General features: G+C 62.5%; 69 protein-coding genes and 1 pseudogene. 34 read left to right on the top strand and 36 right to left on the bottom strand.

Annotated features, from left to right (window positions below; genetic code table 11):
- Positions 1-255: 255 nt before the first annotated feature.
- From ACUJB0_RS30375 to ACUJB0_RS30350, 6 genes are read right to left on the bottom strand one after another with little or no spacing between them, the layout of a single operon-like run.
- Complete coding sequence (locus tag ACUJB0_RS30375) at positions 256-1,008, bottom strand: DUF2135 domain-containing protein (protein ID WP_444848523.1); 753 nt, start codon at positions 1,006-1,008, stop codon at positions 256-258.
- Positions 1,009-1,010: 2 nt separating this feature from the next.
- On the bottom strand, positions 1,011-1,808 hold the full coding sequence (locus ACUJB0_RS30370) for a YfaP family protein (RefSeq protein WP_444848522.1): 798 nt from the start codon (positions 1,806-1,808) through the stop codon (positions 1,011-1,013).
- The gene (locus tag ACUJB0_RS30365; RefSeq protein WP_444848521.1) at positions 1,805-3,529 is read right to left on the bottom strand and encodes a DUF2300 domain-containing protein; all 1,725 of its coding nucleotides are present in this window, start codon (positions 3,527-3,529) and stop codon (positions 1,805-1,807) included. The genes ACUJB0_RS30370 and ACUJB0_RS30365 overlap by 4 nt, the downstream gene beginning before the upstream one ends.
- Positions 3,526-8,058: an alpha-2-macroglobulin family protein gene (locus ACUJB0_RS30360; protein ID WP_444848520.1), complete on the bottom strand. Its 4,533-nt coding sequence runs from the start codon at positions 8,056-8,058 to the stop codon at positions 3,526-3,528. Before ACUJB0_RS30360 ends, ACUJB0_RS30365 begins: the two co-directional genes overlap by 4 nt.
- The gene (locus tag ACUJB0_RS30355) at positions 8,055-8,735 is read right to left on the bottom strand and encodes a DUF1175 family protein (protein WP_444848519.1); all 681 of its coding nucleotides are present in this window, start codon (positions 8,733-8,735) and stop codon (positions 8,055-8,057) included. Before ACUJB0_RS30355 ends, ACUJB0_RS30360 begins: the two co-directional genes overlap by 4 nt.
- The gene (locus ACUJB0_RS30350) at positions 8,714-10,300 is read right to left on the bottom strand and encodes a DUF2138 family protein (RefSeq protein WP_444848518.1); all 1,587 of its coding nucleotides are present in this window, start codon (positions 10,298-10,300) and stop codon (positions 8,714-8,716) included. Before ACUJB0_RS30350 ends, ACUJB0_RS30355 begins: the two co-directional genes overlap by 22 nt.
- A 117-nt stretch (positions 10,301-10,417) precedes the next feature.
- Between ACUJB0_RS30350 and ACUJB0_RS30345 the strand changes: the two genes are divergently transcribed.
- From ACUJB0_RS30345 to ACUJB0_RS30305, 9 genes are all read left to right on the top strand, one after another.
- Entirely contained in the window at positions 10,418-11,890 is a 1,473-nt protein-coding gene (locus ACUJB0_RS30345; RefSeq protein WP_444848517.1) for a B12-binding domain-containing radical SAM protein, read from the top strand.
- A gap of 66 nt (positions 11,891-11,956) precedes the next feature.
- A complete protein-coding gene (locus ACUJB0_RS30340) occupies positions 11,957-13,084 on the top strand; it encodes an MlaE family ABC transporter permease (protein WP_161092849.1) in 1,128 nt (375 codons plus the stop codon).
- On the top strand, positions 13,084-13,941 hold the full coding sequence (locus tag ACUJB0_RS30335) for an ABC transporter ATP-binding protein (RefSeq protein ID WP_444848516.1): 858 nt from the start codon (positions 13,084-13,086) through the stop codon (positions 13,939-13,941). Before ACUJB0_RS30340 ends, ACUJB0_RS30335 begins: the two co-directional genes overlap by 1 nt.
- Positions 13,941-14,879 (top strand): MlaD family protein, encoded by a 939-nt coding sequence (locus tag ACUJB0_RS30330; RefSeq protein WP_444848515.1) that lies wholly within the window; start codon positions 13,941-13,943, stop codon positions 14,877-14,879. The genes ACUJB0_RS30335 and ACUJB0_RS30330 overlap by 1 nt, the downstream gene beginning before the upstream one ends.
- An 11-nt stretch (positions 14,880-14,890) precedes the next feature.
- Positions 14,891-15,505 (top strand): ABC-type transport auxiliary lipoprotein family protein, encoded by a 615-nt coding sequence (locus ACUJB0_RS30325; protein WP_444848514.1) that lies wholly within the window; start codon positions 14,891-14,893, stop codon positions 15,503-15,505.
- Positions 15,502-16,659, top strand: coding sequence for a VanZ family protein (locus ACUJB0_RS30320; protein ID WP_444848513.1), 1,158 nt, complete (start codon positions 15,502-15,504; stop codon positions 16,657-16,659). The genes ACUJB0_RS30325 and ACUJB0_RS30320 overlap by 4 nt, the downstream gene beginning before the upstream one ends.
- 51 nt (positions 16,660-16,710) lie before the next feature.
- Entirely contained in the window at positions 16,711-17,028 is a 318-nt protein-coding gene (locus ACUJB0_RS30315) for a (2Fe-2S) ferredoxin domain-containing protein (protein ID WP_161086930.1), read from the top strand.
- A 5-nt stretch (positions 17,029-17,033) separates the two neighbouring features.
- The gene (locus ACUJB0_RS30310; protein ID WP_444848512.1) at positions 17,034-17,699 is read left to right on the top strand and encodes an alpha/beta hydrolase; all 666 of its coding nucleotides are present in this window, start codon (positions 17,034-17,036) and stop codon (positions 17,697-17,699) included.
- A gap of 48 nt (positions 17,700-17,747) precedes the next feature.
- The gene (locus ACUJB0_RS30305; RefSeq protein ID WP_161086932.1) at positions 17,748-18,893 is read left to right on the top strand and encodes a D-alanyl-D-alanine carboxypeptidase family protein; all 1,146 of its coding nucleotides are present in this window, start codon (positions 17,748-17,750) and stop codon (positions 18,891-18,893) included.
- 95 nt (positions 18,894-18,988) lie between these two features.
- On the opposite strand, the gene ACUJB0_RS30300 is transcribed toward ACUJB0_RS30305, so the two are convergent.
- Positions 18,989-20,323, bottom strand: a complete 1,335-nt coding sequence (locus ACUJB0_RS30300; protein ID WP_444848511.1) for an EAL and HDOD domain-containing protein — start codon at positions 20,321-20,323, stop codon at positions 18,989-18,991.
- A gap of 167 nt (positions 20,324-20,490) precedes the next feature.
- Between ACUJB0_RS30300 and ACUJB0_RS30295 the strand changes: the two genes are divergently transcribed.
- Positions 20,491-21,417, top strand: a complete 927-nt coding sequence (locus ACUJB0_RS30295) for an aldo/keto reductase (protein WP_444848510.1) — start codon at positions 20,491-20,493, stop codon at positions 21,415-21,417.
- A 3-nt stretch (positions 21,418-21,420) separates the two neighbouring features.
- Here the strand turns inward: ACUJB0_RS30295 and pssA are convergent, their stop codons facing one another.
- Complete coding sequence (gene pssA, locus ACUJB0_RS30290) at positions 21,421-22,176, bottom strand: CDP-diacylglycerol--serine O-phosphatidyltransferase (protein ID WP_444848524.1); 756 nt, start codon at positions 22,174-22,176, stop codon at positions 21,421-21,423.
- A gap of 195 nt (positions 22,177-22,371) precedes the next feature.
- Between pssA and ACUJB0_RS30285 the strand changes: the two genes are divergently transcribed.
- Together ACUJB0_RS30285 and ACUJB0_RS30280 are read left to right on the top strand one after the other, a co-directional pair.
- Positions 22,372-23,328: a CAP domain-containing protein gene (locus ACUJB0_RS30285; protein WP_444848509.1), complete on the top strand. Its 957-nt coding sequence runs from the start codon at positions 22,372-22,374 to the stop codon at positions 23,326-23,328.
- Positions 23,325-23,894, top strand: coding sequence for an Hpt domain-containing protein (locus ACUJB0_RS30280; RefSeq protein ID WP_444848508.1), 570 nt, complete (start codon positions 23,325-23,327; stop codon positions 23,892-23,894). The genes ACUJB0_RS30285 and ACUJB0_RS30280 overlap by 4 nt, the downstream gene beginning before the upstream one ends.
- Positions 23,895-23,907: 13 nt before the next feature.
- Here the strand turns inward: ACUJB0_RS30280 and ACUJB0_RS30275 are convergent, their stop codons facing one another.
- Positions 23,908-24,114, bottom strand: a complete 207-nt coding sequence (locus ACUJB0_RS30275; RefSeq protein WP_444848507.1) for a hypothetical protein — start codon at positions 24,112-24,114, stop codon at positions 23,908-23,910.
- A 331-nt stretch (positions 24,115-24,445) separates the two neighbouring features.
- On the opposite strand from ACUJB0_RS30275, the gene ACUJB0_RS30270 reads away from it, so the two are divergent.
- The 6 genes from ACUJB0_RS30270 (at position 24,446) to ACUJB0_RS30245 (ending at position 31,273) form a co-directional block, all read left to right on the top strand.
- On the top strand, positions 24,446-26,626 hold the full coding sequence (locus tag ACUJB0_RS30270) for a sensor histidine kinase (RefSeq protein WP_444848506.1): 2,181 nt from the start codon (positions 24,446-24,448) through the stop codon (positions 26,624-26,626).
- The gene (locus tag ACUJB0_RS30265; protein ID WP_444848505.1) at positions 26,623-27,228 is read left to right on the top strand and encodes a response regulator transcription factor; all 606 of its coding nucleotides are present in this window, start codon (positions 26,623-26,625) and stop codon (positions 27,226-27,228) included. Before ACUJB0_RS30270 ends, ACUJB0_RS30265 begins: the two co-directional genes overlap by 4 nt.
- A 62-nt stretch (positions 27,229-27,290) precedes the next feature.
- Positions 27,291-27,692, top strand: a complete 402-nt coding sequence (locus ACUJB0_RS30260; protein ID WP_444848504.1) for a response regulator transcription factor — start codon at positions 27,291-27,293, stop codon at positions 27,690-27,692.
- The gene (locus ACUJB0_RS30255) at positions 27,689-29,458 is read left to right on the top strand and encodes an EAL domain-containing protein (protein WP_444848503.1); all 1,770 of its coding nucleotides are present in this window, start codon (positions 27,689-27,691) and stop codon (positions 29,456-29,458) included. The genes ACUJB0_RS30260 and ACUJB0_RS30255 overlap by 4 nt, the downstream gene beginning before the upstream one ends.
- Positions 29,459-29,531: 73 nt before the next feature.
- A complete protein-coding gene (locus tag ACUJB0_RS30250; protein WP_444848502.1) occupies positions 29,532-30,521 on the top strand; it encodes a diguanylate cyclase domain-containing protein in 990 nt (329 codons plus the stop codon).
- On the top strand, positions 30,521-31,273 hold the full coding sequence (locus ACUJB0_RS30245) for a hypothetical protein (protein WP_444848501.1): 753 nt from the start codon (positions 30,521-30,523) through the stop codon (positions 31,271-31,273). The genes ACUJB0_RS30250 and ACUJB0_RS30245 overlap by 1 nt, the downstream gene beginning before the upstream one ends.
- Before the next feature lie 89 nt (positions 31,274-31,362).
- On the opposite strand, the gene ACUJB0_RS30240 is transcribed toward ACUJB0_RS30245, so the two are convergent.
- The 8 genes from ACUJB0_RS30240 to rpmH all read right to left on the bottom strand — a co-directional run bounded on the left by ACUJB0_RS30240 (position 31,363) and on the right by rpmH (position 37,738).
- Entirely contained in the window at positions 31,363-32,022 is a 660-nt protein-coding gene (locus ACUJB0_RS30240) for a glutathione S-transferase family protein (RefSeq protein WP_444848500.1), read from the bottom strand.
- A gap of 22 nt (positions 32,023-32,044) precedes the next feature.
- Positions 32,045-32,599, bottom strand: a complete 555-nt coding sequence (locus tag ACUJB0_RS30235) for a hypothetical protein (RefSeq protein ID WP_444848499.1) — start codon at positions 32,597-32,599, stop codon at positions 32,045-32,047.
- Positions 32,589-33,581, bottom strand: coding sequence for a tetratricopeptide repeat protein (locus ACUJB0_RS30230; protein WP_444848498.1), 993 nt, complete (start codon positions 33,579-33,581; stop codon positions 32,589-32,591). Before ACUJB0_RS30230 ends, ACUJB0_RS30235 begins: the two co-directional genes overlap by 11 nt.
- A 129-nt stretch (positions 33,582-33,710) precedes the next feature.
- Positions 33,711-35,090, bottom strand: a complete 1,380-nt coding sequence (gene mnmE, locus ACUJB0_RS30225; RefSeq protein WP_444848497.1) for a tRNA uridine-5-carboxymethylaminomethyl(34) synthesis GTPase MnmE — start codon at positions 35,088-35,090, stop codon at positions 33,711-33,713.
- Between the two features lie 67 nt (positions 35,091-35,157).
- Entirely contained in the window at positions 35,158-36,855 is a 1,698-nt protein-coding gene (gene yidC, locus ACUJB0_RS30220; protein WP_444848496.1) for a membrane protein insertase YidC, read from the bottom strand.
- Between the two features lie 11 nt (positions 36,856-36,866).
- Entirely contained in the window at positions 36,867-37,130 is a 264-nt protein-coding gene (gene yidD / locus ACUJB0_RS30215) for a membrane protein insertion efficiency factor YidD (protein ID WP_444848495.1), read from the bottom strand.
- Positions 37,127-37,567: a ribonuclease P protein component gene (gene rnpA / locus ACUJB0_RS30210; RefSeq protein WP_117015739.1), complete on the bottom strand. Its 441-nt coding sequence runs from the start codon at positions 37,565-37,567 to the stop codon at positions 37,127-37,129. Before rnpA ends, yidD begins: the two co-directional genes overlap by 4 nt.
- 36 nt (positions 37,568-37,603) lie before the next feature.
- Entirely contained in the window at positions 37,604-37,738 is a 135-nt protein-coding gene (rpmH, locus tag ACUJB0_RS30205) for a 50S ribosomal protein L34 (RefSeq protein WP_040378179.1), read from the bottom strand.
- A gap of 386 nt (positions 37,739-38,124) precedes the next feature.
- Here rpmH and dnaA point away from each other — a divergent pair, with 386 nt between their 5' ends.
- From dnaA to ACUJB0_RS30165, 8 genes are all read left to right on the top strand, one after another.
- Entirely contained in the window at positions 38,125-39,522 is a 1,398-nt protein-coding gene (gene dnaA / locus ACUJB0_RS30200; protein WP_117015706.1) for a chromosomal replication initiator protein DnaA, read from the top strand.
- A gap of 105 nt (positions 39,523-39,627) precedes the next feature.
- Positions 39,628-40,734, top strand: coding sequence for a DNA polymerase III subunit beta (dnaN, locus tag ACUJB0_RS30195; protein WP_161084215.1), 1,107 nt, complete (start codon positions 39,628-39,630; stop codon positions 40,732-40,734).
- A gap of 56 nt (positions 40,735-40,790) precedes the next feature.
- Positions 40,791-43,295: a DNA topoisomerase (ATP-hydrolyzing) subunit B gene (gene gyrB, locus ACUJB0_RS30190; RefSeq protein ID WP_444848494.1), complete on the top strand. Its 2,505-nt coding sequence runs from the start codon at positions 40,791-40,793 to the stop codon at positions 43,293-43,295.
- A 390-nt stretch (positions 43,296-43,685) separates the two neighbouring features.
- The gene (locus tag ACUJB0_RS30185) at positions 43,686-45,173 is read left to right on the top strand and encodes an ATP-binding protein (protein WP_444848493.1); all 1,488 of its coding nucleotides are present in this window, start codon (positions 43,686-43,688) and stop codon (positions 45,171-45,173) included.
- 156 nt (positions 45,174-45,329) lie between these two features.
- Positions 45,330-46,016 carry a hypothetical protein gene (locus ACUJB0_RS30180; RefSeq protein ID WP_444848492.1) on the top strand — a complete coding sequence of 229 codons (687 nt, stop codon included), beginning with the start codon at positions 45,330-45,332 and terminating at the stop codon, positions 46,014-46,016.
- A 5-nt stretch (positions 46,017-46,021) separates the two neighbouring features.
- On the top strand, positions 46,022-47,689 hold the full coding sequence (locus ACUJB0_RS30175) for a DEAD/DEAH box helicase family protein (RefSeq protein WP_444848491.1): 1,668 nt from the start codon (positions 46,022-46,024) through the stop codon (positions 47,687-47,689).
- 529 nt (positions 47,690-48,218) lie between these two features.
- Positions 48,219-49,355: a PIN-like domain-containing protein gene (locus ACUJB0_RS30170; protein WP_444848490.1), complete on the top strand. Its 1,137-nt coding sequence runs from the start codon at positions 48,219-48,221 to the stop codon at positions 49,353-49,355.
- A 147-nt stretch (positions 49,356-49,502) separates the two neighbouring features.
- Positions 49,503-53,369 carry a DUF3427 domain-containing protein gene (locus ACUJB0_RS30165; RefSeq protein WP_444848489.1) on the top strand — a complete coding sequence of 1,289 codons (3,867 nt, stop codon included), beginning with the start codon at positions 49,503-49,505 and terminating at the stop codon, positions 53,367-53,369.
- Here ACUJB0_RS30165 and ACUJB0_RS30160 read toward each other — a convergent pair whose 3' ends face one another.
- A complete protein-coding gene (locus tag ACUJB0_RS30160) occupies positions 53,370-53,849 on the bottom strand; it encodes a very short patch repair endonuclease (RefSeq protein ID WP_444848488.1) in 480 nt (159 codons plus the stop codon).
- A gap of 293 nt (positions 53,850-54,142) precedes the next feature.
- Between ACUJB0_RS30160 and ACUJB0_RS30155 the strand changes: the two genes are divergently transcribed.
- On the top strand, positions 54,143-55,360 hold the full coding sequence (locus tag ACUJB0_RS30155) for a DNA cytosine methyltransferase (RefSeq protein WP_444848487.1): 1,218 nt from the start codon (positions 54,143-54,145) through the stop codon (positions 55,358-55,360).
- A 49-nt stretch (positions 55,361-55,409) separates the two neighbouring features.
- On the opposite strand, the gene ACUJB0_RS30150 is transcribed toward ACUJB0_RS30155, so the two are convergent.
- Positions 55,410-56,195: a GIY-YIG nuclease family protein gene (locus ACUJB0_RS30150; RefSeq protein ID WP_444848486.1), complete on the bottom strand. Its 786-nt coding sequence runs from the start codon at positions 56,193-56,195 to the stop codon at positions 55,410-55,412.
- Between the two features lie 451 nt (positions 56,196-56,646).
- On the opposite strand from ACUJB0_RS30150, the gene ACUJB0_RS30145 reads away from it, so the two are divergent.
- A complete protein-coding gene (locus ACUJB0_RS30145; RefSeq protein ID WP_444848485.1) occupies positions 56,647-57,477 on the top strand; it encodes an SGNH/GDSL hydrolase family protein in 831 nt (276 codons plus the stop codon).
- 3 nt (positions 57,478-57,480) lie between these two features.
- Positions 57,481-58,350: an NAD(P)H-binding protein gene (locus tag ACUJB0_RS30140; protein WP_444848484.1), complete on the top strand. Its 870-nt coding sequence runs from the start codon at positions 57,481-57,483 to the stop codon at positions 58,348-58,350.
- Here the strand turns inward: ACUJB0_RS30140 and ACUJB0_RS30135 are convergent.
- From ACUJB0_RS30135 to ACUJB0_RS30070, 14 genes and pseudogenes are all read right to left on the bottom strand, one after another.
- On the bottom strand, positions 58,298-58,840 hold the full coding sequence (locus ACUJB0_RS30135; RefSeq protein ID WP_444848483.1) for a TetR/AcrR family transcriptional regulator: 543 nt from the start codon (positions 58,838-58,840) through the stop codon (positions 58,298-58,300). The genes ACUJB0_RS30140 and ACUJB0_RS30135 overlap by 53 nt on opposite strands.
- Before the next feature lie 254 nt (positions 58,841-59,094).
- Complete coding sequence (locus ACUJB0_RS30130) at positions 59,095-59,232, bottom strand: PAAR domain-containing protein (RefSeq protein ID WP_444848482.1); 138 nt, start codon at positions 59,230-59,232, stop codon at positions 59,095-59,097.
- On the bottom strand, positions 59,174-59,362 hold the full coding sequence (locus tag ACUJB0_RS30125; RefSeq protein WP_444848481.1) for a PAAR domain-containing protein: 189 nt from the start codon (positions 59,360-59,362) through the stop codon (positions 59,174-59,176). Before ACUJB0_RS30125 ends, ACUJB0_RS30130 begins: the two co-directional genes overlap by 59 nt.
- Positions 59,363-59,439: 77 nt before the next feature.
- Positions 59,440-60,100, bottom strand: a pseudogene (locus ACUJB0_RS31770) (T6SS immunity protein Tli4 family protein).
- 446 nt (positions 60,101-60,546) lie between these two features.
- A complete protein-coding gene (locus tag ACUJB0_RS30115; protein WP_444848480.1) occupies positions 60,547-60,804 on the bottom strand; it encodes a PAAR domain-containing protein in 258 nt (85 codons plus the stop codon).
- Positions 60,805-60,883: 79 nt separating this feature from the next.
- On the bottom strand, positions 60,884-61,969 hold the full coding sequence (locus tag ACUJB0_RS30110; protein ID WP_444848479.1) for a DUF6708 domain-containing protein: 1,086 nt from the start codon (positions 61,967-61,969) through the stop codon (positions 60,884-60,886).
- Positions 61,970-64,498 (bottom strand): T6SS effector BTH_I2691 family protein, encoded by a 2,529-nt coding sequence (locus ACUJB0_RS30105; protein WP_444848478.1) that lies wholly within the window; start codon positions 64,496-64,498, stop codon positions 61,970-61,972.
- Positions 64,499-64,512: 14 nt separating this feature from the next.
- Entirely contained in the window at positions 64,513-65,331 is an 819-nt protein-coding gene (locus ACUJB0_RS30100) for a DUF4123 domain-containing protein (RefSeq protein ID WP_444848477.1), read from the bottom strand.
- Positions 65,332-65,389: 58 nt separating this feature from the next.
- Positions 65,390-68,020, bottom strand: coding sequence for a type VI secretion system Vgr family protein (locus ACUJB0_RS30095; RefSeq protein WP_444848476.1), 2,631 nt, complete (start codon positions 68,018-68,020; stop codon positions 65,390-65,392).
- Positions 68,021-68,029: 9 nt separating this feature from the next.
- Positions 68,030-68,986, bottom strand: a complete 957-nt coding sequence (gene tssG, locus ACUJB0_RS30090; RefSeq protein ID WP_444848475.1) for a type VI secretion system baseplate subunit TssG — start codon at positions 68,984-68,986, stop codon at positions 68,030-68,032.
- A complete protein-coding gene (gene tssF / locus ACUJB0_RS30085; protein WP_444848474.1) occupies positions 68,950-70,788 on the bottom strand; it encodes a type VI secretion system baseplate subunit TssF in 1,839 nt (612 codons plus the stop codon). The genes tssG and tssF overlap by 37 nt, the downstream gene beginning before the upstream one ends.
- A gap of 122 nt (positions 70,789-70,910) precedes the next feature.
- Complete coding sequence (gene aroQ, locus ACUJB0_RS30080) at positions 70,911-71,477, bottom strand: gamma subclass chorismate mutase AroQ (protein WP_444848473.1); 567 nt, start codon at positions 71,475-71,477, stop codon at positions 70,911-70,913.
- 104 nt (positions 71,478-71,581) lie between these two features.
- Positions 71,582-72,502, bottom strand: a complete 921-nt coding sequence (locus tag ACUJB0_RS30075; RefSeq protein ID WP_444848472.1) for a hypothetical protein — start codon at positions 72,500-72,502, stop codon at positions 71,582-71,584.
- Between the two features lie 139 nt (positions 72,503-72,641).
- Entirely contained in the window at positions 72,642-74,570 is a 1,929-nt protein-coding gene (locus ACUJB0_RS30070) for an SPFH domain-containing protein (protein ID WP_444848471.1), read from the bottom strand.
- A gap of 288 nt (positions 74,571-74,858) precedes the next feature.
- Here ACUJB0_RS30070 and ACUJB0_RS30065 point away from each other — a divergent pair, with 288 nt between their 5' ends.
- Together ACUJB0_RS30065 and ACUJB0_RS30060 are read left to right on the top strand one after the other, a co-directional pair.
- A complete protein-coding gene (locus ACUJB0_RS30065; RefSeq protein WP_444848470.1) occupies positions 74,859-75,590 on the top strand; it encodes a substrate-binding periplasmic protein in 732 nt (243 codons plus the stop codon).
- An 8-nt stretch (positions 75,591-75,598) separates the two neighbouring features.
- Positions 75,599-76,807, top strand: a complete 1,209-nt coding sequence (locus tag ACUJB0_RS30060; RefSeq protein ID WP_444848469.1) for a DUF2252 domain-containing protein — start codon at positions 75,599-75,601, stop codon at positions 76,805-76,807.
- Here ACUJB0_RS30060 and ACUJB0_RS30055 read toward each other — a convergent pair.
- The 3 genes from ACUJB0_RS30055 to bufA2 are packed head-to-tail and all read right to left on the bottom strand — an operon-like array spanning position 76,797 to position 78,689.
- Positions 76,797-77,555, bottom strand: coding sequence for an HvfC/BufC family peptide modification chaperone (locus tag ACUJB0_RS30055; RefSeq protein WP_444848468.1), 759 nt, complete (start codon positions 77,553-77,555; stop codon positions 76,797-76,799). The two genes, ACUJB0_RS30060 and ACUJB0_RS30055, sit on opposite strands and share 11 nt — an antisense overlap.
- Complete coding sequence (bufB, locus tag ACUJB0_RS30050; protein WP_444848467.1) at positions 77,552-78,382, bottom strand: MNIO family bufferin maturase; 831 nt, start codon at positions 78,380-78,382, stop codon at positions 77,552-77,554. The genes ACUJB0_RS30055 and bufB overlap by 4 nt, the downstream gene beginning before the upstream one ends.
- 40 nt (positions 78,383-78,422) lie before the next feature.
- Positions 78,423-78,689: a BufA2 family periplasmic bufferin-type metallophore gene (gene bufA2, locus ACUJB0_RS30045; protein WP_117015655.1), complete on the bottom strand. Its 267-nt coding sequence runs from the start codon at positions 78,687-78,689 to the stop codon at positions 78,423-78,425.
- A gap of 174 nt (positions 78,690-78,863) precedes the next feature.
- On the opposite strand from bufA2, the gene ACUJB0_RS30040 reads away from it, so the two are divergent.
- From ACUJB0_RS30040 to ACUJB0_RS30030, 3 genes are all read left to right on the top strand, one after another.
- Positions 78,864-79,478, top strand: coding sequence for an OmpW/AlkL family protein (locus ACUJB0_RS30040; RefSeq protein WP_444848466.1), 615 nt, complete (start codon positions 78,864-78,866; stop codon positions 79,476-79,478).
- A 116-nt stretch (positions 79,479-79,594) separates the two neighbouring features.
- On the top strand, positions 79,595-81,286 hold the full coding sequence (locus ACUJB0_RS30035) for a methyl-accepting chemotaxis protein (RefSeq protein ID WP_444848465.1): 1,692 nt from the start codon (positions 79,595-79,597) through the stop codon (positions 81,284-81,286).
- On the top strand, positions 81,204-81,617 hold the full coding sequence (locus tag ACUJB0_RS30030; protein WP_444848464.1) for a hypothetical protein: 414 nt from the start codon (positions 81,204-81,206) through the stop codon (positions 81,615-81,617). Before ACUJB0_RS30035 ends, ACUJB0_RS30030 begins: the two co-directional genes overlap by 83 nt.
- The last annotated feature ends 88 nt before the right edge of the window (positions 81,618-81,705 follow it).

Genomic DNA, 81,705 nt, shown 5'->3' with positions numbered 1-81,705 from the left:
AAGTATCAGCAGAACTAGTCTGCTGTGCACTTTCATCAAACGTCCACACTTATCGACTGTTAATTTTTAAAGAACTTTATTCGGTACTGCGTTTGCTGCGAAGCGTTGTGTCCGTCAGCGAAGAAGAAAGAGTATGAAGCGTTTAGACCGTTTCGTCAACCCCTTCTTTTTCTCCTCACATCACTCAGCAACATGTGCTGTGTTCTGCGAGGGGGCGAACTATAGCAAAGCGAGTACGGGTTCCGCAAGGGCTTTTTACGGGAACACGAATGATTTCACCAGCGTCAGTTCGCCAGCTGCGCGCATTGGCACTTGATAGGTTTGCAGTCTTTCACGCGGCGTGCCTTCATTGGTGATGATGGAGATACGCGCGACGGTTAGCGTGGACGTGTCCGCGCCGCTGCCGAAGTAATTTACGTAGACGTGATAATTACCCTTCTGCGGCGAAGCGCTGGAAAAGATCTCCGGCCCGTAGCCGGTCGTCACGTCCACATCCAGGGCCGAGCCGTCCTGTAATACGCGATTGCCGTACCAGGCGTGGCCGCCGTCTGGCGTCACCACATGAAGATCGAGATCGGTGCCGGCGCTATCCCAGGACAGCACCACCCGCAAGCGCGCCTGGGTCTTCCCTTGGTAGCTGTCGACAAATTGCGCGCGGGCGCGGCTCTTGCCGTCCGGCGCGCGCACCTCCACACTATTGGAGCCGCTGCCGAAACCATACGGCCGTCCGTACGTGCCATCCTCCGCCACTTCCAGCGGCATCGCCACGCCATTGACCACCAGCGTGGCCGGCTTGCCTTTGGGCGCGCCGGCGATACGGCCGCGTATCTGCGCCGTTTCGCTCTGTCCCGGCTGCAGACTGACGGAGGCCGCGGGGTAATGCACCGGCTGCGTATAGTCCTCGCGCGCGCCGGCGGAATTACGCCAGCCGCCCTTGGGCGAATCAATGGTGACCTGGGCCTGCGCCCAAATCGGTAATAACATTAACAATAACCAGCGCAGATTCATGCTCAGTACCTGAAGGTTTTGACGAGGGTAAGCTCGCCGATGCCGCGCAAGGGCACGACAAACGATTCGCGCCGCTCGCGCGGGGTGTTCTCATTGAAGACCAGCGTGATGCGGCTGGTGATGACGGGCCGCTGCCGCGTGTTCTCGTCGAAGTGATAGCCGTCGGCGCCGAAGTTACCCCAGTAGTTAATCCATACCTGGTACAAGCCATGCATCGGCGACGTCATCACGAAGTTCTCAGGGCCCGGTCCGTCGACGGTGTCGGCATCCAGGCCGCCGCCGTTGCTCAGCGCCGGCTGTCCAAAGAACGCGTGCTGGCCGTCCGGCGTAATCACGTGCAGGTCGACTTCCGCCTGGCTGTCGTCCCACGCGGCGATGATGCGTATCATCGGCTGCGGCTTGCTGCGGTCCGCTTCATAGAACTGCACGCGCTTGACCGCTTTGCCGTCCGGCGAGCGGATCTCCACGCTGTTGGAACCGGAGCCGAACGAATACGCGCGGGCGTAGCGCCCATCCTCGTCCGTGTACAAAGGCGTCGGATTACCATTGACCACCAGCTTATGGAAAGCCCTGCCTTTGCCCACTTTATCAAGTTGGCCCTGGATCATGCGCCGTCCACGTTGTGCACCACGGTCCACCAGCGCGTAGGGATAGTTGACCGCCAGCTCCTCCGAACGGTCGGTCAGGCCGGCGCGGTTCCAGCCGCCTATCGGTGAGGTCATGCTTTTGTCCTGCGCGTGCGCCAGCTGGCATGCCAACAGCAGCGCGGCGGCGTTGAGCAATCGGATGCGGGGAATCACAGCGTCTCCAGGTTAAGGTCGACCAGCCGGCGCGCCAAGCGCTCGACATAGTCTTCATCCTGGCCGCGCGGGTGACGGCGCAAGCCAAGATGCAGGTATTCATGGGCCAGCGTGATGCGGTCTTCGCGCGTGGTCAGCGGGCGCATGAAGATGCGGTTGCGCGACTGCTCCGAGTACGGCGCGCCAGAGGCCAACGCGCAGACCAATGGCGGCTGCGCCGGCGCCTCATAACCAGCCTCGCCCAACAGCACGCGCTGCCAGCGTGGCAGGGCGCGTGCCAGCCACTCCTCGTTCTGCCCCAGACGCTTGCAGCGCACGCCGGCGTTGCCAGCGGTGCTCAGCGCACCGCCGGGATAGGCCGCCGCCAGCAATTCATCGTAAAGCTTGCCCTGCTTCGCCTGCCGGACCGCATCGGTCCACACCAGCGTGCCATCGGATGCCTGGTCACGGTGATATCGCACCGGCACGCCGTCGACGATCAACTGGTCGGTCCAGCGCGCGATGGCCAGCGCCGCCGGCGTGGCGGGGCTGGGACTGACGCGCTGCGTCGCGCTGCTGTCGGCGATCTGCTGGCAGCCGGCCACGCTCTGCGCGTTCTGCCGCAGATAACTGCGCGCGGCGATGGCCAGCGCCTTGGCCGCTTCCGGCTCGTCGGCGCTGGCTTCGCGGTCGATCACCCGCGCCACGTATTCATTGACGCCGAAGCGGCCGCGCAATTGCGGACGGCCGTCGCCACCGGTCTGCAGCATCATCTCGCCCGCGCTGCGCAAGGCCAGGCTCTTGCCATTTTCGAAGCGCACCTGGAAACGGCCATTGAGCGGCCCCGCCGCAGCCGGACCATCCGCACCGCGCACGCTGCTGATCGGATAACGCTTGAAGTAATCGACGACAACGCAACCGCTGTCCTCGGCCGCCTGCACCGGAGGCAGATTGGCGGCCAGTCGCGGCGCCCACTGCTGCAGCACATTGCTGCTGCCGCCGGCACCGCCGAACCACACCGGCGTGCCGTCGGCCAGCCAGCCCGCCGCGCCGCCGAGGCGTTCGCGCTCCTTGCCCGCTTGCGTGGGCTTATGCCAGGAATAGGTCTTCACCCGCAGCTGACTACCGAACCAACGCGCGGTGCCTGCGCCTCGGCCATCCAGCACCACGCGCAGCAGCGCCGCCTCGGCATCGGCACGGCTGGCGGCCGGTATGCTGGACAGTGCGCGCAGCAGGCTGTCGAGCCGCACCAGCCGTTCCGGTGTCAACTGCGCGGGATCGGCCAGCCATGCGAGTTCGCCGGAGGGCGCGGCGCCAAGACGGCGCGTCCAATAATCCCGCCACGACGCCGGCGCGATCATCAACCGGCGCGGCGAAAAGAACGGGCCGCATGACTGGGCCAGCGCCGCATCCCGGCTTACGCTCTGCCCCGCCTCGCAGCAATAGACTTCTTCAGGATCGCGCCCACCGCAACGATAGTCCGGCATCGGCACATGGCCGTCGTCCGCATAGATATAGACGAACAGCTTCCACAAGCTGGCCAGCGGCACCTGGCGGCGGCCGTCGAACGGCTGCGGCGCCGGGCCGCCCTGGCGCAATTGCAGCACCTCGGCTTTCCCGTCGCGCCACCAGGCCACATCCAGCGACGCCGCCCGCGACGACACGGCCAGCGGCTGCACGGCCAGCATGGCCAATACAGCCGCAGGACGCAGCACGCGGGAAAGCGCCGATTTGCGCATCATTCCACCTTCAACGCGCGCATGGTCTTGCCGCCGCCTTCCAGCGCCTTCTGCTCCGGCTGATACATGCGGTGGAAACGAGTCGGCGGCAGCACGTAGCTACCCTTTTGCGCAAAACGCAGCAGGTGGCGCACCGTCACGGCCTCCTCCAGCGGATCGATCGGCACCGCGTAACCATCACGGCGCTCGGCGTGACGCGCGCGCTCCAGCGGCGTCGGTTTTTCGCCCGCCATCACCATGCCCCAGGTGCTTGACTCGACCATCGCGCCAGGCGGCAGCGCCACCTCCAGCAAGCCAAAGCGGTGCTTGGAGCCGGGTGCAGGTTTCAGCGTGATCTCATCCAGATAGAGTTCGGCGGTGCTGAGCGCCTCGCCCGGCTTGACCAGCTCCGTGGTGTAGCCGTCCTTACCCTGCTTCATGCGCAGGATGCGGCGTTCGACGGTGACCGGCAAGGTGGATGCTTCCGCTGCGCGGCTGTCGTACTGCACCACGGCCACCGTGCCCGCAGGCGCGGCGCCCGATGCCGCAGCCAACTTGAGCTGCTCCGGCAGGGCCTTGGCGTCGTTCCAGCGCCAGACCGGCTGGCCGCTGCGGCTCTCCTGTTTTTGCCACGGGCCGTCCAACGCCAGCGCCGGCGCCTTGCCGAACGACGCGCCGCCCAGTTTTTTCTGCACCCACAACAGCGTCATCGAGCGGTCCAGCGTCGGCATGTCCGCGCGAACGCTGGCCAATACCGCATCGGCCTGCGACGGTGGGACTTCGCCGGCCAGCATCAGCAAGGCCTGCGCCACCGGCGCCTTCGACGAGCGCAACACGCTCCACGCGGCGACGACCTGCTGCTGCAGCGCCGGCGGCAACGCCACGCCATTCTGGCTTGCGACCACCGACGTCAAGCCAACCGCCATCGCCTGCGCTTCGCGGTCATCGCCGGCGCCGAGCAGCAGGCTGCTGGTGTCGCCGCCCGCGTGCGGCTTGCCGGCCAGCGTGACGGTGGCCATGTCGTCGACCAGGCCCGAGGCCAGGGTCTTGGTGGGCAGGCCGATATCGCGGGCCATCCACAACACCAGCGCGCGGTCGATCGGCGCATCCTTCAGTCCCTGTTCACTGTACACGGTCAGCAGGCTATTCCAGTGCTCGGGCGGCAGCTCGATGCGCAATGCGCGCGACGCGTACCAGTCCGCGTAATAGGCGTAGCCGGTCATCAGCGCGCTGCCCGCAGTGGCGTTGCCCCACCAGCCGAAGACCGCGTTGGGCCCGGCCATCGCCACCAGCCGCAGGCGCTGCGCGGTGAGCGTGGCCTGCAGGCGTTCGCGCAGCTGCGTGGCGTCCGGCGGCATGCTTTGCAGCGCCAGCGTCAACGGAATCAAGCGGCTCGCGGTCTGTTCCACGCAACCGTATGGGTACTCGATCAGGTCATCGGCGATGCGCGCGAAGTGGCTGGCCGCGCCCTGCGCGAACGAGACGCGGATATTGCGCGCATCGGCCGGCAGCTTGAACGCGGTCTCGGCGCCGGTCAGCGGCAACGTCAGCGTGCGGGGGCTGAGCCAAGCCGCAGGCAGGGTTTGCATTGTGGTGTCCAGCGCGTCCACCAGTTTGCCGTCCTGCTTGAGCTCCAGGCGCAAGGCGCCGGAAACCGCCGCCAGCGGGAACTCGACGTAATTGACGCCGGGCTTTGCGCTCAGCTTCTCGGTCTTCGGCTGCGTGCCGCCGGACAGGATCACCTCCAGCGTCTGCGCGGCGCTGGTCTGGTTGAACACCGCCACCGTGGCGCGCGGCGCGTCGCCGGCGCGCATCCAGTCGGGCGCGGTCCACTTGGCGTAGAAGTTCTTGTCCGAGCGCAGATAGCCGGTGCGCTGGCCCACGCGTCCTTGCGCATCCATCGCGCGGCCGGTGATGCGCCAGCGGGTCAGCGCGTCCGGCATGGTGAAGCTGACGCGCGCATTGCCGTCCGCATCGGTCTTCAGCGACGGTGCCCAGTATGCCGTGTCGATGTTGTCGCGGCGCGGCCGCTCCAGCACCTTGACGCCGCGCTCATTGTAGTTGTGGCGCGCGGGCGCACCGCCGCTGCGGCCCTGCGCCATGTCGTAGCTGATGAACGACAGGCTGGCCGTGGTGCGCACGTTGTTGCGGCGCGGGTGGTAGAAGAAGTCGCCGATCTCCGGCGCAATCTCCGGCTGCAGCACGTAGATCATCTCATCGACCACGCCCAGCGCCACCATGGTGCTCAGCGGCTTGCCGTCCAGCGTGGCCTTGACGTCCAGCGTCACCTTCTCGCCGGGCTGGTAGACCTCCTTGTCGGTCTTGAACTGCAGCGCGATGCGCGGCTCGATCACCTGCAGGCCGGCGTTCTCGAACACGAAATCGCCATTGCGTGTGTAGGCCACCGAGAAGGTCATGTTGGGGCCATGCTCCTCCTTCACCGGTATCCGCACGCGCCACTGCTTCGGTCCCACGCGCTGCGCCTTGTACCAGTCGGCGCTGCCGGCCATCAGGCCATATTGTTCAACCTTGTCGCGCTCCAGCGTGAGCAGCGCCTGGTCCACCTTGTCGGAGAAGGTGATCAGCGCCTCGGCCGTCTCGCCCGGACGATAGCGCGCGCGGTCCAGCACAATCTCGATGCTGCCCGGCGTGGCCTGCACGCCGTCGCCGCTGACCCAGTGGCTGGCCGCCGCCAGCAGGTTGCCGCGCTCGTCGCGCAACGACAGCTGGTAGGAACCGGAATCCGGGAAGGTCACGTCCCATCCCTTGGCGGCGGGATCGAAGGCGCCGGACGTCTTGGTCTGCCGCTCCAGCTGCACCATCTCCCAGCGCACCGGACGCGCCGAACCCTGGCCGTCTGCCAGCAGGTCGAAATGCACCTTCTGCCCCGGATCGGAGAACTGGCGCGACGGCTTCAAGGTGTAGGTGGTGCTGGAACGCTCGATCATCAGCTCGCGCGTGACCTTTACGCGGTAGGCCGCGCCGTCGGTGGCCAGCACGGTCAGGATGTAGCGCGAAGGATCGGCGGCCGGCGGCAGCGAGAAGTCCACATTGCCGCTGCTGTCGCTGACCACTTCCTCGGTCTTGAGCGACACCGGGAACAAGCCGCTGTAACGCAGCTCGCCGTCCACCATGCTGTTTTGCTGGCTGCGCAGCGACAGCGTCATCGATGCGTTCTTTACCGGCTTGCCGTCCGGGTAGCGCAGCGAGATGCTGCCCTTGACCGCCTCGCCGGTCTTGAACTCCGGCTTGGACGGCTGGATATTGATCTCGAAGTGAGGCTTGATATATTCGGCCACGCGGAAGGCCGCGCCGTAGACGCCGTCCTTGTAGGTGAAGCGCAGCTCGTAGCCGCCGGCGGTGGCCTGCTCCGGCAGGCGGAAGCGGGTGTCGGCGCCGGTATCGCCGGACAGCTGCAGCGTTTGCGTCAGCAGCGGCGTGCCGTTCGGATCGAACACGGTCAGGCCGATAGGCGCCGCGGCAGCAGCCTGCGAGGCGCGCGCCGACATGAACTCCCGTCCCATGAACTTGACATTGACCTCGTCGCCGGGCCGGTACAGCGGCCGGTCGGTGACGGCATACAGCTTGGTGTTATAGATCTCGCTGTCGTAGTAGAAGTTCTCGGACACGAACACGCCGCCGGCGCGGTCCTCGCCCAGCACATAGGTATGCTCAGGGCTGCCGCGCTCCATCGACGCCACGCCGTCGGCGCCGGTGGTGGCCGATTGCAGCACGCCGGTGCCGTCGGTCCAGGCCACATTGGCGCCGGCGACGGCGGCGCTGTTGTCGCGCCGCGCGGCCCACACCAGCATCTGGCCGGACGACACCTTGGTCACGGCCATCGTATCCGACACAAACACCAATGTCGTGGCGCGGTGCTGGCCGATGATGGCTTCAACCAGGTACAGGCCCGGTTTGCGTTTGCCGAGCGGGATCATCACATTGCCGGCGCCGGGGACAACGAAGTCGCTGCTCGATCCGTCGAGCTTCACGCCCTTGGGCGGCGCGATCGGCGCGGCCTGCCAGATCGGATAGCGGAAGCTGTCGACCAGCTCCATGCCCTTGATCGGTTTGTACTGCGGATTATTGACGAACACCGTCGGCCGGCGGATCGCGTCGTTGGTGGCCAACTTGGGATGCTCGCTGGTCACCGACAGGCGCGCCTCGGCCGAGAACAGCTTGCGCCAGAAGAGGCGCGACTGCTTCCACCAGCTGTCCCACAAGAAGCTCAGCGTGTTGGCCAGGCCCTCGCCCTGGAAATTGCCCTCCACCTGGATGCGGTGCAGGTTGGGCTGCTTCTTCAGGAAGGCCATCGGCTCGGGCACGCGGTACAACACGATGTCGGCGCCAGAATAGGCCTCGAGATTCATGCGGCCCATGTCGCGCCCCGGCACCTCAAGGCGCACGCGCGCCTCGTCGGTGCTGCCATACGTGGCGTCGGACAGCAGGAAGAACGGCTCGCCCTTGAACGGCGTGTAATAGCTCGGCTCCGGCTGCGCCACGGCGCTTCCGATCAGGAACAGGGACAGCACACTGGCGAGCAGCAGCTTCATGAAAGAAATGACAGCCGGAATACACCGGCGAAATTGGGATTGTTGGACGCAGGTTGCCACCGCGTGTCCTTCCAGGTCGTGAGTTGTTTGATATCGACGGTCCGCAGACCATTGTCGTCGGGGGTAACGGTGCCGGTGTGGTAGGCGATGCTCGCCCCCATCCAGACCATCAGGTGTTGTTCGTCGCCCTGGTCGAAGAACAGCAGGTCGCCGGGCATGGCCTGGCTGATTTCGCGCGCGACGAAGCGGCTGTTGTGCTGCACCAGCGCCAGCGCGGTGACGAAGTGGCCGACCGTGCCGCCGGTCTGCACCCAGCGGTTGCGCAGCGCGGCCTGGCTGGCGTCGAGCTCCAGTTCGGGCGGCAGGCGGCGGTCGCTGGCGATGCCGTTGGCGCGCAGCCAGCGCGCGTCGTGCACGGCCAACGCCTCGTTGACGGCGAAGCGCACCAGGCCCGCGCAGTCGCGGTGGGTCCAGCGCGGCGACGGTCCGCGTTCGATCTGCGCCGTGATGATACGCAGCATCCACGCCTGGAAGGCGCGGCTCTGCGCCTGCGACAGCCGCGTGGTCGCCTCCTCGCCCTGGCGCAAGGCCCAGGCAGGGGACGCGGCCGCCGCGCCGGCGCAGGCCAGCCAGCGCAACGCGGAACGCCGTTGCATCATCGCTGGACCGCTTGCCATTCCAGCGTTTCCCATGCGGTGCCGCTGGCCGGCAGGCGCTTGAGCACCATGCGGTACGGCGGATACTTCTTCAGCGCGGCCAGGCGCGGCGCCAGATGCTCATTGGCCGCGGCACGCAGCACCGGCTCATGAGCGGCCGGCAGCGTGTCGTAGGCTTCGCGCTCGATCAGCTGCGCCAGCGAGGCCGGCGCGATCAGGCCCACCGTATGGCCGGCGTCCGGCAACAGGTCGGAGGCGGCGGGCGCCTGCTTGCGTCGCACCGCCAGCACCTGGTCCACCAGCTTGCCGTCGGCGGAGAAGACCACCGTGTCGCCAGCCACCGCCAGCGCCGGCTTGGCCTCGCCCATCGCGGTCGCCACGGTGCGCTCCCAGCGCGTGACGCCTTTCGCTTCGGTCTTGCGCACCGCGTCCTTGCCGCCGATGGCCACCGTGAACAGGCTGCCGTACAGCGCCTCACCGCCCGCTTTCGCCTGGCGCGTGGCCACGAACACCGGCGTGTGCAAACGCGATCCGCCGTACCAGCACGCGGCGGCCGGGCCTTGCAGTTGGGTTGCCAGCGGCAGCACCGGTTCCGAGGTCTTGCCGCTCATTTGCTTGAGCATGGGCTGCAGCGCGTCCCAGTCCACCGGCACGCTGAAGCAGGCGCTCGGATCGTTCGGCAGCACCGGCCACAAGGCGGCGTTGTCGTAGCCGCCCTTGTGCAGCTTGTCCGCGTTGACCAGCACCTCGGAGCGCCAGGCGCCCTTGCTGAAATCGAAGCGCAGCGCCTCCAGCGCGCCGAAGAAGGGCTGGTAGCCGAAGGACAGGAAGTCCGCCTTGACGGCGATGCTGTGGCCATCGGGCGCCGCCTGGTCCAGATGGAACTGCGGATGGAAGATGTTCTGCTTGGACTGGTCCGACGCCAGCAGGCTGGCGACTGTTTTACCGGCCGCGCTGTCGGCGCTCTTGCCCTGCGCGCCGCCATACATCATGCCGGGATGCGACAGGATCACCAGCCGCTGACCGTGCGCGGCGAACAGCATGGTGCGATTGTAGGCGTAGTTGAGCGCATACACCGGCACCTTGTCGCCATCGACACGCAGCTCGCCGGCCACGCTCATTTGCGTGTCCTTGAGCGCGACCTTGCCCGCCTCCTCCAGCAAGCGTGTCAGCTGGTTGCGCGAAACGGCGATGGCGAAGTGCTTGAGCGAGCCGTCGGCGTCGCGCCACAGGGCCACTTCCGCCGGCTGGTCCAGCACCATGCGCAGCAGCTGGTCGCCCCAGCCCAGTTCATGTTCGTAGGCGATGCGCCGCAGGCTGCCCTTGAGGCCCAGCCGGTCCTCGCTTTGCTCGTAATAGAACAGGAACTCCTCGCGCAGCACGTCGCGCGCCAGCGGCACCGTCAGCAGGTCGCGCGGCAGCGACGACAGGCTCTTGGTCATCACCAGCGCGTCCGGCCGGGACAAATCCAGCTTCAGGCTATTGACGTCCCCCATGAGATTCCAGCCCAGGAGCCGGTAAGCAGCTACCGCGGCCAGCACCACCGCGCCTCCGGCGAGCGATCCGACCAGTATTTTTTTATTCATGGGCGACGATTGCCAAGTTAGTAATAAGTTATAAATAATAACATGCCAACTCGGCAACCGAGAGCGCGCATGGCACGAAAGCGTAAAATAGCGGTTTCGCCGATCCGAACACCCGTCATGTCCATCCTGCTCACCACCCTCAACGCCCGCTACACCCACGCCTCGCTGGGCCTGCGCTATCTTCTGGCGAACATGGGCGAGCTGCAGGAACAGACACGCCTGCAGGAATTCGTCATCGGCGCCAAGACCACCGAAATCGTCGAACGCATCCTGGCGCACGCGCCGAAGATCGTCGGCTTCGGCATCTACATCTGGAACGTCGAGGAGACCACCAAGGTCGTCGCCATGCTCAAACGCGTGGCGCCGCATGTGACGGTGGTGCTGGGCGGGCCGGAGGTGTCCTACGAATCGAACGAGCAGGAAATCGTCAAGCTGGCCGACTACCTGATCACCGGCTGGGGCGACGTCACCTTCCCCAAGCTGTGCGGCGAGATCCTCAACGGCCCCAAGCCGCTGATGAAGATCCACGCCGGCGTGCAGCCGCCGATGGCCGAGATCAAGCTGCCCTACTCGCTCTACACCGACGACGACATCAAGAACCGCACCATCTACGTGGAAGCCTCGCGTGGCTGCCCGTTCAAGTGCGAGTTCTGCCTGTCTGCCCTGGACAAGACGGCGTGGCCGTTCGCGCTCGACCACTTCCTGGCGGAGATGGAGGCGCTGCATGCGCGCGGCGCGCGGCTGTTCAAGTTCGTCGACCGCACCTTCAACCTGAATATCAAGACCAGCCTGAAGATCATGCAGTTCTTCCTCGATAAGCTGGAGGCGAATCCGGACGATCCGGTCTACGCCCACTTCGAGCTGGTGCCGGACCACCTGCCGGACGCACTGAAAGAGGGCATCAGCAAATTCCCGCACGGCGCGCTGCAGTTCGAGATCGGCATCCAGAGCTTCAACCCGGCGGTGCAGACGCTGGTCAGCCGCAAGCAGGACAACCAGAAGGCCGCCGACAACATCCGCTGGCTGACCGACCACTCCAACGCCCACATGCACGTGGACCTGATCGCCGGCCTGCCCGGCGAGACGGTGGAGAGCTTCGCCGAAGGCTTCAACAAGCTGTGGGCCTTGAATCCGCACGAGATCCAGTTCGGCATCCTGAAGCGGCTGCGCGGCACGCCCATCATCCGCCACACGCAGGAATACGGCCTGGTGTTCGAGCCCTACGCACCCTACACCATCCTGGCCAACCGCGACATCGACTTCCCGACCATGCAGCGCCTGGTGCGCTTTGCGCGCTACTGGGACCTGGTGGCCAACTCCGGCCGCTTCGGCCACACGCTGCCGGTGCTGCTGGGCGACGATGCCTTCGGCCGTTTCATGGCCTTCTCGGACTGGCTGTACGCGAACACCGACGCCACCCACCGCATCGCGCTGGAGCGCCTGGTGGCGATGGTAGCCAAATACCTGCACAGCCAGGGCATGGACAAGGAGGCCGCCGAGGCGCTGCTGGCCAGCGATTATGCCGGCGCCAAGCCCAAAGCCGTAGAGACGCCGGCGCCCAAACGCCAGGCCCGCCGGCTGGCCGCGTGAGCGGGGCCGCCGGCTCCCACACAAGCACAGGTGGCGGCCGGGGCCAAACTCCCTTAAACTGACGCAATGCCTATCGCCAAAGAGCCCACTCTCACTCTCAATCCCGGTGCCGCCAAGGGGCCTTCGGTCGCCGCCGGCGGCACCTGGCAAGTGCACGCTCTGGCCCAGGGCAAGACCATGGCCACCATCACGGCGATGATCAAGACCCTCAAGGCCGACGGCGTCAAATGGGACCTGACGGCGATCGACAGCATGGACCACATCGGCGCCCAGCTGCTGTGGAACGCCTGGGGCAAAACCCGCCCGGCCGACCTGCAACTGGCGCCCGGCCAGGAAGAATTCTTCAACCGCCTCGAATCGACCGGCAAGCTCGAACTGCCGGCGGCCCGCCCGCAGCGCCTGACGTGGGTGATGAAGCTCGGCTTCGCGATGCTGCTGTTCTTCGAGCACCTGATCGCCCTCACCTCGCTGATCGGCCAGGTGGTGCAGGAACTGTGGCGCTTCGCGCGCGCGCCGATGCGCGGACCGTGGAAGGAAATCTCCGCGAACATCTTCCACGCCGGCTTCCAGGCGCTGGGCATCACGGCGCTGGTCGGATTTTTGATCGGCGTGGTGTTCTCCTACCTGTCGGCGCAGCAGCTGCGCAACTTCGGCGGCGACATCTTCCTGGTCAACCTGCTCGGCATGAGCATCATCCGCGAACTGGGGCCGCTGCTGGCGGCGATCCTGGTGGCCGGCCGCTCCGGTTCCTCCATCACCGCGCAACTGGGCGTGATGCGCGTGACCGAGGAGCTGGACGCCATGCTGGTGATGGGCATCTCGCACGGCTTCCGCCTGATCATGCCCAAGGTGCTGGCCCTGGCCGTCGCCATGCCGCTGCTGGTGATCTGGACCGACACTATCGCGCTGTTGGGCGGCATGGTGTCGGCCAAGGTGGAGCTGAACCTGTCGCCGCAATACTTCATCCTCAAGCTGCCGGACGCGGTGCCGCTGGCGAACTATATGATCGGCCTGGGCAAAGGCACGGTGTTCGGCATCCTGATCGCGCTGGTGTCCTGCCACTTCGGCCTGCGCATCAAGCCGAACACGGAGAGCCTGGGGCGAGGCACCACCACCTCGGTGGTCACGGCGATCACCGCTGTGATCCTGGCCGACGCCGTGTTCGCGATCGTCTTCAGCGGCGTGGGGTTCTGATGGCCAATCAAGCACTCGTCCCCGAAAAAGTCTGCGGCCCCGGCACCGGCGAACTGACGCTGGACGGCAGCGTGCCTATCGTCGAGATCACCGGCCTGTGGACCAAATACGGCCGCACCGTCGTGCACCAGGACTTGAACCTGGAAATCGAACAGGGCGAGATCCTGTCCATCGTCGGCGGTTCCGGCACCGGCAAGACCACGCTGCTGCGCCAGATGCTCGGGCTGGAGACGCCGGCGCGCGGCTGCGTGCGCGTGTTCGGCGAGGACATCAGCGAGATCGGTTCCGACCAGCTGCAGCAGCTGCGCAACCACTGGGGCATGCTGTTCCAGCAGGGTGCCCTGTATTCGGCGCTGACGGTGTTCGAGAACATCGCCCAGCCGATGCGCGAACTGGGCACGCTGCCCGAGGACCTGGTGCGCGACGCCGTGCTGCTGAAGATGAACATGGTCGGCATGGGCCCCGAGCAGGCCAACAAGATGCCGTCCGACCTGTCCGGCGGCATGGTCAAGCGCGTGGCGCTGGCGCGCGCGCTGGCGCTCGAACCCAAGCTGCTGTTCCTCGACGAGCCGACCGCCGGCCTCGATCCCGACCTGTCCGAAGCCTTCGTCTCGCTGATCAAATCACTGCACCGCGAGCTGGGGCTGACGGTGGTGATGGTCACCCACGATCTCGATACGCTGTTCGCCCTGTCGACCCGCATCGCCGTGCTGGCCGAAAAACATGTGATCGCGCTTGGTCCCCTGCGCGACCTGCTGACCATCGACCACCCGTTCATCAAGGAGTTCTTCCTCGGCGACCGTGGCCGCCGCGCGCTGGAAGCGCTGGACGAAAAAACCAATACGGAGCACCACTGATGGAAAACCGATCCCACGCACTCACCACCGGCTTCTTCACGATCACGCTGCTGATCGCGGCCATCCTGTTCGGCCTGTGGTTCAACCGCGACCGCGTGCAGCGCGCGCCCTACGTGATCGCCACCGCGCAATCGGTGCCGGGCCTGAACCCGCAGGCGCCGGTGCGCTATCGCGGCCTGGAGGTGGGCAAGGTTGGCAGCATCGCCTTCGATCCCAAGGTGGCCGGCCAGATCCTCGTCACCCTCAACATCAACACCGACGCGCCGATCACCAAGACCACCTTCGCCACGCTGGGCTACCAGGGCGTGACCGGCATCGCCTTTATCCAGCTCGACGACGACAAGGTCGGCTCGCCGCTGCTGGCCACCAACAGCGACAACCCGGCCCGCATCCCGCTGCGTCCCGGCTTCTTCGACCAGCTGGAAAAGCGCGGCAAGGAGATCCTGACGCAATCCGAGGAAGTGACGCGCAAGCTCAATACGCTGCTCAGCCCCGAGAACCAGAAGACCATCCTCGCCGCCTTCTCCGATGTCAGCGCCACCGCCAACGCCTACCGCGAGCTGCCGACCAAGCTGGAGCCGACCATCGCCAAGCTGCCGGCGCTGGCCGAACAAACGCAGCACACGCTGAACTCCTTCAACACGCTGGCCAGCGATTCGGACCGGCTGGTGAAAAACCTGCAGGCGCCGGACGGCCCGATCGCCCGCATCGCCGCCACGGCCGACCGCATCGGCGGCTCGGTGGAGGCGGTGGCCGGCGGCATAGAACTCGACACGCTGCCGCAAGTGAACTCGCTGTCCGACGACACCAAGGCCTCGATGCGCGCGCTGCGCAAGACCATGAACAAGATTAACGACCGTCCGCAAAGCCTGATCTTCGGTTCGCCCGGCACGCCGCCCGGCCCCGGCGAAGAAGGCTTTTCCGCCTCGTCCAAATAAGGATCAATGAGATGACTTCCGCCATCCGCAACGCCATCGCCATCGCCGCCGTCGCCGCCCTGCTGGGCGCCTGCGCCAGCAAGGGCCAGCCGACCGCGCAATACGATTTCGGCCCGCTGCAGCAAGCGCCCGCCTCCGCGCAAGTGCCGGCCACCATCGGCGCCCTGATCGTGGCCGACATCGCCGGCCCCAATGCGCTCGACACGGAGCGCATGCAATACCGCCTGCTGTACTCGGACGCGCGCCAGTCGCGCCCCTACGCCTACAACCAGTGGACCGCCACGCCGTTCCAGCTGATGACCCAGCGCATGAAGGCGCGCATCGCGCAGGCCGGCGTCAAGGTGCTGTCGACCACCGACGCCGCCGCCAGCCCGACCGTGCTGCGCATGGAGGTCAACGACTTCGCGCAGAACTTCGACAGCGCCACCAGCAGCACCGGCGTGGTCGACCTGCGCGCCTCGCTGTTCCGCAACCACAAGCTGGTGGACCAGAAGACCTTCACCCGCAGCAGCCCGGCCCCGAGCCCGGACGCCGCCGGCGGCGCCCAGGCGCTGGCGGCAGCCACCGACGCCGTCACCGCCGACGTGCTGGCCTGGCTGGCGACCCTGCCGCTACAAAAGGAATGACAGACAACACGCCAGCCGCGCCGGCGCCACCGCCGGCCGAGGCACCGGCCAGCAAGCCGTCGCCGTTCACGCGGGCGGCGCTGCTGGCCTACGTGCTGCTGATCGTCTACGCCAGCTGGTTCCCGTTCTCGGGCTGGCACAACCAGGGATTGTCGCCGCTGATCTTCCTGGAAAACACCAGCATGCCGCGCTACTGGACCAAGTTCGACGCCATCATCAACGTGGTCGGCTACATGCCGCTGGGGACGCTGATCGTCTACTCGCTGTACCCGCGCTTCAAGGGCCTGGCCGCGTGGCTGATGGCCGCCATCGGCGGCTTGCTGCTGTCCGGCCTGATGGAAGGCGTGCAGACCTACCTGCCGAGCCGCGTCTCGTCCAACCTGGACTTCTACACCAACGCCGCCGGCTGCGCGCTGGGCGCGGTGGTCGGCGTGCTGACCGTGCGCCGCCTGCTGGACCAGAGCCAGCTGCAGCGGCTGCGCCAGGCCTGGTTCGCGCCGCACGCCAGCCAGGGCCTGGTGCTGCTGGCGCTGTGGCCGCTGGCGCAGATGTATCCGCAAAGCTTCCTGTTCGGCCTGGGGCAGCTGCTGCCCATCCTGTCGGAATGGCTGTCGCAGCTGCTCGACACCGAGATCGACCTGGCCAGCTATGTCCGTCCGGATACGATCCTGACGGTGGAACAATACTGGCTGTCGGAAACCATCATCACCGCCTGCGGCATGGTGGGCGCGGCGCTAACGCTGCTGTGCCTGCTGCGCAAGCCGGCCCCGCGCGGGCTGCTGGTGGGTGCCATGATCGCCGCCGCCATCGTCGTCAAGGCGCTGGCGACGGCGCTGCTGTTCTCGCCTGAGAACGCCTTCGTCTGGGTCACGCCGGGCGCCGAGGGCGGCTTCCTGATCGGCGCCATCATGCTGGCCGGCCTGGCCTTCGCTCCCCACGTGGCGCAGCGGCGGCTGGCGGTGGCGACTTTGCTGTTGAGCCTGGTGATCGTCAACACCACGCCGGCCAACCCGTATTTCGTCGCCACCTTGCAGACCTGGGTGCAGGGCAAGTTCCTCAACTTCAACGGCGCGGCGCAGTTCCTGACCTTGCTGTGGCCCTTCTTCGCGGTATGGTTCCTGTGGCTGCCTTCTCACAAGCTCAATAAGCCGTGACTAAGCCTTAGCGGGTATCATAGCGCCTATAATTTTCCCCGAGGTACAGCGATGAGCGATACTCCCTACTATAAACACCACGTCTTCTTCTGCATGAACAAGCGTGATGACGGCCGCAACAGCTGCGGCGACCACGGCGCGGAGACCGCGCAGAAGCACGCCAAGAAGCGCTGCAAGGAACTCAACATCAACGGCCAGGGCCAGGTCCGCATCAACCAGGCGGGCTGCCTGGACCGTTGCGAAGAAGGCCCGGTGCTGGTGGTCTATCCGGAAGGCACCTGGTACACCTACGTCGACACCAGCGACATCGATGAAATCATCGACACCCATCTGGTGCAGGGCAAGGTTGTCGACCGTCTCAAAATCTGATGAACATGAACAAGAACGAAAAATTCACCCTGGCCGGCGGCGCCGGCCAAATGGAAGGCATCCTCGACTATCCGAAGAGCATCCCGCGCGGCATCGCGCTGGTGGCCCATCCGCATCCGCTGTACGGCGGCACCATGGACAACAAGGTCGCCGTCACGCTGGCGCGCACCTTCGTCAACCTGGGCTACGTGGTGGCGCGCATCAACTTCCGCGGCGTCGGCGCCTCGGAGGGCGTGCATGACCACGGCCACGGCGAGACCGACGACATGGCCCTGCTGCACGCGTGGATGACGGCCAAGTACCCGGGCCTGCCGGTGGCGTTGTCGGGCTTCTCGTTCGGCACCTTCGTGCAGTCGCAGCTGGCGCAGCGCCTGGCCGCAGCCGGCACGCCGGCCGAGCGCCTGGTGCTGGTCGGCAGCGCGGCCAAGAAGTGGGAGATGGCGCCGGTGCCTGCCGACACCATCCTGATCCACGGCGAAAACGACGACACCATCCCGCTGCTCGACGTGCTGGACTGGCTGCGTCCGCAGGACATTCCGGTCATCGTGATCCCCGGCGCCGACCACTTCTTCCACCGCAAGCTGCAGCACATCAAGGGCTGGGTCACGCAGCTGTGGCACCGCACGACCGACGTTGCCGAGACGGAAACGGACACCGCAACAGCGGATTAAACCCCTATAATTCCCACGCCTTCAACTTTTCACCGAATAAAGCATCCCATGAAAAAATTTATCGCGGCACTGGCCACCAGTGTGATGTTGATGTCCGCCGCCGTCGCGCAAACCCTGCCGCCGCCGACCATCGCCGCCAAGTCCTGGCTGTTGCTGGACGCCACCAGCGGCCAGATCATCGCCTCGCAGGATCCGAACGCCCGCATCGAGCCGGCCTCGCTGACCAAGATCATGACGGCTTACGTCACCTTCGGCGCGCTGCGCGACAAGAAAATTGACCTGAAACAGATGGTCAACGTCTCCACCAAGGCCTGGAAGGTCGATTCGAGCAGCTCCAAGATGTTCATCGACCCGGCCACGCCGGTCAGCATCAACGACCTGCTGTACGGCCTGATGGTCCAGTCGGGCAACGACGCGGCCGTGGCGCTGGCCGAAGCGGTCGCCGGCGACGAGTCCGCCTTCGTGGTGATGATGAACAAGGAAGCCCAGCGCATGGGCCTGACCAACACCCACTTCGCCAACCCGCACGGCCTGCCGAGCCCGGAGAACTACTCGACCGCGCAGGACTTGTCGGTGCTGGCCAAGCGCGTGATCCTGGACTACCCGGAGTTCTACAAGATCGACTCGGTCAAGAGCTTCACCTACAACAAGATCACCCAGCCGAACCGTAACCGCCTGCTGTGGCTGGACCCGACCGTGGACGGCATGAAGACCGGCCACACCGAGGCGGCCGGCTATTGCATGATCGCGTCGGCGCACCGTCCGAACGGCGCCGGCGAGCGCCGCCTGGTGTCGGTGGTGCTGGGCACCACGTCCGACCAGTCGCGCACGCAGGAAAGCCAGAAGCTGCTGAACTGGGGCTTCCAGAACTTCGACACGGTCAAGCTGTACTCCAAGGGCCAGGCCATCGCCACGCCGGAGATCTGGAAGGGTTCGAAGAGCGCGGTCAAGATCGGCTTCGCCAACGACGTGCTGGTGACGGTGCCGAAGGGTGTTGCCGCCAAGATGAAGCCGCTGCTGGAGCGCAAGGATCCGCTGGTCGCGCCGCTGGCCGAGAACAGCCGCGTCGGTTCGCTGAAGATGATGGTGGATGGCAAGCCGCTGCTGGAACTGCCGGTGGTGGCGCTGGAAACCGTCGACCAGGCATCGATCTTCGGCCGCGCCTGGGATTCGATCCGCCTCTGGCTCAAATAAACCCTGGGGGTCAAGTCTGGCATCCGGACACGGGCTGTACCGTTGCGCTCGCTACGGCAGAGCTCGTGTCCGAATGTCAGACTTGACCCCAGTTGTTACTCATCATCAGCGTGGGTGTGCTGCAGCGATTCCTGCGCCCACTTGAAGGCCGCCTGGCCGACCGTGGCCAGCCCCTCCACATCCAGCCCCAGCTTTTCAGCGATCTCCAGCGCCCGCTGGACCTTGTCGCGTTCCAGCAGCATCACCATCATCAGGTAGGGCCCGTAGGGACCGTCGCTGCTCAGCAGCACGTCGCGGATGTCGTCCGACAGGTGCATCTTGTCGACCAGGTTGGCCATCGGCACGCCCAGCAGCACGTCGAACAGCGACAGCAAGCCCACCAGGAACAATTCGTCGCGCTTGGCCTGCGGCAGCTTGCTGCAGGTTTCCATGAAGCGCGCGCGGGTCAGCGCCACTTCCAGCAGCGATTCGTCGCGCGCCGCGTTGGCGCCGCCGCCCAGCCGGAACATCGACACCGTCAAGCCCCGGTACAGCTGGTTGCGGCCCAAGACCATGAAGGCTTGCTGCAGGCTGGTCACCTTGGTGGTCTGGCCGTTGCTGGGCGCGTTGGCCCATTGCAGCACCTGGTAGGTCATGCCGGGATCGCGCTTGGCCACCTCGATCATGGCCGGCAGCTCGGCGTCGCTGCGCAGCAGGTTGAGCAGCTCGATCGAGGTCATGCGGCTCTGGTCGATCTTGGCGTCCGGGTCCACCTTGTCGCTGGTGGTCAGGAAGTGCCCCATGAAGTAATTGCAGCCCCACGACAGGCACATGCGCTGCTCATCCCAGGTTTCGACACCGTCCACCGCCAGCTTCATGTCGGGATAGCGCATGCGCAACTGCTTGATCAGGGACTGGAAATCGGCCAGCGTGTGCTCGCCCAGCGACAGCATGGCGACGTCGCACAGCGCCAGCAGCGGTGCGTCGGCCGGGTCCAGGCTGATGCCGCGCAGCGCCAGCTTGCAGCCGGTCTGGCGCAGCGCCGTCATGCGGCCGGCGATCTGGTCCACCGGCAGGCCGGCGGCCTGGCTGCGGTCCAGCAGGAATACGGTGTGCGGCGCGACCAGCGGCAGGTGGCGGTTGAACACCACCGCGTCCATGCTCACCTGCACCAGCGCGATGCGGCTCTGCGCGAATTGCGGCAGGCGCGCGGCCACCAGGGTCTCGATCTGCACCGGTTCGGGCAGCGGCGCGCGGTTGCCGCCGAAGGGCACGGAAAAACGGTAGCCGCACAAGCGGTGGCGCTCGTCGACAATTTCCGAGCGCACCACGATGGCCTCGGGATCGCCCTCGTGCGCCGGTGCGGCCACGGGCGCGGCCGCCTTGGCGGGCGCGGCGGCCGGCTCCGGAGCGGCCTCCGGCTTGGATTTCAGAAACGATAAGAAGCCCACTTGCTCACCCTCCATCACCGTCTGTCTGAGTCGATCATACAACGAAAATCCAGGCGAAAAGCACTTGCCACAGAAAAATTCATTTCCAGTCGAACACGCTGCGGCATGCCTATCCTGCAAGCTTGTCGCTATAATCCCTGCCACCCTTCCCCACTGAAAGCGCGCCCATGAGCCCCACCCCGCCGACCGACCTGACCTGTCCCGCCGTCGCCACCAGCCGGGGCGGACCGGCCCTGTCGCGCATCGTGGCCGGCATGTGGCGCATGAACGAATGGCAGATGACGCCGCAGCAGCGCGTGAGCTTTATCGAGCAGTGCCTGGCCATGGGCGTGAGCAGCTTCGACCATGCCGACATCTACGGCGGCTATGGCGTCGAGGCGCTGTTCGGCGAGGCGCTGGCGCTGCAGCCGTCGCTGCGCGCGCGCATGCAGCTGGTGAGCAAGTGCGGCATCAAGCTGGTGACCGCGGCGCGGCCGGCGCACACCATCCAGCACTATGACACCAGCGCCAGCCACATCATCGCCTCGGCCGAGCACTCGCTGCGCCAGCTGCGCACCGACCACCTGGACCTGCTGCTGATCCACCGCCCCGATCCGCTGATGGATTTCGACGAGATCGCCGGCGCGTTCGAGCGCCTGCGCGCGGACGGCAAGGTGAAGCATTTCGGCGTGTCCAATTTCAGCCGCCACCAGTTCGAGTGCCTGCACCGCCGCATTCCGCTGGCGACCAACCAGGTGGAATGCTCGCCGCTGCACGTGGCGCCGATGTTCGATGAAACCTTCGACGGCCTCCAGGACCTGGGCGTGGCGCCGATGATCTGGTCGGCGCTGGCGGGCGGCCGCCTGTTCAGCCGCGACGACGCCGACGGCGCCCGCGTGCGCACGGCGATCCAGCAGGTGGCCGACGCGCTGGGACGCCCGTTCGGCAGCGTGGTGTATGCGTGGATCATGCAGCTGCCGAGCAGGCCGCTGCCGTTGACCGGCTCGGGCCGCATCGAGGCGGTGGCCGAGGCGGTGCAGGCCACCCAGTTCAGCCTGAGCCGCGAGCAGTGGTTCGCCATCCTGCGCGCCGCGCGCGGCCACGAGGTGGCGTAGGCGTCAGTCCGGGTAGACCAGCGGCGGCGCGATGCCGCGCCAGCCGCGCTTCCACGCCAGGTTCAGCAGCAGCGTGGCGGCGATGTAGACCGCGAAGAACAGCGCGAAGTACAAGCTGCGCAGCCAGGCCAGCAGGCCCAGGTTCACCAGCAGCACGACCAGCGCGCCCATGCTTTTCTTTTGCTTGGAACTGGGGAAGCGCACGGTCGTCACCATCAGCCCGCCCACAACGAACAGCAGCGCGACGATCAGGCCGCCATGCAGCACCGAGGCCGCCGGGTCCGGCCATGCCACCACCACCGAGGCCACGCAGGCCGCGCCCGCCGTGCTCGGCATGCCGACGAAGTAGCGCGGATCGGTGCGGCCGACATTCACATTGAAACGCGCCAGGCGCAGCGCGCCGCAGGCCACAAAAAAGAAACTGGCGATGCCGCCCACGCGCAGCAGCATCGGATGCTCCACGCCCAGCTGCACGAAGCCGTAGCAATACAACAGCAATGCCGGCGCGCAGCCGAAGTTCATCATGTCGGCGATGGAGTCGAGCTGCATGCCGAAGGCGGACGAGGTGTTGGTGGCGCGCGCCACCAGGCCGTCGAGCGCGTCGAACACGCCGGCCAGCACCAGCAGCACGGCGGCCAGGCGGTAGTCGTGGGCGGAGCCGATCATGGCGTTGTCGACCGAGATGACGATGCTGCCGAAACCGCACGCGATCGACATCAGCGTGACCATGCTGGGCAGGGCGAATTTGGCGCGCTGCACGCGCGCGTGGTGTAATGGCTTCAAATTGGAGGCAATCAAAAAAATACCGCGTGCTTCACGGCGGGCGGCAAAGCGGCAAGCTTACCATTTTAACAGCGCGTCCTGCTGGCTCATACAGGATGCTGCCCAACCGAAATCTGACATAGAATTGGACCAGCCAGCCACAGGCCGGCGCCCCACCGTACAGGAGTTTTCATGGCTATTCACCGACCACGCAGCGCCCTCATGCTTCCCACCCTGCTGCTCGCCATGCTGCTGTCCGCCTGCGGCGGAGGCGGCGGTGGCGGTGCCAGCACCGGCGGCGCCACGCCGCCCGACCTGGCGCAGACGCCGGGCGCGCCCGTCTTCACCGGCAACACCGCGCTGGACGGCTACAACTGGATCAACTACCGGCGCGCCCAGCTCGGCCTGTCCACCTTGACGCGCAACGCCCGCATCGACGCCGCGGCCCAGGGCCATTCCGACTACCAGCGCCTGAACAACACCGTCACCCACGAACAGACGCCCGGCCTGCCCGGCTTCACCGGCGCCACGCTGCTCGATCGCCTGACCAACGCCGGCTACCAGGCCACCAAGCCGTACGCCATCGGCGAGGTCATTTCCGCCACCGGCAACGCTTCCGGCTTCTACCAGGCCGAGGAGCTGATCACCGCGATCTACCACCGCTTCGTGATGTTCGAGCCGGTGTTCAAGGAGGTCGGCACGGGCGCGGCCACCACCAGCGCCAACTACACCTACTTCACCGCCGACCTGACCGCCGTGGCCGGCTACGGCGCCGGCCTGGGCGTCGGCCGCATCGTCAACTACCCGGCCGCCAACCAGACCGGCGTGCCGACCAACTTCTTCAGCGACAGCGAATCGCCCGACCCGGTGCCCAACCAGAACGAGGTGGGCTATCCGATCAGCGTGCACTCGGACACCATCCGCGACGGCGTCGGCATCACCGTGCAAAGCTTCACGGTGGCGCCGCGCGGCGGCGCCGCGCTCAGCGTGCGCCTGCTCAGCCACGCCACCGACAGCAACACCGGCGAGACGGTGGCCGCCATCATCCCGCTGGCGCCGCTCAAGGGCGGCACCGTCTACGACGTCAGCTTCAGCGGCCTGGCGGCCGGCGTGCCGGTCACCCGCAGCTGGTCCTTCACCACCCGATGAACCCGGCCGACGACGAGGTGCTGCACGTGGCCGCCGGCCTGCACCGGCTGATGGGCGACTACACGCTGTACCTGAACATCCTGCGCAGCTTCCGCCAGCGCTACCGTCACGCGGCGGCCGAGGCCGGCGCGGCGCAGGCGTCCGGCGACCGCGACGGCGCGCTGCGCATCGTCCACACGCTCAAGGGCGCGGCCGGCATGATCGGCGCGCAGCAGGTGGTGCGGCTGGCGGCCGCGCTGGAGGCGTCCGGCGGCGACGCGCCATTGGCGCCGCTGGCGCAGGCGATGGAGCGTTTATTGGACGAGACCGGCGCGCTACTGGCGGCCGAGGCGCCGCGCGAGGTGCCGCCCGCGCCGGCGCGGCCGGTGCCGGGTGCGCGCGCGCTGGTGCGGCAGCTGGCGCGCCTGCTCGACGAGGGCGATGGCGCGGCGATCGATGTGCTGGAACAGTCGGCCACGGCGCTGGCGGCCGGGCTGGGCGTGGCGGTGTTCGAACAGGTGACGGCGGCGGCCCACCAGTTCGATTTCGAGACGGCGCTGGCGCGCCTGCGGGCCGGCGCGCCCTGACGTCAGCGGGTAGTCAGCGGGTATATTCCTTTTCCTCGTCGAAGGCGTCGGCGCACTCCTTGTCGCAGAAGCGGCGCACATTGTCCAACGGTTTGTCGCAGTACCAGCAGGCGCCCTTGGGAGGCAGGCTGTGGCGGGTGCGGGCGGCGGTCGCGGCCGCCGTGACGGGCGGCGCGGCGCCGGCGCCGTCGTCCGGTACGCTCTCTTGTGTCGGTTCCACGATCGCCTCCTTTCCAGGCAAAGCACAGGTCAACGTTGCAAGATTACTTCAGCGGAATATCCCACGCATGAGAATTCTCAACCAACCCATGATAGCAGGTTCGGCGTGGCCGTCTCACGCGCCGAAACGCCAAAAAACGACGCCGCGCGGCCCCGCGGCGCCCCCGCAGAATGAGGAAATATTTTTTAATTGAAAAGTCGCCCATGATAGTGAGTTCAACAGACAACATCGCCCCGCGATTCGGTACGGCCGGCGTTGGCACCGGCGGCCGGAGTCCTTACAATCGTTTCATCCCTCCGCCGATCCGACGCCGCCGATAAACCGCCCGCCCATGACACCCGCGCCAGTCCCGCCCCGGCCCCACGCTCCCGGCGTGCGCGCCAGCCTGGCGCTGCTGGTGCTCGCCTGCGTGCTGCCGGTGGCGATGGTGGCCGCCATCCTGATCGTCAACTTCTACCACCGGGAGCGCGCCCAGCTGATCGACAACACCGTGGCGCGCGCCCACGCCATCATCGCCGCCACCGACCGCGACATCGCGGCCACCCAGCTGGCCCTGCAGATCCTCAGCACCTCCACGCTGCTGCGCGACGGCGACCTGGCCGGCTTCCACCAGCGCGCCACCGGCCTGGTCGGGCAGCTCGGCGCCGACAGCATCGTGCTGCTCGACACCGACGGCACCCTGCTGCTGTCGACCCGCCGACCCTACGGCGCGCCGCTGGCGCGGCTGGGACGGGCGCCGCTGCTGCAGCGCATCCTGGCCAACGGCCAGCCGGGCGTGTCCGACATGTTCACCGGCCCGCTCAACGGCAAGCCCATCTTCAGCATCGGCGTGCCGGTGCGGCGCGACGGCGCCATCGTCATGACGCTCAACGCCATCTACACGCCGGAGCGCCTGCTGCACGTGCTGGGCGAGCAGCAACTGCCGGCCCACTGGCGCGCCAGCATCCTCGACACCGGCGGCCGGGTGGCCACCCGCAGCCACGAGCTGGCCACCTATGCCGGCCAGCAGGTCAGCCCCGCGCTGCGCCGGCAGCTGACCGGCGCCAGCGAGGCCGGCATGGACTCGCGCACGCTGGACGGCGAGGATGTGTACGTGGTCTACAGCCGCTCGCCGCGCACCGGCTGGAGCGCCGTGCTGGGCATCCCGCGCGCGGAGCTGACCGCCCGGCTGACCGGCACGCTGACCTGGCTGGTGTCGGCCGCCGCCGCCGCGCTGGCCGCCGGCCTGGGCCTGGCGTGGCTGCTGGGCGGACGCATCGCCCGCTCGGTGCAGGCGCTGGTGGCGCCGGCGCGCGCGGTCGGCGCCGGCGGCATCCCGGCCATCCCGCCGCTGCACTTCCGCGAGGCCAACCAGCTGGGCAACGCGCTGCGCGAGGCCGCGCTCGGCATGCAGCGGGCCCGCTCCGGCATGCGCGAAAGCGAACAGCAACTGGCGCTGGCGGCCAACGCCGCCCACCTCGGCATCTGGACGCGCGAGCTGCGCGGCGACGTCATCTGGGCCTCGGACCAGTGGCGCGCGCTGTTCGGCTTTGACGCCAACCAGCCGCTGACCCTGGACGCGCTGCTGGCCAGGGTGCATCCGGACGACCGCGCCGCCGTGCAGCGCACGCTGCAGGACACGCTGCACGGCACGCCGCGCTACGACATGGAATACCGGCTGCTGCCGGCCGGCGGCGCGCCGCGCTGGATCTCCTCGCACGGCAGCGTCGAGTTCGACGAGCAGGGGCAGCCGCTGCGCGTGCGCGGCGTCTCGCTCGACATCACGGCGCGCAAGCAGGCCGAGCTCGATCTGCTGCAAAAGCAGAAGGAGGTCACCCACCTGGCGCGGGTGGCCATGCTGGGCGAGCTGTCGGGCGCGCTGGCGCACGAGCTGAACCAGCCGCTCACGGCCATCCTCAGCAACGCCCAGGCGGCCCGGCGCTTCCTGGCCCAGCCGGAGCCCGACGTGGCCGAGGTGGCCGAGATCCTGATCGACATCGTGGCCGAGGACAAGCGCGCCGGCGACATCATCCAGCGCCTGCGCCGCCTGTTCGGCAAGCAGGACATGCCGCGCCAGCGGCTCGACGCGCGCGAGCTGGCGGACGGCGTGATCCGCCTGGTGCGCAACGACCTGATCCAGCATGGCCTGTCGGTGCGCGCCGAGCTGGACGACAAACCGCTGGCCATCCTGGCCGACCCGGTGCAGCTGCAGCAGGTGCTGATCAACCTGCTGATGAACGCCTGCGACGCCCAGGCCGCGCCGCCGGCCTCGGACGGCGTGATCGTGCTGCGCTGCGCACGCGACGGCGACGCCGCGCTGTTCAGCGTGATCGACCACGGCACCGGCATCGCGCCCGACCTGCTGCCGCGCATCTTCGACCCGTTCACCACCACCAAGGTGCGCGGCATGGGGCTGGGGTTGTCGATCTGCCGCAGCATCGCCGCCGCCCACCAAGGCACGCTGTGGGCGCACAACAACCCGGACGGCGGCGCCAGCTTCCACCTGCGCCTGCCGCTGGCGGAAGCGCCATGAGCGGCCTGGTCCATCTGGTCGACGACCAGCCGGCCGTGCTGAAGGCGCTGGCGCGGCTGCTGGGCGCGGCCGGCTACACGGTGCGCGCCTACGCCGGCGCCCGGGACTTCCTCGACGCGCTGGAGGACGGCGCCGACGGCTGCCTGGTGCTGGACCTGTCCATGCCCGGCATGGACGGGCTGGCGCTGCAGCAGGCGCTGGCGGCGCGCGCACCGCAGCTGCCCATCATCTTCCTGACCGGCCACGGCGACATCGACAGCGGCGTGCGGGCGATGAAGCTGGGCGCGGCCGATTTCCTGACCAAGCCGGTCGACGATGCGCGCCTGATCGCCGCCATCGAGGCCGCGCTGGAACAACAGCGCCAGCTGCGCGGCGCCGATGCCGAGCTGGCCGCCATCCGCGCGCGGCTGGCCACGCTGACGCCGCGCGAGACCGAGGTGCTGGAGCTGCTGGTGGAAGGCCTGCTGAACAAGCAGGTGGCGGCCGCGCTGGGCACGGCGGAGAAGACCGTCAAGGTGCACCGCGCGCGCGTGATGGCGAAGATGCAAGTGCGCTCGCCAACCGCGCTGGTGCGCCTGGTCGACCGCGCGCGCCGCGGCTGATCCGCAACCTGTTGGCCCAAGGTCCAATAGCCGCGCGGCGGCCGGCGGGCTATCGTGGCCGCATGGATACCTCTCTTCCCTGGGTGGCGGTGGTCGACGACGACGAGGCGGTGCGGCGCGCGCTGCAGCGGCTGCTGCGCTCGGTCGGCATCGCGGCGCGGGCCTACGCAGGCGGCGCCGACTTCCTGGCCGCGCTGGACGATGGCCATCCCTGCTGCGTAGTGCTGGACGTGCACATGACGGGCCTGTCCGGGCTGGAGGTGCAGGCGCGGCTGGCCACGCTGGCGCCCGCGATTGGCGTGATCATCATCACCGGCCACCAGACCGACGCCGAGCAGGCGCAGGCGCAACTGCACCGGCCGCTGGCCTACCTGAGCAAACCCGTCGACGACCAGGCCATCCTGGACGCCATCGGCATGGCCTGCGCCAAGCCGTCATCCGCCACCGGAGGCCCGCCCCCATGATCCCGTCTCCCCCAACGCCGGCGCAGCCGCCGGCCGGCGCCGGCCACGACAGCCTGACCGGGCTGCCGAACCGCCAGCTGTTCACCCACACCCTGGCGCGCCAGCTGCCGGCCGCCTGGCCGCGCGCCAGCGCCCTGCTGCTGATCGACCTGGACGGTTTCAGCGCCATCAACGGCCTGCACGGCCACGTTGCCGGCGACGCCGTGCTGCGCCAGTTCGCCCGGCGCCTGAACCTGCTGGCGCCGGCGCGCGCGGCCATCGGCCGGCTCGGCAACGACGAGTTCGCGCTGCTGCTGCCGGCATTGGCGCAGTTGCGGCAGGCCGGCGAGCTCGCCGAGCTGATCCGCACCGCGCTGCACCAGCCCTTCGACCTGCCCGGCGGACCGGCCACGCTGACGGCCTGCATCGGCATCGCCGCCTGCCCGGCCGACACCGACGACGTCGCCACGCTGCTGCGCTACGCCGGCCTGGCGTTGCAGCAGGCCAGGCAGGCCGGCGTCGACCGCTGCTGCCATTTCACCGAGGCCATGCAACGCGGCGCCGGCGGCCATCACCAGCTGGAACACGCGCTGCGCCACGCCTGCGCCCAGGGCGAGTTCGAGCTGTACTACCAGCCCAAGGTGCGCATCGACAGCGGCCGCATCACCGGCGCCGAGGCGCTGCTGCGCTGGAACCGGCCCGGCCACGGCCAGGTGGCGCCGTCCGAATTCCTCCCGCTGCTCGAGCGCAGCGGCCTGATCGTGGCGGTCGGCGCCTGGGCCATCGACCAGGCCTGCCGCCAGATCGCCGCCTGGGCCGCGCTGGGCGAGCGCCCGCTGGGGATCGCGGTCAACGTCGCCAGCCGCCAGTTCGCCGACACCCGGCTGGAGGAGACCGTGGCCCAGGCCATTGCCCGCCACGGCATCGCCCCCGGCCTGCTGACGCTGGAGGTGACCGAGAGCGCCATGATGGACGACCCCGGCCGCACCGCCGCCACGCTGGCCGCGTTGCGCGCGATGGGCGTGCGCATCGCCATCGACGACTTCGGCACCGGCTACTCCAGCCTGGCCTACCTGAAGCGCTTCCCGGTCGACGCGCTGAAGATCGACATCTCCTTCATCCGCGACGTCACCAGCAATCCGGAAGACGCCGCCGTGGTCGACGCCATCATCGGCATGGCGCACAGCCTGAAGCTGGAAGTGGTGGCCGAGGGCGTGGAGACCGAGGCCCAGCTGGCCTACCTGGGGCGCCAGCGCTGCGACCAGATCCAGGGCTACCACTACAGCCGCCCGCTGCCGGCCGGGCAACTGGAATGCCTGCTGCGCGACGACGTGCGCCTGGGCGTGCCGGAGGGCGTCGGCGCCGCTGCCGAGCGCACGCTGCTGATCATCGACGACGAGCCCAACGTGCTGAGCGCGCTACAGCGCCTGCTGCGCGCGGACGGCTACCGGGTGTTCGCCGCCAACGGCGCGGCCCAGGCCCTGGCGCTGCTGGCGCAACATCCAGTGCAGTTGATCCTGTGCGACCAGCACATGGCGGAAATGCGCGGCACCGAGCTGCTCGACCAGGTCCAGCGGATGTATCCGGACACCTTCCGCATCATCCTGTCCGGCCACACCGAGCTGGGCGCCATCATGGAGGCGGTCCACCGTGGCGCCCTGTACCGCTTCTACACCAAGCCCTGGGACAACCGCACGCTGCGCGAGAACATCCGCGCCGCCTTCCGCCACTACTGGCAGCTGCACGGCCTGGCCGAGCCGGCGCCGCCGCTGCCGGCGGGCGGCTGACCCGCTCCCCCGCGCGGCGCGGCTGCGCTTATAATCGCAGGGTCACTCCACGGTCACGCCAGGAAGAGAGCCCATGCAAGCAAAGCCCACCGCCACCCCGCCGGCCGCCGGCAGCCACACCCACCTGTCCGCGCGCGTGCTCGGGCTGGCCAACCTGGGCCTGATGGTGCTCGACGCCGACGGCCGCATCGTCATGTGGAACCAGTGGCTGGCCAGCCACTCCGGCCTGTCCGCCCAGCGCGTGCAGGGCAGCGACCTGTTCGACCTGTTCCCCGAGCTGCGCGGCCAGCGCCTGGAGCAGGCGGTGCAGAGCGCGATGCAGAGCAAGCTGCCGCAACAGCTGTCGCCGGCGCTGAACCGCTCGCCCTTCCCGCTGTACCCGGCCGGCACCTGGGGCGGCGAACGTGTCGAGCAGGCGGTGTCGGTGACACCCTTCACCGAGGGCAAGGAGCGCTTCTGCCTGATCGAGGTCAGCGACATCAGCACCACCGTCGGCCGCGAGCGCCAGCTGCGCGGCCAGGCCGAGGCGCTGCGCGCGCAATCGTACGTGGACGGCCTGACCGGCATCGCCAACCGCCGCCACTTCGACGTCGCGCTGGACCGCGAACTGCGCCGTGCCCAGCGCAACAACAGCCAGCTGTCGCTGCTGCTGATGGACATCGATTCCTTCAAGGCCTACAACGACCACTTCGGCCACCAGCAGGGCGACGCCTGCCTGACGCTGGTGGCGGAAGCCTTCGCCGCGATGCTGCAGCGTCCGGCCGACCTGGCCGCGCGCTACGGCGGCGAGGAATTCGCCGCCGTGCTGCCGGACACCGGCCCCGAGCAGGCGGCCCAGCACGCCGAGGCGATCCGCGCCCGCATCGCCGCGCTGGAGATCACCCACGCGCCGGCCGCCACCCGTCCGCACGTGACGATGAGCATTGGCGTGGCCAGCTACGACAAGGACCGCCTGTGCGACGCCGCCACCATGCTGGCCGCCGCCGACGCCTGCCTGTACGCCGCCAAGCACGCCGGCCGCGACTGCGTGATCGTCCACAAGCCCGCCGAGCAGGCGGCTTGATGCTGGATGCGCTGTCGTCCAACTGGTCCGCGCTGCTGAGCAGTGCCATCGGCAACCGCGTCGGCGACATGCTGCTCAAGTCGCTGTGGTGGGTGCCGGTGTTCGCGCTGCTGGGCTTTGTCATCGCGATCGTGGTGATCGTCGTGCTGGCGCGCAAGCGGCTGATGGTGCGCGAGCACCGCGTCTGGAACGTGTTCGCCAAGCTCAGTTATCTGGTGATCCTGGTGGGCGTCATGTTCGCCACCGTCACCATCGGCGTGCTGCGCCACCAGCAGAACCAGCTCGACGCGGTGATGGAAACCGAAGTGCTGCCGGCGATGGAGAACAACATGCCCACCGTGCGCACCTATCTGTTCGCGGCGATCCAGGAGCATCAGATCCGCACCAGGGTGACGCGCGAACTGCTGGTCATGCTGGTGCTCAGGGACCTGCGCTACGTCCCGCACGACGACGGACTGTGGGAGCGTCTGAAGGCGCGCGGCATCAACAAGGTGCTGGCGGAACTGCGGGCCGCCGCCTCGGGCGGCCCGATCATCGGCCTGGACGAGGCCAACTCGACCCCGGCCAAGCTGGTCGACTCGCTGCCGCGCTTCATCGTGGGCAAGGCGGTCGACAGCATCGACCACCTGTTCCACGGCATGTACCTGAGCATCGCCATGCTCTTCCTTGGCCTCGGCGCGCTAGTGGCCGGCGAAATCCTGCTGTACTTCAAATGGTATCTTCCCCGGCAAAACCGCCCCCGAGGCGCATAAACTGCATGCATGCCTGCCATTCGGCGCCAGGACGTTTAATGCATTAGCTGGAGTTATGCATACCATGCAGATGTTTCATTTGTCACCAGTTAGAGCTCGGTAGCGGGCCGCAGCGGTACGCCCTGCGCCGATGCGGCGGCACGTTCCGCCGCCTGCGCGCGCAGGAAGGCGGGACGCTGGCGTAGCCGCTGCCAGTAGGCGGCGACGGCCGGCGTGAATGACGTATGCAGTCCCAGCTGCTCGGCCAGCAGCAGCGCGTAGCCGACCGAGACGTCGGCCGCCGTGAAGCGGCCCGCGCACAGGAACTCGTGTTGCTCCAGGCGCGGCGTCAGCGTTTTCAGGCGCGACAGGAACCAGCGCGAATAGTCTTCCACCACTTGCGGCTGCAGGCGCTCCGGCGATTCGAAGCGGCTGTAGCGCAGCACCAGCGTTTGCGGGAAAGTCAGCGTGGCTTCGCCGAAGTGCAGAGCGTTCAACCACGCGCCGTAGTCCGCCTCGTCCAGCGCGACGTTCAGCCGCGCGGCCGGATGGCGTTCGGCCAGGTATTGGCAGATCGCCGCCGATTCCGTCATCCGCATGTCGCCGTCGAAGAAGGCCGGCACGGTGCCGCAGGGATTGATGTCGAGGTAGGACTTGTCGTGCACGCGCGGCGGGAAGGCCTGCATGCGCAGTTCGTAAGGCAGCCCCAGTTCCTCCAACATCCACAGCGGACGGAAGGAACGCGCGGCAATGCTGTGATAGAGAATCATGGTGCGCCTTTTTAAAGATCCATCAAGGTTTGGGGCAACTGAGGATTACCTCGGCTTCAACTGGCACGGCCTGCTCTGGCTGGGTCACGTCGGTGATCGTCTGCTCGCAACCGCTGCTGATAAAATTGAACATGACCTGGTATCGGTGCTGCGATTGCGGCGTGAAGCGAAGCGTCCGCGGGCCGCAGGAGCCGCTGCTGCGGAACGGTCCGTTGGATGAGCTGTACGACGAGTAGCCGCGAATCTGCAGCGGCTCATCGGCTTTCACTCCAGTCTCGATCTCCGGAAGCGCATTTGCCACGGTGCGATTGCTCTTCTCTACCATCTTCGCGATGAAGCCCAACAGCTTCTTGCGCAACAGCTCCGCAGCATAAACCCTCCCGACCGGTACCATGCCCTTGCAGGCTTCCGCCTCGGTGCTGTTGGCGAAGTCCACGATCATGCCATCCCCATCCGATTTGTAGTTGATGGCGGCGCGGCCCTCTTCCAGCGCCCGTGGCGCCACCGCTTCATCGGCGGCATGGCACAGGGAAAAAGTGCAGAACAGGGCGGCGCCCAGCCTGGCGCTACTCCGCATCCGCTTCCTCCAGCGGCGCGGACTGCGCGCGCATCTGCTGAAACACTTGTGCGAACTGATCCAGGTGCTGCTTGATGGGCGGGAAGCCCAGCGCGCACATGCGGTCAAGCAGCGCCTCGCCCTCCTCCACCTTGCCGAGCGCCTGGCAGGCGCGCAGCAGGTTGAGGCCGGCCATCGGATCGTGGTGATGCTCGTCGAAGGCCGGGGCGATCAGTTCCAATATCAGCGGGATTTGGCCGCTGCTGCCCATGTCGCTGGACATCATCGTCAACGCGGCGCGGTCGTAGCGGCCGCCTTGCAGTACTTGCTCGTACAGCGCGCGCGCCGCAGCGAATTCCTCTTTTTCCAGATGATGGCGCGCCAGCCACAATTGCGGGCACCAGCTGCCCGGCAAGGCGGCGGCGGTTTGCAGCGCTTTCAGATAGGCGGGCTCGCCATCGCGCTCCCGCTGGATCGACGCCCACCACATCAAGCCGTTTTCCTGGTTCGGATCGGCCTGGACCGCGCGCCACAGCGTTTCATCCGCCAGCGCCTCGTCGCCCCGTTCGGCCTGCACCTTGGCCAGATTGGTCAGCAGCGTGCCGGACTCGCCGACCTTCTCGATGCCGGCGCGCAGCGTGGCTTCGGCCGCGTCGAACTGGCCGTTCCTCAACAGCACGATGCCCAGCATGGTGTGGCCGCGTTCGGGCATGGTCTCGATTTCCAGCAAGCGCTGCGCGGCGCGCTGCAGATCGGCAGGGAAGCCGTCGTCGAGGCCGGAGAATATCAATCGGTAGAGTTCGTCGGGGTCGTTCCAATTCTGCTTCAGGCTAGGCAGGAATATCCTGTCGTGCCACTCGTTGCGCGTGATGTTCAGTTCGTGTCCGTAGGCGTCATAGACGGTGATCATTTCCTTGCCGCCCGGACGGGCTTCTGTCACTGGTGGGGAATCGGAAGCTTCGGTTTTTTTACCGGACAGGGCGGACAGGAGGCGTTTGAACATGGAGGGGCGTTTCTTGAGTGGAGTCTTGGCCGTATTATAGGAAAGTCAACAACTCGAAGTCTATCGAATTCTCGCAACCGTGCGGCGACCGGCGTGGCGGGTCGCCATGTCGATCGCATTGCACGCCACTTATTTCCCGATACAGAAACGGGAGAAGATCACACCCAGCAGGTCGTCCGACGAGAAGGCGCCGGTGATGCTGGAGAGCTGCACCTGCGCCAGCCGCAGCTCTTCCGCGAACAGGTCCAGCGACTGGTCGTTCTGCGCCGCGTGCTCGCCGGCGCGCGCCAGGTGGGCGCCTGCGTTCTTCAGCGCGATCAGGTGACGCTCGCGTGCCAGGTACAGCGATTCCCCAGTCTGCTGCCAGCCGGCGATGCGCAGCAGCTCGGCGCGCAGCAAGTCGATGCCGATGTGCTCGTGCGCGGACAGGTAGACGTGCGTGGCATCCTCCATCGGATCGACGCCCGGCTTGTGGCCCGACAGGTCGATCTTGTTCCAGATGCGCAGCACCGGCACGCCGGCCGGGAAGGCGGCGACGATGCCCTCGTCCGCGCGCGACGGGCCGTGGTCGGCGTCCAGCAGGTGCAGGATGACGTCGGCCTTGCCGACCTCGCCCCAGGTGCGCTCGATGCCGATGCGCTCGACCACGTCCACGCCGTCGTCGATCGCGCGGATGCCGGCGGTGTCGATGATGTTTAGAGGTATACCTTCAATCTGGATGGTCTCGGTGACTTTGTCGCGCGTGGTGCCGGCGATCGGCGTGACGATGGCCACGTCCGTGCCCGCCAGCGCGTTCAGCAGCGACGATTTGCCGACGTTGGGCTGGCCGACCAGTACCACGTTCAAGCCTTCACGCAGCAGCGCGCCTTGCGAGGCCTGCTTGAACACCTGCTCCAGCGCCTCGACGATGCCGGCCAGCTGGCCGCGCGCGTCGGATTTTTCCAGGAAGTCGATCTCCTCTTCAGGGAAGTCCAGCGTGGCTTCGACCAGCATGCGCAAGCCGGTCACGCCGTCCACCAGCGCGTTCACGGTCTTCGAGAACGCGCCCGACAGCGATTGCGACGCCGACTTGGCGGCCGCTTCGGTGGAGGCGTCGATCAGGTCGGCCACGGCCTCGGCCTGGGCCAGGTCGAGCTTGTCGTTGAGGTAGGCGCGACGCGTGAACTCGCCCGGCTCGGCCAGCCGCAGGCCCATCTCGGCGCCCGCCTCCAGCACACGCGCCAGCAGCAGCTGCAGCACGATGGGGCCGCCGTGGCCCTGCAGTTCCAGCACGTCTTCCCCGGTGTAGGAATGCGGTCCCTTGAACCAGATGGCGATGCCCTGGTCGATCAACGCGCCGTCGGCCTGCTTGAACGGGATGTAGGTGGCGTGGCGCGGCTGCAAAGCGGTGGCGCCAAACAGCGCGGTGATCAGCGGCTGCAGGTGCTTGCCGGAGGCGCGGACCACGCCGATGCCGCCGCGCCCCGGTGCGGTGGCGATGGCGGCGATGGGGGAAGAGTCGATGTTCATAAGGGCAATTGTAAGGTAAAAAAAAGCCCGCGATTAACACGGGCTTTTCTGCAACATCAGCTGGTGATCAGGAGTTGGCTGCCGCAGGCGGCGCGAACTTCTTGGAGATCACGTACTGCTGACCGATCGACAGCACGTTGTTCACAACCCAGTACAGCACCAGGCCGGACGGGAAGAAGAAGAACATGACCGAGAACGCCAGCGGCATGAACAGCATCATCTTCGCTTGCATCGGATCGGCAGGAGCCGGGTTCAGCTTGGTGGTGATGAACATCGAGATCGCGTACAGCACCGGCAGGATGTACCAGGGATCCGGCGCGGCCAGGTTGGTGATCCAGCCGATCCACGGCGCGCCGCGAATCTCGACCGACGCCTGCAGCACCCAGTACAGGGCGATGAAGACCGGCATCTGCACCAGGATAGGCAGGCAGCCGCCCAGCGGGTTGATCTTCTCGGCCTTGTACAGTTCCATGGTGGCCTGGTTCATCTTGGCCGGATCGCCTTTGTAGCGCTCGCGGATGGCCTGCATCTTCGGCGTGACCAGCTTGACCTTGGCCATGCTGCGGTAGCCGGCGGCCGACAGCGGGAAGAACGCCAGCTTGATCAGGATGGTGAAGGCGATGATGGTCCAGCCCCAGTTGCCCAGCACCTGGTGGATGTGGTCCATGACCCAGAAGATCGGCTTGGCGATGATGGTCAGCCAGCCATAGTCCTTGACCAGTTCCAGGCCAGGGGTGACTTTTTCCAGCAGCTTCGATTGCTGCGGACCGGAGTACAGGCGCGCGTCGTTGCTGACGGTGGCGCCCGGCGCCAGCGTGCCCAGCTGCTGGATGGTGCCGATCGCGTACTGGTTGGTCGTCACTTTCTTGGTGAAGATGGTGCGCGCCAGCTTGTCCTGCGGGACGAAGGCCGAGACGAAGAAGTGCTGCGAGATCGCGAACCAGCCGTTGTCGGCCTTGGTCGGGTGATCCTGCACGGCATCCTTGCCGGTCTTGGCGGCTTCGGCGGCTTCTTTTTCCAGCGTGTCGAACTTCAGCTTCTTGTAGTGGTCTTCGGCGGTGTACAGCGTCGGGCCGGTGTAGCTGCTGTTGAAGTAGGAGTCGCCGGCCGGCTTGTTGCCGTCGTGGACCAGCTGCAGGTACAGCTCAGGCTTGACCGGGGCGGTGCCGACGTTGGTCACGTCGTGGCGCACGTCGATCACGTAATCGCCGCGCTTGAAGGTGAAGGTCTTGGTCAGCTTGACGCCGGCCGATTCCGCTTCCAGCACCAGTTGCACCTGGTTGCCATCGCCCAGCATGCGCGGGCCTGGCTTGGCCACGAAGCCGGTCTGGTGGTTCGGCAGGCCGGGCGCGCCGATCAGGCCGGTTTGGGCCAGATAGGTCCTGCCGGTGCCGGCGTCCACGTCGAACAGCACCTGGTTCTTGGTCGGGTCCACGCCGTCCTTGAACTTCAGCAGTTCCAGGCGCTTGATGGTGCCGCCCAGGGTGTCGACGTCGACACGGAACAGATCGGTGGTGACGGTGATGCGCTCACTCTTGAACGGCTCGGCCGCGGCGGGCGCGCCCGGCAGTGCGGAAGCGCCGGCAGCCGCGGTCGCGGAGGCGGCCGGCAGTTCGGATTTCTTCGCTTCCGCGGCCTTGGCGGTTTGCGCCGGGGCGGGAGCAAACATGGAAGGCTTGCCTGTCGAGACCATCCAGTTGTTCCAGAGAACTACCAGCGACACGGCAAACACGATCCACAGGATGGTACGTTTATTGATATCCATTAGGCTATTTGTCAGGAGTGGTTGCAACCGCAAGCGGTCGTAGAGGAATTCGTTTTGCCGTCCGCGGGGGGGACGGGGTCATGCCCGCCCGGATTCCATGGATGGCAGCGGCACACGCGCTTGACCGCCAGCAGGCTGCCCTTGGCGGCGCCATGCACCTGCAACGCTTCCAGCGCGTAGTTCGAGCAGCTCGGATGAAAGCGGCAGCTCGGCGTCATCAGCGGGCTGATGGCCAGCTGGTAAAAGCGCAGCAGCAAGCGTAGCAGAGTTTTCATGGGGCCTCAGATGGAGGCGGCGGCGCCGAAGGCAAGGCCGGTTTGGGCGGCTTGGCCGTCTTGGCCTGCGCGAACAGGCGTGCCAGTTCCACCCGCAAAGCCGCTTTCAGCTTGGCGGTGGTGGCCGGCCCGTCCTTGCTGTTGACCGGCTTGGCCAGGCGGATCAGGCAATCGATCGCAGGCAGGCTGGTCTGGCGGAACAGTTCGCGGGTGACGCGCTTGATCGTGTTGCGCGTGACGGCGCGCGGCGCAAATCGCTTGGCCACAACGACGCCCAGCCGCGCATGCGGCAATTCATTCAGACGGGTGTAAAGCACGAAGTGCGCGCTTTTCTGGGTAGGGCGCAAACGAAAAACGGATGAAAATTCATCCGTTTTAACGATACGCCGAACGCGCGCGAAGTCGTGTGAACCTTCGCCTGTCGAGCCGCTTGAAATACAGCTTTCCACGCGATCAGCTAACAAGCAGTTGGCTTATACAGCCAGACGCTTGCGGCCTTTGGCGCGACGTGCGTTGAGCACTTGACGGCCACCACGGGTAGCCATACGTGCGCGGAAGCCGTGGGTACGCTTACGGCGTACAACGGAAGGTTGGTAAGTACGTTTCATGTTGGTCTCGCTAAAAGCAGAAAAAAATGCAAAATCGGGTTGTGGCCCCGTCAGTTTTTGGTGCCAATGACACTTCGCGCACCCATGCCAACGCTACCGGCACAAGCTGGGTCCATCTCATCGCCCGCTAAATCCACGCTTACTCCATATTGACGTTCATGTGAATAAACTAGGAATACGGGCGGGGAACCCTGAATTATCAACATTTAGCTCCCGCTTGTCAACAACTGATGGCCGCCGGCGGCCGCGCCGGGGCCGCCGGGACTGCGAAAATAAGCGTCGTGCCTGTGGATAACTTGCGCCGGCGAGAGTAGAATAGCGCGTTACGTGTGGCGAACCCAGGTTCACCGACACCCTGATCAGCAGTAAAGAATAGATAAAGATTCATGGAAAATTTTTGGCAGACCTGCTCCGCCCAGCTGGAGCTGGAGCTGACGCCGCAACAGTTCAGCGCGTGGATAAAACCGCTCATCCCCCTCGACTACGAGGCGGGCAAGCTGCGTGTGGCCGCGCCCAACCGGTTCAAGCTGGACTGGGTCAAGACCCAGTTCGCCAGCCGCATCACCGCGCTGGCGTGCCAGTACTGGGAAGCGCCGACCGAGGTGCAGTTCGTGCTCGACCCGCGTCTGGCGCTGCCGAAAAAACCGGCCACCGTGGTGCCCGCTCCCGACTACAACGACGGCGCGCCGAACGGCAACGCCCGTGCGAACGATCCGGTGCCGTCGGTGCCCGAACTGCCGGCCTCGGCCGCGCCGCGCCGCGAGCAGAGCCGCATCAACACCGACCTCACCTTCGACAGCTTCGTCACCGGTAAGGCCAACCAGCTGGCGCGCGCCGCCGCCATCCAGGTGGCCAACAATCCGGGCGTGTCGTACAACCCACTGTTCTTCTACGGCGGCGTCGGCCTGGGTAAGACCCACTTGATCCACGCGATCGGCAACCAGGTGATGGCCGACCAGCCAGGCGCCAAGATCCGCTACATCCACGCCGAGCAGTACGTGCGCGACGTGGTGACGGCCTACCAGCGCAAGGGCTTCGACGACTTCAAGCACTACTATCACTCGCTCGACATGCTGCTGATCGATGATATTCAATTCTTCGGCGGGAAGAGCCGCACGCAGGAAGAGTTCTTCTATGCGTTCGAAGCGCTGATCGCGGCCAAGAAGCAGATCATCATCACCTCGGATACCTATCCGAAGGAAATCACCGGCATGGACGACCGCCTGATCTCGCGCTTCGATTCCGGCCTGACGGTGGCGATCGAGCCGCCCGAGCTGGAGATGCGCGTGGCGATTCTGCTCAAGAAGGCCAAGCAGGAAGGCGTGACCTTCTCGGACGACGTCGCCTTCTTCGTGGCCAAGCATCTGCGCTCCAACGTGCGCGAGCTGGAAGGCGCGCTGCGCAAGATCCTGGCGTACTCGCGTTTCCACGGCAAGGACATCACGATCGACATCGTCAAGGAAGCGCTGAAGGATTTGCTGTCGGTGCAGAACCGCCAGATCTCGGTGGAGAACATCCAGAAGACGGTGGCGGACTTCTTCAACATCAAGGTGGCCGACATGTACTCCAAGCGTCGCCCGGCCAACATCGCGCGGCCGCGCCAGATCGCGATGTACCTGGCCAAGGAGCTGACGCAGAAGAGCCTGCCCGAGATCGGCGAACTGTTCGGCGGCCGCGACCACACGACCGTGCTGCACGCGGTGCGCAAGATCGCGCTGGACCGCACCAAGAACCCGGAATGCAACCACGAGCTGCACGTGCTGGAGCAAACGCTGAAAGGCTAGCCGGACGATAGGAATGCCTTTATGATCTAGGCAAAAAAGCACGGCTGCTCACAAGGCAATATAGTTATAAAAATATCGTTTAATCTTTACTATTGAGGATAATCTATGCAATTGGTCAAAACCACCCGAGATACCCTTCTCCGGCCACTGCAGATCGTGAGCGGTATTGTCGAGCGTCGGCACACTATGCCGATTCTGGCCAATATCCTCATCCGCAAAGAGGGCGAGAGCGTATCCTTCCTGTCGACCGACACGGAAGTCCAGATCACCACCAACGCCGACATCGGCTCCGGCAGCGAAGTGACCGGCACCACCGTGGCCGCGCGCAAGCTGCTCGACATCCTGCGCGCGCTGCCTGAATCGGGCGACGTGACGATGACCTTGCTGAACAAGCGCCTGACGGTCCAGACCGGCAAATCGCGCTTCGCGCTGCAGACCCTGGCCGCCGAGGAATTCCCGACCGTGCAGCAGGCCGACAGCTACAGTGCCTCCGTCACGCTGCCGCAGAAGACCCTGAAGCACCTGTTCAACATGGTGCACTTCTCGATGGCCCAGCAGGACATCCGCTACTACCTGAACGGCCTGCTGCTGGTCCTGGACGGCAAGAACGTGATCGCCGTGGCCACCGACGGCCACCGCCTGGCCTTCTGCCAGGTCGAGACCGAGCAATCGTTCGAGCGCCAGGAAGTGATCATCCCGCGCAAGACCATCATCGAACTGCAGCGCCTGCTGGAAGAGAACGACGAGACCGTGCAGCTGGACATCGCCGCCAACCAGGTCAAGCTGACCTTTGCCGACATCGAGCTGATCTCCAAGCTGGTCGAGGGCAAGTTCCCCGACTACACGCGCGTAATCCCGAAAGGCTACAAGAACGAATTCACGATCGGCCGCGATGAGCTGCTGCGCTCGCTGCAACGCGCCGCCATCATGACCAGCGATAAGTTCAAGGGCGTGCGCTGCATCATCACGCCGGGCAGCATGAAGATCAGCTCGACCAACGCGGACCAGGAGGAAGCGGTGGAAGAACTGGAGATCGACTACGGCGGCGACAGCGTCGACATCGGCTTCAACGTCACCTACCTGCTGGACGTGTTGAACAACCTGAAGTGCGACCAGGTCAACGTCGCGCTGGGCGATTCGAACTCGTCCGCGCTGATCTCGATCCCGGACAATGCCGACTTCAAGTACGTCGTCATGCCGATGCGTATTTAAGTTTTTTTTGCAGCCGCCGTCAGAACACCAGTAATCGATAACAGAGAAAGCAGCACATGTCCGCCATCCCAGAAGAGAATCCAGTCCCAGTACCGGCCAAAACCGAAGAATACGGCGCAGCATCGATCCAGATCCTCGAAGGTCTGGAAGCCGTCCGCAAACGACCGGGCATGTACATCGGCGACACCTCGGACGGCACCGGCCTGCACCACCTGGTGTTCGAAGTGCTGGACAACTCCATCGACGAATCGCTGGCCGGCCACTGCACGGAAATCCACGTCACCATCCACTCGGACAACTCGATCTCGATCACCGACAACGGCCGCGGCGTGCCGACCGGCCTGAAGATGGACGACAAGCACGATCCGAAGCGCTCCGCCGCCGAGATCGTCATGACCGAGCTGCACGCCGGCGGCAAGTTCGACCAGAACTCGTACAAGGTGTCGGGCGGTTTGCACGGCGTGGGCGTATCGTGCGTGAACGCGCTGTCGAAAACCCTGAAGCTGACCATCCGCCGCGACGGCAAAGTCCACTTCATGGAATTCGCGCGCGGCGTGCCGGTCAACCGCGAACTGGAAACGCGCGACGGCGTGGCCGTCTCGCCGATCAAGGTCATCGGCGAAACCGACAAGCGCGGCACCGACGTGCACTTCTGGGCCGACGAGACCATCTTCGGCCACGTCGAATTCCACTACGAGATTTTGGCCAAGCGTATCCGCGAACTGTCGTTCCTGAATAACGGCGTCAACATCAAGCTGACCGACCAGCGCACCGGCAAGGAAGAAATCTTCGCGTTCGAAGGCGGCACCCGCGGCTTCGTCGAGTACATCAACAAAGCCAAGACCGTGCTGCACCCGACCGTGTTCCAGGCCACCGGCGAGCGCCTGTCGGACCAGGGCACCAACATCTCGGTGGACGTGTCGATGCAGTGGAACGACGCCTACAACGAACAGGTGCTGTGCTTCACCAACAACATCCCGCAGCGCGACGGCGGCACCCACCTGACCGGCCTGCGCGCCGCGATGACCCGCGTGATCAACAAGTACATCGACGAGCAGGAATTCGCCAAGAAGGCCAAGGTGGAAATCTCCGGCGACGACATGCGCGAAGGCCTGACCTGCGTGCTGTCGGTCAAGGTGCCGGAGCCGAAGTTCTCGTCGCAGACCAAGGACAAGCTGGTGTCGTCCGAAGTGCGCGGCCCGGTTGAAGAGATCGTCGCCAAGACGCTGGCCGACTACCTGCAGGAAAAACCGAACGACGCCAAGATCATCTGCGGCAAGATCGTCGAAGCGGCGCGCGCGCGCGAAGCGGCCCGCAAGGCCCGCGACCTGACCCGCCGCAAAGGCGTGATGGACGGCCTGGGCCTGTCGGCCAAGCTGGCCGACTGCCAGGAAAAAGATCCGGCGCTGTGCGAACTGTACATCGTCGAGGGTGACTCCGCAGGCGGCTCCGCCAAGCAGGGCCGCGACCGCAAGTTCCAGGCCATCCTGCCGCTGCGAGGCAAGGTGCTGAACGTGGAGAAGGCGCGCTTCGAGAAGATGCTGTCGTCGGAACAGATCACCACGCTGATCGCCACGCTGGGCACGTCGATCGGCCCGGACGAATTCAACGTCGAAAAGCTGCGCTACCACCGCATCATCATCATGACCGATGCGGACGTCGACGGCGCCCACATCCGCACGCTGCTGCTGACGCTGTTCTATCGCCAGATGCCGCAGCTGGTCGAGCGCGGCCACATCTACATCGCGCAACCGCCGCTGTACAAGGTCAAGGCCGGCCGCGACGAGCGCTACCTGAAGGATGACGCGGAAGAAGCAAGCTACATGATGAACGTGGCGCTGAACACCGCCGCGCTGATGCCGCGCGAAGGCGCCGATCCTATCGTCGGCGAACCGCTGGCCGAGCTGGTGCGCCAGTTCAACCTGGCCAACATCATCATGATGCGTCTGACGCGCGTGATCGACCGTGCCGCACTGACCGCCATCATGACCGGCGTGACCTTGAACCTGGATACGCAGGAGCAGGCCGAGGCATCGGCGCGCGCGCTGGTGGCGGAGATCAACGACATCAGCGTGAAGGTGACGGTGATATCGGATGAGCTGTCCGAGAAACACGCGCTGCGCATCGAGCGTATGCACCACGGTAACGTGAAGGTCAGCGCGATCGACGCGGACTTCGTGCAGGGCGCGGACTACGGCGTGCTGGCCAGCGCGGCGGCCACGTTCAAGGGCCTGATCGGCGAAGGCGCCTACGTGCGCCGCGGCGAAGGCGAGCGCACCAAGGAATCGGCCGTGGTGGACTTCCACCAGGCGATGGAGTGGCTGCGCGACGAGGCGGAACGTGTGGTGTCCAAGCAGCGCTACAAAGGTCTGGGTGAGATGAACCCGGATCAGCTGTGGGAGACCACCATGGATCCGACCGTTCGTCGTCTGCTGAAGGTGCAGATTGAGGATGCGATTGCTGCGGATCAGATCTTTACGACGCTGATGGGTGATGATGTTGAGCCGCGCCGCGCGTTCATTGAGAACAATGCTCTGCGGGCTGGTAATATCGACGTGTAAGCAGGGTTAGCTGCCATAGAGTCAAATTACATGTAACTGACTATATGCAACTGACGCCATAATTCTGCGACTAGGAACCTAGTCGGGCGGCCGATCTATTATTTTCGCAAACGTGAAAGGCAAAAGTCGACATGCATCAGTGAGTAATTGATGACACAGGATGGAAGATCCTCGTGTCGGTGGTTCGATTCTGCACCAGGGCACCAAGAATAGTCCCAAGCAAACCGCTTGTCGTACAGGTTGGCGCTTGTTTGGGCTGCGGTTCTTTTCACCGCTTCGGTCCATTTCCGGCTTGCCGGAAGACACTCAACTGCCCGAATCGTCCGATTGTCCGATGCGAACCGTTCCGTGCTAAGGGCACTGCGGACTAAAGCCTCAACAAGGTGAGAAATGACACAGGAATTGGACATCACACCAACACCCCGAGTATTGCAAATGCTCGGAGAGATCAATCTTGAGCAATGGCGATGCTTAGCTGAGCTCATCGACAACTCCATTGACGGCTTCATTGATGCCATGAGGGCAGGTACGCCGATTGCACATCCGGAAATTGCAGTTAGCATACCTACAGCAGACACCGAAAATGCACGAGTATCATTAAAGGACAATGGTCCTGGGATGTCCTTAGAGACATTGGAGAATGCTCTTCGAGCAGGATGGTCGGGTAACGATCCGCTATCGAAGCTAGGACTATTCGGCATGGGCTTCAATATCGCGACGGCCCGTCTTGGTGTTGTGACGGAGATTTGGACTAGCCGTCGAGGCGATCCGGAACAGATTGGCGTCCGCATCGATCTGGAAGAACTTCGCTCCTCCGGAAATTACAAAGTCCCGAGGCAGACGCGAGCCAAGTTAAATCATGAGGACCACGGCACGGAAATCATAATAACGCGACTCAAGCCGGAGCAGCGTGCGTACTTAGCGCGCGCCAACAACAGAACGACCATAAAAAAACACCTAGCCAAGACATACTCGGCGCTTTTATCCAATTCCGAAGCAGGTGCGATCCGCTTGATGTTAAGTGGCATGAGAGTCTCGCCGCTTCGGCCTTGTGTATGGGATCCAAGCCGATCCATCGAGCTGCCTGACGGCACCATTGTTGGAGCGGTGGAGCAGTTTGATATCGCGCTCGCCCCGCGGCGATATTGCGAACACTGTATGCGTACGCTGACAAGCGATCAAGAGCAATGTCCTACTGGAAGCGCAAACTGCACCATCCTGGAGACTCCACGAAAGGTCAAAGGCTGGGTCGGCCTTCAACGATATTTGGACAAAACAGATTTCGGTATTGACTTCATTAGAAACGGCCGAAAGATTGAGATCGGGAGCAAAGATCTTTTCGTTTGGAGCGATGGGGAAAATCAAGAGGTAGAGTATCCGATCGATGATCCACGAAGCCGAGGGCGTTTCGTAGGAGAGATCCACCTCGACCATTGCCAAGTAAGCTATACCAAAAATCGCTTCGAACGCGATGATCCAGCGTGGGCTGAAATGATCCAGGTTGTTCGCGGCGAGGGTCCATTGCGGCCCAACAGCGCACGACAGAAGGGTTTCTACGGCAACCAAAGTCCACTGTATAAACTTTTCCAGGCTTTCCGTCGCACCAGCCCTCAAGGCAAGAACGGTTTATGGTCTCGAATTATGGTCGTTCAGGACAATGATCGCGCCTTACAGATGGCTAGCTTGTTTGCCAATGCTGACCCCGATTATTTGACGGACGAGCGCTGGTGGCAACTCGTCGAGGAACAAGATGCCAAAATTTTGGGCGATACGCCTAACACCGGCGACGGGATATTGATTCCTCCCGGCTTTTTCGGGGGGGACTCCAATACAGAAGGTCCATACAGCGGCCCACCGAGCGGTGAACAGCTTCCTTAAATTGCACCGGTCGCGCCTGCCCCTGCGCGACGCCCGATATACGAACTTACTCGCAAGTACATTCATCCGACATTCCGTGCAGAGTTCGACGTGGAAGCTTTCTCAGTCGATCCGACTGACCCGCAACTGCCAGCGGGCCAACCTTGGGCGCTTCACTTGGATAACGTCGCGACACGCACCTATGCATACCTCGTCGATACGACACACGAAATGTTTCGATCCTCGACAATGACGCCCCTCGACGCGCTGCTGGTCGATCTCACCTATCGAACGATTGAATTTCTTCGCGGTCATCGACAAGATGCGACGCCAGCGATCGTTCTCGCGGAATTTCGCTCTGAGTATTGTGGCGACACTCGGCTTGACGAACAGGAGATTATCGCTCTCGCGAGTAGTATTCTGAGTGATATCTGCCGCTCGGTGACGCGTCTTATAGAGGGACTATCTGCCCAGTCGGTGTACGACGAGCTGTCCGATCGTGAGAAAGGGGACATCGCTCGCAGGATGGCCGGTCGAGGTGTCGCCGACCCACGAGCTTTGATTGTGGACGGCCGATATTGGGACTACGCAGACGGTAATACGGTACGTCGATTTTTCACGCGCCATCCTGAGCTATTTCTTGACGGAGGGTATTGGGAGGATGCATATGCTGTCCTTGACTTTGGAGCCGCTGACGTCACGAATGACGCGAAGGCTACAACCGTCGCTCGCTTTGATGCGTACTTGGGCGACGCCATATGGCTCGCCGATCAAACGCCAGCGGATCTGGCGCGAGCCTCCCGTGACACTGTAATCCGAGCGACATGTTCGCTCCGGCTTCTCCGACCGGATGTCGTGACGTGACACTGGTGCCTTTTCTCCACACTCAGCGCTTGCTAAGAGGGCCATGGCAAGCCTTCGAGCGTGATATTGCTCGGCTGCTAGTATGCAATGGATTTGAGGATGTAAGGCTTATTGGTGGTTCAGGCGACGTCGGGGCCGATGTCCTCGCAGTCAAGAACTCTGAAGTATGGGTGATCCAATGCAAATTCACAACTAGCGGCTATCCATCTCCGGCAGCTGTGGATCAAGTCGGCGAAGCGGCGCGTTATTATCAGGCCGATCGGCTCTACGTCGCCACAAGCCGTCGGCCCGGCCCGGCGATGCAAGCAGCCGTTCGTCGCTGGGCCGCGTTAGGTATAGAGATCGGTATTCTTGAGCCGGTAACCTTGCTCGAAATGGCGAGGCGTAGCCCTGAATACCCGCCTAGCAGACGAGAGCTACGCGATTATCAGCGCGATGCTGTAAATCAATTCGTAGATTCGCTACGCGAAACTGGCCGGGGACAGGTCGTTCTTGCTACAGGACTTGGAAAAACAGTCGTCTTGGCAGAGAGTATCGCGCAGCTCTTTCGCGATGAGGCGATTCCTGGAGGGAGAGCATTGGTACTCGCCGGGACCAGAGAGTTAGTCGAACAATTGCAGAAAGCATTTTGGGATCAGCTTCCAAAATGGGTCCCGACACACCGCCTGATCGGTGGTGAGTTTCCGAGCGAATGGAATGGGATTACGTTCGCGACCGTTCAAAGCGCTGTTTCCCGCCTCGACGAATTACCAGACTTCGGGGTTGTAATGATCGATGAAGCGCACCATGTCGGCTCAGACACCTTCCGCCGCGTGACTGATAAGATGGCGCACGCGATGATCGGTGGCGTCACAGCGACGCCATGGCGTGGTGATGGCTATGATATTGATTTCCTGCTGGGTCCTCCCGTCGTACGAATTGGTATCGCCGAAGGCCTCAAGCGAGGTTTTCTCTGCGAGGCGGATTACCGTCTGCTCGCCGACAATATTGACTGGTCATTTGTGCGATCGCACTCAAGCAACCGCTATTCAATCATGCAGCTCAACAAACTATTATTGCTGCCAACACGTGACGAGGAGGCAGCGCGCGCGATTCGGGACACATTCGATAAAGAAGTCCGGCGCTCGGCAATAATATTCTGTTCCTCGGTGGCCCACGCCGAAAGCTTCGCGGCCATGCTGAGGCTCTTCGGCTTTCGCGCTGAACCAATAACTGGCGAAATGCCCCCTCGAGAACGTGATCGAGCAATGGCTGCATTCCGAAAGGGGACCCTCGATGTGGTTACAACTCGTGATTTATTTAATGAGGGCGTAGATGTGCCTGACGTCGACATGATTGTATTCATGCGCGTCACACACAGCCGTCGGATCTTTGTGCAGCAGTTGGGGCGAGGACTACGCATTAGTCCAAGGAAAAATAAAGTCGTCGTTCTAGATTTCGTTAGCGACCTTCGCCGCTTAGCCGAGGTTGTCGAGCTTGAAAAGGCTATCCGAGGGAACATCGAGCGGCTGCACCTGCCGGGCATCGTACAATTTCGTGACGAGGGAGCTGGTTCGTTCATGGTTGATTGGATGAAGGATCAAGCGAATCTGTTCACTCGCGAGGGCGACCCAACACTCGAACTTCCTGCTTTTGATTTCCCAGCGCCTCATGCTAGGGGCGGAATCCAATGACCTCTGTCTCAACAGCGTTACGTGATAACTTGAGGGATAAGCTCTGGCAGCAGTGTGATGAGCTCGGTTGGATGTCGCTCCCGGACGTGGAACGAGCGCGCTACTATGAACTATGGACGCGGAATGCCTCCATCGGTGGCCAACTAGCCCATGTGATGGATGCTCGGAAAGTGCGAGTCTACATTAAGGACTCCTTAATAAAACCATATCTCAGGGCGCGACTCTCGTTAAATGAAGACGAAGTCTGGCGCTTACTCGGTCTTAGCTCCTCCGATCACACCGTTCACGTTTATATCAAACCACATGGACGGCGAACTGAGGATGGCCGAGTCATCGGTTGGGGGCGAAGCCGCGACTGGAAGTCAATACTGATGGCAGTTTTCGAACGCGGTCGCGCGCAAACTACATTTAGATCGTTCGGTGTAGTCCTGCTTGAAAGTGGAAAAACTGAAACCGAACGATCTCGCCAGCTTATTAGAGAGGCCGCGCATAGGCTTGGTATTGAAAAACTGGCCTGGTTGGAGTAAGGATGAGAGATAAATATCCGGGCTGGTATCCGAAGTCTGCGGCCGAAGCCGCAGCGTTGTGGGAGAACGCCATTTTCGTCCCCGATGCGAACGTCTTGTTGCACTGCCTCCGTCATCCCGCCGCCGTTCGCGAAGAGCTTTTGCGGTTGTTCGACGCGCTAAAAGAATCTCTTTGGATTCCATACCAGGTTGGGTTGGAGTTTCATCGGAATCGCTTAGATGTCGAGCTAGGCGCGCAGGATGCATATGATGTGTTGATCAAAGATCAGGAAGCTACAATCGATAAAGCGCGCGAGCGGCTCAAGCAGCTTCGCGCCCATCCGACGATCAGCGTTGCAAAGGAATTAGCCGCCTTGGATATGTTCTCGGCGGATTTTCGTGCGCGAATGGCGACCTCACGTGCTGCACATCCGACCGAGGATATTGCCGCCGCGGTCAAGCGACTCACTCAGCTCTTGGATGGTCGAATTGGAGAAAAGTGGCGGACTGAGCAACTTAATGGTATTAAGAAGGAGGGCGACGATCGTTATGCAAAAAAAATCCCACCTGGCTACAAAGACGCGAAAAAAGATCTCGGAGAATTCGATAAGTATGGTGATCTGATTATTTGGAAGGACATGATCGGCAAGGCGAAAGCCGATAAACGACCAATCATTTTTATTTCAGATGATGCAAAAGAGGACTGGTGGTGGATTCACAAAGGTCGTAAAGTGGGTCCCCGTCCTGAGCTGATCGAGGAATTTCAAACGATTTCAGATCAGGCTTTCCATATTTATGAGTTCAGTCAATTTCTACGGTTTGCAGCGGAACGTTTTCCCGAGATCAAAGCAGGAGTTGATCAGGTGGAGAAAAGTCTGCAGGATGATGTGCGTGCTCGCGAAAAGCAGAATGAAATAGCGATAGCAATCGAAACGCAGGCGAGAGTTCGCGAACTCGAAGACGAGCGCGATCGAATTGTTAGCATCTTGTCGGGCGCGCCAGGGATGGCGATGTCGGTTGAGAACATTGATCGAGCTATGCTTAGAGCGCGCCTGGGCAATCTCACCGCAGAGCTAAATTCTCAACAATCTTGGCCGGAGACGACTTCTGAGAACGCTGCTGTTAACCAAGCTGCGCAGACCAAGGACGAAGCATCTTAAACGGTGCGATTCATAGAGATCATTACAACCAGCGTCGTTAAAACAAGCCAAGCGAATTCCGGTTGGCTTTTTTATTTTGCCTATTAAGCATTAGCCATAGTCACCAGGGTAAGATAGCTGTAACAGAAAACAATACGCCTTTGGACGATGACCACAACCCTCGACTATTACGATCAAAACGCGACGCTCTTCTTCACAAACACTGTTGATGTCGACATGTCCATCCTTCACGACAGATTTTTATCGTCGGTTAGCGCAGGCGGACGGGTTTTGGATGCGGGCTGCGGATCGGGGCGAGACACTAAGGCATTTCTTCAACGAGGCTACCGCGTCACCGCATTTGATGGCTCGGCTGAGCTTGTGCGCTTGGCTAGCGAGCATACAGGCATCAAAGTCGCGCTGCGCGATTTCTCCCACGTCAGCGAACAGCTTTGCTACGACGGAATCTGGGCTTGCGCCAGCCTATTGCACCTCCCGCAGGAAGAGCTACCCTCCGCGCTCAAGCGTCTCTGGAGCGCGCTCAAACCCGGCGGCGCATTCTATCTGAGCTTTAAACTCGGCGTCGGCGAGCGGATCCAAGATGGTCGTCACTTCACGGATGTCAACGAAAACCAGTTGCACGCCTGGCTATCCATTCTTCCAGATTTCAGCAATGTCGAGTATTGGATCTCGGCCGACCAACGCCCGGGTCGTACCGAGCAATGGCTGAACGCGATGGTGTTCAAATCCAAGACGATCAAAGAGCGCTTAGTCACCGGCGGTACAGATCCGTTCTTGCCGCACATCGGCGCCGCGATCGCACGGGCTTCCGACATCGACATGGCAGTCGCGTTCATCAAGACAACCGGGCTTCGGTTGCTATTGGCAGATCTGCAGAGCGCGCTAAAAGGAGACACGCTGCAAGAACTCCCGCCCGCACGCGTACGTGTGCTCACCAGCGACTACCTCGACGTGACGGATCCCGAAGCGTTACGACTTCTGATGATACTGCAGGGCCTGGGCGCACAAGTAAAAGTGTATGAGTCCGCCGGAGGCAGCTTCCATTTGAAAGCCTATTTGTTTGCGAAGTTCGACCACGCGGAAGGTCTTACCGGAACGGCGTTCATCGGCTCCAGCAATATCAGCAGACAAGCGCTGCAAAATGGACTGGAATGGAATTACCGGATCGATTATCCCGGCGACAATGGCTTCCTCGAAGCCCGTTCAAGATTCGAAGAGTTATTTTCCGATACGCGCAGCGTCGCCCTCACTGACCAGTGGATAGCACAATATGAGGCACGCCGTGTCCCGCTTCCCCGCATCGTCGCACCGGGCAGCCTGGAACAAGACCCGCCACCGATCCCAACCACCGTACAAAGGGATGCACTATTCGCCCTTTCGGAAACGCGGGACGAAGGCTACGGCCGAGGATTGATCGTGCTGGCCACTGGACTGGGTAAGACCTGGCTCGCGGCCTTCGATGCGGAACAATTCGGCGCCAAACGCGTGCTATTTGTCGCCCATCGCGAAGAGATTTTGAATCAGGCCGCTGAGACGTTTTTAAGAATTCGGCCTCGCGCGCGGGTCGGCCTGTATGCGGGTGAAACGCGGGACACGGAAGTGGATGTGCTTTGTGCATCAGTCCAAACCCTGAGCCGCAACGTCCATCTGGAACGGTTCTCGCCGCATCATTTCGACTACATCGTTATCGACGAGTTCCATCACGCGGCAGCAGCCACATATCGCCGTTTGCTGGCGTATTTCTCGCCGCGCTTCCTACTCGGATTAACGGCGACGCCGGACCGATCGGACCAGTCCGACATCTTGACCCTGTGCGACGACAACCTGGTCTTCAACTGCGGCCTGTTCAGTGGCATTGAATCAAAGTTGCTGGTGCCGTTTCATTACTACGGGATTTACGACGACACAGTCAACTACGATGAAATACCTTGGCGTAGCGGCCGCTTCGATCCTGAGCAGCTGTCGAATAAATTAGCGACCTTGGCGCGTGCCAAGCACGCGCTACAAGAATGGGAGCAACACAAGCAGGAGCGCACCTTAGCTTTCTGCGTCTCCATTGCGCATGCTGAATTCATGGCGGCGCAATTTTTAAAAGCCGGTATCGCGAGCGCGGCAGTCTACGCCGGCTCGCCGCTGAGCCGTGCGGATGCACTAAGCCGCTTAAAGATGGGCACTCTGAGTGTGATCTTCTCTGTGGACCTGTTCAATGAAGGCGTCGACTTGCCGGAGATCGACACGGTAATGATGCTGCGGCCGACAGAGTCAAAAATCCTCTTCCTTCAACAATTGGGTCGAGGTCTCCGTAAATGCCACGGCAAGGAAAAATTGATCGTCCTTGATTTCATCGGCAACCACAAAAGTTTTCTGCACAAGCCGCAAGCGCTATTCGGCATCGAGGCGAACTTTAAGAAATTGGCGGGCTTCGCCAGACAGGTCGAGGCGCAACGTCTCCAGCTTCCCGACGGCTGCTATGTGAACTACGATTTAAAACTGATCGAGTTCCTCAAGTCCCTCGATAGCGAGGGCATCAAAAACGACTATGTCGCGATGCGAGACAGCCTCGACAGACGCCCGACACTCGCTGAGTTTTATCGTTCCGGGGTCAGCATGCAATCGATGCGCAATGACTACGGCAGCTGGTTCGCACTGGTCGAAGAAATGGGTGACCTGCACATCGAGGAGCAACAGATCGCGACGACACATCGCACCTTCTTGCGCGATGTGGAAATCACGGCCATGACCAAAAGCTTCAAGATGGTCTTGCTTGAGGCGTTCCAAGAGCTAAACGGTTGGGACGAAGCGCCTACCACCAATGCACTTGCCGAACGTTCGTGGCAGGTACTGCAACGTCGCCGCAGCCTGCTATCGGATCTTCCTGCGACACAGCTTCAATGGAAGGACGGCACTTCGGAGGCGTGGCATCGATATTGGTTGGAGAATCCGATCAACGCGTGGACCGGCGCTACTCGCACGGTAAAGAGCGGAATTTTCTTCGAGGTTATCAACGGCATCTTTAAGCCTTCGTTCGCCCTGTCGTCGCATCAACGAGAACGCTTTGAAGCGATGGTGCAGGAGTTGATTGACTACCGCTTGGCGGCTTATGAAATACGGCGGGTGAGCTCCGAGGCTTCCGACAACGTCCTTCCGTTCAGTCGAAATGCCAAGACGAACAGTCGGGCAGAACTACCTTACTTCCCCAATCTAAAAATCGCCTGCGGTCATTTCAAAACAGGGACTGCGGACGCCGAGGAATATCGCTCGCTTGCTCCAAGCTACGGCCAACTGGACCCGGAACGATATTTCATCGCTCGCGCCTCGGGGAATTCCATGAACGGCGGTAAGCATCCCATCGTCGATGGTGACTTCCTTCTGCTGGAACATATCAACCCGACACGCGCTGGCTCGATCACCGGCACAGTCATGGCCATCGAGCGCCAGGATGAAACCGGAGAAGGAAGTCAGTACCTGCTACGCACAGTGGTGAAGGCTGCTGACGGTGGATATCTGCTCCGTGCAAACAACCAGGATTATGAGGACATGCCTGCAACGGAGGACATGCGCACCTTGGCCCGCCTTAAAGCCGTTATCGATCCGATCGATCTCGCGATTGGACAGTCCTTCTTCCGAGAAGATATCCCACCGCTGTTTGGCGAGGAGTTCAATCCAGGAAACTGGAATACCGGTCACGTCTCGTTGGCGAACAAGCATGCGGTGATTCTGCTGGTGACGCTGAATAAACAAGGCAAGCAAGAAGACCACCGCTACCTTGACCATTGGATCGACGACAAAACGTTTCATTGGCAAAGCCAGAACTCAACGACGCCAAGCAGCAAAAAGGGACGTGAGATCATTGGGCATGCAACCGATGGAACTAGAGTGCACTTGTTCACTCGTGAAGGCAAACTCGCTAACGGCAAGGGAGCGCCGTTCGTCTATCACGGAGCTGTGCACTACAAGAGGCATACCGGCAGCAGCCCGATGAGTGTGGTGTTCGAACTTGAAGACCAGGAATGACTAAGCCGGAAAGTTCGCGACAAGTGCTTGACTGCCGCCGCCGGGTCCACCGGGCAGAGTACTGCCGGCCGGCGGCCCCAGGAACGCACGCAAATTTTCTTCCAGTGCCACCAGATCGCCAAGCTCGCACTCCCACACCACATGCACATGCCACCCTGCGCGCCGCAGGGCGTCGTAGCTGCGTGCGTCTCGCGCCTTGTTGCCATTGAGTTTGTCTCTCCAGAACTCCACCCGAGACTTGGGCATACGCGCCAGGTTGCAGTCGTCGTGGCGATGCCAGAAACAACCATGGACAAAGATAACTTTCTTCCGCCCCGGGAAAACCAGGTCCGGCGATCCGGGTAGGGTCCGTACATGCAAACGGTACCGATAGCCGGCTGCGAACACCAGTTTGCGCACGATGAGCTCGGGCCGCGTATTCTTGCCCCGTACCCGCGCCATCACGGCGCTACGCGCCGCCTGATCTATGGAATCGACCATGTCGTCCCCCGCTCGCTTCAAACAGATTTAGAGCAAAGATCGCACGTGACACAGAATATTCAAGGGTGTTCTGATAAAACACAATAAAGTCGCATTGAATACTGTTTAAACATACAGTAAAATTAACGAAATTCGTGCCTCATCGGCCGTCGGCGGAGTTGGTTGAGGTCGGGCATTGCTTTATACTGCTGCAGTTCCGGTCGGCTTACACGGCCGCGCCGGAAGCGTCGCGCTAACAGATTACGTCTGGTTGGAGCCACATCGATTCAATCCGATCGTATTAAAAGAACACCATGTACAAGCAGCCCCTCACCTCCGCGCTCCTCGAAGAACATCTGACATTGGCGCCGCGCACCCTCGATTCGATCGAGCTGTTCGCGGGCGCCGGCGGCTTGGCCTTGGGTTTTTCCGGCAATGATGTCCGCCATCGCGCGGTGGTCGAGTGGAACACGCACGCTTGCAACACCATTCGGCACAACAAGCGGCACTGCGTTGATCCGATCAGCCATTGGCCTGACGTGACCGAGGGTGACGTCAAACAATTCAATTACGGCGCCTTCGAAGGCATCGACCTGATCACCGGCGGCCCGCCTTGCCAGCCGTTTTCGATGGGCGGCAAGCATGGTGGCTTCCTGGACGAGCGGGACATGTTCCCACAAGCGGTGCGCGCCGTGCGCGAGGCACGGCCGCGTGCCTTCGTCTTCGAGAACGTGCAGGGCCTCACTCGCGCGGCCTTCGCCGATTATTTCGACTACATCCTGCTGCAGTTGGAGTTCCCTTCGCTGATCGCCAAGGCCAAAGAGCAATGGGGCGACCATCTGGCCCGGCTCAGGAAGTTGAAGCAGAAGGGCACCGCCAGCGAATATCGCGTGACGTTCAAACTGGTGAATGCCGCGAACTATGGCGTTCCGCAGAAGCGCATGCGCGTCTTCTTTGTGGGGTTCCGGGCGGATGAGGACAAGATCTGGCAGTACCCTGCGGAGACGCACAGCAGCGACGCGCTGCTCTTATCCCAATGGGCATCCGGTGAGTATTGGGATCGCCACAAGGTCGCGACGCGAAATCGCCCGCCCAAGCCGGATGGTATCGAGAAGAAAATCAAGTCGCTGATCGACGCCGATCCCGACGCCAACTTGCTGGCGTGGGAAACCGTGCGTGACGCTATTTGCGATTTGCCCGATCCGGAGAAGTATCCAGGCAAAGTGCAGGCCCACCGCTTCCAGCCTGGCGCGCGCACGTATGTCGGCCATACCGGCAGTCCCATGGACGAGCCGGCGAAGGCGTTGAAGGCCGGCGACCACGGCGTTCCCGGTGGTGAGAATATGCTTCGGCGCGCGGATGGATCGGTTCGCTATTTCACGGTCCGCGAGTCAGCCCGCATTCAGACCTTCCCCGATAACTTCCTGTTTGAAGGGACCTGGTCGGAAATCATGCGTCAACTCGGCAATGCGGTGCCGGTACGTCTGGCATCGGTTATGGCCGAGAGCGTGTGTGATTTGCTAAGGGCGTAGCGTCGCCAGCCGGCCGGCGCCGCAGCGGCGTCAATGACACATTTCGAAACTAGGGCAGCAACTCAACGCCGTACTGGTAGTGCTTGGTCGTCTTGTAGAGCACCATCCCGTAGCTGATAATCGCGCCCTTCCAACCTTCGCCGAGGAAGGTGACGCTGGCTTGGAGCAGATGGCGCGCGCTTCGATTGTCATTCGCCAGGACGATGGTTTGCTCAAGGCTCTCCGCAGGCACATCAAAGCGGAAAACATACGGCAACTGCGCTTTCATCGCGTTGAACATTTCACCTAGTTTGATCCTGTTCTGTTCATCCGTTTTCAGCTCTATCTTGAAGTCGTCGAGAATCGGATAGGTTTGGTCGAACTTGCCGGGCTTGGTGGTATCGCGTTCCTTGCCTGGGTCCTTCGGACCGAAGCCGCCGCCATTCCACATGTCCTTGTGCTCCGCCCTAAACATCGAGATGAGGATGCCTTCGTTGGCTGCGGTGCTCATGCTTTTATCCAGCAGTAGCGACTTGTATCCGATCGCAGCAGGATCGATGCCTTTCCGCCCGAGCAGCTTCGTCAAATGCTGCGACAACCTATCGGCGACGTTGTTGGCCTTGCCTACATATTTGGGCGAGCCTTCGTAATGCACCACGTATACGCCCTGCTGAGATCCAACCTCGCGCTGGTAACGCGCCAAATCCAGAAGTGATTTCGGATCCAGAACCGTTTCCTTCAAGTCTTCCAACATTTCCTTAAGTTGGACCGACACAGTTTGGAGGAAATCAAATACGTAGAGAGTGTGCAATTCGATGGGCCTTAAAGATGTGCGGTAGGAAACACGTTCACTCATGCTACCTGATCATAACTTTAAGAGGAACTAGATTTTTCACCTCGCGAGCAAGGCCAAGGCTGGCGCCCGCACATTCAGGCGATATCGACACGCACGGCTACGCCATCCTGCAGCGAGGTGTCCATGCTGACCGCTGCGGAGCAGGTTCTTGGCGCGAGTGACCGCGCCATCGCGCAGGCCGTCGCAGGTTTGGTTCAACAATTCCATCGGTTCCCTCAAGTGCATTCAACCTGAGCCGCGTCGCGCGTTCATTAAGAACAATGCTCTGCGGGCGGGTGACATGGAAAGCGAAAATGCCAACTGATTTTTTTTACGGGTGCGCCACAGAATTCGAGCAGGCATTCCGAACTTCTAAATCCAATAATAAATTCAATGACTTACTGAACTCCGAATGCGAGCTGACGGCCCACGTCTACGCGCGCTACGCTACTGGCATTACAGAGGAGTGTTCATGTCAAACAAACAGATTCAATGGCTCATGAAGGTGCTGCAACCAGAGAAGACGCTGGGTTCGCTGCCTGGGATAGCAACGCTCACCGAAGGCCAGCTCGCTGCGCTGATTGGAATTGATCCAGAGCTGTACCGGGCAGAGCTCAGAGTGATGCGTCAAAATGCAAAGGACGCAGCCATCGAGCTGCTTGGCGATCCGTCCATCGGAATGTTGATCGACCAACTGCCGCTGCACAAGGGTGCGCAAATTGTCGTGTTCGGCGACAGCCTGACCGCCGATCCGCAGTCCTGGGCGGTGATCGTGGCGGAACTGCTCGCTGCGCGCCGGCCCGATGATGCCCTGGCCGTGACGATCAATGCCGTCCCAGGTGAGACAACAACTCATGGGCTAGTGCGGATTGGCGAATCGCTCGCGCGCCAGCCTGACTGGTTGATTTTCTTCATGGGGATCAACGACGCTCGAACACAGGAACCGAGTCCGACCAAAACGATCGTCAGCCGTGAAGAGACCGCGCGCAACCTCGCCGAAATGCGCAGCCGCGCCGCCGGCGAATGCAAGGCTCAGCGTCTGTGGATCACGCCACCAGCCGTCAACGAAGAGGCAGTGGCCGTACACTGGGGCCTGACACGCTTCGGCGTCGGCTTCCGCAATTCGGACGTGGCGCAGGTTGCGAAAAATGTGCGCGGGCTTGACGATCCAGTGATCGACCTCTTCTCAACACTCGGTGCCCCGCCTGCGCCGGAGCTGATGATGGACGATGGCCTTCACCTCTCTCTTGAGGGACAAAAGCGCATCGCACTGGAAGTGCTTCGCGGCTGGAGCGCGCGCTGAACCATGAGGCTACTCATAACAGGCGCAACTGGAAACATCGGATCGCTGGTCACTCACCGCCTGATTGAGCGCGGCGTCCGGCCTTGCATCTTGGTCCGCGATGAAGCGAGGGCGCACGCGATGTTTGGTGACGCTGTCGATATTCGCGTTGGCAATCTGAGTGCAGGTCAGAAGTCTTTAACCGCCGCCTTTGCGGGAATGGACTCGCTCTTTCTCCTCAACAGCGGTCCCGATCTTGGCGCTCGCGACCGTGTGGCGGCGCTCGCCGCAAAAAAAGCTGGCGTCGGCCACTTGGTCAAACTCTCGACGCTCGATGTCTTGTCGGGAGTTGGCACGGGACCTTGGCATGCCCAAGGTGAGACGGCGGTACGTGAGAGCGGACTCGATTACACATTCATCAGGTGCGCGGGGTTCATGTCCAATGCGCTGTATTGGGCGCCAGCGATCAAGACCGAGCGCATCCTGCGCTCCGCGACCGGTGAGGGCAAAATCGCCTTCATCCATCCGGCCGACATCGCCGATATCGCCGTCCATGCCCTGACTACGCGCGATCTGCGTGGCGAGGCCGTTGTGATCACCGGGCCGAAAGCATTGAGCTATGCCGAGATGGCGGACGTGATCGGTGCCGCGATTGCCAAGCGTATTCGATTCGTTCCCATCAGTGATGGCGAGGCGGGCTTTGGTAGCGATGCCTATGCGGTGACGTTGACAGATATATGGCGAGCGATCCGGGAGGGGCGCATGACCATGGCGACGGACGAGGTTCAACGCATCCTCGGGCGCGAACCGTACTCTTTCGATCAGTGGGTGTCCGAGAATATCAGTGAGTTCGCTGCGCTTGGCAGGTCTCGAGGTAAGAGAGCGCAGTCTTGACGGTCTCCGCCTTCGTCTGTTCAAGCGGGATATGAGATGGCCACTCGGCTAAACCATGCACCAGCGACTCGATGAGACCAGACAGCACAAAGAGCATTCGCTTCGTTTCATCGTCGACGGGGACAACGACTTGTTCGAAGATCTTACTCAGCGCAGAGCGGAACTCCGCCGGGCCTTCCGGCACCAGGGCCGTGATGAGTTGATGCAGCTTTGGATCGGCGGCATGGACATTCACCAGCCCCTCTACAAGAGCGCGAGTGAAGTCTTCAAGCGATCCGGATTCGTTTTCCGCCAACGCATGCGTGATGGCTACGCGCACCTCATCCACATGGCGTTCATGGAGCGCCCGGTAGATTGCCTGCTTGTCCGGAAAGTAGTGATAGAGCGAGCCGATGCTAAAGCCGGCCACCTCGCTGATGCGGTTCGTAGTGACCCCATCCGGACCGTAGCGTTTGAGCACAACCGTGACGGCGTCGAGCATCGTATTCATGGTTTGCCTCGACCGTTGCTGCCTGGGCTCACGTCGGACTTTCTGATCGGGATTGCTCTTCATTTGTTGGGGAATTGTTATTCGAAGCGGAGATGCCTCGTCAATTCTCAATATTTTACAAGAGGTGGCATCTGGGGCGCCCTTCGAGCATGACTGCCTGTCAGCGCTCCTCCGGCTAAGGTCCGCCCTTAGACCGGTCACGGCGTGAAGTAATAATATAAACTATTTATAATATTTACGACGTCGGTATGATCTCAGCTCGTCCAGAATGTGGAGATAGTGGATGTAAGCGTCGCGCCGCACGAGGTCTTGTCGCCGTCATAGGCAACCGCCTTACCGTTCACCGTGTGCGTTGAACTGCCGCTCGCGACTGTGCAATTCGAGGTGGCCATTGATGGGGCAGCTGCATTTGTCGCCAACGACGACCACCGCCTTTCCCTCAACAGTAAAATGGCTGACGCTGCTGCTAAGAACACTTCCGCCATGCGATGTTGGATCGCCGACGCGTATGACGTTTGGCATATCGATCTCCTCAACCTTAAATGAACCCGTCACCTACCATCTGTAGGGCGAACGCGAATGGATGAGGTGAGCTTTTCTCATATAGCGACTGCCTCATCGTCGCTTACGCTTGGCTTCGTCCCACCAATACGATTCTCTTTGACTCCTGTATGAAACTCAATTTCGAGAACAGGTAACAATGAATTTTTAGGCTCGCCCTGACTCACAAATACGAACTCGTGCGACTCCCCTTCCTCTGCCTGCGCTGGCTTCCGCGCCAGCATTTCAAAGCCATACCATTTACCAATTTGGCGCCGGCCCACGGCGAAGGGTTTTGATGTGTGAGTACCACGCTGCATTTCCCGAATGGCTCGCAATCTCCTCGGCTTGCCTAAGACGTGGTTCAAGCGCATCGGATTCAACCAGAGCGTCTTTTTTTGTCACAGACAATGAAAGGTGGACATCAGGATACTCGGCCAGTCGTATTCCTATATTTAGCGCTTCATAATCCGAGATATTGGGATCGCTGACAAAGCCAGCTTCGATGCATACGCCCGGTTGCCTTGGTATTTCAAGTTCCCCCCTTGAACGTAGCGATGCTGCGATAGCATTTAGCTCCTGTACCGCAAGATCTTTCTCCGAGGAGATTGGATCAGCTTGTTGAATGAACAGATCGCCATTCACCTTGATATAAGAGTCGATTCGATAGATGCGGCTACTTCCCTTACTAACGCCGAAGATGATTTTTTGATTCGGCATTCCTCCGTTGATCATCTTGCCTACCGAAGAACCACTCTCTATCAACGGGCCGCTTGCCCAAGCCTTCTTCCCATCCCATTCGCCCAACCGTTCAGCGATGATGGCATCAATACTATCGCCCTTACCGGGATATGCAGTGATCGGCCACGGAAGAGACGTAGGACCGTAAACGACTTCGGATTCCTGTGGGATATCGATCAAAAACCTTCCGACGCAAATCGTCTTAGTCTCGGTGAAGAGCCGCGTGACGCGAGCAGATATCGGCAGCACGTCAGTCTTGCGGACACTCTGATCAGGATCAGCAATGAGGGCCAGTGAGAACACCACTACTGTCGTGGCTATAATCACATAGCGGTAAGGAAATGCATGGAGTGTAAGCATGCTCGCTCCAGAGCTGCTGGCAGGCCCCCACTATGTGGGCTTGACGGTCATCCAATATTAAGCGGCTATATTGAAGAAATCAGCACCGCACCACACGCCGCCTTATCCCCATCGTATGCGACCGCCTTTCCATGATGATGGCGCTCGCTTTCAGAAGGTTGGATGGGGAAGGTTCCTTTACACTGGGGACATGTCGTCATGTTTCCTTCCAGTGCAACCGCCTTACCCAACACCAGATAGTCGTTAGCCCCAGAGGTGACCTTCCCTCCATGGGAAGTGGAATCGCCTACACGAATCACACCTTTTCCTTTGCTATTTTTCACGGCCTCTCTCCTTTGCCAATCGAAGACATAGTGCGTGACTCCTCTTATGCATAAGTAAGAGGAAAGAAATTATTTCCTACTAGTTACCAGGAGCGACCTCTGCCTGCCATCGTTCGGCATTTTTTAAACCGTCTTCAGCACCACTCCAGTTGGGAATTTTCCGACGTGGGTCCGCGGGGTAAGAGTTAGCCCTATGCGCTTGCGATGTCTGTGCCCAGCCTATTGGTGTATCTCCCGTGGGTTGCTGGAAAGGATCATCTTCGGCAATCAAGCTTACTTTTTCTACATTTTCTGGCCAAATTGGCGGCCGACAAGTCGAGAGCGCTAAAACCCTTTGAATAGTCATCCAAAAAAAGAAGGGGAGTAATACTATGCGCAACATCGGGCTAAGACCAAACCCAACTTCATACATGCAATACAAAAACGATTCAAACAACCCTTCCTTTTCACTCAAAAACAACAAAGGCCGAGGTAATTCTGACGGGCCAGAATTCATATACCAACACCAATAATTCCATTGACAGAGGAGATCATTCATTCCATCAAGCTCATCCCACTCCCTACCAATAGCGAAACCTCGCAACACATTACCTTGCGAATCCGTTTCATAGCATCGGATATGATATGTATCCTCATCATTTGAATTTTTACGGCCACTGTGAATGCAGAAAATGGTATTTTCGTTCCACGGAACCTCCCAAGTTACATCTCCGTCTTTTGCGGAAGAAAAAAACCGCCGTCTGCGGATTACATATATTTTTTTCTCTACCCGATTGAACCTAATGGGACGCCGCGTAAGCGAAAACATTTCATCACGACCAAACCTTAACGCAAAATAGGAAAATCCCGCCGAGAAGGCGGCTAGCTGAATGGCAAAAAAATAATATTTTCCGTCCCATATTGGGGGAGGCGAAACAAAAATCACAAAAATAAGAAATGAAAAAAATAGCATCGCAAAAATAATGGCAACTAAAATCCCGCCTGCCAGCCATTGTCTCATTATATGCGGTTGATCGCTGACGTCCATATAGACGCTATTAATTCTAAATACCGTTCCGCTATCTTTGCATTCTGGCCCGACGTAATTCCCGATAGAAAGCCTGTGCTTGCTGTCCCATACTGGAATTGGAACACCGGTTTTTATTTTAAAGACACGCTCGTCCATTTATTCTCCTAGCGCATTTTGCAATGCAGTTAATTCCTCTTCAAGCGTTTTATAGCCTGAATCTTTTAGGAAGTCCGCAGAAAAGAAACAATGGGAAAGCCATTTTTTTAACGCTGGTTTTTTTAACACGGCAATAGCAATTGCCACAAAAATCGAAGCAATAAATAACGGCCAGAAAGCGGCGGCACTTAGGTATCCAGCTATTGCTAAAGAGGCCCCTAATGCAGCGCTACTAGCATATAACGACCCCAACAACACGTCATGTTCTAAATATGATTTATATGCATCGACAATGTCGAGTGTTGCTGTAGCTAGGCCAGCAAGTAATCCGACCCTTTTTCCAAATGTAAGAAGCTTTTTCCCATAAGGCGGGCCTTTTGCCCAGTGCTCCTGAATTGCAATAGAAAGCGGGTGGCTCGGCGTTTTCTCTACAACAGATCCAGTTAATTCTAAAAGTGCTCCACTTAGGCTCATGACAGCTATGCCAAGCTTCATGAGCGTCTTATCATTTTCGAATCGATCACTCACCTTAAAATCACGGAAAGCAAAAACGAAAGCACTCATCTGCAATACGACCGCAACTGATCCTAAATTGAAATCGGCTGATGATCTTAGCCATTCGTCGGCAACCTTATAGCCCGGGATCTTTATGCCTTTAATGGCACCGGGAGAAATACGCCCTTCTTCTTCGAGTTTCGTCAAATCAAGCTCATAGGCACAAACCCCAGGAGTAAATGGCTTAGCATCAGGAATTCTTTTTGCCACTTTTAAAGCACTTGACTTCGCCTCTGATTTTCCCGCATCTAGTTTTATGCCTCGATGTTTTGCCTCACCAATCACCCAGTCTCTTATGTCGCGTGCGCTGTGATTACTCGCACTTATAATCGTCTTCCCTAGCAAAGATAAGCTAACCAAAACTATATTTTGCATTGCCTTATTCACGTTCTGACCAAGCGCTTTGACGACGGAATTCGTCGTTGTGAAAATAAATCGATCTATCAGCCGTAGTTCTTGACCTTTTTTTAATCGATTCATTCCTTGCTTGTATATGTTCAGAATATTTTTTAACTTAACATCCCCGCCCTTTATTTGCGGGCCAGCGGCAGTAATAATTTCCGTCTGATTAAATAACAAGGCGCGCGCATAAAGATTCCTGGTATTGGAAGCATCCGCAGACTTTAACCAATCAGAAAGCTGCGTATCGCAAGCGTTTGTCGCGGCAGCCTTTCCGATACACTGTGAAAGAGATTCTCTGTATGCAAACCCGCTGCAAAGATCTTCCTCATCATGAACTCCATCCATCCAATGATGCAGTTGTTCACTTCCGAGCCACTCCACATGAGCCTGTGCAAGGGCAAGCCCTTTCTTTTCAAATTCCGCTACAGCAGCGTTGTACAGCGCAGGAAACTTTACGCGCTTCTGTGCATCGAGCACCGGCTTGTTGTCGATTGTTGTCAGGTCTACCCATGCTCGCTCCTCCGCAGCTCTACGCTGTGAAGCTAAGTCGGCACCATATCTCTTCTCTTCTTCTCGCTGGCGCTTCGCAAGATTGTCAGGGCCGCCAGCTTTAATTACGTCCAAGAGCCCTCGCATATCGCTATATGAAACTCCTTCAAGATTGACGGTTTGATCATCAATCTTCTTTTGCTCAATCCTAAAATCGAATTCACTAGCAGCATGTGTCCGCACCGCTGCTTCCGTAGATTGAAGAATCTCCTCTACTATTCTTCCGCGATATAGCTCGATGTTGAAGCCCGAATGTTCAGTCGGCACAGTGAGCTCACTAAGATCATTTGTAACTCCAACCGGATCATCTAGCGCGACAATGTACCCTTTCTTTACTGGGACATGTTTTGAAAAGGTCTTGATAAACTGTTCGGCTAGCCCTAGACGTCCGCTCTCATGGCTTATTGGGGTGTTACTAAAACTGAACGCTTTCTTCATTTCGGGTACAGACATAGTGAAGTGAGCGACGTTTTTGTAGGCAAGTTGGAATTCCTCAACATGTTTCTCGTGTGGACCTGTAAGCAACGATGGAATATCAATACACCGCATATGCTTGAGGCGCCATTCGCGATTAGATACTTTCCGTATGAGCGCTGGCGTCCATGCAGAGTTCGACCATCCTATCCAGAACTCACCGGCGGGATCGATTTTAGAATGCATGACGTCAATGCACATTGACATCGCATTCTCGACATGGCTTTCGCAGGGAAAAACTTTACCGGAAGCATTCTGAGGAAGAGCCGACGGCGGAGCTTCTTCACAAGAAAAATTCCAAAGATGTCCCTCCGCCGTAACGATGTATGCCTTCAATCGGCCACGCTTTCCGTCATACGTATAAAGATACCCGGTCCGAATGGCTCGCAGGGTATATTTGGCTGTCGCTATGTCCGCTGGTGCATTCTCTATCTTAAAATTCCCACTTAACCCAGGCGCGCTTGCAGCGCCCGCCGGGCATGCGATCGCATACCGAACTGGATATAGGAGTAAGCCTTTTCTGTCACAAAAACTGCACTTCTCAAGCATCTTCATTCTCCATGTCAAGAATCGAGGGATATATTCAGGCGATCAAAGTCTGCCTGGCCAAGTTGCAGGCGCAACGCGGTCCAACTAATCTTCCCCTGCTGGAGCAATATCCATCCCTCTATCAATTTCGGATGGCGGCGATAGGCTTCACCGTACCTGACACAGAGATATGCAAATTCGAACTGATCATCTTCGTCCGCCAAGCCCAATGTCAGCGCACCGTCCTTTAAGTATTCGATTGATGATTTCAAATACCTTAGACACTCCAAGGCGGTCGGTTCGCTGTTCAGAAAATATTTAGCCAAAACGCGGTGCAGTACGCGAGACTGCAAAATGCTCGGCCACTGTTCAACAGTTGGCCAGCCTGTCTGAAAGCTAGTGAGTCGGTCAGCTTCATCCGCGCCCCCTTTAACGAGCCACCAATTTCCGCACCAGGTAAACCACCAGTTCTTAATAGGTCCGAGCAGCGCCGTACGCTGCTGTCGCGTAAATAAATGCATAGTTATAGAAAACACTCGCGGATCGAAGTAACGCCAAAAAATGCTAGTGCCGTCAGGTCCAAGTCCGCTCAGGAAACTCGCAATGTGAACAGCAAGCTCCTCGATGCTCAGGTCACAATCAAGCCAAGCACAAATTGTGAATGGATGCTGCGCCGCTTGCTGCTGACGAAATATTTCGATAACTTGTTCTAGCTGCGCCAGCGATAACACCTCGACGCTTATCAAGCAGGGCATAAGATCTTGATTATTCGTCAGCTCAGGAGGAACACAAAAAATCATCTTTAAGGGTTCACAATTGAACTCTGGCGGGAGGTTACAAACATCGAGCAACAAGAATCCCCTCGTCATCGTCGCGCATGGGTCGGTAGCGGGCTCCATTAGTCAGCCTCGTTCAATCAACTGTAGGGACAGCGGCGGCGCCTGCTTGCGCTGCACCGACTGTCTGCGTAGGGCAGACCTTTGATCCAGGAAACTGGACCTCTTTGCTACTCGCCCCCATCGTCTGATGATCAGAAGCATGCATCTCATGCTTACCGGATGTGTATCCTTTGATACCATCTGCACTTAGCACCAACTCGGTACCGCCACCATTGATGCGGACGCCCTGCTTGGCAGTGATATTGATCCAATCTGTAGTGCTCATTATTTCGAGCACTTTTTTTGCCAATAGCAGCAGGGCGTTGTTCGGTGCTTGCACCTGAACCTTGCCACTTGCTGCTGTAATCTTCACATCATCTTGATTAGTAAAGAGGCCTAAACCCCGAGCCGTATGCAACGTACCTCGACCGGCTGACGAAATATGCGTATCTCCACTACTCGCAATATCGATATCATTGACGGCACCTAGAAGAAGGCTTTGCCCACTGGTGACAACAACTCCCATCGGTCCTTCGACAGCAACAAGCTGTACGCTTCCCCTCTCTAGTTCCGCGAGCTTTTCTGACAATTGGGTTAGCTCAGGTCCGTGGGGCTCTTCAGTTGCATATCGCTCCGCCAACTTGGACAGCTGCTCGGTAATCTTCTGTAGTCCGCTGACGATTCGCGTGAGCTCACCTCGCTCTAACTGCTTTCCTATAACACCACCTCCAGCGTTCGCAGTCACCAGCACTCCTCCTGCTCCCCGCACGGCCACCGACTTATCACTGCGAAGTTCAGCCCCCTCGCCACGAAAATCACCATCACCCTGCATTCTTGGACGAGTGATGTATCCCAGATTCAGTTGACTCTCCCCGTGATCGCTGGATAACTGCGCGCTGATCTGGCCTTCGGTGTCATCCAGCCGCAGCTGATTGCCGCGTGAGCCTTTGATCTCACGGCTCTTGATACCGGATAGGTAGCGATTACCCGGCAACTCGCCGACGTTGCTGAGTGCTGGCGGCTGCGCTTGCTGGTTGTAGAGCTGCCCGACGATTACCGGCTTGTCCGGGTCGCCGCCGAGGAAGTTGACCAGCACCTCCGTCCCCACGCGAGGCAAGGCGACGGCTCCGCATTGCTGCAGGCTGCCTGGTCCATTGCCGGCCCAGTTCGACGCCACGCGCACCCAAGCCGAATCCCTTTCGGAATCGGATGCCCCAATGCCGGCGGCTTCCTCGTGGTCCACCGCGCGCGTTCCGGGGAAGCGGATTTTGACTCGTCCCATCTGGTCGCAATGCACCTCCTCCCCTTCCGGGCCGACTACGATCGCGCTTTGCATCAGCGCCTGCGGCAGGTCGGTGCGTGGGTCGTAGGCCGGCACGATGACCACCCCGCGCCGCACGGCCGTGAACTGGATGTGCATGCGCAGCGGGCCCGATGCCACCTTGTCCGCCACATCCCTTTGCATCTGCAGCTCCTGCCCTCCCTGCATCCACCGGCTGCGCGCGAACAGCTTCTCCACGCGCGCCGCCAGCGCCTTGGGCAGGTTGTTCTGCGCGTTCACCTGCAGGGCCGTGACGACAAAGTCCCGCTCCTCGGCCGGGTGCCTGTCCACTTCAGGGTGCTCGGCCAGCGTGAAGTACTCGCCAGCGCACAGGTCGCGCACGCTGCCTTCGCCGTGAAAGCATTTCGACTCGAAATCGTGCCGGCTCATGCGCAGCTTGCCGAGCCGGCACAGGTCTTCGTTGTCATCGCCCGCATGGGGCGCCAGGATTTGATAGTCGTCCAGGCTGACGGCCAGCTCGTTGCCGTGGACGCCCTGGTCCACGCCGCTGCCCACATCCGCCATCATGAAGTCGCGCCCCAGCGGATTGCGGTAGTCCCAGCTGTGCCGCGTTACCTTGCCGGCTTGCAGGCTGCGCACCGCGCTCCAGGAGGTGATCGTGTCCCGTTCCTCGGTCGCGGCGTCGCGGTGGTAGCGGATGGTGCCGGCGGCGTTGCGGCGCAGGCTGTCGGCGTTGTTGAACAGCACCAGCGTGTGCACCGGATAGTCGCCGCCCACGGCGCGCACATACCAGCCGATGCCGCGCCGCTTGAGCAGGCGCCGGATGAAGGCCGCGTCCGATTCGTTGTGCTGCATCGTGAATTCGCGTTGCGGATATTCGCGGATGGTGAAGAATTCATCCAGCTCGTGCTTGAAGCAGACGCCCAGGATGGGGCTGTTCTGCCGCCATTCGTTCAGGATGCGCTGCACGATTTCCACTTCGTCCATGTTGCGAAACACGCGGGTGTTGTTGCGTTTTTCCAGCAGCGCCAGCGCATCGCGCAGCACCAGCTGGTAGCTCGCCAGGCCGCCGTCGCTGTCGCCCGAGCAGGCTTCGGTGACGATGCCGCATACGCTGCGCAGGTCGCCGCGGTCGGTGACGAAGTCCAGCGCGGCCGGCACGGCGATCATTTCCTTGAGCGGCAGTTGCGCGTTGGACGATACGCACAGCACGCGGTACTCGATGCCGCCGCACAGCGTTTCGGAGCCGTACACCCGCTGCGGCAGCAGCATGTCGTCGTTGATGCCTCCCGGCAGGTCCAGCCGCAGGCGCAGTGGCCGGTTGCTGGTCACGAGTTCCTTGGCCAGGCCCATGAAGCTGAAAAAGTCGTTATCGCTTTCCACAGTCGCTCCTCAGATATGCAGCAGGTACATCAACTCTTCCCGGTCCCGGTCCGGCGGCCCGTCCACCAGGCGGGCATTGACGCCCAGCCTGCATCCGCCATCCAGGCTCAGCGCGGAGATGTCCTCGGCCCGCTGGATCAGGTGCACTTCATATGTCATGCCCACGCCGCAGTGCAGGCCCAGCATCGCTTCCAGCCGCCGCGCGGCGCTGTGGCCGGGTAGGAAGTCCTCGTACAGCGCCCGGTCCAGCGGGCCGATGCGCAGGCGCACCCGCGCGTCGCAGCCGTAGGTGCGCTGGCCCAGCATCACGCCCGCGCCCAGGTCGACATGCGCCACGCCCAGCCGTGCCTGGTCCGCAGCCGGCAGCGCTTGCCACTGGCCCACCAGCTGCTCGACCACGAAGCGCACGTTGAAGTATTCCGAGTACATGCCCGCCATCAGCGGCGCCGATGCGCTGCGGCTGCGGAGCTGCATCGCGTAGCGCGCCAGCGTCTCGCGGTCGACGGTTCCGTCGGCATGCGTACCGGACAGTGCGAGCAGCATCGCGAGAAATCCGTCGCCGCCGTCCGTCGCGGTCATGCATTCCGGCCGGTGCTTGGCCCATGCCTGGTAGAACATGCACAGCGAGCGGTGCGACAACATGTCCAGGAAGGCGCGCGGGCCGCCGTCGTTGCTGGTCCTTTCGTGGCGGTTGATGCGCTCGGAGTAGTGCAGCGGCAGCGCGCCGTGGCTGCCCAGCAGGCCCATGAAGGCGGGCGTCAGGCGGATCAGGCCGTGGCCGTCGTTGCTGATGTTCTCGATCTGGTTCGGCGGGAAGGCCAGCGACAGCCGGTTGCGATAGCGCAGCCGGCGCGGCGGCCGCGCCTGCTCGATCAGACGCACGGCCTGGAAGAACTCGAAGCCGTGCGGCTCGGCCAGCAGCACGTCGATCAGGCCAGCGTCAGTGCGCCGTTGCGAGGCAGGCATCGCAGCAACTCCTTTCCGCTTCCGTGGGACAGCACGACCAGTTGCGTGAAGCTGTTCAAGTGCACATGCAGGCCGAACAGGTGGTCGAGCACTTGCGCGAAGGCGTGCACGCCGGTGCCGGCATAGGCCTCCTCGTCCAGCGATACCCGCACTTCCACGCCGCGCAGGTAGGCTTTGCCGCGCGCCTGCCGTACCCATGCGGTGGCCGACTGCTGCGACAGCGCCATCACGCCGTCGATCTGCCGCTGCGAGACGGCGCTGTCCTGCTGGGCGTACAGCCGCAGCATCGCGGTCAGCGCCGGCAAGCCTTCCTGTGTCAGCGAGCGGTGGTTCAGGGCCAGTTGCGCGATCAGTCCCCATCGGTTGCCGCCGCCCGGCTGGCGGTAGGACAGCGTCGGCCGCCGCAGCAGGCGGATCGGGAAGCCGCCGGTGGCCGCTTCGGCGCTGAGGTCGCCTGCCGCGCGGCCGTAGGGCAGGCCGTGCGGCAGGTTGCGGTTGGTGCAGGTGAGGCGTACCGATGCCGTGCCCTCGTCCAGCGTCAGCGGCGAGAAGTCGCGGTCCAGCAGTGCGAGGGTGTACTCGTGGCCGGCTTCGGCGTCGGCCAGTTCCTCGTCGCGATGGGCCAGCCAGTAGTGGCCTTTGCGGCTGTCCTGCTCGCCGTGGCGCAGCGAATAGTAGGGGAAGAATTCGGTGAGCGAATTGCCTTGCGGCGCTTTGCGCAGCAGCTGCACCGTGTCGATGCTGTAGATCTCGCAGGCGCTGCCCGGCATTTCGTCCGGCATCAGCGGGTAGCTGCTGCGGCGGTGGTCGACGCGGATCGGCGTGGCTGCTTGCTGGTAGAGGTTGATCACGGGCGTGCAGCCGAGCAGCAAATGCTCCGCCGACAGCGTGCGCAGGATGCGTGCGGCCGGTGCGTCGGGCCGGACGTCGGCCAGGGCGATGCGCAGCGTCAGCCGCGAGCAATCGGCCGGGCTAGCGGCGAGCAAGGCGGACAGGTCGATGTCGAAGAAGTCGAATTTTTCAGGGAAGGCGAAGTACTCGCTCAGCAGCCGGTAGGCGCTGTGCTCGGATGCGGCGGCCGGCAGCAATGCATCCTCGGCGGCGAAGCCTGCCGGGGCGATCGGCATGCCGCCCAGCAGGCGCCACTGGCCGTTCGCCTCCACGCAGGCGCAGGCGGCGCGCATGAAGAGCATGTCCCGCAAGGCGGCCCGCAGCGAGGCGTCGCAGTCGATGAAGACGCGCAAGGTGGACAGCTCCAGCGAGGCCAGGCCGCGCGCGGTGGCGGTGCTGTCGATGGTGATGCAGATCGCGGAGCCGGCCTCTGCCGGCAGCGGCAAGGTCGATGGCGCCTGGATGTAGGGTTCGAACCAGGCGGCGCTGATGGCCACCGGCGCCACCGTCACATCGTAGACGCTGCGAAAGCGGCAGCTGACGGCGCCGCGTCCCAGCGACTTGAGCGCCGTGCCGCGCGGCAGGACGGTGACGCTGGTGACGACGTTGCCGGCCGCGCCGCCGTAGTCGACCTGGGCGATGGAGCAAGACGGAATCGGCCGCAGGTAGTGCGGGTAGAGCATGCCCAGCAGCGCTTCGGTGAAGTTGGCGTAGCCATCGTCCAGCAGCTTGGCGGTGCGGGCGTTGAGAAAGGCGGAGGCCTGGATCAGGCGTTCGACATGCGGGTCGGCGCAGGTTTCGCCACTCATTTGCAAGCTGCCTGCCAACTTGGGGTAGCGACTTGCAAACTCGGCGCCGGAGCGGCGCAGCATGCTTAGTTCGCGTTCGAAGTAAGGCAACAGCTTTTCCATCGTGGCATCCCTCGCAGTTTTTTACCGCACAGGTTGCCGATGATGTCATGCCCGCTTGTCGCGCTTTTGATCTTCAACAATCGCCTTGCAGCTTGCACTACGCAATGCCGCGAGGCGCAACACTATTGCTGCGATTGGAACGGCGCCAGCGCCTGTTCGGCCGCTGCGGGGCTGAGGGTTCTTGCTTCAAGCGCACTGAGGGCGCGTGCCACGTCGGATTTGCGCGCGGGGTCGCGCAGCACGGCCTGGTTGTCCAGCATGGAGCGCAAGATCTGTGCGGTGAGGCGGTCGAGCTCGGGGCGTACGGTCTTTGCCAGGTCGGGGGCGTCGGCGAAGTGGTCCACCTGTTGTGTGCGCCACTGGGCGAACAGTTCCCTCTGCACGGTTTTGGATGCTTCGATCTGGGCACGGAACACGGCTTCGATCCAGCTGGCAGGCAAGCCCAGCGCGGCGCCCTGCGCGACGGCGGCGCGGATGACTTGCGCTTCACGCGGCAGATCCTCGACCTGCGCGTGCACATTCCACTTGGCGCGCGCGACGCCTTGTGCCAGCAACAAACGTTGATCGATGGCTAGCCTCAACGGCTCCAGTTGCGCCAGGTTCTCGCCGCGCGCGGTGGCGTGGTCGAGACGCTCACCGGGCTTGTCTTGCGCGCCGGCGGCCCCGCCTGCGAGCAGCAGAACAAGCAAGGCGCTTCCGGTCCAATATCCAAGGCGGGTGTTTTTGTGCAAAATCTTTACTCCTGGTTTCAGCGGGAAACCAGTGTACCGCCTTCAGCGGGCCGGTGCGCGGCCTACCTCGTCACGCGCTCCCATCCGGCGCGCACGGCTTCCTTGAATTTTTCCCAGTTCGACTGCGGGTGCCGGGTTTCCCATTCGCTGCGCAGCGTCGGTTCAGCGCTTTCCCACGGCTGGTCCTTGTAGCCGGGATTGCCGGCCATCGATTCGCCGTAGCGGTAGGCGGGATCGAATTCCTGGTAGGTGTTGCCGGTGTACGAAAGCGTCTTCTCCCAATGCGAACGGAAATATTCAGCGTCGTCGCCGCTGTCGTCGCCGCGCAGGATGTCCAGGCTTTCCTGGTTGGGCGCGGGCGCGGACGCGCTCGGATAGATGCGCATGCCGCTGCGCTGCACCGTGCTTTGTTCCGAGATCGGCGCGTTCACGCCGGTCATGGTCGGCGCTACCGTCTCGCCGCGCTGCATCGAGCCCTGCGTCAGCGAGCCTTGCGCGGAGCGGGCGAAGTCCACCGCTTCCTCGCGCGGACGGATGCCGTGCTGCTCGGGCGCGCTTTGCTGCGCGCCCAGCGCGGTCTGGGCGGTGCCGCCACCGCGCAGCAGCTCGCCACCGGTCCAGCCGCTGGCGCGCCACATGGTTTCGTGTTCGTCGATGTCGATCGGGTTGAAGTCGTCGACGATATCGGCCGCGCGGTCGGCCGCGTCCATGCTGTTGGTCTGGACGGTCAGCACCACGTGGCCGCGGTTCAGCGCCTCGGCGTAGATGTGGCGGTCCGCGTGCTCGCGCCCCAGCAACTGGCTGAACATCTGCTTGATGCTGTGCAGGATGGATTCGTCGTCGTTGATGCGCGGCGTGCCGGCCACGCTGCCGGAATCGCTCACGGTGATGCTCTCGGCGGCATAGCCGCTGTGAATCAGCTCGTCCTTGGCTCGGTTTGCCTCGGCACGGGTTTCAAATACTGCTGCCAATGTGTGTGTCATGGTGGGCTCCTGGGTTGAGACGCTAGGGACCGGACGCTAGAGTTCGGTCACCATTCCAGTCTACGTCCGATGCCGCGCGGGTAGCGCCCGTTTGCCGACAGGAAATCGCGCGCACCGCCATGGTGCGCGCGCCGGGAGATCAGCCCTTGTTGTCGATGGCCTGCGTCAGTTCGCCGGCTTTCATCGCGCTCATCAGCCCCATCAGCGTGCCGAAGGCGTTGCTGTCGCCGCCGCCCATCTGCACCTGCGGCACCAGCGGCACCTTGGCCGTTTCAAACGCTTCGGCCAGGCGCAGCATTACGGTCTGCATCAGCTGCTTGTCCGCGCCCTCGCCCTGCATCGCTTCGGACTTGGCCTGGATGGCGGCCGCCTCCGCCTCGCCCACCGAGCGGATCGCCGAGGCGCAGCCGGCGCCTTCCATCTCCTGGCGGAACTTGTCGGCCTGCGCCAGGGCCTCGATTTCCTGGCGGCGCTTCTCGGCGGCCTTGACGCTGGCCGAACCTTGGTTCTCCTTGATCGAGATGTCCACCAGCGAGCCGGTCAGCTCCTTCTGCTTGGCGGCGCGCTGTTCGGCCTCGTTCAGCTCGCGCTGCTTGTCGGCCGCGATCTGCTTCTGCGCGAAGGTTTCGACCTGCTCGCGGGCGATCTGGCGGTCGCGCAGCTGGGCCATGATGTCCTCGATCTTGTTGTCGCCGGGCTGGGGTTTCGGCGTGCCGATCAGCACCTCCTGGAATTCCAGCGAGTAGGCCTGGAAGCGCTGCTTCATGTCGGTCGAGGCGTTGTTCTGCAGCTCGCTGCGCGACTGGATCAGGTCGATGAAGGTCTTGGTCTGCGAGACGTTTTTAAAGTACGACGACACCATCGGATCGAGCGTCTGCTCGACCAGCTGCGCCACGTTGCCGAAACGCTGCACCACCATCGGCGCCTTGCGGTAGTCGATGTGCACCACCACCGACAGCGGCAGCTGCGGCTCGAACGCGTCCTTGGTGATCAAGGTGATCTCACGCAGGTTCTTGTCGAAGTTGGAGCCGCTCTCGCCGGACTTCCACATCAGCACGAAGTTCGTGGTCGGTACCAGCTCGATCTTGCCGGCGTAGGTGTTGAAGGCGTATTTGCCCGGCATCAGCGCGTCGCGCCACACGCCGCGGCAGCCGGTTTCCACCAACTCGCCGTGCGAGTATTCGGTGCCCGACAAGTCGGTACCCACGCGGCCCGTGTACGACACCACCACGCCGACGAAGCCTACCGGAATGATGGTCTTCTTGATGAACTCCACCGTCGCGAACAGGCGGTTGATGAAGTAGGTGCCTTCGACCAGCACGCGCTCCTGGCGGCCACGGCGGCCACCGGCGGCGAGGAACTTCTCAGGCTCCTGGAAGGCGTTGTGGCTGTCGCCAACGTCGGGCGCCAGCAGCTCGTCCTTCAGCAGGCCGGGGCCGTCCTGCACGGTCACCACGGCCAGCTGGTCGGAGTCATGCGAGCCGGTCACTTCCTTGATGACCACAGGCTTGAAGCCGCCGCGCTCGTCGAGCACGCCGCGCATCTGCTGGTAGTAGGCTTTTTCCAGCGCGTCGAGCGACATCGAATAGGTGGTCTCTTCCGTCATCACGACGAACAGCGCGGGGTTGATGATGTGGGTACCTTCGCGCAGCACCATGCGCTGCGGGCCTTTCTGGCCGCCGTCGCGCAGGAAGTCACGGACGTTGCGGAAGTCGACGATGCGCGAGTTGTCGGCCAGCGTCTGGCCGGCCGGCAGGTCGAGGCCGTCGCGGGCGAAGACGTAGGCGATGGTGCCTTGCGTGACCGACACCATCGGATGAATGTGGACGCGGTACTGGAACGGCGCGAAGAAGTGGAAGCCGCCGCGGCGCAGTTCGGGCTGCAGGCCGGCCTCGCCGTTCAGCGCGAGCAGGCCGTTTTGCACGGAGCCGGACGAGCTCCAGAGTTTTTCGATGACCCCGACGCGGTCGTTGGGGATGTACTTGATGGCCCCGGAAAACTTGATCAGGGCGGCGATGACGAGAATGCAGACGACAACGGTTACTTCACTGCCAAGCAGGGTAAACATACGAACCTTTCGGTTGTGGATAAAGTTGTGGGATGCAGCAGCCTGGCGCAGCTATCGTCGCGAGCAGGCAAATGGAAGGCTGGTGTTGGGGAGGGGTACTGCGCTTGCCGCGAGGGCACTAACGAGTGGGGTGAACACGATGTTTTTGTTATTACCGTTCAATGAGTTCGTGCTGATCATTCTTGCACAATGGCGCAAAAGGTAAAGGTGGGCCGCCGGGATTAGAGGCTGCACTCTAAACCCGGCGGAGACTATAATGATCCGTCTCCCGGGCCCCTGGAATACGCGATGCCGAAAACCTTTTTGTCCCTGCTTTCCATCCTGATGGCGGCCTTGTCGCCGCTGGCCGCGCATGCCGGGCCCGGCGAACTGGTGATGCTGGCGCCGCTGGACCAGACCATGCCCATCGTCCGCTTCACCAATGGCGCGCTGGACGGGGGCATCGTCAAGGATGTGGGGGACGCGCTGGCGCAGCGCCTGGGCCTGCGCCCGGTGTACATCAACGTCGACGTGCCCGGCGTGACGCCCGCCCTCACCAGCGGCCGCGCGGACGCCATGTGCTACGTGCTGCCGTTCTGGATCGACGGCGACTACGACTGGAGCGCGCCGCTGCTGCCCGATACCGAACTGGTGGTGGCGCGCGCCGAGGCGCCCCGCCTGCGCTCGCTCAAGGACCTGAAGGACAAGCCGGTGGGCACCGTGGCCGGCTACCGTTATCCGCGCATCGAGCAGGTGCTGGGCAAGCGCTTCGCGCGCGTCGACTCGGCCAGCATGGACCTCAACGTCCAGCAGATGATCGCCGGTAAAACGCCGTACACGGTGGCCGGCGAAAGCACGCTGGTCTATCTGCAGCGGGTCCATCCCGCGCTGAAGCTGCGGCCGGAGCTGGTGTTCTCCAGCTACAAGGCGCAGTGCGCGTTCTCGCGCAAATCGCAAGTTCCGTTCACCGACGCCAACCGGGTCATCGACGCCATGCTCAGGGAGGGCGTGATCGACCAGATCCTGGCGCGCTACCGCTAGGAGGCCCCATGGATACCGATGCACTAATCGCCGCCCTGCAAACCCACAACCAGGACCGCGATCCGCAACTGCTGCGCATGAAGTATCGCAAGATGGCGCAAAGCGCCTTCCTGTTCCTGCGCGGCGCCGACCACCTGTTCTACGACGAGCTGCTGCCCGACGAGCCGTTGTTCCGCAAGGCGCCGCTGGCGTGGAGTTGCGGCGACCTGCACGTGGAGAACTTCGGCAGCTACAAGGGCGACAACCGCCAGGTCTATTTCGATATAAACGATTTCGACGAAGCTGCGCTGGCGCCGGCCAGCTGGGACCTGGTGCGCCTGCTCGCCAGCATCCAGTGCGGCGCCGAGGCGCTGCGCGTGTCGGCCAACGAGGCGGCGGCGTTGAGCGCCCATTGCCTGGACGCCTACCGCACCGCGCTGGCCAACGGCAAGCCGCGCTGGGTCGAGCGCGAGACCAGCGTGGGCCTGGTCAGGGACCTGCTGTGCGATCTGCAGGATCGCAAGCGTGCCGACTTCCTCGACAAGCGCACCACGCGCAAGGGGCCGCGCCGCAGCCTGAACCTCGATGGTGTGAAGGCGCTGCCGCTGCTGCCTGGCCAGCGTGAACTGCTGGATGCCTTCCTGCCCGGCTTCGCCGCGCAGCAGGAGCAGGCCGGGTTCTACACCATGCTGGACGCGGCGCGCCGCATCGCCGGCACCGGCAGCCTGGGCTTGATGCGCTTTGTGGTGCTGGTCGAGGGCAAGGGTTCGCCGGACGGGAACTATCTGCTCGACATCAAGGAATGCAAACCGTCGGCGCTGGCGCCGCGACTGGCCGCGTGGAAGATCACGCAGCCAGCGTGGTCGGACCAGGCTAGCCGCGTGGTGACGGCGCAGCACCACATGCAGGCGGTCGATCACGCCTTCCTGCACGCGATCGCGCTGGACGGCCGCTCGTGCGTGCTGCGCGGGCTGCAGCCGTCGGAGGATCGCGTGGCGCTGGATGCGTGGGGCAAGAAGCTGAGCCGGCTGGAGGAAGTGATCGCCACCATGGGCTGCAATCTGGCATGGGACCAGTTGCGCGCGGCGGGCCGGCGCGGCGCGGCTGGGGCGGACGAGTTGATCGCACATGGCCGCGACGACGGCTGGCGCGAGCCGATGCTGAACGCCGCCGCCGCGATGGCCGAGCAGACGCAGGCCCAGTGGCGGGCTTGCAAGGAGTGGCTCGCTAACGCCTGAGCAGCAGGCCTTGCGCCAGCCAGTGCTGCAGATAGCCAGCCAGCGCCAGCATCGCTTCCTCGCCGGCGGCCGCGCAGACCTCGCCGAAGGTCGCGCCTTCGGCGATGCGGTACAAGGCATCGGCCTCCACCACCGGCAGTGAGCGGAAGTGCGGCTGCTCGCCCTGGCGCCACACCAGCCAGTGTGTGGCGCCGTTTGATTGTTCCGGCTCCGGCGGTTCGGTGCTGGCGGCCAGCGCCTGCCACAGCGCGACTGCATTCCATTCCATATCCAGCAGATGCACCGACGGATGCAAGCCGAATCGCAGCTCGCTCCATGCTTCGGGCGGTACGTCCGACAGGTCGGCGGCGGCCAGCGGCGCGTCGTCCTGCGCGTCGAAGGCCAGGCTGAGCGACCATTCCAGTTCCGCCAGTTCGGCGATGAAGGGATAGTCCGAAAGCGCGGCCGCCGCGTGTGCGGCCAGGCCGCCGCCGAACCAGCGCAGGTTGGCGTGCCGCGACGGCTGCGCGGCGATGTAGCCGTTGGCCAGCTCGGCGAACATGTCGTCGCCGATGTAGGTCCAGGTTTTGTCGTAGGCCTCGCACAATGCCTGCCGCAGGCGGCTGCGGTAGGCGCGGTGGTAGATCGCCAGCCGCGCGGTGGCGCTCAAGCCGTACTGCTCGCGCACGGCGGCGTGGATGGCGCCCGGCGCGTCGTCGGCCAGGACGTAGTGCTGGAAGGCGCTCTGCACTTCATCGAGCGTGTTCATAGCGACTCCGCGAGGGCGCGCGCGCGTTGCAGCTCGGCCGACAGTTCGGACAACGGCGGGATGTGGTCGTCGCGCTCGATCATGGTCGCGACTTTGCCGAAGCGGCGCAGGGCCTGCGCGTACAAGGCCCACACCGGATCGGCCACCGCCTGGTCGTGGGTGTCGATGATGCAGCCTTCCTGCACGCTGTGGCCGGCCAGGTGGATCTGCTGCACGCGCCGCGCAGGCAACGCATCCAGATAAGTGATCGGATTGAAACCGTGGTTGACGCTGCTGACGTAGACGTTGTTCACATCCAGCAGAATCAGGCTGTCGGACTCCTCGGCCACGGCGGCCACGAAGTCCCATTCCTGCAGGGTGTCCGCCTCGAAGGACAGGTAGCTCGACACGTTCTCCAGCAACAGCGGGCGCTCCAGGTAGTCCTGCACGCGGCGCACGTTGCGCACCACGATGGCGACGGCCTCCTCGGTGTACGGCAGCGGGAACAGGTCGTGCATATTCGTGCCGTGCGTTCCGGTCCAGCACAGATGGTCAGAGACCCACAGCGGCTCGACGCGCCGCACCAGTTTTTTCAGTTCGCGCAAGTAGTCGTCGGACGGCCCTTGCGGCGTGCCGATCGACATCGACACGCCATGCATCACCATCGGATAGTCGCGGCGGATGCGGTCCAGCATGGCCAGCGGCTTGCCGCCGGGGACCATGTAGTTCTCGGACAGGATCTCGAACCAGTCGATGCCTGTCGCGGCGGGCGGCGTGGCGATGATGTCGGTGTAGTGCGCGGGGCGCAGGCCAAGTCCGTAACCTGGCGACGGCAATGTAGATGTCATGGTGTGGATGGCGCCGGCCGGGCCGGCGCCGCATCAATGATTACTTGTCCAGATCGACAATCTTGCCTTTTTTGGCGAAGCAGGCGCCGGCCTTGGTGGCCAGGAAGCCGTGGCCCTTGCAGGAATTCTGGCCCTTGCAGGCGTTTTCGGCGGTGGCGCAATCGCTGGTGCCCTTGCAGCTGTTGATGCCGGCGCAGTGCACGGTGTCGTCGGCGCTGACGGTCGAGGTGGCGGCGATGGCCGATGCGGACATGGCCATGGTGGCGACGGTGGCGGCCATGGCGGCGATGCGGGTGATGTGGTTCATGTGATTCTCCAAGAAAGGTAAGTTGGGTAGGTGTTGCATGACTCTGTCGCGCCGCTGTAGCGATTACTTACACTCATTTGGAAAATATTTTCTTTTTTGACTTGCATCAAAGTTTTTACTGCGCTGCATCAATAGACTTGCTTACGTTACTTCACAACGACAAAGAGGGTTGAAATGAGCAAGTCCTTAGCAGCAGCAGTATTGGCCACCCTGAGCCTGGTTGCAGCCAGCAGCGTGATGGCAGAAGAAACCCCATGGCTGGTGCGTGTGCGCGCCGTGCACCTGGACACCGCGGACAAATCCGATCCAGTCGGCGGCGTGGGCGCATCCGACCGCCTGACCGTCAGCAACAAGACCATCCCAGAATTCGACGTTTCCTACTTCTTCTCGCCTAACCTGGCGGCCGAGCTGGTGCTGACCTATCCGCAAAAACATGACGTGGCGCTGGACGGCACCAAGATCGGTACCTTCAAGCACCTGCCACCAACGCTGCTGCTGCAATATCACTTCGTGAACAGCACCCAGTTCAAGCCTTACCTGGGCGCCGGTGTGAACTACACCACCATGTCCAAGGTGGATCTGCTGGGCGGCAAGGGCGGCCTGGAACATGACAGCTTCGGCCTGGCGCTGCAAGCGGGCGTCGACTACGCGATTGACAAGAAATGGTCGCTCAACTTCGACGTGAAGAAAGTGCAGATCCGCAGCGACGTGTTCATCAGCGGCGCCAAGGTCAGCCGCGTGAAGGTCGATCCGCTGATGGTAGGCGTGGGCGTCGGCTATCGCTTCTAAGCACACAGCGCCGCGGATGGCGTAGGCGCCGCGGCAGGGCTGCCAGGAACGGGCACTTTGAGAAACCAGTTTTCTTGAATGCCCGTTTTTTTCGTCTCAACGAGAGGAGTTTCGCTATGTCATTCGACCACGTCAAAATCGGCACCCGCCTCAGCCTGGGCTTCGGCATCGTGCTGGCACTGCTGGTGGCCATCGTCGTGCTGGGCCTGAGCTCCATGACCGGCATCGGCCACCGCACGCAGGACATCATCGGCGACAAGAACGTCAAGGTGGATGCGGCCAACCGCATGCTGGACAACGTGCGCGGCATCACGCTGTCGCTGACCACCACCCTGGTCGTCTCCAGCATGGAGGAGGTCAACGCCGAGCTGGACAAGATTGCCGCGTCGCGCAAGCGCTACGGCGAAGCGAAAAAAATCCTCATCGACCATGTCCGCGACGAGGAGGAGAAATCCATGCTGGCCCGGCTAGATGAATTGCTCAAGACCGGCGCGGCCAAGAACAACAAGGTGATCCAACTGCGCAAGAACGGCGAGGTCCAGGAGGCCATGACCTACCTGACGCAAGTGGCAGGCCCCACGCTGAAGGATGTGCAGAAGGTGCTGGACGACATCGTCGCCTACGAAACCGCGCAGACCAGGCAGGCCGGCGACGAGGTCGAGGCGGCGCTGGGCACCGCGCAGAAGGTGCTGGTGGCACTGGGCGCGCTGGCGATGACGATAGGCTGCGCGGTCGGCTGGTTCATCAGCCGCTCGATCACGGTGCCGCTGACGGCGGCGGTCGGCGTGGCCGAGACGGTGGCCTCGGGCGACTTGTCGTCGCACATCGAGGTCCGCACCAGCGACGAGACCGGCCACCTGCTGGGCGCGCTGCGGACGATGAACGACACGCTGCTCAACGTGGTCAACCAGGTGCGGCAAGGCACCGACACCATCGCCACCGCCTCGAACGAAATCGCGGCCGGCAACCTGCACCTGTCGACCCGCACCGAGGAACAGGCCAGCTCGCTGGAGCAGACCGCCTCCTCGATGGAGCAGCTGACCAGCACCGTCAAGCAGAACGCCGACAACGCGCGCCAGGCCAACACGCTGGCGTGCACCGCGTCGGAAGTGGCGACCAAGGGCGGCGCCATCGTCTCGCGGGTGGTTAGCACCATGGGCAGCATCAACAGCTCGTCGCGCAAGATCGTCGACATCATCGGCGTGATCGACGGCATCGCCTTCCAGACCAACATCCTGGCCTTGAACGCGGCGGTGGAAGCGGCGCGGGCCGGTGAGCAGGGACGTGGCTTCGCGGTGGTGGCGTCCGAGGTGCGCAACCTGGCGCAGCGCAGCGCGGCGGCGGCCAAGGAAATCAAGGAGCTGATCTCGGCCTCGGTGGCCAACGTCGACGATGGCTCGCGGCTGGTCGGCGAGGCCGGGCAGACCATGGGCGACATCGTCGCCAGCATCCAGCGCGTGACCGACATCATGGGCGAAATCACCTCGGCCAGCCAGGAGCAGACCATGGGCATCGAGCAGATCAACATGGCGATCGCGCAGATGGACGAGGTGACGCAGCAGAACGCGGCGCTGGTGGAACAGGCCGCCGCGGCGTCGCAAAGCATGCAGGAGCAGGCGGCTGCGCTGGCGGCGGTGGTTGGCTTCTTCAAAACCGATCCGGCCGGTGGAGGCCGCTATAATGAACGGCAATCACTGGCACTCACCCCCAACGGAACCAAGGCCCATGCGCAAGATCCTGATCGTACTGACCTCCCTGCTGCTGACGGCTTGCGTCGACGACTCGGCCTCGTACTACGCGGACGGTAGCACCGGCAACCACGCGCTGACGCTGCACCGCGCGCAAAAGCACTTCTGGAGCAGCGACAGCAACGTCGAGCTGATCATGCAGCGGCTGCCGGACTGCCTGCGCCGGGTGGAGCTGACCGAGATGCCGGCCGATGATGTGGAGATCGAGTTGCTGTCCAACGGCGACAACGTCTGGACACTACGCGCCGGCAAGGAGCAATGGCAGGTCGAAACGCAGACCTGCACACAATATCCCGACGTCAAAGGCAGCGAGGGCGAGCTGATCGGTGTATTCCGCGTGGAAGACAAGAAGCTGGTATTCGAAGCCGCCGTCCTCGAACCCGCCAAATAATATTGGGGTCAAGTCTGACATTCGGACACGGCCTCTTCCGTAGCGGGCCCGCTACGGAAGAGGCCGTGTCCGAATGTCAGACTTGACC

Source organism: Duganella caerulea (assembly GCF_040362985.1).
Classification (GTDB): Bacteria; Pseudomonadota; Gammaproteobacteria; order Burkholderiales; family Burkholderiaceae_D; genus Rugamonas; species Rugamonas vulcania.
This window is presented reverse-complemented; position numbering and strand designations above follow the sequence as displayed.

What these genes read in the sequence shown, in the direction of transcription:
- ACUJB0_RS30260 (WP_444848504.1), top strand. Translation starts at nt 27,291, where the DNA reads ATGGATACCTCTCTTCCCTGGGTGGCGGTGGTCGACGACGACGAGGCG.
- ACUJB0_RS30130 (WP_444848482.1), bottom strand. Translation starts at nt 59,232, where the DNA reads ATGGCCACCTCGAATTGCACAGTCGCGAGCGGCAGTTCAACGCACACG.
- ACUJB0_RS30230 (WP_444848498.1), bottom strand. Translation starts at nt 33,581, where the DNA reads ATGTTCAAACGCCTCCTGTCCGCCCTGTCCGGTAAAAAAACCGAAGCT.
- ACUJB0_RS30305 (WP_161086932.1), top strand. Translation starts at nt 17,748, where the DNA reads ATGAAAAAATTTATCGCGGCACTGGCCACCAGTGTGATGTTGATGTCC.
- ACUJB0_RS30245 (WP_444848501.1), top strand. Translation starts at nt 30,521, where the DNA reads ATGCTGGATGCGCTGTCGTCCAACTGGTCCGCGCTGCTGAGCAGTGCC.
- tssF (WP_444848474.1), bottom strand. Translation starts at nt 70,788, where the DNA reads ATGGAAAAGCTGTTGCCTTACTTCGAACGCGAACTAAGCATGCTGCGC.
- ACUJB0_RS30055 (WP_444848468.1), bottom strand. Translation starts at nt 77,555, where the DNA reads ATGAACACGCTCGATGAAGTGCAGAGCGCCTTCCAGCACTACGTCCTG.
- yidD (WP_444848495.1), bottom strand. Translation starts at nt 37,130, where the DNA reads ATGAAAACTCTGCTACGCTTGCTGCTGCGCTTTTACCAGCTGGCCATC.
- yidC (WP_444848496.1), bottom strand. Translation starts at nt 36,855, where the DNA reads ATGGATATCAATAAACGTACCATCCTGTGGATCGTGTTTGCCGTGTCG.
- ACUJB0_RS30240 (WP_444848500.1), bottom strand. Translation starts at nt 32,022, where the DNA reads ATGATTCTCTATCACAGCATTGCCGCGCGTTCCTTCCGTCCGCTGTGG.
- ACUJB0_RS30235 (WP_444848499.1), bottom strand. Translation starts at nt 32,599, where the DNA reads ATGCGGAGTAGCGCCAGGCTGGGCGCCGCCCTGTTCTGCACTTTTTCC.
- ACUJB0_RS30125 (WP_444848481.1), bottom strand. Translation starts at nt 59,362, where the DNA reads ATGCCAAACGTCATACGCGTCGGCGATCCAACATCGCATGGCGGAAGT.
- ACUJB0_RS30335 (WP_444848516.1), top strand. Translation starts at nt 13,084, where the DNA reads ATGGCCAATCAAGCACTCGTCCCCGAAAAAGTCTGCGGCCCCGGCACC.
- ACUJB0_RS30040 (WP_444848466.1), top strand. Translation starts at nt 78,864, where the DNA reads ATGAGCAAGTCCTTAGCAGCAGCAGTATTGGCCACCCTGAGCCTGGTT.
- ACUJB0_RS30165 (WP_444848489.1), top strand. Translation starts at nt 49,503, where the DNA reads ATGACCACAACCCTCGACTATTACGATCAAAACGCGACGCTCTTCTTC.
- ACUJB0_RS30355 (WP_444848519.1), bottom strand. Translation starts at nt 8,735, where the DNA reads ATGGCAAGCGGTCCAGCGATGATGCAACGGCGTTCCGCGTTGCGCTGG.
- ACUJB0_RS30065 (WP_444848470.1), top strand. Translation starts at nt 74,859, where the DNA reads ATGCCGAAAACCTTTTTGTCCCTGCTTTCCATCCTGATGGCGGCCTTG.
- ACUJB0_RS30160 (WP_444848488.1), bottom strand. Translation starts at nt 53,849, where the DNA reads ATGGTCGATTCCATAGATCAGGCGGCGCGTAGCGCCGTGATGGCGCGG.
- ACUJB0_RS30035 (WP_444848465.1), top strand. Translation starts at nt 79,595, where the DNA reads ATGTCATTCGACCACGTCAAAATCGGCACCCGCCTCAGCCTGGGCTTC.
- ACUJB0_RS30255 (WP_444848503.1), top strand. Translation starts at nt 27,689, where the DNA reads ATGATCCCGTCTCCCCCAACGCCGGCGCAGCCGCCGGCCGGCGCCGGC.
- ACUJB0_RS30060 (WP_444848469.1), top strand. Translation starts at nt 75,599, where the DNA reads ATGGATACCGATGCACTAATCGCCGCCCTGCAAACCCACAACCAGGAC.
- ACUJB0_RS30285 (WP_444848509.1), top strand. Translation starts at nt 22,372, where the DNA reads ATGGCTATTCACCGACCACGCAGCGCCCTCATGCTTCCCACCCTGCTG.
- gyrB (WP_444848494.1), top strand. Translation starts at nt 40,791, where the DNA reads ATGTCCGCCATCCCAGAAGAGAATCCAGTCCCAGTACCGGCCAAAACC.
- ACUJB0_RS30030 (WP_444848464.1), top strand. Translation starts at nt 81,204, where the DNA reads ATGCGCAAGATCCTGATCGTACTGACCTCCCTGCTGCTGACGGCTTGC.
- ACUJB0_RS30330 (WP_444848515.1), top strand. Translation starts at nt 13,941, where the DNA reads ATGGAAAACCGATCCCACGCACTCACCACCGGCTTCTTCACGATCACG.
- ACUJB0_RS30075 (WP_444848472.1), bottom strand. Translation starts at nt 72,502, where the DNA reads ATGACACACACATTGGCAGCAGTATTTGAAACCCGTGCCGAGGCAAAC.
- ACUJB0_RS30070 (WP_444848471.1), bottom strand. Translation starts at nt 74,570, where the DNA reads ATGTTTACCCTGCTTGGCAGTGAAGTAACCGTTGTCGTCTGCATTCTC.
- mnmE (WP_444848497.1), bottom strand. Translation starts at nt 35,090, where the DNA reads ATGAACATCGACTCTTCCCCCATCGCCGCCATCGCCACCGCACCGGGG.
- ACUJB0_RS30325 (WP_444848514.1), top strand. Translation starts at nt 14,891, where the DNA reads ATGACTTCCGCCATCCGCAACGCCATCGCCATCGCCGCCGTCGCCGCC.
- ACUJB0_RS30340 (WP_161092849.1), top strand. Translation starts at nt 11,957, where the DNA reads ATGCCTATCGCCAAAGAGCCCACTCTCACTCTCAATCCCGGTGCCGCC.
- ACUJB0_RS30350 (WP_444848518.1), bottom strand. Translation starts at nt 10,300, where the DNA reads ATGAATAAAAAAATACTGGTCGGATCGCTCGCCGGAGGCGCGGTGGTG.
- ACUJB0_RS30135 (WP_444848483.1), bottom strand. Translation starts at nt 58,840, where the DNA reads ATGAATACGATGCTCGACGCCGTCACGGTTGTGCTCAAACGCTACGGT.
- ACUJB0_RS30170 (WP_444848490.1), top strand. Translation starts at nt 48,219, where the DNA reads ATGAGAGATAAATATCCGGGCTGGTATCCGAAGTCTGCGGCCGAAGCC.
- ACUJB0_RS30280 (WP_444848508.1), top strand. Translation starts at nt 23,325, where the DNA reads ATGAACCCGGCCGACGACGAGGTGCTGCACGTGGCCGCCGGCCTGCAC.
- ACUJB0_RS30365 (WP_444848521.1), bottom strand. Translation starts at nt 3,529, where the DNA reads ATGATGCGCAAATCGGCGCTTTCCCGCGTGCTGCGTCCTGCGGCTGTA.
- rpmH (WP_040378179.1), bottom strand. Translation starts at nt 37,738, where the DNA reads ATGAAACGTACTTACCAACCTTCCGTTGTACGCCGTAAGCGTACCCAC.
- dnaA (WP_117015706.1), top strand. Translation starts at nt 38,125, where the DNA reads ATGGAAAATTTTTGGCAGACCTGCTCCGCCCAGCTGGAGCTGGAGCTG.
- ACUJB0_RS30140 (WP_444848484.1), top strand. Translation starts at nt 57,481, where the DNA reads ATGAGGCTACTCATAACAGGCGCAACTGGAAACATCGGATCGCTGGTC.
- ACUJB0_RS30375 (WP_444848523.1), bottom strand. Translation starts at nt 1,008, where the DNA reads ATGAATCTGCGCTGGTTATTGTTAATGTTATTACCGATTTGGGCGCAG.
- ACUJB0_RS30360 (WP_444848520.1), bottom strand. Translation starts at nt 8,058, where the DNA reads ATGAAGCTGCTGCTCGCCAGTGTGCTGTCCCTGTTCCTGATCGGAAGC.
- ACUJB0_RS30105 (WP_444848478.1), bottom strand. Translation starts at nt 64,498, where the DNA reads ATGCTTGAGAAGTGCAGTTTTTGTGACAGAAAAGGCTTACTCCTATAT.
- ACUJB0_RS30145 (WP_444848485.1), top strand. Translation starts at nt 56,647, where the DNA reads ATGTCAAACAAACAGATTCAATGGCTCATGAAGGTGCTGCAACCAGAG.
- ACUJB0_RS30250 (WP_444848502.1), top strand. Translation starts at nt 29,532, where the DNA reads ATGCAAGCAAAGCCCACCGCCACCCCGCCGGCCGCCGGCAGCCACACC.
- bufA2 (WP_117015655.1), bottom strand. Translation starts at nt 78,689, where the DNA reads ATGAACCACATCACCCGCATCGCCGCCATGGCCGCCACCGTCGCCACC.
- ACUJB0_RS30345 (WP_444848517.1), top strand. Translation starts at nt 10,418, where the DNA reads ATGTCCATCCTGCTCACCACCCTCAACGCCCGCTACACCCACGCCTCG.
- ACUJB0_RS30315 (WP_161086930.1), top strand. Translation starts at nt 16,711, where the DNA reads ATGAGCGATACTCCCTACTATAAACACCACGTCTTCTTCTGCATGAAC.
- ACUJB0_RS30265 (WP_444848505.1), top strand. Translation starts at nt 26,623, where the DNA reads ATGAGCGGCCTGGTCCATCTGGTCGACGACCAGCCGGCCGTGCTGAAG.
- dnaN (WP_161084215.1), top strand. Translation starts at nt 39,628, where the DNA reads ATGCAATTGGTCAAAACCACCCGAGATACCCTTCTCCGGCCACTGCAG.
- ACUJB0_RS30155 (WP_444848487.1), top strand. Translation starts at nt 54,143, where the DNA reads ATGTACAAGCAGCCCCTCACCTCCGCGCTCCTCGAAGAACATCTGACA.
- ACUJB0_RS30270 (WP_444848506.1), top strand. Translation starts at nt 24,446, where the DNA reads ATGACACCCGCGCCAGTCCCGCCCCGGCCCCACGCTCCCGGCGTGCGC.
- ACUJB0_RS30150 (WP_444848486.1), bottom strand. Translation starts at nt 56,195, where the DNA reads ATGAGTGAACGTGTTTCCTACCGCACATCTTTAAGGCCCATCGAATTG.
- ACUJB0_RS30185 (WP_444848493.1), top strand. Translation starts at nt 43,686, where the DNA reads ATGACACAGGAATTGGACATCACACCAACACCCCGAGTATTGCAAATG.
- ACUJB0_RS30310 (WP_444848512.1), top strand. Translation starts at nt 17,034, where the DNA reads ATGAACAAGAACGAAAAATTCACCCTGGCCGGCGGCGCCGGCCAAATG.
- ACUJB0_RS30320 (WP_444848513.1), top strand. Translation starts at nt 15,502, where the DNA reads ATGACAGACAACACGCCAGCCGCGCCGGCGCCACCGCCGGCCGAGGCA.
- tssG (WP_444848475.1), bottom strand. Translation starts at nt 68,986, where the DNA reads ATGCCTGCCTCGCAACGGCGCACTGACGCTGGCCTGATCGACGTGCTG.
- ACUJB0_RS30295 (WP_444848510.1), top strand. Translation starts at nt 20,491, where the DNA reads ATGAGCCCCACCCCGCCGACCGACCTGACCTGTCCCGCCGTCGCCACC.
- bufB (WP_444848467.1), bottom strand. Translation starts at nt 78,382, where the DNA reads ATGACATCTACATTGCCGTCGCCAGGTTACGGACTTGGCCTGCGCCCC.
- ACUJB0_RS30110 (WP_444848479.1), bottom strand. Translation starts at nt 61,969, where the DNA reads ATGGACGAGCGTGTCTTTAAAATAAAAACCGGTGTTCCAATTCCAGTA.